This is a genomic window from Pseudoblastomonas aquimaris, assembly GCF_035481675.1.
Lineage (GTDB): Bacteria > Pseudomonadota > Alphaproteobacteria > Sphingomonadales > Sphingomonadaceae > Alteriqipengyuania_B.
In genome coordinates this window covers 402,501-512,832 of record NZ_JAYJJW010000002.1, presented here as the reverse complement: position 1 = coordinate 512,832, position 110,332 = coordinate 402,501, and the positions used below count along the sequence as shown (strand labels likewise).

Annotated in this window: 117 protein-coding genes, 1 tRNA gene and 1 pseudogene (1 of these 119 running past the window's edge); 56 read left to right on the top strand and 63 right to left on the bottom strand. The window is 64.4% G+C overall.

All coding sequences use genetic code 11. The features are described 5' to 3' along the window. Positions 1–11 precede the first annotated feature (11 nt). Complete coding sequence (hemF, locus tag VCJ71_RS12645) at positions 12–869, bottom strand: oxygen-dependent coproporphyrinogen oxidase (protein WP_324641487.1); 858 nt, start codon at positions 867–869, stop codon at positions 12–14. Between the two features lie 45 nt (positions 870–914). Between hemF and pdeM the strand changes: the two genes are divergently transcribed. The 8 genes from pdeM to VCJ71_RS12605 all read left to right on the top strand — a co-directional run bounded on the left by pdeM (position 915) and on the right by VCJ71_RS12605 (position 9,126). Then, entirely contained in the window at positions 915–1,619 is a 705-nt protein-coding gene (pdeM, locus tag VCJ71_RS12640; protein ID WP_324641486.1) for a ligase-associated DNA damage response endonuclease PdeM, read from the top strand. A gap of 97 nt (positions 1,620–1,716) precedes the next feature. Next, entirely contained in the window at positions 1,717–2,238 is a 522-nt protein-coding gene (gene infC, locus VCJ71_RS12635) for a translation initiation factor IF-3 (protein WP_324641485.1), read from the top strand. 107 nt (positions 2,239–2,345) lie between these two features. Continuing rightward, entirely contained in the window at positions 2,346–3,830 is a 1,485-nt protein-coding gene (locus tag VCJ71_RS12630; protein ID WP_324641484.1) for an SLC13 family permease, read from the top strand. 114 nt (positions 3,831–3,944) lie between these two features. Continuing rightward, the gene (locus tag VCJ71_RS12625) at positions 3,945–4,598 is read left to right on the top strand and encodes a DUF4331 family protein (RefSeq protein WP_324641483.1); all 654 of its coding nucleotides are present in this window, start codon (positions 3,945–3,947) and stop codon (positions 4,596–4,598) included. Beyond that, positions 4,598–5,320, top strand: a complete 723-nt coding sequence (locus VCJ71_RS12620; protein WP_324641482.1) for a hypothetical protein — start codon at positions 4,598–4,600, stop codon at positions 5,318–5,320. Before VCJ71_RS12625 ends, VCJ71_RS12620 begins: the two co-directional genes overlap by 1 nt. Before the next feature lie 82 nt (positions 5,321–5,402). Then, on the top strand, positions 5,403–6,743 hold the full coding sequence (locus VCJ71_RS12615) for a tetratricopeptide repeat protein (RefSeq protein WP_324641481.1): 1,341 nt from the start codon (positions 5,403–5,405) through the stop codon (positions 6,741–6,743). A 178-nt stretch (positions 6,744–6,921) separates the two neighbouring features. Next, entirely contained in the window at positions 6,922–8,235 is a 1,314-nt protein-coding gene (locus tag VCJ71_RS12610) for a cystathionine gamma-synthase family protein (protein ID WP_324641480.1), read from the top strand. A gap of 3 nt (positions 8,236–8,238) precedes the next feature. Further along, complete coding sequence (locus VCJ71_RS12605; protein ID WP_324641479.1) at positions 8,239–9,126, top strand: ATP-grasp domain-containing protein; 888 nt, start codon at positions 8,239–8,241, stop codon at positions 9,124–9,126. 1 nt (position 9,127) lies between these two features. Here VCJ71_RS12605 and VCJ71_RS12600 read toward each other — a convergent pair whose 3' ends face one another. Continuing rightward, entirely contained in the window at positions 9,128–9,661 is a 534-nt protein-coding gene (locus VCJ71_RS12600; RefSeq protein ID WP_324641478.1) for a J domain-containing protein, read from the bottom strand. A gap of 145 nt (positions 9,662–9,806) precedes the next feature. On the opposite strand from VCJ71_RS12600, the gene VCJ71_RS12595 reads away from it, so the two are divergent. Next, on the top strand, positions 9,807–9,983 hold the full coding sequence (locus tag VCJ71_RS12595; RefSeq protein WP_324641477.1) for a hypothetical protein: 177 nt from the start codon (positions 9,807–9,809) through the stop codon (positions 9,981–9,983). Here VCJ71_RS12595 and pal read toward each other — a convergent pair whose 3' ends face one another. The 3 genes from pal to VCJ71_RS12580 all read right to left on the bottom strand — a co-directional run bounded on the left by pal (position 9,984) and on the right by VCJ71_RS12580 (position 12,272). Next, positions 9,984–10,508 carry a peptidoglycan-associated lipoprotein Pal gene (gene pal / locus VCJ71_RS12590; RefSeq protein WP_324641476.1) on the bottom strand — a complete coding sequence of 175 codons (525 nt, stop codon included), beginning with the start codon at positions 10,506–10,508 and terminating at the stop codon, positions 9,984–9,986. It lies immediately after the preceding gene. A gap of 61 nt (positions 10,509–10,569) precedes the next feature. Next, on the bottom strand, positions 10,570–11,970 hold the full coding sequence (gene tolB, locus VCJ71_RS12585; RefSeq protein WP_324641475.1) for a Tol-Pal system beta propeller repeat protein TolB: 1,401 nt from the start codon (positions 11,968–11,970) through the stop codon (positions 10,570–10,572). Continuing rightward, positions 11,970–12,272 carry a hypothetical protein gene (locus VCJ71_RS12580; RefSeq protein WP_324641474.1) on the bottom strand — a complete coding sequence of 101 codons (303 nt, stop codon included), beginning with the start codon at positions 12,270–12,272 and terminating at the stop codon, positions 11,970–11,972. Before VCJ71_RS12580 ends, tolB begins: the two co-directional genes overlap by 1 nt. On the opposite strand from VCJ71_RS12580, the gene VCJ71_RS12575 reads away from it, so the two are divergent. Beyond that, a complete protein-coding gene (locus VCJ71_RS12575) occupies positions 12,244–12,855 on the top strand; it encodes a hypothetical protein (protein ID WP_324641473.1) in 612 nt (203 codons plus the stop codon). The two genes, VCJ71_RS12580 and VCJ71_RS12575, sit on opposite strands and share 29 nt — an antisense overlap. On the opposite strand, the gene VCJ71_RS12570 is transcribed toward VCJ71_RS12575, so the two are convergent. The 10 genes from VCJ71_RS12570 to hisB form a co-directional block, all read right to left on the bottom strand. Then, entirely contained in the window at positions 12,838–13,281 is a 444-nt protein-coding gene (locus VCJ71_RS12570) for an ExbD/TolR family protein (protein WP_416379175.1), read from the bottom strand. The genes VCJ71_RS12575 and VCJ71_RS12570 overlap by 18 nt on opposite strands. Positions 13,282–13,286: 5 nt before the next feature. Further along, positions 13,287–13,994, bottom strand: a complete 708-nt coding sequence (gene tolQ / locus VCJ71_RS12565; protein ID WP_324641471.1) for a protein TolQ — start codon at positions 13,992–13,994, stop codon at positions 13,287–13,289. Then, the gene (locus VCJ71_RS12560) at positions 13,991–14,455 is read right to left on the bottom strand and encodes a YbgC/FadM family acyl-CoA thioesterase (RefSeq protein WP_416379174.1); all 465 of its coding nucleotides are present in this window, start codon (positions 14,453–14,455) and stop codon (positions 13,991–13,993) included. Before VCJ71_RS12560 ends, tolQ begins: the two co-directional genes overlap by 4 nt. A 104-nt stretch (positions 14,456–14,559) precedes the next feature. Next, positions 14,560–14,940 carry a histidine triad nucleotide-binding protein gene (locus VCJ71_RS12555; protein WP_324641469.1) on the bottom strand — a complete coding sequence of 127 codons (381 nt, stop codon included), beginning with the start codon at positions 14,938–14,940 and terminating at the stop codon, positions 14,560–14,562. After that, positions 14,940–15,254: a phosphoribosyl-ATP diphosphatase gene (locus VCJ71_RS12550; protein WP_324641468.1), complete on the bottom strand. Its 315-nt coding sequence runs from the start codon at positions 15,252–15,254 to the stop codon at positions 14,940–14,942. The genes VCJ71_RS12555 and VCJ71_RS12550 overlap by 1 nt, the downstream gene beginning before the upstream one ends. A gap of 36 nt (positions 15,255–15,290) precedes the next feature. Further along, entirely contained in the window at positions 15,291–15,458 is a 168-nt protein-coding gene (locus tag VCJ71_RS12545) for a PEP-CTERM sorting domain-containing protein (protein WP_324641467.1), read from the bottom strand. 98 nt (positions 15,459–15,556) lie between these two features. Then, positions 15,557–16,315 (bottom strand): imidazole glycerol phosphate synthase subunit HisF, encoded by a 759-nt coding sequence (gene hisF, locus VCJ71_RS12540; protein WP_324641465.1) that lies wholly within the window; start codon positions 16,313–16,315, stop codon positions 15,557–15,559. After that, entirely contained in the window at positions 16,312–17,043 is a 732-nt protein-coding gene (hisA, locus tag VCJ71_RS12535) for a 1-(5-phosphoribosyl)-5-[(5-phosphoribosylamino)methylideneamino]imidazole-4-carboxamide isomerase (RefSeq protein WP_324641464.1), read from the bottom strand. Before hisA ends, hisF begins: the two co-directional genes overlap by 4 nt. Continuing rightward, on the bottom strand, positions 17,043–17,669 hold the full coding sequence (gene hisH, locus VCJ71_RS12530; protein WP_324641463.1) for an imidazole glycerol phosphate synthase subunit HisH: 627 nt from the start codon (positions 17,667–17,669) through the stop codon (positions 17,043–17,045). The genes hisA and hisH overlap by 1 nt, the downstream gene beginning before the upstream one ends. Further along, on the bottom strand, positions 17,662–18,255 hold the full coding sequence (hisB, locus tag VCJ71_RS12525; RefSeq protein ID WP_324641462.1) for an imidazoleglycerol-phosphate dehydratase HisB: 594 nt from the start codon (positions 18,253–18,255) through the stop codon (positions 17,662–17,664). The genes hisH and hisB overlap by 8 nt, the downstream gene beginning before the upstream one ends. Positions 18,256–18,372: 117 nt before the next feature. Here hisB and VCJ71_RS12520 point away from each other — a divergent pair, with 117 nt between their 5' ends. The 4 genes from VCJ71_RS12520 (at position 18,373) to VCJ71_RS12505 (ending at position 21,182) form a co-directional block, all read left to right on the top strand. After that, entirely contained in the window at positions 18,373–18,876 is a 504-nt protein-coding gene (locus VCJ71_RS12520) for an SspB family protein (protein ID WP_324641461.1), read from the top strand. A 38-nt stretch (positions 18,877–18,914) separates the two neighbouring features. Next, positions 18,915–19,331, top strand: coding sequence for a hypothetical protein (locus tag VCJ71_RS12515; RefSeq protein WP_324641459.1), 417 nt, complete (start codon positions 18,915–18,917; stop codon positions 19,329–19,331). A 56-nt stretch (positions 19,332–19,387) separates the two neighbouring features. Next, complete coding sequence (gene gmk, locus VCJ71_RS12510; RefSeq protein WP_324641458.1) at positions 19,388–20,038, top strand: guanylate kinase; 651 nt, start codon at positions 19,388–19,390, stop codon at positions 20,036–20,038. A 76-nt stretch (positions 20,039–20,114) separates the two neighbouring features. Then, positions 20,115–21,182 (top strand): hypothetical protein, encoded by a 1,068-nt coding sequence (locus tag VCJ71_RS12505; RefSeq protein ID WP_324641457.1) that lies wholly within the window; start codon positions 20,115–20,117, stop codon positions 21,180–21,182. Between the two features lie 441 nt (positions 21,183–21,623). Here VCJ71_RS12505 and VCJ71_RS12500 read toward each other — a convergent pair whose 3' ends face one another. The 3 genes from VCJ71_RS12500 to VCJ71_RS12490 are packed head-to-tail and all read right to left on the bottom strand — an operon-like array spanning position 21,624 to position 24,771. Next, the gene (locus VCJ71_RS12500; RefSeq protein WP_324641456.1) at positions 21,624–22,421 is read right to left on the bottom strand and encodes an SDR family oxidoreductase; all 798 of its coding nucleotides are present in this window, start codon (positions 22,419–22,421) and stop codon (positions 21,624–21,626) included. A gap of 22 nt (positions 22,422–22,443) precedes the next feature. Then, complete coding sequence (locus tag VCJ71_RS12495; protein ID WP_324641454.1) at positions 22,444–23,583, bottom strand: acyl-CoA dehydrogenase family protein; 1,140 nt, start codon at positions 23,581–23,583, stop codon at positions 22,444–22,446. Positions 23,584–23,586: 3 nt separating this feature from the next. Then, a complete protein-coding gene (locus VCJ71_RS12490; RefSeq protein ID WP_324641452.1) occupies positions 23,587–24,771 on the bottom strand; it encodes an acyl-CoA dehydrogenase family protein in 1,185 nt (394 codons plus the stop codon). 216 nt (positions 24,772–24,987) lie between these two features. Between VCJ71_RS12490 and VCJ71_RS12485 the strand changes: the two genes are divergently transcribed. From VCJ71_RS12485 to VCJ71_RS12465, 5 genes are all read left to right on the top strand, one after another. Continuing rightward, positions 24,988–25,830 (top strand): SDR family NAD(P)-dependent oxidoreductase, encoded by an 843-nt coding sequence (locus VCJ71_RS12485; RefSeq protein ID WP_324641450.1) that lies wholly within the window; start codon positions 24,988–24,990, stop codon positions 25,828–25,830. Then, positions 25,827–27,308 carry an MFS transporter gene (locus VCJ71_RS12480; protein WP_324641448.1) on the top strand — a complete coding sequence of 494 codons (1,482 nt, stop codon included), beginning with the start codon at positions 25,827–25,829 and terminating at the stop codon, positions 27,306–27,308. Before VCJ71_RS12485 ends, VCJ71_RS12480 begins: the two co-directional genes overlap by 4 nt. Before the next feature lie 103 nt (positions 27,309–27,411). Next, complete coding sequence (locus tag VCJ71_RS12475) at positions 27,412–28,761, top strand: acyl-CoA dehydrogenase family protein (protein ID WP_324641447.1); 1,350 nt, start codon at positions 27,412–27,414, stop codon at positions 28,759–28,761. Between the two features lie 2 nt (positions 28,762–28,763). Further along, positions 28,764–29,852, top strand: coding sequence for a Zn-dependent alcohol dehydrogenase (locus tag VCJ71_RS12470; RefSeq protein ID WP_324641446.1), 1,089 nt, complete (start codon positions 28,764–28,766; stop codon positions 29,850–29,852). Between the two features lie 8 nt (positions 29,853–29,860). Continuing rightward, positions 29,861–30,943 carry a phosphotransferase family protein gene (locus tag VCJ71_RS12465; RefSeq protein WP_324641445.1) on the top strand — a complete coding sequence of 361 codons (1,083 nt, stop codon included), beginning with the start codon at positions 29,861–29,863 and terminating at the stop codon, positions 30,941–30,943. Between the two features lie 173 nt (positions 30,944–31,116). Here the strand turns inward: VCJ71_RS12465 and VCJ71_RS12460 are convergent, their stop codons facing one another. Further along, positions 31,117–31,281 (bottom strand): hypothetical protein, encoded by a 165-nt coding sequence (locus tag VCJ71_RS12460; protein WP_324641443.1) that lies wholly within the window; start codon positions 31,279–31,281, stop codon positions 31,117–31,119. 62 nt (positions 31,282–31,343) lie between these two features. Then, complete coding sequence (locus VCJ71_RS12455; RefSeq protein WP_324641543.1) at positions 31,344–33,644, bottom strand: S8 family peptidase; 2,301 nt, start codon at positions 33,642–33,644, stop codon at positions 31,344–31,346. On the opposite strand from VCJ71_RS12455, the gene VCJ71_RS12450 reads away from it, so the two are divergent. The 6 genes from VCJ71_RS12450 (at position 33,529) to VCJ71_RS12425 (ending at position 36,012) form a co-directional block, all read left to right on the top strand. Further along, positions 33,529–33,786, top strand: a complete 258-nt coding sequence (locus VCJ71_RS12450) for a hypothetical protein (RefSeq protein WP_324641546.1) — start codon at positions 33,529–33,531, stop codon at positions 33,784–33,786. The two genes, VCJ71_RS12455 and VCJ71_RS12450, sit on opposite strands and share 116 nt — an antisense overlap. Before the next feature lie 125 nt (positions 33,787–33,911). After that, entirely contained in the window at positions 33,912–34,736 is an 825-nt protein-coding gene (gene dapD, locus VCJ71_RS12445; RefSeq protein ID WP_324641442.1) for a 2,3,4,5-tetrahydropyridine-2,6-dicarboxylate N-succinyltransferase, read from the top strand. Positions 34,737–34,826: 90 nt separating this feature from the next. Beyond that, positions 34,827–35,171, top strand: coding sequence for a hypothetical protein (locus VCJ71_RS12440; protein ID WP_324641441.1), 345 nt, complete (start codon positions 34,827–34,829; stop codon positions 35,169–35,171). Positions 35,172–35,246: 75 nt separating this feature from the next. Continuing rightward, on the top strand, positions 35,247–35,483 hold the full coding sequence (locus tag VCJ71_RS12435) for a hypervirulence associated TUDOR domain-containing protein (RefSeq protein ID WP_324641439.1): 237 nt from the start codon (positions 35,247–35,249) through the stop codon (positions 35,481–35,483). Beyond that, positions 35,483–35,674: a DUF3008 family protein gene (locus VCJ71_RS12430; protein WP_324641438.1), complete on the top strand. Its 192-nt coding sequence runs from the start codon at positions 35,483–35,485 to the stop codon at positions 35,672–35,674. Before VCJ71_RS12435 ends, VCJ71_RS12430 begins: the two co-directional genes overlap by 1 nt. 5 nt (positions 35,675–35,679) lie before the next feature. Continuing rightward, complete coding sequence (locus VCJ71_RS12425) at positions 35,680–36,012, top strand: DUF3140 domain-containing protein (protein WP_324641436.1); 333 nt, start codon at positions 35,680–35,682, stop codon at positions 36,010–36,012. Here the strand turns inward: VCJ71_RS12425 and VCJ71_RS12420 are convergent. After that, a complete protein-coding gene (locus VCJ71_RS12420; RefSeq protein WP_324641435.1) occupies positions 36,009–37,286 on the bottom strand; it encodes a dipeptidase in 1,278 nt (425 codons plus the stop codon). The genes VCJ71_RS12425 and VCJ71_RS12420 overlap by 4 nt on opposite strands. A gap of 76 nt (positions 37,287–37,362) precedes the next feature. On the opposite strand from VCJ71_RS12420, the gene VCJ71_RS12415 reads away from it, so the two are divergent. Further along, complete coding sequence (locus VCJ71_RS12415) at positions 37,363–37,812, top strand: DoxX family protein (protein ID WP_324641434.1); 450 nt, start codon at positions 37,363–37,365, stop codon at positions 37,810–37,812. 5 nt (positions 37,813–37,817) lie between these two features. Here VCJ71_RS12415 and VCJ71_RS12410 read toward each other — a convergent pair whose 3' ends face one another. Together VCJ71_RS12410 and VCJ71_RS12405 are read right to left on the bottom strand one after the other, a co-directional pair. Next, a complete protein-coding gene (locus VCJ71_RS12410; protein ID WP_324641433.1) occupies positions 37,818–38,069 on the bottom strand; it encodes an SWIB/MDM2 domain-containing protein in 252 nt (83 codons plus the stop codon). An 85-nt stretch (positions 38,070–38,154) separates the two neighbouring features. Further along, positions 38,155–38,745 carry a YbhB/YbcL family Raf kinase inhibitor-like protein gene (locus tag VCJ71_RS12405; protein WP_324641432.1) on the bottom strand — a complete coding sequence of 197 codons (591 nt, stop codon included), beginning with the start codon at positions 38,743–38,745 and terminating at the stop codon, positions 38,155–38,157. Between the two features lie 206 nt (positions 38,746–38,951). Between VCJ71_RS12405 and VCJ71_RS12400 the strand changes: the two genes are divergently transcribed. Then, positions 38,952–40,370: a S41 family peptidase gene (locus tag VCJ71_RS12400; protein ID WP_324641431.1), complete on the top strand. Its 1,419-nt coding sequence runs from the start codon at positions 38,952–38,954 to the stop codon at positions 40,368–40,370. 78 nt (positions 40,371–40,448) lie between these two features. On the opposite strand, the gene VCJ71_RS12395 is transcribed toward VCJ71_RS12400, so the two are convergent. The 6 genes from VCJ71_RS12395 to VCJ71_RS12370 all read right to left on the bottom strand — a co-directional run bounded on the left by VCJ71_RS12395 (position 40,449) and on the right by VCJ71_RS12370 (position 43,137). Beyond that, positions 40,449–40,817 (bottom strand): response regulator, encoded by a 369-nt coding sequence (locus tag VCJ71_RS12395; RefSeq protein ID WP_324641430.1) that lies wholly within the window; start codon positions 40,815–40,817, stop codon positions 40,449–40,451. An 88-nt stretch (positions 40,818–40,905) separates the two neighbouring features. After that, positions 40,906–41,340 (bottom strand): COG3650 family protein, encoded by a 435-nt coding sequence (locus VCJ71_RS12390; protein ID WP_324641429.1) that lies wholly within the window; start codon positions 41,338–41,340, stop codon positions 40,906–40,908. Positions 41,341–41,443: 103 nt separating this feature from the next. Beyond that, positions 41,444–42,025, bottom strand: a complete 582-nt coding sequence (locus VCJ71_RS12385; protein WP_324641428.1) for a fasciclin domain-containing protein — start codon at positions 42,023–42,025, stop codon at positions 41,444–41,446. A gap of 128 nt (positions 42,026–42,153) precedes the next feature. Continuing rightward, the gene (locus tag VCJ71_RS12380; RefSeq protein WP_324641427.1) at positions 42,154–42,366 is read right to left on the bottom strand and encodes a hypothetical protein; all 213 of its coding nucleotides are present in this window, start codon (positions 42,364–42,366) and stop codon (positions 42,154–42,156) included. 230 nt (positions 42,367–42,596) lie between these two features. Continuing rightward, on the bottom strand, positions 42,597–42,833 hold the full coding sequence (locus VCJ71_RS12375) for a hypothetical protein (protein WP_324641426.1): 237 nt from the start codon (positions 42,831–42,833) through the stop codon (positions 42,597–42,599). A 91-nt stretch (positions 42,834–42,924) separates the two neighbouring features. Next, positions 42,925–43,137: a cold-shock protein gene (locus tag VCJ71_RS12370; RefSeq protein WP_324641425.1), complete on the bottom strand. Its 213-nt coding sequence runs from the start codon at positions 43,135–43,137 to the stop codon at positions 42,925–42,927. 307 nt (positions 43,138–43,444) lie between these two features. Between VCJ71_RS12370 and VCJ71_RS12365 the strand changes: the two genes are divergently transcribed. After that, positions 43,445–43,894 carry a pyridoxamine 5'-phosphate oxidase family protein gene (locus tag VCJ71_RS12365; protein ID WP_324641424.1) on the top strand — a complete coding sequence of 150 codons (450 nt, stop codon included), beginning with the start codon at positions 43,445–43,447 and terminating at the stop codon, positions 43,892–43,894. Here VCJ71_RS12365 and VCJ71_RS12360 read toward each other — a convergent pair. The 3 genes from VCJ71_RS12360 to VCJ71_RS12350 form a co-directional block, all read right to left on the bottom strand. Continuing rightward, the gene (locus VCJ71_RS12360) at positions 43,891–44,274 is read right to left on the bottom strand and encodes a hypothetical protein (RefSeq protein WP_324641423.1); all 384 of its coding nucleotides are present in this window, start codon (positions 44,272–44,274) and stop codon (positions 43,891–43,893) included. The genes VCJ71_RS12365 and VCJ71_RS12360 overlap by 4 nt on opposite strands. Then, on the bottom strand, positions 44,271–44,504 hold the full coding sequence (locus VCJ71_RS12355) for a hypothetical protein (RefSeq protein ID WP_324641422.1): 234 nt from the start codon (positions 44,502–44,504) through the stop codon (positions 44,271–44,273). The genes VCJ71_RS12360 and VCJ71_RS12355 overlap by 4 nt, the downstream gene beginning before the upstream one ends. A gap of 203 nt (positions 44,505–44,707) precedes the next feature. Then, positions 44,708–45,193, bottom strand: coding sequence for a hypothetical protein (locus VCJ71_RS12350; protein ID WP_324641421.1), 486 nt, complete (start codon positions 45,191–45,193; stop codon positions 44,708–44,710). A gap of 58 nt (positions 45,194–45,251) precedes the next feature. On the opposite strand from VCJ71_RS12350, the gene VCJ71_RS12345 reads away from it, so the two are divergent. Both VCJ71_RS12345 and VCJ71_RS12340 read left to right on the top strand, forming a co-directional pair. After that, the gene (locus tag VCJ71_RS12345; RefSeq protein ID WP_324641420.1) at positions 45,252–45,761 is read left to right on the top strand and encodes a YaiI/YqxD family protein; all 510 of its coding nucleotides are present in this window, start codon (positions 45,252–45,254) and stop codon (positions 45,759–45,761) included. A 96-nt stretch (positions 45,762–45,857) separates the two neighbouring features. Next, complete coding sequence (locus VCJ71_RS12340) at positions 45,858–45,989, top strand: hypothetical protein (RefSeq protein WP_324641419.1); 132 nt, start codon at positions 45,858–45,860, stop codon at positions 45,987–45,989. Between the two features lie 4 nt (positions 45,990–45,993). On the opposite strand, the gene VCJ71_RS12335 is transcribed toward VCJ71_RS12340, so the two are convergent. Continuing rightward, positions 45,994–46,173 carry a hypothetical protein gene (locus VCJ71_RS12335; RefSeq protein WP_324641418.1) on the bottom strand — a complete coding sequence of 60 codons (180 nt, stop codon included), beginning with the start codon at positions 46,171–46,173 and terminating at the stop codon, positions 45,994–45,996. A 106-nt stretch (positions 46,174–46,279) separates the two neighbouring features. Here VCJ71_RS12335 and VCJ71_RS12330 point away from each other — a divergent pair. From VCJ71_RS12330 to VCJ71_RS12315, 4 genes and pseudogenes are all read left to right on the top strand, one after another. After that, positions 46,280–46,441 (top strand): annotated as a pseudogene (locus VCJ71_RS12330) (DUF188 domain-containing protein); the annotation flags it as partial. A 194-nt stretch (positions 46,442–46,635) separates the two neighbouring features. Then, positions 46,636–47,106, top strand: coding sequence for a hypothetical protein (locus tag VCJ71_RS12325; protein ID WP_324641417.1), 471 nt, complete (start codon positions 46,636–46,638; stop codon positions 47,104–47,106). Further along, a complete protein-coding gene (locus VCJ71_RS12320) occupies positions 47,103–47,636 on the top strand; it encodes an ImmA/IrrE family metallo-endopeptidase (RefSeq protein ID WP_324641416.1) in 534 nt (177 codons plus the stop codon). Before VCJ71_RS12325 ends, VCJ71_RS12320 begins: the two co-directional genes overlap by 4 nt. Next, positions 47,636–48,706 (top strand): beta family protein, encoded by a 1,071-nt coding sequence (locus VCJ71_RS12315; RefSeq protein ID WP_324641415.1) that lies wholly within the window; start codon positions 47,636–47,638, stop codon positions 48,704–48,706. The genes VCJ71_RS12320 and VCJ71_RS12315 overlap by 1 nt, the downstream gene beginning before the upstream one ends. 12 nt (positions 48,707–48,718) lie before the next feature. Here the strand turns inward: VCJ71_RS12315 and thiC are convergent, their stop codons facing one another. Continuing rightward, positions 48,719–50,599 (bottom strand): phosphomethylpyrimidine synthase ThiC, encoded by a 1,881-nt coding sequence (gene thiC / locus VCJ71_RS12310; RefSeq protein ID WP_324641414.1) that lies wholly within the window; start codon positions 50,597–50,599, stop codon positions 48,719–48,721. A 503-nt stretch (positions 50,600–51,102) separates the two neighbouring features. Between thiC and VCJ71_RS12305 the strand changes: the two genes are divergently transcribed. After that, positions 51,103–51,462, top strand: a complete 360-nt coding sequence (locus tag VCJ71_RS12305) for a hypothetical protein (RefSeq protein ID WP_324641413.1) — start codon at positions 51,103–51,105, stop codon at positions 51,460–51,462. A gap of 218 nt (positions 51,463–51,680) precedes the next feature. Here the strand turns inward: VCJ71_RS12305 and VCJ71_RS12300 are convergent, their stop codons facing one another. After that, positions 51,681–52,277 (bottom strand): DUF2585 family protein, encoded by a 597-nt coding sequence (locus VCJ71_RS12300; protein WP_324641412.1) that lies wholly within the window; start codon positions 52,275–52,277, stop codon positions 51,681–51,683. Between the two features lie 371 nt (positions 52,278–52,648). On the opposite strand from VCJ71_RS12300, the gene VCJ71_RS12295 reads away from it, so the two are divergent. Continuing rightward, complete coding sequence (locus VCJ71_RS12295) at positions 52,649–53,281, top strand: SOS response-associated peptidase family protein (RefSeq protein ID WP_324641411.1); 633 nt, start codon at positions 52,649–52,651, stop codon at positions 53,279–53,281. Here the strand turns inward: VCJ71_RS12295 and VCJ71_RS12290 are convergent. Then, positions 53,278–53,685 (bottom strand): hypothetical protein, encoded by a 408-nt coding sequence (locus VCJ71_RS12290; protein ID WP_324641410.1) that lies wholly within the window; start codon positions 53,683–53,685, stop codon positions 53,278–53,280. The genes VCJ71_RS12295 and VCJ71_RS12290 overlap by 4 nt on opposite strands. A gap of 36 nt (positions 53,686–53,721) precedes the next feature. Beyond that, positions 53,722–55,008, bottom strand: a complete 1,287-nt coding sequence (locus VCJ71_RS12285) for a metal-dependent hydrolase family protein (protein WP_324641409.1) — start codon at positions 55,006–55,008, stop codon at positions 53,722–53,724. 124 nt (positions 55,009–55,132) lie between these two features. Between VCJ71_RS12285 and VCJ71_RS12280 the strand changes: the two genes are divergently transcribed. The 11 genes from VCJ71_RS12280 to VCJ71_RS12230 all read left to right on the top strand — a co-directional run bounded on the left by VCJ71_RS12280 (position 55,133) and on the right by VCJ71_RS12230 (position 66,276). Beyond that, complete coding sequence (locus VCJ71_RS12280; RefSeq protein ID WP_324641408.1) at positions 55,133–57,202, top strand: S9 family peptidase; 2,070 nt, start codon at positions 55,133–55,135, stop codon at positions 57,200–57,202. 107 nt (positions 57,203–57,309) lie between these two features. After that, a complete protein-coding gene (locus VCJ71_RS12275) occupies positions 57,310–57,783 on the top strand; it encodes a hypothetical protein (RefSeq protein ID WP_324641407.1) in 474 nt (157 codons plus the stop codon). An 87-nt stretch (positions 57,784–57,870) separates the two neighbouring features. Continuing rightward, positions 57,871–58,323 (top strand): hypothetical protein, encoded by a 453-nt coding sequence (locus tag VCJ71_RS12270; protein ID WP_324641406.1) that lies wholly within the window; start codon positions 57,871–57,873, stop codon positions 58,321–58,323. Continuing rightward, the gene (locus VCJ71_RS12265; protein WP_324641405.1) at positions 58,320–58,658 is read left to right on the top strand and encodes a transcriptional regulator; all 339 of its coding nucleotides are present in this window, start codon (positions 58,320–58,322) and stop codon (positions 58,656–58,658) included. Before VCJ71_RS12270 ends, VCJ71_RS12265 begins: the two co-directional genes overlap by 4 nt. Positions 58,659–58,681: 23 nt before the next feature. Then, a complete protein-coding gene (locus tag VCJ71_RS12260) occupies positions 58,682–59,419 on the top strand; it encodes a DUF2059 domain-containing protein (RefSeq protein WP_324641404.1) in 738 nt (245 codons plus the stop codon). 39 nt (positions 59,420–59,458) lie between these two features. Next, positions 59,459–60,673 (top strand): lycopene beta-cyclase CrtY, encoded by a 1,215-nt coding sequence (crtY, locus tag VCJ71_RS12255; protein WP_324641403.1) that lies wholly within the window; start codon positions 59,459–59,461, stop codon positions 60,671–60,673. Next, positions 60,670–62,178 (top strand): phytoene desaturase, encoded by a 1,509-nt coding sequence (locus VCJ71_RS12250; RefSeq protein WP_324641402.1) that lies wholly within the window; start codon positions 60,670–60,672, stop codon positions 62,176–62,178. The genes crtY and VCJ71_RS12250 overlap by 4 nt, the downstream gene beginning before the upstream one ends. Before the next feature lie 59 nt (positions 62,179–62,237). Beyond that, on the top strand, positions 62,238–62,681 hold the full coding sequence (locus VCJ71_RS12245; RefSeq protein WP_324641401.1) for a hypothetical protein: 444 nt from the start codon (positions 62,238–62,240) through the stop codon (positions 62,679–62,681). Then, positions 62,678–63,271 (top strand): LOG family protein, encoded by a 594-nt coding sequence (locus tag VCJ71_RS12240; RefSeq protein ID WP_324641400.1) that lies wholly within the window; start codon positions 62,678–62,680, stop codon positions 63,269–63,271. Before VCJ71_RS12245 ends, VCJ71_RS12240 begins: the two co-directional genes overlap by 4 nt. 55 nt (positions 63,272–63,326) lie before the next feature. Next, complete coding sequence (locus VCJ71_RS12235; RefSeq protein ID WP_324641542.1) at positions 63,327–64,328, top strand: phytoene/squalene synthase family protein; 1,002 nt, start codon at positions 63,327–63,329, stop codon at positions 64,326–64,328. A gap of 10 nt (positions 64,329–64,338) precedes the next feature. Continuing rightward, entirely contained in the window at positions 64,339–66,276 is a 1,938-nt protein-coding gene (locus tag VCJ71_RS12230) for an acetyl/propionyl/methylcrotonyl-CoA carboxylase subunit alpha (RefSeq protein ID WP_324641399.1), read from the top strand. 33 nt (positions 66,277–66,309) lie between these two features. Here VCJ71_RS12230 and VCJ71_RS12225 read toward each other — a convergent pair whose 3' ends face one another. Further along, positions 66,310–67,596 (bottom strand): multidrug effflux MFS transporter, encoded by a 1,287-nt coding sequence (locus tag VCJ71_RS12225; RefSeq protein WP_324641541.1) that lies wholly within the window; start codon positions 67,594–67,596, stop codon positions 66,310–66,312. Positions 67,597–67,661: 65 nt separating this feature from the next. Here VCJ71_RS12225 and dinB point away from each other — a divergent pair, with 65 nt between their 5' ends. Continuing rightward, positions 67,662–68,795 (top strand): DNA polymerase IV, encoded by a 1,134-nt coding sequence (gene dinB / locus VCJ71_RS12220; protein WP_324641398.1) that lies wholly within the window; start codon positions 67,662–67,664, stop codon positions 68,793–68,795. Here dinB and VCJ71_RS12215 read toward each other — a convergent pair. The 11 genes from VCJ71_RS12215 to VCJ71_RS12165 form a co-directional block, all read right to left on the bottom strand. Then, entirely contained in the window at positions 68,781–69,260 is a 480-nt protein-coding gene (locus tag VCJ71_RS12215) for an NUDIX domain-containing protein (RefSeq protein WP_324641397.1), read from the bottom strand. The genes dinB and VCJ71_RS12215 overlap by 15 nt on opposite strands. Beyond that, positions 69,248–69,871 (bottom strand): 6-phosphogluconolactonase, encoded by a 624-nt coding sequence (locus VCJ71_RS12210; protein WP_324641396.1) that lies wholly within the window; start codon positions 69,869–69,871, stop codon positions 69,248–69,250. The genes VCJ71_RS12215 and VCJ71_RS12210 overlap by 13 nt, the downstream gene beginning before the upstream one ends. Before the next feature lie 73 nt (positions 69,872–69,944). Beyond that, the gene (locus tag VCJ71_RS12205) at positions 69,945–70,406 is read right to left on the bottom strand and encodes a Dps family protein (RefSeq protein ID WP_324641395.1); all 462 of its coding nucleotides are present in this window, start codon (positions 70,404–70,406) and stop codon (positions 69,945–69,947) included. A gap of 97 nt (positions 70,407–70,503) precedes the next feature. Next, positions 70,504–71,064 carry a hypothetical protein gene (locus VCJ71_RS12200; RefSeq protein WP_324641394.1) on the bottom strand — a complete coding sequence of 187 codons (561 nt, stop codon included), beginning with the start codon at positions 71,062–71,064 and terminating at the stop codon, positions 70,504–70,506. Positions 71,065–71,105: 41 nt separating this feature from the next. Next, a tRNA-Gly gene (locus VCJ71_RS12195) sits at positions 71,106–71,179 on the bottom strand. 49 nt (positions 71,180–71,228) lie between these two features. Continuing rightward, a complete protein-coding gene (locus VCJ71_RS12190) occupies positions 71,229–71,687 on the bottom strand; it encodes a MaoC family dehydratase (RefSeq protein ID WP_324641393.1) in 459 nt (152 codons plus the stop codon). Positions 71,688–71,755: 68 nt separating this feature from the next. Next, entirely contained in the window at positions 71,756–75,601 is a 3,846-nt protein-coding gene (locus VCJ71_RS12185) for a GMC family oxidoreductase N-terminal domain-containing protein (RefSeq protein ID WP_324641392.1), read from the bottom strand. Further along, positions 75,598–77,118 (bottom strand): metallophosphoesterase, encoded by a 1,521-nt coding sequence (locus VCJ71_RS12180; RefSeq protein ID WP_324641391.1) that lies wholly within the window; start codon positions 77,116–77,118, stop codon positions 75,598–75,600. The genes VCJ71_RS12185 and VCJ71_RS12180 overlap by 4 nt, the downstream gene beginning before the upstream one ends. Next, complete coding sequence (locus tag VCJ71_RS12175; protein WP_324641390.1) at positions 77,109–78,290, bottom strand: serine hydrolase domain-containing protein; 1,182 nt, start codon at positions 78,288–78,290, stop codon at positions 77,109–77,111. Before VCJ71_RS12175 ends, VCJ71_RS12180 begins: the two co-directional genes overlap by 10 nt. Before the next feature lie 38 nt (positions 78,291–78,328). Then, a complete protein-coding gene (locus VCJ71_RS12170; RefSeq protein ID WP_324641389.1) occupies positions 78,329–81,877 on the bottom strand; it encodes an AAA family ATPase in 3,549 nt (1,182 codons plus the stop codon). 109 nt (positions 81,878–81,986) lie between these two features. Then, the gene (locus tag VCJ71_RS12165; RefSeq protein ID WP_324641388.1) at positions 81,987–83,735 is read right to left on the bottom strand and encodes a hypothetical protein; all 1,749 of its coding nucleotides are present in this window, start codon (positions 83,733–83,735) and stop codon (positions 81,987–81,989) included. A 162-nt stretch (positions 83,736–83,897) separates the two neighbouring features. Between VCJ71_RS12165 and acs the strand changes: the two genes are divergently transcribed. Together acs and VCJ71_RS12155 are read left to right on the top strand one after the other, a co-directional pair. After that, the gene (gene acs / locus VCJ71_RS12160; RefSeq protein WP_324641387.1) at positions 83,898–85,850 is read left to right on the top strand and encodes an acetate--CoA ligase; all 1,953 of its coding nucleotides are present in this window, start codon (positions 83,898–83,900) and stop codon (positions 85,848–85,850) included. Positions 85,851–86,016: 166 nt separating this feature from the next. Further along, on the top strand, positions 86,017–87,819 hold the full coding sequence (locus VCJ71_RS12155) for a DEAD/DEAH box helicase (RefSeq protein WP_324641386.1): 1,803 nt from the start codon (positions 86,017–86,019) through the stop codon (positions 87,817–87,819). 189 nt (positions 87,820–88,008) lie between these two features. Here VCJ71_RS12155 and VCJ71_RS12150 read toward each other — a convergent pair whose 3' ends face one another. The 7 genes from VCJ71_RS12150 to VCJ71_RS12120 form a co-directional block, all read right to left on the bottom strand. Further along, a complete protein-coding gene (locus VCJ71_RS12150) occupies positions 88,009–88,800 on the bottom strand; it encodes an alpha/beta fold hydrolase (protein ID WP_324641385.1) in 792 nt (263 codons plus the stop codon). A 160-nt stretch (positions 88,801–88,960) separates the two neighbouring features. Further along, positions 88,961–89,938: a fatty acid desaturase gene (locus VCJ71_RS12145; RefSeq protein ID WP_324641384.1), complete on the bottom strand. Its 978-nt coding sequence runs from the start codon at positions 89,936–89,938 to the stop codon at positions 88,961–88,963. 383 nt (positions 89,939–90,321) lie between these two features. Continuing rightward, complete coding sequence (locus VCJ71_RS12140; RefSeq protein ID WP_324641383.1) at positions 90,322–91,623, bottom strand: APC family permease; 1,302 nt, start codon at positions 91,621–91,623, stop codon at positions 90,322–90,324. Beyond that, positions 91,620–92,924, bottom strand: coding sequence for an MFS transporter (locus VCJ71_RS12135; RefSeq protein WP_324641382.1), 1,305 nt, complete (start codon positions 92,922–92,924; stop codon positions 91,620–91,622). The genes VCJ71_RS12140 and VCJ71_RS12135 overlap by 4 nt, the downstream gene beginning before the upstream one ends. 68 nt (positions 92,925–92,992) lie before the next feature. After that, positions 92,993–94,354 carry an MFS transporter gene (locus VCJ71_RS12130; protein WP_324641381.1) on the bottom strand — a complete coding sequence of 454 codons (1,362 nt, stop codon included), beginning with the start codon at positions 94,352–94,354 and terminating at the stop codon, positions 92,993–92,995. Positions 94,355–94,533: 179 nt separating this feature from the next. Continuing rightward, positions 94,534–96,018 carry a winged helix-turn-helix domain-containing protein gene (locus VCJ71_RS12125; RefSeq protein ID WP_324641380.1) on the bottom strand — a complete coding sequence of 495 codons (1,485 nt, stop codon included), beginning with the start codon at positions 96,016–96,018 and terminating at the stop codon, positions 94,534–94,536. A gap of 438 nt (positions 96,019–96,456) precedes the next feature. Then, on the bottom strand, positions 96,457–96,717 hold the full coding sequence (locus VCJ71_RS12120; protein WP_324641379.1) for a hypothetical protein: 261 nt from the start codon (positions 96,715–96,717) through the stop codon (positions 96,457–96,459). Between the two features lie 321 nt (positions 96,718–97,038). Between VCJ71_RS12120 and VCJ71_RS12115 the strand changes: the two genes are divergently transcribed. Then, a complete protein-coding gene (locus tag VCJ71_RS12115) occupies positions 97,039–98,124 on the top strand; it encodes a sensor histidine kinase (protein ID WP_324641378.1) in 1,086 nt (361 codons plus the stop codon). Positions 98,125–98,516: 392 nt separating this feature from the next. Beyond that, complete coding sequence (locus VCJ71_RS12110) at positions 98,517–98,930, top strand: hypothetical protein (RefSeq protein ID WP_324641377.1); 414 nt, start codon at positions 98,517–98,519, stop codon at positions 98,928–98,930. A gap of 35 nt (positions 98,931–98,965) precedes the next feature. On the opposite strand, the gene VCJ71_RS12105 is transcribed toward VCJ71_RS12110, so the two are convergent. Together VCJ71_RS12105 and VCJ71_RS12100 are read right to left on the bottom strand one after the other, a co-directional pair. Then, a complete protein-coding gene (locus VCJ71_RS12105; protein WP_324641376.1) occupies positions 98,966–99,778 on the bottom strand; it encodes a hypothetical protein in 813 nt (270 codons plus the stop codon). Positions 99,779–100,056: 278 nt separating this feature from the next. Beyond that, positions 100,057–100,476: a hypothetical protein gene (locus VCJ71_RS12100; protein WP_324641375.1), complete on the bottom strand. Its 420-nt coding sequence runs from the start codon at positions 100,474–100,476 to the stop codon at positions 100,057–100,059. 414 nt (positions 100,477–100,890) lie between these two features. Between VCJ71_RS12100 and VCJ71_RS12095 the strand changes: the two genes are divergently transcribed. Next, entirely contained in the window at positions 100,891–101,709 is an 819-nt protein-coding gene (locus VCJ71_RS12095) for a hypothetical protein (protein ID WP_324641374.1), read from the top strand. A gap of 1 nt (position 101,710) precedes the next feature. Here the strand turns inward: VCJ71_RS12095 and VCJ71_RS12090 are convergent, their stop codons facing one another. Next, complete coding sequence (locus tag VCJ71_RS12090; protein ID WP_324641373.1) at positions 101,711–102,184, bottom strand: hypothetical protein; 474 nt, start codon at positions 102,182–102,184, stop codon at positions 101,711–101,713. Positions 102,185–103,558: 1,374 nt separating this feature from the next. Continuing rightward, on the bottom strand, positions 103,559–104,176 hold the full coding sequence (locus VCJ71_RS12085; protein WP_324641372.1) for a hypothetical protein: 618 nt from the start codon (positions 104,174–104,176) through the stop codon (positions 103,559–103,561). 532 nt (positions 104,177–104,708) lie between these two features. On the opposite strand from VCJ71_RS12085, the gene VCJ71_RS12080 reads away from it, so the two are divergent. From VCJ71_RS12080 to VCJ71_RS12070, 3 genes are read left to right on the top strand one after another with little or no spacing between them, the layout of a single operon-like run. Next, a complete protein-coding gene (locus tag VCJ71_RS12080; protein WP_324641371.1) occupies positions 104,709–106,760 on the top strand; it encodes an ATP-binding protein in 2,052 nt (683 codons plus the stop codon). Then, positions 106,760–107,122 carry a response regulator gene (locus VCJ71_RS12075; RefSeq protein WP_324641370.1) on the top strand — a complete coding sequence of 121 codons (363 nt, stop codon included), beginning with the start codon at positions 106,760–106,762 and terminating at the stop codon, positions 107,120–107,122. The genes VCJ71_RS12080 and VCJ71_RS12075 overlap by 1 nt, the downstream gene beginning before the upstream one ends. After that, complete coding sequence (locus VCJ71_RS12070; protein ID WP_324641369.1) at positions 107,119–107,394, top strand: Hpt domain-containing protein; 276 nt, start codon at positions 107,119–107,121, stop codon at positions 107,392–107,394. The genes VCJ71_RS12075 and VCJ71_RS12070 overlap by 4 nt, the downstream gene beginning before the upstream one ends. Here the strand turns inward: VCJ71_RS12070 and VCJ71_RS12065 are convergent. The 3 genes in view from VCJ71_RS12065 to VCJ71_RS12055 are tightly spaced (each overlapping or abutting the next) and all read right to left on the bottom strand, a layout consistent with a single transcriptional unit that may run on beyond the window. Beyond that, on the bottom strand, positions 107,391–108,827 hold the full coding sequence (locus VCJ71_RS12065; RefSeq protein WP_324641368.1) for a glycosyltransferase family 2 protein: 1,437 nt from the start codon (positions 108,825–108,827) through the stop codon (positions 107,391–107,393). The genes VCJ71_RS12070 and VCJ71_RS12065 overlap by 4 nt on opposite strands. After that, entirely contained in the window at positions 108,824–109,849 is a 1,026-nt protein-coding gene (locus VCJ71_RS12060; RefSeq protein WP_324641367.1) for a HEAT repeat domain-containing protein, read from the bottom strand. The genes VCJ71_RS12065 and VCJ71_RS12060 overlap by 4 nt, the downstream gene beginning before the upstream one ends. Next, positions 109,846–110,332: the 3' end of a YaiO family outer membrane beta-barrel protein gene (locus VCJ71_RS12055; protein ID WP_324641366.1), read on the bottom strand. 533 nt of this gene lie beyond the right edge of the window; the window shows 487 of its 1,020 coding nt (coding positions 534–1,020); its start codon lies beyond the right edge, outside the window; it ends in the stop codon at positions 109,846–109,848. Before VCJ71_RS12055 ends, VCJ71_RS12060 begins: the two co-directional genes overlap by 4 nt.

Genomic DNA, 110,332 nt, shown 5'->3' with positions numbered 1-110,332 from the left:
ACCCTTGCCGCCTAGCTCCAGCTGGCCTCCGGCGGTAGGCTCATCAAGATGGCGTCGATATTGCCGCCGGTCTTGAGGCCGAACAGGGTTCCCCGGTCGTAGACCAGGTTGAATTCGGCATAACGCCCGCGCCATTCGAGCTGCCGGCGCTTGTCCGCCTCGTCGAAGTTGCTGGCCATGCGCCCGCGCACGATCTGCGGATAGATGTCGAGGAACGCCTCGCCCACATCTTTCGTGAAAGCCAGATTGCGCTCGAACGCGGCCGCGTCGTCGCATTCCAGGTGGTCGTAGAAAATCCCGCCCACCCCGCGATGCACGCCGCGGTGGGGGATGTAGAAATAATCGTCCGCCCATTTCCTGAACCGCTCGTAATAGGTCGGGTTGTGGGCCGCGCAGGCCGCGCGCAGCCGGGCATGGAAGGCCTCCGTATCCTCGGCATAGGGGATCGGCGGATTGAGGTCCGCCCCGCCGCCGAACCACGACTTGCCGGTGGTCAGGAAGCGCGTATTCATGTGCACGGCGGGCACGTGCGGGTTGGCCATGTGGGCAACCAGGCTTATGCCGGTGGCGGTAAACCCCGGTTTTTCGGCGCTGGCTCCGTTGACCTGCCCGGCGAACTCGGGCGAGAAATTTCCGTGCACCGTCGAGACGTTGACGCCGACCTTTTCGAACACCTTGCCTTTCATCACCCCGCGCACGCCGCCGCCGGGATTGTCGTTGCCGTCTTCCTCCCGCGCCCATTCGGCATAGTCGAATGCGGCATCGGAGCCGGCTTCACGCTCGATGGCCTCGAATTCCCCGCAGATGCGGTCGCGCAGGGTTTCGAACCACGTTCGCGCGGTTTGCGTCCAGTCGTCGGTATCGGTCATGGCATGCCACTTGCCATCGCCGAAACCTTGCGGCAATAGCCGGTCATGGTTCCCGTTTCGTTCGCCCCTTTCGAATTTGCCGGTGAAGAGCTCGTCCTGACCGAGGGGCGCACGCTCTACTGGCCGCGCGAACGCGCGCTGTTGGTGGCGGACCTGCATCTCGAAAAGGCGAGTTTCTACGCCACCACCGGGCAGTTCCTGCCGCCATACGACAGCCGCGAGACGCTGGAGCGCCTGTCGGAGGAAATCCGCCTGACCGACGCGCGGCGGGTGATCACGCTGGGCGACAATTTCCATGACAGCGCGGGCGTCGACCGGCTGGAGCCACATGCCGCGGGCATGCTCGCGGCGCTGACGCGGGCGACCGACTGGGTGTGGATCACCGGCAACCACGATCCGCAGCTGAAGAAGAAACTGGGTGGGACGCTGGCGAAGGAAGTGGAGCTCGGCGGCTTCATCCTGCGGCATATCGCGCGCAAGGGGGAAACCCGGCCCGAGATTTCCGGCCATTTCCACCCGCGCCTGCAGCTGAAAATCCGCCGCCGGGCGATCCGGCGGCCCTGCGCGGTGGTGGCGCGCGGAGCGGAAGGCGCGCGGATCGTCATGCCGGCCTTCGGCGCGCTTACCGGCGGAATGGATGCGGGCGATCCGGCGATCCTGAAGGCGCTGCAGCCTGCCAATACCATCGACGCGGTGGTGCCCACCCGTGGCAAGCTCGCCACATTTCCGCTGTGGCGTGCGGCTGCCTGACCTGCGCCTACTAGCGCGGCGGGGGTTTAGCCCCTACATGGAAGCCTGATTTCAACGAGTCACAGGAGAAAGACTTATACCTCGTCCCCCCCGGCGTATGAACACGCCCCCCGTTAAGAGCGGGCCCCGCTTCGACAATTTCATCCAGTCAGACAAGGTTCGCGTGATCGACGATCAGGGCGAGAACCTGGGCGTGATGTTCACGCGCGAAGCGATCGAACAGGCCGCCGAAGTCGGCCTCAACCTCGTCGAAGTTTCACCCAATGCGGACCCGCCGGTCTGCAAGTTCCTCGATGTCGGCAAGCACCGCTATGAGGCTCAGAAAAAGGCCAACCTGGCGCGCAAGACGCAAAAGACCCAGGACATCAAGGAAGTGAAGATGCGCCCGAACATCGACACGCACGATTACGACGTGAAGATGCGCAACGTGGTGAAATTCATCGAGAACGGGGACAAGGTCAAGGTCACGCTGCGCTTCCGCGGCCGCGAGATGGCGCACCAGAACCTCGGCATGGACCTGCTCAAGCGGGTGCAGGACGACACGACCGAAATCGCCAAGGTCGAAGCATTCCCCCGCCTTGAAGGGCGGCAGATGCTGATGGTGATCTCGCCGAAATAGCCATGCAGAAATCGTGGAGAGGGCACCCGCTGCGGTGCCCTTTTTCATTTGTAGCCCTATCCCGGAAAGAATGAATCCGCGATGCGGTCGCAAGGGAGGGGCAAGTGATGACAGCAGGCAGGATCGGTCTTGTGGCGGGCGCGCTGGCGCTCGCAATCACTACGATCGTGCCCGCGCCCGCGGGCCTGTCGCAGCAGGCCTTCATCGTCGCCGGCCTGGTCGTGCTGATGGCGGCGTGGTGGATGACCGAGGCGATTCCGCTGACCGCCACCGCGCTGATGCCCTTCGTCGTCCTTCCGCTGGCGGGCGTCATGGGCGCGGACGAGACGGCTAGCGCCTATTACGCGCCGATCCTGTTCTTGCTCCTGGGCGGCGCATTCATCGCCCTCGCCATCGAGCGAACGGGGCTGCACCGCAGGCTCTCGCTGGCGATCCTGAAGGCCATCGGCACGGGCGGCGGACAGGCGCGGTTGCTGCTCGCCTTCATGATCAGCGCGGCGGTGCTGTCCATGCTCATTTCCAACACCTCCACCGCGCTCATCATGATGCCGATGGCCCTCGCCGTGCTGGCGGGCGGGGGCGTAGCCATAAATAGCGAACAAGGCACGCCCTCAAGTAGCGAAGCGGTGGGGCCACAACGCCCGCCCTCAAGTAGCGAAGCGGTAGGGCAGCAAGAAGGCCTCGCCGGCGCCCTTCCCATGGGCATCGCCTTTGCCGCGAGCATCGGCGGCCTCGGCACCATCGTCGGCTCGCCCACCAACGGGATTGCGGTGGCGCTGATCGACGACATCATCGGGGTGGAGATCAGCTTCGCGCGCTGGATGGCATTCGGCCTGCCGGTCGTGCTGCTGGGCGTGCCGCTCGCCGCGGCGATCATCTCGCGCGTGCAAAAGGTTGCGGAGCATCCCTTCGACGTGGCGCAGGCGCGCGCCGCGATCGACGACCGCCGCCCGTGGTCGCCGGCGGAAAAGCGGCTGGTCCCGCTGATCGCGCTGACTTTCCTGGCGTGGATGACGCAGCGTTGGGTGGCGCCTTTCCTGCCGGAAGACAGCTGGAAGGACGGCACCATCGCCATCATCGCCAGTCTCGCGCTGTTCCTGCTGCCCGACGGGACGGGCCGCCCGCTGCTGCGGTGGAAGGAAGCCGACCGCGCGCCATGGGGCGTGATCATGATGTTCGGCGGCGGGCTGGCGCTGGCGGCCGGGATGCAGGCGTCCGGCCTCGCCGCGTGGCTCGGGGAGGCGCTGCTGTTCCTCGAAGCCGTGCCCGTCCTCGTCGTCGCCCTCGCCATCGTCGCGATGGTGGTGCTGATCACCGAATTCGCCAGCAACGTCGCCACGGCAAGCGCCATCATCCCCATTGTCGCCAGCCTGGTCGTCGCGCTCGGCGCCGATCCGATGCTGCTGGCGATGCCCGCCGCTCTCGCCGCCAGCTGGGGCTTCATGCTGCCCGCCGGGACCGGTCCCAACGCCATCGCGTGGTCGACCGGCAACATCCGCATCGGCCGGATGGTGCGCGCCGGCTTCGTCCTCGACCTGTGCGGCATAGGGGTGATCGTCGCGGTCTGTTTCGCCGTCGCCGGATTGGCCTGACACCGGACTTTTCGCGCGTCGGACCCGCCCGAAAAAAGATTCCATTCATCGTGCATCCACTTTCCCGAACGCGGCGTAGCTGTTCTCCGAGCGCACTATTCGGGGAGAAAGCTCATGAAAAACAAGCACTATCTATTGGCCGGAGGGATTGCCGCCTGCGCCATGGGCGCGGCCGCCCTGCTGCCGGGCGAGTCCATTCGCTCGGCCGACCACAGCGATCCGCCCAGCCGTACCAGCCCCATGGCGGACGAAACGCCGGACCGGGCCGCTGACATCGCCGACATCTATTCGTGGGCGGACGATACCAATCTCAACATGGTCGTGACCTTCGCAGGCCCGGCCGACACCGCCAGCCCGGCAACCTACGATCCCGACGTCCTTTATCGCGTGTTCCTTTCCACCGATGGCGACGCGCTCAACACCGAGAACGTGATCAACGTGCGCTTTGGCAAGGATGGTGCCGGCAACAACGGCATCCAGATCCAGGGCGTGCCCGGCGCCGGGACGATCACCGGACCGGTGAACCAGGACCTGACCTCGGGCGGCGCACGTGCGCGTGCGGGCCTGTTCGACGATCCGTTCTTCTTCGACCTGCAAGGCTTTATGGAGACGGTGGATACCGGCAACCTCAGCATTTCGAACGAGCGCGATTTCTTCGCCAACGCCAACGTCACGGCCTTCGTGATCCAGGTGCCGCTCGCCAATATCAACCCGACGGGAGCCCTGACCGTATGGGCCGAAACCCGTCGCTTCGGAGGGCAGCTCTGATGAAAAAGACATTCGAAAAAGCTCGCTATGCCAAACTGGGCGGTGTTGCCGCAGCGGCAATCCTGAGCCTGGCCGTGACCGCGTGTTTCGATGGCGACGACGATAACGGCATCACACCGATGCCGACGCCGACTGCCACGATGGACCCTCAACCGCCTGCGCAAAGCAATCTGGATGTGGGGCAATGCCTTACCCAGGAGGTCGCGCCCGGCGTGACGGTTGCCGATCTGGTCATCCCGGACGTCTTGCGAATCGATCCGTCGGCCCCGGCCGGTTTCCCCAACGGCCGCCTGCCTGCGGACCCGGTGGTAGACGTGACGCTGGCCGTGCTCCTGCTCGATCTCAGCGATCCGAACCAGAACGCGCTGACTTTCGCCAACCTGCCGCTCAACCCGGACCAGAATGACATCGGCCCGCCGCCGATGACCTTCCCGTTCCTGTTGCCGCCGCAAGGCAGCCCGCCGATCGCCAGCAGCGGCGGATCGGGCTTCACCTTCCGCAGCGATCCGGCAAGCGCATATGTGCGCGTGGACCGCATGGGCATGCCGGCGGTGTCGACGGCACTGATCCCGTCGGACCTGAAGATCGCCTATAACGATGCGAGCCCGGCGGACGATGCCGCAGGCACCTTCGTCGATCCCATCGTGATGCAGCTGACAGCGATCACCGACGGTATCGACGACGATCTGACCGGCCTCGGCTTCAACATCTGCGCCGACTGATCCGGCCCGCAGACACCGATAATCCGGGGCGCGGGCCTGACCTGCGCCCCGGATACGATTTACCTCGCTGGGGAGAGCGACCGTGAAGAAGCCCGTTCGACTGTCTTTGATGTTGTGCGCCGCCGCTATTGGCGTGGCAGGCATCGGCTATGCCATCGAAGGCGGACCTGCCGCTCCCGCCCATGCGGAAGTCATGCCCGGCGACGTTGCCGTCGGATACGGCGGTGCCGGCATGGCGGAGGCAGCCAGCCTCGCCGACCGTTCGGTCGGCTCGATGCGCAACCGGCTCGCAGCAGGCGACGCGGGCTGGCTGCACAAGGAAGCTCTGGCTCTTGCCCTGATGGACCGCTTCGGCCTTTCCGGTGATATTTCGGATGCGAACGAAGCGGCGGAATTGCTCGATTCAGGTCTCGCCGATGCGCCCGACGGGTCCGGCCCCACCCTCACCCGAGCCGCCCTCGCGATGAGTTTCCACGATCTGGACACCGCAGAGCGCATGCTCGACCGGTTCGCCATCGCCGCACCGCGCCGGACGCAGCACGATCGCGCCGTGGCCCTCGCCTTGCGCGGCGACATTGCCATGCAGCGCGGCGAACTGGGCCGGGCGCAGCAGCTCTACGACCAGGCGGCCAAGATGAACACGGCCCTCGGCTCCGGAATGCGGGTTGCCGACCGCGCGTTGTGGGCGGGAGAGCCCGCAGAAGCAGCGCGCCTTTCGGGCAAGACGCTTGCTGCACAGCGGCCGGAACCGTGGCATTTCGCGAAGGCCGCCCTCCACCGGGCCAACATCGCTTACGCCAGCGGCGAGCTCGAGACGGCGGGCCGATGGATTGCAGCTGCGGACGATGCTTTCCCGGGCTATTGGGTGGCGCAGACCTATGCCGCGCAACAACGCGCCGCGACCGGCGCATGGGACGAAGGCATTGCCGATCTTGAACGCATCGCGCGCGACAGCGGCGAGCCTGAAGTGATGGACGTCCTCGGCGGCTTTCTCGCCCATCGTGGCCGTACACCGGAAGCTGCGCGCTGGAGCGAGCAGGCACGGGTGGCATGGCTCGGCAAGCTTGGCGAAGCGCGCGATGCCTACCGCCTCCATGCGGCGGAACACTTCCTCGACTTCGGCGACGCCTCTAAGGCACTAGAGCTGGCGCGCGAGGAATATGGCATGCGCCGATCGGGCGAAGTCGCCGAAGTCTACGCCTCCGCACTCACCGAAAACGGACGGCCGCAGGATGCCCTCAAAGTGCTCGCCGCCGCCAGCAAGGCAGGCTGGCGTTCCGTCTCCCTGGATCTTGCCTACGCCGACGCCCACCGCGCTTTGGGCGATGACGATGCGGCGGCACGGTGGGAAGACCGTGCCCTCGAACTGAGCCCGCTCGCTCTCGACCCGCGGCGAAAGCTGCTTCGCTTCGGCCATTATTGACGGCGTGCGAACCCGGCCCGGCGTGCTTGAAATAGCCGGTCGGGCGCAGTAATCGGCAGCGCATCCCGCACAGCCCGGCGGAGATGCGTTCCTGCGGAGGTTAGGATCGCCAGCGCCCCGGGCCGCGCCCGATCCGGCTCCTGCCTTCCTGGGAGCGACCGTTACAGGAAGCACCGTCATGACCGACGCCATCGACGCCACCGACAAGCCCACCCCGCGCCGCAATCCGAAGCCCGAAGTCGGCAAGCTGAACGGCCGCCAGATGAAGCCCGCCACGCTGATGATGGGCCACGGCTACGACCCCGCCCTGTCCGAAGGCAGCCTGAAGGCGCCGATCTTCCTCACCAGCACCTTCGCTTTCGAGAATGCGGCAGCAGGCAAGCGGCATTTCGAAGGCATCACCGGCCAGCGCCCGGGCGGCGCGGAAGGCCTGGTTTATTCCCGCTTTAACGGCCCGAACCAGGAAATCCTGGAAGACCGGCTGGCGATCTGGGACGGCGCAGAGGATGCGCTGTGCTTTTCCAGCGGCATGACCGCGGTGACCGTGCTGATGCTGGCCTATTGCAGCGTGGGCGACGTCATCGTCCATTCCGGCCCGCTCTACGCCGCGTCCGAAGGGTTCGTGTCGAAAGTCCTGTCGAAATTCGGCGTGACCTATCTCGATTTTCCCGCCGGCGCTACGCGCGAGGAGCTGGACGATGTCCTCGCCAAGGCGAAGGCGCAGGCCGACGAGCAGGGCGGCAAGGTCGCCATGGTCTATCTCGAAAGCCCGGCCAACCCGACCAACGCTCTGGTGGACGTGCAGGCGGTGCGCGATGCGCGCGATGCGGCGTCACTCGAGTCTCCCATCGCTATCGACAACACCTTCCTCGGCCCGCTGTGGTCGCGCCCGCTCGATCACGGGGCGGACATCGTGGTCTACTCGCTGACCAAGTATGTCGGCGGCCATTCGGACCTTGTCGCAGGCTCCATCGCCGGCGCGAAGAAATGGATGGACCCGGTCCGCGCGCTGCGCAACACGATGGGCGGTATCGCCGATCCCAACACCGCATGGATGCTGCTGCGCAGCCTCGAAACGGTCGAACTGCGCATGCAGCGCGCGGGCGAGAATGCCGCGATGGTCTGCGAATTCCTGCGCGGGCACGACAAGGTGGAAGGCCTCGGCTACCTCGGCTTCATTTCCGACGCGCGGCAAAAGGACATCTACGACCGGCACGACCTTGGGGCCGGCAGCACCTTCAGCCTGTTCATCAAGGGCGGGGAGGAGGAATGCTTCCGCTTCCTAGACGCGCTGAAGATCGCCAAGCTGGCCGTCAGCCTCGGCGGCACCGAAACGCTCGCCAGTCACCCGGCCAGCATGACGCACCTGTCCGTGCCGCATGCTCGCAAGCAGTCGCTCGGCATTTCCGACAATCTCGTGCGCATTTCCATCGGGATCGAGGACGCGGACGACCTGATTGCCGACTTCGACCAGGCGCTGGGCGAAGTCTGACACATGGCGGCCCGGATCGGCTTCCTTGCCTGTCCGGGCACGCTTCCCGCCTCGCCCGAACGGCGCAGCGACGCCTACGAACACGACCGGCAGGTCGACGCGCTGCGCCCCGCATTGGCGGACCGCGGGTTCGAGCTGATTGAGATCGACTGGGCTGCGCCGCTAGCTGATTTCGAGGGGCTCGCGCTCGTGATGCTGGGCACGGCGTGGGATTACCAGGACCGGCTGGACGAATTCCTGACGCGGCTAGAGGCGCTGGAAGCGCGCGGCATCGCGGTCTGCAATCCGCCGCATGTGGTGCGCTGGAACGCCCGCAAGACCTACCTGCAGGACCTGGCGGAGCGCGGCGCGGCGACCGTGCCGACGCTGTGGCTGGACGAAGCCTCGCGCGGCGATGTCCTCTCCGCCTTCGATCGTTTCGGAACGGACCGCGTCGTGGTGAAGCGGCAGGTGGGTGCCGGCGCGCTCGGCCAGCACAGCTTTACGCGCGACGATACGCCTGCTGCCGGCTGGACGCTCGGCCATCCGGCGATGATTCAGCCTTTCCTTCCCGCCATCGCGGAAGAGGGCGAATACAGCTTCGTCTTCATCGGCGGCGCTTTCAGCCACGCGATCCTGAAGCGGCCGGCGGCGGGCGATTACCGCATCCAGTCCATGTTCGGCGGCATCGACACGGCGATAAAGCCTGCCCCGGCCGACCTTGCCGCGGCCGAGGCCGTTCTCGCCAGCCTTCCCTTCCACGACCTGCTTTATGCCCGCATCGACATGATCCGCGCGGGCGGCACGCTGGCGGTGATGGAAGCGGAACTGATAGAACCGTTCCTCTATCCGTTAGAAGGGCCGGGCCTTGGGACCCGCATCGCGGACGCCGTCGCCCGCTTGCTCGCCTAGTTCAGCCGCGCCACTCGCGGCGTTCTTCGGCGGCTTTCAAGACCTCGTAAGCCACGCTCACGGCTTGGAATTGCTTCGCCGCTTCCGCGTCGCCGGGCTTCACGTCCGGGTGGACCTCCTTGGCCTTGGCGCGGAAAGCCTTCTTGATGTCGGCGAATTCGACATGCGGTTCCAGTTCCAGCACTTCCAGCGCGCGCATCTCATCGGCGCTGCGGGTGCCGTCGCCGCTGCCGCCCCAGCCGTAATGCGCCGCTTCGGCATAGCCCGCATTCTCCGCCTGTTCGGCGCTGGCGCGCTTGGCGGCCTCTTCCTTGTCGAGGCCTTCGAAATAGTCCCAGCCCTTGTTGTATTCCGCCGCGTGGCGCTGGCAGAAATACCATCGGTCGGGGCTGTTCGGGCTCTTGGGAGCGGGGCAATCGCCTTTCTCCTCGCACCCGTGGCGATCGCACAGGCGCACGGTTTCCGCCTCGCGGCTGGCTTCGTAGCCGCGCCAGCGGGGAAAACCCCAGTCGTTGCTGCGGCCCTTAGCAGCCATGGTCGTGCGTGCGCCTCATTTCACGGGCCGAGATAGGGGACGGGGAGCGAAAGTGCCACCCGGAGGGGGAACTTAACCCGCAATCAAGGTTTCAAAGCGCAATGTTGCAGTTGCACAATCCAGCTGCGATCCCGAACTGCAAGAGATGATGAGCAAGCAACTCGCCCTGTCCGCCGCCGCGTCGGTCTTCGCCATGTCGGCCTTTGCGCTGTTCGCACCGCATGTCGCGGGCGACGGCGAACGCGGGGCCGCGCCCTCTTTCATGCAGATCGAAGCGCAGGCGCCGGACATCCCGGCGCCCACAGACTTCTTCAGCCGCTGATCAGTTGACCACCACGGTAACGGCGCGGCGGTTCTGCGCCCAGGCCGCTTCATTCGAACCGAGCGCCACCGGGCGTTCCTTGCCGTAACTGACGGTGCGGATGCGCGCGGCGCTGATGCCGAGGCCGACGAGGTAATTCTTCGCCGCATTCGCGCGCCGTTCCCCCAGCGCAAGGTTGTAATCGCGCGTGCCGCGTTCGTCGGCATGGCCTTCCACGGTCACCGTGATGCTTGGGTACATCCCCAGGTAGCGCGCCTGCGTCTGCAGGGCGGCGGCATCGGCGCTGTCGATGTTGTAGCGGTCGGTGTCGAAATAAATCACGTTCTGCCCGCTCACGCCGGCCACGAAATGCTCCTGCGTGCCGAGCTGCGCGACGCCTGCGGTGTCGTCGCCGTAATCCGGCATGCCTGTGTCGGTCACGGGGGGCAGCGGTTCGGGCGGCAGTTCCTTCGGTTCCTTGGAAGCGCAGGCGGAGAGCGCCAGCGCGCCGGCGGAGGCTATCAGGATGGTATGGAAACGTGTCATCGGCATAACTCCCAAGGGCCGTTGAGTTGGTTTGCGACCCAAGCTCGAAAACAAAAATCGATCATGGCAGGACCGGTCCCCAGGCGGGGTCGGACGCGCCCACGGGCGTCGGCAGGCGGCGTTCGTTGCGGCCCGTCAGGTCGACCTGCCACAAGGCCGCCTCGCCCGAACCGCGTGCGGTGCGGAAATACTGGATGATGCGGCCGTTGGGCGCCCAGGTCGGCGCCTCGTCCTGCCAGCTGTCGGTCAGGTAGCGCAGGCCGCGGCCCTGCGGGCTCATCACCGCGATACGGAAATTGCCGACGATGTGGGTGAAGGCGATCTGGTCGCCGCGCGGGGACCATTCGGGCGTTGCCGCACGGCCGCCGAAGAAGGTGATCCGGCGCTGGTCGCTGCCGTCGGCGTCCATGACATAGACCTGCTGGCTGCCGGACCGGTCGCTTTCGAACACGATCTGGCGACCGTCGGGGCTGTAGGAGCCGCCGACATCGATCCCCGGCGCATCGGTCAGCCGGGTCCAGCTGCCGCCGCTCGCGGGCACCGAATAGATATCGGTATTCCCGTTCACCGCCATCGAGAACAGGATCGTCCGCCCGTCCGGCGACCAGCGGGGGGCGAAGGTCGGGTTGCCCGTTTCCGCGACCAGCGTCTGCTTGCCCGAGCCGATGTCGTAGATGTAGATGCGCGGATTGCCGTCCTTGTACGACAGGTAGACGATCTGCCGGTAATCGGGCGAATAGCGCGGGGTCAGCGCAGTGGTGCTGCCGCTGGTGATGAAGCGGTGGTTGGCCCCGTCGCTGTCCATGATGGCGAGCCGCTTCACGCGGTTATCCTTCGGCCCCGTCTCGGCGATATAGGCGATCTTGGAATCGAAGAACGGGCTTTCGCCGGACAGGCGCGAATAGACGAGGTCGGCGCATTTATGCGCCGCGCGCCGCCAGTCGCCGGGCTCCACCACCCAGCCTTCGCGCACGAGTTCGTTCTGCAGCGCGACATCGTAGAGATAGCAGCCAACCGTCAGCCGCCCGTCCCCGCCGGCGCGGACATAGCCCTGCACCAGCATTTCCGCATCGCGGCCCTGCCACGTGGGCCAGCTCGGCGCAGTGATCTGCGGGTATGTCGGACGCGGCAGCCCTGCAGGGCCGGTGGGTTCGAACAGGCCGTTGAAGCGCAGGTCGTTGTAGATGACATCCGCGATCGCATTGCCGAGCGCGGTCGTGTTCCCCGGTCCTGCAGCGGTCGAAACTTCCTGGTTGGTCGCAAAGGCCGGGATGGCGATGCCGAGGTTCTGCCACTCACTGGTATCGGTCACGGTCCCAGTCAGGCCGTCACCATCCTGCCCTGTCTCCGACGCTTCGATGGGGGTTGGCGTAGCCGGGCCATCTTGCCCCATCGCCATCGAAGGGAAAGCGACCAAAAGGGCAGCAAAGAGCGAGACGGATGCAAGTTTCGTTTTAATCATCAGAGATTCCTGTCGAAGCTCCATGTGTTGGTTTTCCAAGCCTCATGATACTGGGCAGGAAGATTGAAGGGCGATGCGGCGCGAACGGCTCTTATGGCACGCTCGCAATGGACGTCCTTCTGCGCGCTGTTCGAGGCATTCACCCCTGTCGTGCTGATACAGCGTGGCGAGCCCGACAGACTGCCGTCGCGATTGAGGCTGAAGCGCACGCGCGTGACCAGCAGTTCTACGTCGACACCTTGCGGCGCGCTCCAGTGGGGGCGCAGCTGCCGCGTGATTTCCGCCGCCAGCGAATTGCGCACCGCCGGCCCTATCTCCGCCGCTTGCGTGCCGGAATTGCTGCTGCTCTGGCTCGTCCCGGAACCGTTGCCGAAGGCGCCGTCGAAGCCGGTTTCGCGGCGGGAGGACGGCGTGGGCGTCGGCGCGCTGCGGCTGGCTCGCGACGAGGGAGTCGGCGTGGAGCGAGGCGTCGGTGTGCGGGACGACGCGCGCGATGTGGGGGTCGGCGTCGGTGGGCGCCGCCGCGTGGCGCGGCTGGTCGGTGCCGGGGATGGGCGTGCTGCGGGCGTAGGGGTCGGCAACGGCGCGGGCGTGAAGCTGTCGGGCACGCTGGCCGGCGGCGTATCCGGCAGGTTCGAGCTGGAAGGCGGCGCCATCGCGGCTTCGGGCACCGGATCGGGCGCGGTAGAAGTGAGGCCGACATCGGTCGACAGGGTCACCACCACCGGCTTCGGCTTGATCTCCGGCACCGGCACCGGCTCCTCGCGGGTCATCAGGACCCACGCCAGTGCGACATGGGCGACCGCCGCGACGCCGAGGCCGATCCGTTCTTCGCGCGTGATGCGGGCGAATGCCATGGACAATCGGCTATGGCTCGACCGATGAACCGGCACTGACCATCTCAATGCGGTTGAAACCGGCGCGGTTGAGTTCGCCCATCACCGCCATCACCCGGCCATAGTCGAGCTGCTTGTCCGCCCGCAGAGTGACCTGCGGCGGGCCGCCCCCGCCTTCGCGCGGGATGCCGGCCAGCGCCACCGGGAAACCGCCCACCGGCACCTGCTCGTCGGCGATGAAGATGTAGCCTTCGCTGTCGAGCGAGATTTCGATCTGGTTCGCCTCCTGCTGCCCCAGCGCGTTGGCGCGGCTGTCGGGCAGGTCGATGGGCACGCCGGTGGTCAGGAGCGGCGCGGTGACCATGAAGATGATCAGCAGCACCAGCATAACGTCGACCAGCGGGGTCACGTTGATCTCCGCCATCGGCGCGCGGCGGCGCCCCCTGCCCGGGCGCGAATGGGCGTGCATCCCCATCGCCATCAGCGGGTCTCGATCTCGCGGCTCAGCGTCGCGTGGAAGCGGTCGGCGAAGCGTTGCAGGCGGGCCTCGAAGGAATTCACCCGGCCGGAAAAGCGGTTGTAGGCGATGACCGCCGGGATTGCGGCAAACAGGCCGATGGCGGTGGCGAACAGCGCCTCCGCGATGCCAGGCGCAACCACGGCGAGCGAGGAGTTCTGCTGCGCGCCGATCTGGAAGAAACTGTTCATAATGCCCCAGACGGTGCCGAACAGGCCCACGAAAGGCGCGACCGAACCGAGCGTGGCGAGGAATCCCAGCCGGTCGGCCAGCGTATCCGCCTCTACCGCTACCTGCGCGCCCATCGCGGTCGCCATGCGTTCGCGCGCGCCGTCACGGTCGACCGCGCCCTTCCCGGTGGAGCGCTTAAATTCGCTCATGCCGCTGCGGGCCACGCGGGCGCTGGCGATATCGCTCTTGCCGCGCAAATCGGGGATCTGCCCCTCGGCCTCGCTTTCCCAGAAGTCCCGCTCGAACCGGGTGTTGGCGCGGCCCATCCTGCCGATGCGCAGCGAAAAGCCGATGATGATCGCCCAGCTGACGACGCTGGCAATCAGCAGCAGCGCCATCACCACCTGCACCACGATATCGGCCTGCAGGAACAGTTCGACCGGATCGAGCCGGGTCGGGGCCGCCGGGACGGCTGCGGCGAGGAAATTCATCACGTTCATTGCTGGCTTTCTTCGTCGAGGATCCGGGTAAAGGCTTCGCGCCATTCGGCAGGCTGGCGGCGCGGGCGGCCATTGGGCGCGACGAAGCCGATGCGCAAGCTCGCCTCCGCCAGCACTTCGCCCGCGCGGGTCGCGACCTGCGCCATCGTGACGCTGGCCGCGCCCATCGCGGTGCAGCGCGTTTCGATCAGCACGTCGTCGTCCAGCTTGGCGGGCCGCTTGTAGGCAAGCTGCAGGTCGGCGACGGCATAGGCCCCCTCGCCCGCCTCGATCGCGGCGCGCTGGTCGATGCCGAGCATGCGCAGCACGTCCGACCGGGCGCGTTCGAACCAGCGCAGGTAATTGGCGTGATAGACGATGCCCGAAAGATCGGTGTCCTCGTAATAGACCCGCACCGCATAAAGGTGGCGCGCGCCGTCGAAGACGCCGGAAGGGGGGTTGGGCAACACGCCCTGTCCCATAGCGGAGCGCCGAGTCGCTCGGCAAGCAGGGTTAACGTAGGGGCAGCGCTTTTGATCGAACGGCAGCGTCGGTTCGTCGCCCTCGCCGCCTCGCGACAGCGCGCTCAGCGGCGGGCGATCATCGGGCCCAGTGGCTCGCCGGCAAAGACGTGGACGTGCAGGTGCGGCACCTCCTGTCCGCCGTGCCCGCCGACATTGGCGAGCAGGCGATAGCCGGGCTCCACGAAGCCGGCCTTGCGGGCAACCTCGCCCACGGCGCGTACGAAACCTGCGATCTCCTCGGCGCTCGCCGTGGCGGAAAAATCGTCCCAGCTGACATAGCGCCCCTTGGGGATCACCAGCCAGTGCGTGGCCGCCTGCGGATTGATATCCTCGAAGGCATAGGCCCATTCGTCGTCGTACACCTTGGTGGACGGGATCTCGCCGCGCAGGATTTTCGCGAAGAGATTGTCGTCGTCGTAGGCTTGCGTGGCGTCGATCGGCATCAGTCGCTCCTGCTCGCTTTTTCCTCGATCCCCGAAGTCCCCTCGCGCCGCTCCAGTTCCGCCATGACGTCGGCAAGCGCGATGCCTTTCGCATCCAGCAGCACGAGGAGGTGGAAGATCACATCCGCCGCCTCCCCCGTCAGTTCCTCATCGCTGCCGGTGAGCGCTGCGACGACCGCTTCGGTCGCTTCTTCGCCCAGCTTGCGGGCGATGACGGGCAAGCCGCGCGCGTTGAGCTGGGCGACGTAGGAGCTTTCCGCAGGCGCGCTGCGGCGCTGCGCGATGGTGGTCTCGAGACGGTGGAGGATGTCCATGGCCCCCGCATGGCGCGCGGGGCACGGGGAATCAAGCTAGGCGTCGTCGTCCGCGCGGCGCTTGGCCGCCTGGCGACCGACGATCACGCCCAGCACGCCGAGGCCGAAGATGGCGAGGCTGGAAGGCTCGGGCACCTCGGTACCCCCGCTCGCAGCGGCAGGCGCGGCGGACAGCAGCAGGACGATAGGGGCAAGGGTGCGCATGGCGGCACCCCAGCGCCTGATCGCTGCACTGCACAAGCGCGCTCTCGGCGGCGTCCCGATTTGAGACCGCGCCGAGCGAAATCCTTAGTCGGGCCTTGTCAGGAACGGGCAGGCACCCCTGCCGCGCGCAGGGCGGCGTGCGCCTCTGCAATCGTGTGCGTGCCGAAGTGGAAAATGGACGCGGCCAGCACTGCGCTCGCATGGCCTTCGCGCACGCCCTCGACCAGGTGATCGAGCGTACCGACCCCGCCGCTCGCCACCACCGGCACGGAAACCGCGTCGGCGATCGTGCGGGTGAGTTCGAGGTCGTAGCCGGCCTTCGTCCCGTCGCCGTCCATCGAAGTCACCAGCAACTCGCCCGCGCCAAGGCCGGCCAGCTTTACCGCATGCTCGACCGCATCGATCCCGGTGGCCTTGCGCCCGCCGTGGGTAAAGATTTCCCAGCCATCGCCGCTCCGCCGCGCGTCCACGCTGGCGACGATGCACTGGCTGCCGAATCTTTCCGCGATCTCGCTGACGAGCTCGGGCCGGGTGACGGCCGCGGAATTGACCGCGACCTTGTCCGCCCCCGCCAGCAGCAGCGCCCGCGCGTCCTCCACGCTGCGCACGCCGCCACCCACGGTCAGCGGCATGAAACACACCTCCGCCGTGCGCCGGACGATGTCGAGCAAGGTGCCGCGCCCTTCGTGCGTCGCGGAAATGTCGAGGAAGCACAGCTCGTCCGCCCCCGCCGCGTCGTAGGCCTGCGCCTGCTCGACGGGATCGCCCGCATCCTGCAAGTCGACGAAATTGACCCCCTTCACCACGCGCCCGTCGGCCACGTCGAGGCAGGGGATGACACGGACCCGGACGGTCATGCAGCCCGCGCCGCCATCGCCAGCGCCGCGCCGAGGTCCAGCCGGCCTTCATAAAGCGCGCGGCCGGTGATGACGCCCTCGATCCCCTCGGTCGCGTGGAGGGAGAGGACATGGATGTCGTCCAGCCCCTTCACCCCGCCGCTGGCGATCACCGGCAGGTCGGTGCGCCGCGCCAGGTCCAGCGTCGCGTCGATGTTGCAGCCCTTCAGCAGCCCATCGCGGCCGATGTCGGTGAACAGCAGGCTGGCGACGCCCGCGTCCTCGAACCGGCGGGCCATGTCGTGCACGGGCACGTCGGAGACTTCGGCCCAGCCCTCGGTCGCGACCATGCCGTCCTTGGCATCAACCGCCACCACGATGCCGCCTTCCCATGCGGCCGCCATGTCCTTCACGAACTGCGGGTCCTTCAGCGCGGCGGAGCCGATGACCACGCGCGCCACGCCGAGGTTGAACCAGCCCTCCACCGCTTCGGGCGTGCGGATTCCGCCGCCAAGCTGGACGTGGCCGGGAAAGGCAGAGACGATGGCTTCCACCGCCTCGCGATTGCGGCTTTCACCGGCAAACGCGCCGTCGAGGTCGACGACATGCAGGTGCCCTGCCCCGGCGTCGGCGAACAGCATCGCCTGCGCCGCCGGGTCGTCGCCATAGACGGTGGCGCGGCCCATGTCCCCTTCGGCCAGACGCACGACTTCGCCGTTCTTGAGGTCGATGGCGGGGAAAACGATCATCAGGGGTTCCAGTCGAGGAAGCGGGAAAGGAGGTCGAGCCCGTAGCGCTGGCTCTTTTCGGGATGGAACTGCACGCCGAGGATATTCTCGTGCGCCACGGCGGCCACGATCCCGCCGCCGTGGTCGGTCATCGCAGCGACATCGTGCCCGCGTTCGGCGTGGAAGGCATAGGAATGCAGGAAATAGGCCTCGCCCGCTTCGACCAGCTCGGCGGCCCCCGGATGGCCCATCGGTGCGACATCGTTCCAGCCCATGTGCGGCACCTTGATCGTGTTGTCGGCCGGCTCGATCAACCGCACCTCGCCCGCGATCCAGCCGAGGCCGGGAACTTCCTCGAACTCCAGCCCGCGCGTGGCGAGCAATTGCATGCCGACGCAGATGCCGAGGAAAGGCACGCCATCGCGCCGTACCCTGTTGTCGAGCGCTTCCACCATGCCATCGACACCGCGAAGCCCGCGCGCGCAGGCGCCGAACGCGCCGACCCCGGGCAGGACGATCCGGTCCGCTTCTGCCACGACGGCGGGATCGGCGGTCACCGCAACGTCGGCCCCCACGGCCTTCAGCGCGTTGTGCACCGAGTGGAGGTTGCCCGCGCCGTAATCGATCAGCGCGACGGATTCAGTCACTCAGCGTGCCCTTGGTGCTGGGTATCGCCCCGCCCTTGCGCGGGTCGATCTCCACCGCCTGCCGCATCGCGCGAGCAAAGCCCTTGTACAGCGCTTCGCAGATGTGGTGGTTGTTGGTGCCGTACAATAGCTCGCAGTGCAGCGTGATGCCCGCCGTCTGCGCGACCGAATGGAACCAGTGCTCGATCAGCTCGGTGTCCCATTCGCCCAGCTTTTCCTGCGTGAATTTGGCTTTCCACACCATGTAGGGCCGGCCCGAAATGTCGAGCGACACGCGCGCCAGCGTTTCGTCCATCGGCGAATAGGCGCTGCCGTAGCGGCCGATGCCGCCCTTGTCGCCCAGCGCCTTCGCCAGCACCTGGCCCAGCGCCAGCGCGCTGTCCTCGGTCGTGTGGTGCTGGTCCACGTGCAGGTCGCCGTCCACTTTCATCGTGACGTCGATCAGCGAATGGCGGCTGAACTGTTCGACCATGTGGTCGAGGAAGCCGATGCCGGTCGAGACCTCGTAGCTGCCGGTCCCGTCGAGATTGACCTCGACGGCGATTTTCGTCTCCGCAGTGTCGCGGCTGAGGGAGGCGGTGCGCATGGGGCAAGCCTATAGAAGCTGCTGCCATGCGCGCAATGGGGGAAACGGGCTTCGATTGCCTGCAAAACCGCACAATTGCGCTTGACCGGGCAGGATGCGCGCTACATCACTCGGCGCATGAGCGAAGAGACGCCCGACAGCCTGATCCCCTATGACGAAATCGTGCAGGAGGCCCTGCGCGCCGTGGTCGGCCGGGTGCTGGGCGAAATCCAGGCCAACGGCGCCACCCTGCCGGGCGAGCACCACTTCTACATCACGTTCAAGACCGGCGCGCCCGGCGTTTCCATCCCCAAGCACCTGACGGAACGTTTCCCCGACGAAATGACCATCGTGCTGCAGAACAAGTTCTGGGACCTGGAGGTGGACGAGGAAGGCTTCCAGGTCGGCCTGTCCTTCAACCAAATCCCGGCCAAGCTGCAGATCCCCTATTCCGCGATCACCGCTTTCGTCGATCCGGCGGTCGATTTCGGGCTACAGTTCCAGGCCAACATGCCGGACATTTCGCCCGAACCGCACGACGATGCGGAAAACGACGCGCCGGAACAGGGCGCAGGCCCGCTCGTTACCGAAAGCGAAGACGGCTCCAATGTCGTCACGGTCGATTTCGGCCGCAAGAAATAACGCGGGCGTCCCGAGGCCCGCCGCAACCGGGGGCCGAAATGGCAAGACGATCGAAGCACATCACGGACCGCGGCGCACGCAAGCTGCGCGACATCGGCGACGATATCGGCAGCGATGGCCCCGAAGTCGCGGGCCCCAGCCCGAATGCCGCCACCAACCTGCTGATCCATGACCTGGTCCTGCGCAGCGTGGGCCGCATCGCGCGCCAGACGGTGGAGAAGGGGCTGCTTCAGCGCCGTTACGGCCGCAATTTCGCGAAAGACGCGGTGGAAAACCGCTCGATGCTCCATGCGCTGGCGGCGTACGGCGCCACCAAGGTCGCGACGCGTTCGCTGCCCGGTGCGGCGCTGGTGGGCGGCGGATTGCTGGCAAAAACGCTATGGGATCGCAGTCGCGGTCGCCGCAGTGCCCGCCGCGCGGGCGACAAGCTGCTCAACAAGCAGGCCGAGGAATAAGGCCGCCATCGCTGCGCAGGGTTGATTTAACCCTGCCCCATGCGGCAAGCGCGGGCATGGCCGAACACAAAGCGCTCTCGCACACCGACCTTGCCCGCCGCGGGCTGATGTTCATCCTCTCCTCGCCCTCCGGCGCGGGTAAGACCACGATCTCGCGCAAGTTGCTGGAGACCGACGAGGCGATCAAGCTGTCGGTGTCTGTCACAACCCGCCCGATGCGGCCCGGCGAGAAGGACGGGGTGCATTATTTTTTCGTCGATGACGCCGAGTTCGACCGGATGGTCGAGGAGGACGATTTCTACGAATGGGCGCACGTCTTCGGCCACCGCTATGGCACCCCCAAAGGGCGCATCCGCGACGCGCTGAAGCACGGGCAGGACTTCCTGTTCGACATCGACTGGCAGGGTACGCAGCAGCTGTACCAGAAGGACCAGCAGGACACGGTCAGCGTGTTCATCCTGCCCCCCAGCATCGCCGAACTGCGCCGCCGGCTGGAAGGCCGCGCACAGGACAGCGCCGAAGTGATCGACGCCCGCATGGAACGCGCCCGCGCGGAAATCAGCCACTGGGCGGAATACGATTACGTCGTGATCAACGACGACCTGGACGAATGCTACGCCAAGGTCCGCGAGATCTTGCACGCGGAGCGCATGAAGCGCACGCGCCAGACCGGGCTGATCCCCTTCGTGCGCGAATTGATGGGGTGATGTCGGGTTCGCCCCCTGAAAATAGACTTTGAATGTCGATCATCATGACTTGGTCGGGTCATTATCGGAGAGACAAATGATGGCGCGCCTTCTGATAGCTGTAGCGGTCTTGCTGCTGTTCCCTTTCAAGGCACACGCCAACTTGACGCTGACAGTTTCCTACCGCGAGACAGCAGACCTGTTTTCCACGATGGACAACATGAGTGACTGGCTCCCGGGCAACACTATTCCGGCCTATCGAGAGGAATGGGAGGCACGGTTTGGATGGACCGAGGCGGATCAGCAATGGGTTGACAGTTACAAGGAATACCGGCGCCGGACGATCCTGAAGGGGCAAGGGTCTCCCGATCCAAGATCATCCCCGGACGGTATCTTCGCGTCGCGCGATCAATTGACTGCAGCTTCCGACCCCCTCGCCGCGCACTTTCTTCAACACACGACAATCGAGGCAGCACTGGCCAGCTTAGAAAAGGCTGCAAGTGTCAGTGACGCCGAGATGCTAAGGGGCTTCTACCGGCACTTCCAACCAGAGTGGCGTTTGCTGCTCGCGGACAGTTCGGCGCTTCAGCAACGTGCTTCGGAACTTCAAGCTAGGCTCAAGTCGTTAGCGGCGGCAGATTTCATCGCGTCCATAGCGAAATTCTATCGAAGCGATCTGGATGGCGAATTCACTGTCCTCTTCACACGCCGACCGCCCGGCAATGTGGCATCGGCCGAACCTATCGCTGGCTCATTCATTCTCCTTCAAAGTCCGCCGACCGAGATTGCCCCCTCCTATTGGGACACCATCGTCTTCCACGAGCTGGTTCATTTTATCTCGTCCAAGCAGCCAAGAGCCCAAAAGCAAGCACTTACCGCCCGATTCCTTGCTCGGTGCCCGGCACCGTCGAGCATAAATTGGGGCTGGTTGGCAGAAGAACCTCTGGCAGTCGCGTGGGGACAGGCCACCTATTCGTCCAAGGTTCTTCGATCGCCGCTTGATCCGAAGGAGAACTGGTATGCTGTTCCGTGGGTCAACCTCGTGTCGCGTACATTAGCACCGACCATAATCGATCAGTATGATCGCGGGTCGGATATCGAAGACTTGGTAGATCAAGCGGCCGACCGTTGCATTGACCTGATGTCTGTCATCGGCTCGCAGTGAAAGAGTTGGATACTGCGGGGCGTATTCGGCTAGAACGACCCTCACAAGTGCACCAAGTCGGACACTCGCCAATTCACCCAATTCGTGCCTGATTGGACGGACTAGCAATATGCCAAGAGCAGACGGACAGATGAAGGCGGGATTGCGAAGAATATTTGGCTCGCTACCGCAGATCAAATAGAGAAGAGTGGTCTCTTGTCGAGTGGTTCACGCAATGCCAGCTGACCACCCCCGAAGGAGACAATCCATTTTCCTACACACATCGTGTCGCGATAGACTTGGCAGCTTCTTTGAAATCGTAGCTCGAGCACCATGCAAGAATGCCCCGCCTCGCAGCGGGGCTTTTTCTCTTTGGGCGACCTATGGATTTATTTCCGGTAAGCCGACACCGAATGAGTTTCGTCAACTTGCGCCGGACGCAACCGGCGCAATTTTGGCGCCTCAAACCGGTTCTGCGAAGTGGCTCGGCAGGTGGGCGTTGACGATACCGCCGTCCACGGTGAGCGTTTCACCAACGGTGTAGTCGCCCGCACGGCTGGCGAGGTATACGGCGGTGCCGCCCATATCGAACTTGTCGCCCACGCGCTTGTTCGGGATGCCCTGCGCGCTCGCTTCCGCATGGTCACGGGCGACCTTGTTCATGTTCGACGGGAAAGCGCCCGGCGCCAGGCTGGTCACGTAGATGTGGTCCTTGACCAGCCGCGCCGCCATGCGGCGGGTCAGGTGGATCAGCGCGGCCTTGGATGCCTGGTAGCTGTAGGTTTCCCACGGGTTGACGCGCTGCCCGTCGATGCTGGTGATGTTGATAACCTTGGCTGGGCGGTCCTGGCTCGCCGCCGCAGTCAGCAGGCCGTGCAGCTTCTGGGTCAGGAAGAAGGGCGTCTTGACGTTGAGGTCCATCACCTTGTCCCACCCGGCTTCGGGGAAGTCGAGATAGTCGTTGCCCCAGGCAGCGCCGGCATTGTTGACGAGGATGTCGAGCTTGCTCTCGCGCCCGGAAATGTCGGCCACCAGCGCCTCGATCCCTTCCATGGAAGAGATGTCGCCCTGGATGCCGACGACCTTGTCGCCGAGCTCGTCCGCCGTGGCCTGCAGCTCCTCCGCCTTGCGCGCGGTGATGTAGACGCGGTCTATCCCGGCGGCGAGGAAGCCCTCCACGATCATGCGGCCGATGCCCCGGCTGCCACCGGTGACGAGCGCAGTGCGCCCCTTCAGGCTGAAAAGGTCTTCGAGGTTCATGCGCTTGTCCTTAATCCGGTAATCAATAGCCGCTGAGTTCCGCCACGCGGTTGGCGTGGTAGTAGGCGTCGCCGAGGAACTCCTGCAGCGCGCGATCGCGTTTCATGTAAAGGCCGATGTCGTATTCGTCGGTCATGCCGATGCCGCCGTGCATCTGCACGCCTTCCTTTACCGCGAGGCCCGCAGCCTTGGCGACCTTCGCCTTGGCGACGCTGGCCATCAGGTCCGCAGTCGAACTGCCGCCGTCGAGCATTTGCGCGGCCTTGTAAGCCACCGCGCGGGCGATCTCGACTTCGGAATACAGGTGGGCAGCGCGGTGCTGCAGCGCCTGGAACTCGCCGATCAGCTTGCCGAACTGCTTGCGTTCCTTGAGGTAGTTGACGGTCATGTCCATCGCGCCCGCGGCAACGCCGACGCCTTCCGCCGCCGCGCCGATCCGGCCTGCGGTCAGCATGGCGTTGAGCACTTCGCGCCCGCCGTCGACTTCGCCGATCACCGCATCGCCATCCAGCTCGACGCCGTCAAACTTCGTGTGCGTCGCCATGGAACTGTCGACCAGCCGCACCGCATCGTGGCTCATGCCCGCCGCATCCTTCGGCACGGCGAACATCGTGATGCCGTCCTCGTCATCGTCGCTGCCCGAGGTGCGGGCGGAGACGACGAGCATGTCCGCGCTCGCGCCGTGGACCACGAAATCCTTCTGGCCCGACAGCTTGAAGCCGTTGCCCGACTTTTCGGCCTTCACGGCAATACGCTCCGGCCGGTGCTTGGCGCCTTCGTCAATCGCGACGGCAAACACGCTCTTGCCTTCGACCATCCCCGGCAACCAGCGGCCGCGAACGTCGTCGCTGCCGTGCTTCAGGGCCGTTGCGGCGAGGACCGAGCTGGTGAGAAACGGCGACGGGGTGAGATTGCGGCCGATTTCCTCCAGCACGATGCCGGCTTCGTACTGGCCCATCCCCAGGCCGCCGTCGTCCTCGGACACGAGGATGCCCGTGAAGCCCATCTCGCCAAACTGTTCCCACAGGCCGTGGCCGAAGCCGTCCTTGCAATCGCGGTCGCGCCAGTGGCGCAGCTGTTTTTCGATGCTGCCCTGTTCGGCCATGAACTGGCTGGCAGTGTCGGCGAGCATCGCCTGGTCGTCGTCGTGGTAAAGGGGCATCGATCAGGCTCCGGGAAGTTCGAGAATTCGTTTTGCGACGACGTTGAGCATCACCTCGCTGGTGCCGCCCTCGATCGAGTTGGCCTTGGTCCGCAGCCAGCCTCGCGCACCCTTGCCGCCGTTCGTTTCCTCGCTCTCCCATTCGAGAGCGCGGCTGCCGCCGGCCGACATCATCAGTTCGTGGCGGCGCTTGTTGAGCTCCGTGCCGACATATTTCATCATGTTCGGCTGCGCGGGATGGCCCTTGCCGGCCTTCATCTCGTCGAGGAACTTCTCGCCCATCGCGCCGTAGGCCAGCGCCTCCACATCGAACATGGCGAGTTTGGCGCGCAACACGGGATCAAGCTCGCCCGCATTTCGCTTCATCGCCGCACCAATGGCGCTGGTACGGTCCCCGCCACCCGCGCCCGAAATCATCTCGCGCTCGTGGCCGAGGAGGTATTTCGCCACGTCCCAGCCGCGGTTGATCTCGCCGACATAGGCCGGGCAATCCTCGCCATAGGTTTTCGGCACCTTCACATCGTCCATGAAGGTTTCGCAGAACGGGCTATTGCCGGAAATCAGCTTGATCGGCTTGGTCGAGACGCCTTCGCCCGCCATGTCGAACAGCATGAAGGTGATGCCTTGGTACTTGTTGTCCTTGTCCGTGCGGACGAGGCAGAAGATCCAGTCGGCCTCGTCGGCGTAGGAGGTCCAGATCTTCTGGCCGTTGACCACCCAATGGTCCCCCTTGTCCTCGCCATAGGTCTGCATGGAGACGAGGTCCGATCCGCTGCCCGGCTCGCTATAGCCCTGGCACCAGCGGATTTCGCCGGCCGCGATTTCGTTGAGGAAGCGCTGCTTCTGGCCTTCGGTGCCGAATTTCAGCAGCGCCGGGCCGAGCATCCAGATGCCGAAGGAACTCAAGGGCGGGCGCGCGCCGATGCGGGCCATTTCCTGGCGCAGGATCTTGGCTTCGGCAGGCGAAAGGCCTGCGCCGCCATATTCCTTCGGCCAGTCCGGCACGGTGTAGCCCTTGTCGCGGCAGGCTTCGAACCACTGCTTTTGCGCATCGTTCTTGAAGCTTGCGTTGCGGCCGCCCCAATAGACGTCTTCCTCGTCGCGCACGGGCTTGCGCATTTCCTCCGGGCAGTTTTCCTCCAGCCAGGCGCGCGTCTGAGCGCGGAAATCTTCGAGTTGGTCGGCCATGCGATGCTCTCCAGAAAAAGGGCCGCCGGAGGCTCTCCGGGCAGCGCGAGGGGAATCCGATTGCCATCGGTTTAATCGTCCGGTTAAAGTGCTTTTCACAGAGTCGCAAGACCGCTTGCGACGGCCCGCCGCCCTGTTGCGCCAGCTGAACGGTCGATTGACCCGGCGCAGCGTGTCGCTAGGCTGCATGCCATGACACTGGGTGGGAGAGACCCGATGCGATTTTCCGGCAAGACCGTGGTGATTACCGGCGCAGCGTCGGGTATCGGCAAGGAATCCGTCCGCCTGTTCGCCGGCGAAGGGGCGCAGGTGTACGCTGCCGATATTGACGAGGAAGGCGGCGCGGCGCTCTCCGGCGAGATCGACGGCGATGTCCGCTTCGTGCGCTGCAATGTCAGAGCGACGGGTGAGATCAAGGAACTGATGGACCGCGCCGCTGCCGAGACCGGCGGGATCGACACCGTGTTCAACAACGCCGGCGCGGGCGGCGCGCGGCCCGGCATCCACGAGATCGAGCCGGGCGAGTGGGACCGCACGATGGACCTGCTGCTGCGCTCGGTCGCCTTCGGCATTCGCTACGCGGTTCCCCACATGCGCGGGCGCAGTGGCGCAAGCTTCGTCAACACGTCCAGCGTGGCCGCGGTCGGCCCCGGCTATGCGCCCACCGCCTATTCCGTCGCGAAGGCCGGCGTCCTCCACCTGACGAAGGTCGCAGCCGCCGACCTTGCCCAGTTCGGAATCCGCGTGAATGCTGTGCAGCCGGGCTTCATCAACACCAGCATCTTTACCAGCGCGCTGGAGATCGAAGGGGAGATGGAGCGCGTGGCCAAGGACATGATCGCCCAGATGAGCGCCAATGCCCAGCCCGTGCGCCGCGGCGGGCAGCCGCGCGACATCGCCGAAGCGGTCGCCTATCTCGCCAGCGATGCGGCCAGCTTCGTAACCGGCCAGTCGATCATCGTCGACGGCGGCATCACGCTCGGCCCAAGGCACAGCTGGGACCCTGAAGAGGCGGGCCTGCTTTCCGCCCTCGAAGCCATAAAGGAGCAATCGGCTTGACCGAAGTCGCGACGACGAAGGCAGCCGCCAAGGTTCCCTCCCCCCTGCCCCTTAAGCTCAAGCTGATCCACGGCTTCGGCGCGGTCGCTTTCGGCGTGAAGGACGGGGGCTTTTCGTTCTTCCTGCTGATCTTCTACAACCAGGTACTGGGGATGGACGCCGCGCTGGTCAGCTTGGCGCTGCTGATCGCCCTGCTGGCCGATGCCTTCATCGACCCCATCTTGGGCAACCTGTCAGACCGCACCTACACCCGCTGGGGGCGCCGCCTGCCGTGGCTCTATGCCGCGCCCATACCGCTGGGCATAGTCTGGGTTCTGCTGTGGCACCCGCCGGGAGGCGACACCCCGTCTTTCGGCGAGCTGCTGGCCGTGGCGATCACCGTTCGGATCCTGCTGTCTGCTTGCGAGGTGCCCTCGGTCAGCCTCGTGCCGGAATTGACGCAGGATTACGACGAGCGGACCACGCTGTTCCGCTTCCGCTTCCTGTTCGGCTGGACCGGGGGCCTGCTGATGATGGTCATGGCCTATGCGGTCTTCATGCCGGGCTCCGAAGGCATCCTGCAGGCGGACGGCTACCTGTCCTACGGCATCTTCGGCGCGGCGCTAATGGCGCTGTCGGTGATGGGATCGGCGGCGGGCCAGCATCACCTGATCGCCCATTACCCCGAAGTGAAGCCGCCGCCCTTCTCCATCAAGACGGCCTTTTCCGAAATCCGGGAGGCGTTTTCCGAAAAGGCTTTCCTGTTCTTCGCCGCGGGCGGCCTTGCCGCCTACGTCAGCCAGGGCATGACCTTCTCGATCTCCAACTACCTCAACCTGTTCGTGTGGCGGTTCGAGCAAACCGAGCTGCTGATCTATCCCGCCGTCCTCTTCCTGTCGGTCGTCCTCATGTTCCTTATCGTGGGCCCGATGCACCGCCGCTGGGGCAAGCCGAAAAGCGCGGCGATCTCCTCCATCGGCAGCTTCACCATCGGCCTGACGCCGTATTTCCTGCTGGTCGCGGGTTTCTGGCCCGAACCGGGCAGCACGGCGTCCACGGCCCTGCTGTACCTGTTCCTGACCTTTGCCAACACGCTGGGCGTAGTGCTGATGATTTCCGCCACCAGCATGGTCGCCGAAATCGTCGAGGCGTTCCAGGAGCGGACGGACCGCCGGGCGGAAGGCGCGTTCTATTCCGGCAACTGGCTGGTCCAGAAATGCGCCACGGGCTTCGGCATCTTCATCACCGGACAGATCATCGCCGCGTCCGAATTGCCGACCGATTCGCAACCGGGCAGCGTGGCCTTCCCCATCCTGTCGGAAATGATCCTGTTGTACGCCGGGGCCACCATCCTGATGGGGCTGATCGCGGCATACTGGCTGGGCAATTTCCCGATCAGCCGCGCCGACCACGAATCGCGCATCGCCCGCATGAGCGCTAAGCGTGCGCTCGACACGGCTGCCCGCGGCGATGTGGACGGCGGCACCATCGTGCCCTAGGGCGCGTTTAACCGCACGATTAATTTTCCTTGGCGCAGCGCAGGCCATCTGCCAGTTTTGCGACCACCAGAACCGATAGACACCAGCAAGCAGGACATTCCCCATGGATTTCGAACCCACCGAACGGCAGGCCTACTGGCGCGACCGCGTGCACGACTTCATCGAAGCGAATGTCCGCCCGCACACCGGCACTTTCGCGCAGCAGGATGCGGAAGGCGATCGCTGGAAAGTGATCCAGATCGTCGAGGACATGAAGGCCAAGGCGAAGGATGCCGGCATCTGGAACCTGTTCATGCCGCCGCGCAACGACAGCCACCACCACGTCGACGAGACCTTCGAATTCGAAGGGCCTGGGCTGACCAACCTCGAATACGCGCTGTGTGCCGAGGAAATGGGCCGCATCGGCTGGGCGAGCGAGGTCTTCAACTGCTCCGCGCCCGACACGGGCAACATGGAAGTGCTGCACCGCTACGGCACGCGCGAACAAAAGGACGAATGGCTGAAGCCGCTGATGGAAGGCGAAATCCGCAGCGCCTTCCTGATGACCGAACCGCGCGTCGCCAGTTCCGATGCCACCAACATCGAAACCCGGATCGAGCGCGATGGCGACGAATACGTCATCAACGGCCGCAAGTGGTGGTCGAGCGGCGCCGGCGATCCGCGCTGCAAGGTCGCTATCGTGATGGGCAAGACCGATTTCGAAGCGAAGCGCCACGCGCAGCAATCGATGGTGCTGATGCCGCTCGATGCGCCGGGCGTGAAGGTGCTGCGCCACCTGCCCGTGTTCGGCTATGACGATGCCCCGCATGGCCACATGGAAATCGAGCTGGAGAACGTCCGCATCCCGGCATCGGCCATGCTGCTGGGCGAAGGGCGCGGTTTCGAGATCGCACAGGGCCGCCTCGGTCCGGGCCGCATCCATCACTGCATGCGCACCATCGGCGTAGCCGAGGAAGCGATCGCCAAGATGGGCCGCCGCCTGCAGGCGCGCGAAGCCTTCGGCAAGCCGGTCTACAAGCACTCCGTGTGGGAGCACCGGATCGCCCGTGCGCGCATCGATATCGACATGACGCGCCTGCTCTGCCTCAAGGCGGCCGACATGATGGACAAGGTCGGCAACAAGGCTGCGGCGCAGGAAATCGCGATGATCAAGGTTCAGGCACCCAACATGGCGCTGCGCATCATCGACGATGCGATCCAGGCCCATGGCGGCGGCGGCGTCTCGGACGATTACGGCCTTGCCCGCGCCTATGCCCACCAGCGCACGCTGCGCCTGGCCGACGGGCCGGACGAGGTACACGAACGCGCCATCGCCCGGATGGAATTCGCAAAGCACGTCCCCGAAGACGGCGAAGGCGACAGCTCATTCGAGAAGAAGGGCGGCGGCGGCAGGCAGGTAGCCGGAGGCGGCGCCGCGGCGAGCGCCTCTGCCGGAGCCGGCGGGGCACAGTGACGATGGCAAAGGCAGCAATACTGGAGCAGCCGGGTCAGCCGATGGTGATCGGCGACATCGAGGTGGCAAATCCCGCACCGCACGAGGTGCTGATTGACACCAAGGCGTGCGGCCTGTGCCATTCGGACCTCCACTTCATCGACGGCCACTATCCGCACGCCTTGCCCACCGTGCCCGGGCACGAGGCGGCCGGCGTGGTCCGCGCCGTGGGTTCGGAAGTGAAGACGGTGAAGCCCGGCGATCACGTCGTCTCCTGCCTCTCCGCCTTCTGCGGGCATTGCGAATTCTGCGTCACGGGCCGCATGGCACTGTGCCTCGGCGGGGATACGAGGCGCGGCAAGGACGCACCGCCGCGCCTGACGCGTAACGGCGGCGAGACGGTCAACCAGATGCTCAACCTGTCCGCGTTCAGCGAACAGATGCTGATACACGAACATGCCTGTGTCGCGATCGACAAGGACATGCCGCTCGACCGGGCCGCCCTGCTCGGCTGCGCGGTCACGACCGGTGCCGGGGCGATCTTCAACGCCTGCGCCGTGGTGCCGGGCGAAAGCGTGGTGGTGGTCGGCTGTGGCGGCGTGGGCCTTGCCGCCATCAACGCCTCGCGCATCGCCGGCGCGGGCAAGGTCATCGCCGCCGATCCGCTGCCCGAAAAGCGAGAGCTTGCCATGGGGATGGGCGCGACTCACGCTGTCGACGCGCTGGCCGACGATGCAGCGGCGCAGATCGTCTCGATCAGTGACGGCGGGGTGCATCACGCGATCGAGGCGGTCGGCCGCCAGGGCAGCGCCGACCTTGCGGTGAAGTCGCTGCGCCGCGGCGGCACGGCCACGATCCTCGGCATGATGCCGCTCGACTGCAAGGTCGGGCTCGGCGCGATGGACCTGTTGTCGGGCAAGAAACTGCAGGGCGCGATCATGGGGATGAACCACTTCCCCGTCGATTTGCCGCGCCTCGTCGATTTTTACCTGCGCGGCCTGCTCGACCTCGACACGATCATTGCCGAGCGGATATCGCTGGACCAGGTCAACGAAGGCTTCGACACCATGCGCACCGGGACCAGCGCCCGCAGCGTGATCGTTTTCGACTGAGGTTACCCATGACTGCCATCCAGCCCCCGATGGACGCCCAGAAAGCCTTTAGCGGCACCACCGCCCCCGAAGGCGACGACATCCTCGACACGGGCAAGCTTGCCGCGTGGATGGCGGACAATGTGCCCGGTTTCGAAGGCCCGCTGGAACAGGCGAAGTTCAAGGGCGGGCAGTCCAACCCGACCTACAAGCTGTCCAGCCCCTCTGGTGATTATGTCTTGCGGCGCAAGCCCTTCGGCAAGCTGCTGCCGAGCGCCCATGCGGTCGACCGCGAATTCCGCGTGCAGTCGGGGCTCGAAAAGGTCGGCTTTCCGGTCGCGCCGCAACACGGCCTGTGCACCGACGACGATGTCGTCGGGTCCATGTTCTACGTCATGGGCATGGTCGATGGCCGGTCGATCTGGGACGGGTCGATGCCGGGAAGCACGCCGGAAGAGCGGCGCGCGGTGTATAACGAAATGACCGACGTCCTCGCCCGGCTGCACCAGGTCGATCTCGCCGAGGCTGGGCTGGAAGACTATGGCAAGCCCGGCAATTATTTCGAGCGCCAGATCGGTCGCTGGACCAAGCAGTACAAACTGTCTGAAACCGGTCACATGGAGCCGATGGAGCGATTGATCGAGTACCTGCCCGCCAGCGTGCCGGAGCAGGAGCGGACTAGCATCGTCCACGGCGACTACCGGATCGACAACATGATCTTCGCCAAGGACCGCGCGGAAGTTCTCGCAGTGCTCGACTGGGAATTGTCGACGCTGGGCGATCCGCTCGCCGATTTTACGTATTTCTGCCTCGCTTGGGTGACCGACAACGGCGGTCGCTCCGGCGTCGCCGACATCGACCGCAAGTCCCTCGGCATTCCGGAGCTGGAGGAAGTGGTGGAGCGCTATTGCGAAGCCACCGGGCGCAGCGGCGTGCCGGACATGAACTGGTACTTCGCCTACAACTTCTTCCGCCTCGCGGGGATCATGCAGGGCATCAAGAAACGCGTCATCGACGGCACCGCATCCTCCGCCCACGCTAAGGCGATGAGCGAACGGGTGGAGCCTTTAGCCGAGGTCGCTTGGGAATTTGCGCAGAAATCGCCGAGGTAAAGCAGCTTCTACAGGAATATTTACCTGAAGGCGATCCAAATGACGAAAGAGAATATATTCTTACTATCCTTCAGTGTTTCATTTTTTATACTCTTGTTTATACCTGACGATATGTTCGGTGAAGGCAAAGTTTTGTCATTCATTTTCGGCGCGGTTTATATGGCATGGTGCTTCTATAGCTTCAGATCTGAATCGAAAAATTTTTCTGTTATATCTGTAATTTTTCTGTCCTCAATCACATTTGCCGCACTTGTATACATATCCCTTACATTCGATAACGGCTTATTGCTATTCGCAACCTCTATGCCTTTTTTAGCATTTTTCACATTTTCGCTCATCAGCAAGTTTGCCGATAAAGATGCCGAATGAGAAATAGCACAGGCCGCCAATTGATCCCGAACTAAAAGTCCTTCGACCAGCGGACGGCTACGCCCCTGTCGTCCGCCTGCCCGACGAAATGGCCCGGCTCCCGCCGATAGAACAGCGCCGCGCCGCCATTGCCGCCGAAGATTGCACCATGCCAGCCTAGCTCGGCCATGATCTCGCGCCCCGTCGGGGTCAGCGACAAGGCGCGCTCGCCGTACGTCACGACTTCGCCATCGTAATCGTACCCCACCGGCAATTCGAGCGTCAGTCCGCCCGATCGCACGCGCAGCGGCTGCGCAATGCGGAAGCCCACCCGGTCGCCGCTCGCAAACACGCCTTCGCGCGCAACGTCGAGCGACCAGCCGTCGCTCACGATGTCGGAGCCGAGCACCAGCCCGCCCGCCTCCGCTACGGTCCAGCCGCGCCGATAGGATCCGCCCAGCCGCCAGCCGGGCGCGAAGTCCCAGCCCGCATCGGCATCCATAAAGGTGCTGCGCGCGCCGCCCTGTGACAGAGCGTCATGCAGCCGCGCGCCGAGTACGGTGCGGTCTTCGTCCGTCACGCTGGCACCGATGGAAAGGTCGAACGCGCCGAAATCGCGGTCCGCCGCGATGGCGAAGGACTGGCTGCGTTCGCGCTGGCGGCCGCCGCTGAGGTCGGTGCGCAATTGCTGGATGTCGCCAGCATACATCGCGCCGCTCTCTGCGCTTGCGGTGATGCCCCAGTCGCCCATGCGCTGGCGGAAGGCGACGGCGATGTCGGACTGGCGCAGCGCGCCGGCATCGCCCGCGCCGCCGCTGGCAATCATGAACGCGGGCCGGTCGCGGCCCTGCAAGCCCGCTGCCAGTCCCTCGCCCGTCTGGTTGAAGCCGATGGCGAGCTGTCGTTCGGGATCGAGCCGCATGGCGACACGCCCGGCAAGGACGCGCGCCTTTTCCGCATCCTCCGCATCGAGGCGGAGCGGCTGCGGCACGGCCAGCCCGCCCGCGCGGCCATTGTCGGCGATCGAGAAGGCGAGCGACAGCCGCTCTCCGCCGAGCGAGACGTTGCGATGGGTCGTCCCGACCGCGCCCTGAAGCCGCTGCTGCTGCGCGCCGGAGCGAAGGCCGCTGGCAAGATCGTAACGATAAACGCGGCGGTACCCGTCGAGCACCACGGCATCCAGCGTCCCCTGCCCGGCCGACAGCGCATCGCCCATTGCCGGCGAACCGACCGCGATCACGTCGCTAAGCGGCAGGGCGCTGGTGCTCCCGGCAAGGCTCGTGCGGCCCTGCGGCGCGAAGGCCCGGGCCACGTCGAGGATGCCGCGTCCATAGACCGGGTCGGTCCCCGCCGCACCGGCGTCGCGCGCGCTGTCGAGAAGGATGTTGACGATGTCCTGCCCGGTCAGGTTCGGAAAGGCCTGCTTCAGCAGAGCCGCGGCCCCTGCCACTTGCGGCGCGGCAAAGCTGGTGCCGGAAAACAGGTAGAGAAAGCCCTCATCGTCGATGTAGATCTGGCTGCCCAGATAGACGCAGCAAATAACCTCTCCCCGCGCGGCGATGAAGCCGTCCTCGTAATCGAGCGCACGGTTGGAAAAGGTCGACAAGGTGCCGTTCTCGTCCACAGAACCCACGATGATCACGGCATCGCCGCCTGCATCGCGCAGCGATTGGGCGAACGGGTCGGGCCGGTCGGGGTCGATCCCGCGCCCGGTGGAATCGCCGTCGTTCCCCGCGGCTACCACCACGACGACACCGGCTGCGGCAGCTCGGGCCACGGCGTCGAGCACGTCCTGGCTTCCCCTGCTGCCGCCGAGCGACAGGTTGATGACCTGCGCGCCATTGTCGACGGCATAATTGATTGCGGCGGCGATGTCCGGGTCGGCAAAGGCGCAGCCGAGCGAGGGGTCTTCCGGCGTGTCCGTGCCGCAGGTCCCGGGGCTGTCGATGCGCAGCCCCATGACCGTCGCCTCGTATGCCATGCCGAGGATGCCGCTGCCGTCGCGCGCGGCGGCTGCGACCAGCGCGACATTGGTGCCGTGATCGTCCTCCGGGATAACCGAGCGGTTGCCGGCGATGTCGGTCGAGGCCGGATGGACCCGGCCGGCGAATTCCGCATTGGCCGTATCGAGCCCGGAATCGGCCACGGCGATGACGACATTCCGCCCGGTAGCTCCCTGCTGCCAGGCGGTGACGGCGGAGTGGAACCCCGGGCCGTCGGACGTGCGGAATTCGGTCGTGTTGAAGTTCGTCGGGACAGGCGTCGGGCTGGGTGACGGCGAGGGACTGGGGCTCGGCGACGGGCTGGGGCTTGGCGAGGGACTGGGGCTCGGCTGCGGGCGCGGTGTGGAGATCGTGTCGCTCCGCCCGCCGCACGCGCTCAGGCTCATCATCGCCATGCAGGCCACGCTGCAGGCAAGCAAGCGCATCGTGCGGCGCGTTTCGACCATCGACATTCTCCCAGGCGTGGACGACTTCAGTAGCGCCGAAGCCTAAAGCCTTGCTGAACCACACGCCTCAACGCGCAACCTTCCCGCCAGCTCCCCGCCGAGCCTTGCGGTCGAGCCGCGTACAAGCTAGCCGCCAAGCGCAAACCAGACACAAGCACGGATCATCCCACTATGCACGACCAACTGGCCCAGGCGATTGACGCGGCATGGGAGAAGCGGAGCGAGGTTTCGCCCGGTGACAGCGAAACCGCGCGCATCGTCGAAGAAGCGATCGAACTGATCGACAGCGGCCAACGCCGCGTCGCCGAGCCTGACGGAAACGGTGGGTGGACCGTCAACCAGTGGCTCAAGAAAGCCGTCCTCCTCAGCTTCCGGCTGCGCGACAACGGCGTGATGGAAGGCGGCAGCGCCGGCCACCCGGCCTACGACAAGGTTCCCTCCAAGTTCGCCGGCTGGGACGAGGGCCGTTTTGCCAAAGCAGGTTTCCGCGTCGTGCCCGGTGCCATCGCCCGCCGGGGCAGCTATATCGCACCCGGGGTGGTCTTGATGCCCAGCTTCGTGAACATCGGCGCCTATGTGGGCGCGGGGACGATGATCGACACCTGGGCCAGCGTCGGATCGTGCGCGCAGGTGGGCGAGAATTGCCACATCTCTGCCGGCACCGGCATCGGCGGCGTGCTGGAACCGATGCAGGCGAACCCGACGATTATCGGCGACAATTGCTTCATCGGCGCCCGCAGCGAGATCGTGGAAGGCGTGATCGTGGGTGAAGGGACGGTCGTGGCGATGGGCGTCTTCATTACCCAGTCCACCAAGATCGTGAACCGCGCCACGGGCGAGATCACGCGCGGGAAAATCCCGCCATATTCGGTGGTTGTGCCGGGCACCCTGCCCGATCCCGACGGCGGGCCGTCGCTCGCCTGCGCGGTAATCGTCAAGACGGTGGACGCACAGACGCGCGAAAAGACCGGGATCAACGAACTTCTGCGGGCCTGAATGGCGGAATTGCGGGGAACGCGCCGCGCACACGGCGGTTGAGTGACAAACAGCAAATGCGCCGGACAACGGCGAAGCGAGGGCAAGACCATGCATACCGAAGGTGAAGAAATCCACGTCGAGGCCGATGACGTACGGGGCGGCGAAAGCCGCGGCGTCATGCGCTGGGTGCTCGGCATCGGCACACTGATCGCGGCCGCCGCCATGACGATCGCATGGGTAAGCGGCGCATTCAGCCAAGGCCCTGAAGAGAGCGAGATAACCGCTACCGGAAATGCCGACGTGATGGACGAAGGCGACGGGACCGACGGCGTCGTCGGCGTTCCCGACGATTTCTCGGAAGCCGAGACGCTCGACCCGGCGGACACGCCGCGCATGGGCGAAGGCGCGCCCGATCCCGAAAGCGTGCCCGAGGTCATGACCGACGACAACTGATCCGGCGGCGCCGGAACCGCAAACGGTCCGGCGCCGTTATTCTCCCGAGCGAATTTCGCAAAGGAGAACAGTGAAATGGCCAACCAATCCAAGAGCTTCCAGAGCGGGCAATACGTCAAGTGGAACTGGGGTGACGGCGAAGGCCACGGCCAGGTGAAGGAGCGTTTCGAGCGCGAGGTCACCCGCACGCTCCAAGGCTCCGAAATTACGAAGGAAGGCGACGAGGACAACCCCGCCTACCTGATCAAGCAGGAAGACGGCGACGAGGTCCTGAAGCGCGGCAGCGAACTGTCAGCTTGGGACAAGGACTGATGGCCAAGGCGAAGTCAAAGGCGCAGCAGCAGGCCGCCGGCGCAGCGCTCGCCGCAAAGCGCGGCGAACAGGACAAGTCCGACCTGCAAGGCGCGTCGAAGCAGATGTACGACAGCATGTCCGAAAGCGAGCTGGAGGACATGGCCTCCACCGATCGCGAGGACTTGCCCGACACCGTCGACGGGGATTGAGCGCGATGGACGACGACAAGAAGGACGAGACCTACGACGAGTTTTACGACTGCGTGAACATGCAGCCGAAAGAGCTGGAAGATTGGCTCGATACCGAAGAGTCGAAGTCGGTCGGCGATAGCGACGGCGGCGAGAGCACCGGCCACAAATCAGGCCGGCGGATCGTCGAGATCAAGCACACGAAGAAGGCCGACCTGACGGACAGCCAGTACGACCACATGAACAAGGTGGTCGGCTACATCCATCGCCATCTGGCCCAGCGGCCCGATGGCGATGTCGAGGAAACCGACTGGCGCTACAGCCTCATGAACTGGGGCCACGACCCGCTGAAGGACTAGTCCTCGCGGGCGGCGGGATATTCGTAGGGCGGAACGTCGGACTGGCTCGCCGCATAAGCTTCCGCCTGCCGCATCGCCCGCATGATATTGCCGCTGGAGATCTTCTCCAGGTCGGCTTGCGAATAGCCGCGCCGGGCAAGCTCGGTGAACAGCGCCGGGTAGCCCGTGACATCTTCCATGCCGACAGGGCCGGTGGTCATGCCGTCATAGTCGCCGCCGATCCCGATCGCATCGATCCCGGCAACCATGCGGATGTGGTCGATATGATCCGCCATGTCGGATATGGTCGCTTCGGGCATCGGATTGGCTTCGTCCCAAGCGGCGAGCAGCGCCCGTGGCTCCTCGGACTGGCCCTGCCATAGCGCCTCCAGCCGGGCGATCTCGGCCTGGCGGTTCGCGTACCACTGACGCTGTGCCTCGCTCAGGAAGCCCGGCAGCGCCACGACCATGACGACGCCGCCATTTTCCGCCAGCCGCGCCAGCACGCTGTCGGGCACGTTGCGCGCATGGCCGTTGATGGCCCGCGCGCCCGAATGGCTGAAGATGACCGGCGCACCGGCGATATCCAGCGTGTCGAGCATGACCTTTTCGCTGACATGGCTAAGATCGACGAGCATGCCGATGCGCTGCATTTCGCGCACCAGGTCCTTGCCAAAATCGGTGAGCCCGTCATGCGCGGGGGTATCGGTGGCGCTGTCCGCCCACGGCGTGTTCTTCGAATGGGTCAGCGTCATGTAGCGCGCGCCGAGATCGTAGGTCTGGCGAAGCACGGCGAGGCTCGAACCGATCGAGTGCCCGCCCTCCATGCCAAGCAGCGAGGCGATCTTTCCCGCAGCCATCGCGGCCGCGACATCGTCTGCCGTCAACGCCAGCGCGAGCTCGTCAGGATAGCGCGCGATCAGGCGCTTGGTCACGTCGATCTGCTCGATGGTGGCCTGTACTGCCTCCGGTTCGTCGAGCGAGGCGGGGACATAGACCGACCAGAACTGCGCCCCCACGCCGCCTTCGCGCAGCCGGCCCAGATCGGTGTGCATCACCCGCCCGGCCGGATGGGTCTCTCCCGTATCCGACGTGTTGGCGAAATCGAATTCGTTGATCACGTTGCCGAAGCGGCCGCGCAGCTGGATCGGGACATCGTTGTGCCCGTCGAACACGGGCGCGGCTTCCAGCGCCGCGGCCGCGATCTCTTCCGGCGTGCGATTCTCCTGCGCCGCTGCGGGAGCGGCCAGCAGGGCGAGCGAAGCGCTGGTAGCGAGCGCGAAGGTGCGGATCATGCGAAGGTCTCCATGGGCAATCGACAGCAAGTTCCCTATCGCAAGAAACACAATTGGCAAAAATCTAGGGACAGGAATGGCGGACCGCGTGGAAAACACTGACCCGAAGCGCCGCGCGAAAATGGTCACGAGAATCATCATCGCCCTGCTCTATGCAGCGGCGGGCGTGCTGCATCTGGTCAGCCCGCAGCCCTTCCTGTCGATCACGCCTGGCTGGGTGCCGTACCCCGACGCGGTCGTCGCGCTGACGGGCATTGCCGAATTGCTGGGCGCCGTCGCGCTTGCGCAACCCTTTTCGCCCAGACTGGTGCACTGGGGCGCGTGGGGCCTTGCAGCCTATGCGGTGTGTGTATTTCCCGCCAATATCAATCATTTCGCAATGGATATGGCGCGGGAGGACGGGGGAGCTGGCCTTGCCTATCACCTCCCCCGGATGGTGGCGCAACCGCTGCTGGTCGCGCTGACCCTGTGGGCCGGGAACGTTCGGGTAGGGCGGGGCCGGCGAGAGGACCCGCCGACCCCGTAAAAATGTCAGCTGAGGTGCTTGGAAACCGCAGCGGTCATCTTGAACATCGAGATCTGTTCCTTGCCGATGACGGCGCCCAGCTTGTCGTCCGGGTTGATCATTCGCTTGTCCTGGCTGTCCTGCAGGTTGTTGGCCTTGATGTGGTCCCACACCTTCGAGGTAACCTGTGCGCGGGTCATCGGACCCTTGCCGACCACGTTCTCGAGTTCCGGCGACAGGGTCACCGGCTTCTGAAGTGCGTTGTTCTTGCCTGCCATTGTAGAAAATCCCTTCCTCAAAATCAGAGGACTCGGACGCTTTACGAAAGCCGCCGCGCCGTCAATCCATCCGTAAAACCTTTCCTCAGTCCAATTCTTCGTCGTCCCACCCCTCGTCCTCGCCGTCGTGGGCGAAGGTTGCGGTCAGCGCGGTGGCCGCCGTCACGTGACCGCGGCAGGAACCTAACAGCTCTTCCAGCGTCGCGCCGGGCATCAGCGTGATCGGCAGATCGAGCGCGAAAAGTTGGAAAACATAGCGGCGCGGCGCGGCTCCGGCGGGCGGGTTTGGAAGCATCCATTCGGAATTGCCGGCGGAATTCTTGCCGACGCGGGGCGGTGCCTCGCCCTCCAGCAGCTGGCCCTTCTGACCCGGAAGGCCCCAGACGATCCAGTGGGTGACCGGGGCGCCCTCACCGTCGGGCGACTGGACGATCAGGACCAGTTCCTGCGTCCCCGGCGGCGGACCTGCCCATTCCAGCGGCGGCGCGACCGCATCCTCTTCCGTGGCGGTAAAACTCGGGTCCAGTTCCTCGCCGTTCGCAAATGCGGCGGATTTGAGAGCTAGGCCGCGGCCCATCGCCCGCTCGTCGGCCAAGTCAGCCAGGGCAAGCCCGCCAAGGCCGTCGGCAGGTCCGGGAATGGCGGTGTTGAGCCACGCGGGGGCGGGGTTCGGCATGGGTTAATCCTCGATTGCGATAGATGTTTCGCGCCTCACCTATCGGGCTGCCCGCGCCGCGTCGAGAGGCGGGCCGCGGGTTCGGCAGAGATTTGCAAATCGGGGTAGTGCAAGGCATAACCCCAAGTGGAGAGCCGCCCCGGCGGTTTGGGTCATTCTTGGAGTATCGGCTTATGCGTCCCGGACGTTTCGTTAGCGCCATCACCATGGCGGCATTCCTCGCATCGTGCGGCGGCGGGGGCAGCTCCGGCGGCCTGACCGGTGGCGGCAGCACGGGCGGTGGCGGAGGCGGCGCAACGCCCACGCCGACGGCGGATTGCAGCCTGGCCGCGCGGCAGGATTGGACGAAGCAGCAACTCGACACCTACTACCTGTTCCCGAACCTGCTGGCTTCCGGCGTTAGCCCCGGATCCTTCAGCACGGTACAGGGCTATATCGACGCGTTGGTAGAACCGGCCCGCAACGCCGGTTACGACCGCGGCTTTACTTACATCACTTCGATCGAGGCTGAAGAACAGGCCGCCACTGGCTCGACCGCGGGTTATGGTGTCCGGCTCTCGCTGGACGCAAGCGGGCGGCTCTCGATTCTCGAGGCTTTCGAAGCCGGTCCGGCGTTCGGAGCCGGGATCGACCGGGGCACCGAAATCGTGGCCATCGGCACAACCAGCAGCAATTTGCGCTCGGTATCGAATATCCTCGCGACGGAAGGCTCGGCAGGGCTCAATTCCGCGCTGGGGCCGAGCGAAGCGGGCGTCACCCGCTTTCTCCAGATCAGCGACGCTGCGGGGACCCGTACAGTCGAGGTGACCAAGGCTGAGTACACTCTCGATCCGATCAGCGACCGCTACGGCGCGAAGATCCTGGACGACGGCGGCAAGAAGGTCGGCTACATCAACCTGCGTACCTTCTTCAACCAGACCACGCTTGAAGACCAGCTGCGCACGGCCTTCGGGCAATTCCAGGCTGCAGGCGTCAGCGAGATCATCGTCGATGTGCGCTATAACGGCGGCGGCTACCTGTTCACGGCGCAGACGATGATGGACCTGATGGGCACCGACCTTGTCGGACAGCCGCAGTTCTACCTCAACCAGAGCCCGAACCGCGCCAATTCGACCCAGCGCGCCGATTTCGGCAACGAGGCGAATGGCATCGCGACCACCAAGATCGCCTATATCGGTTTCGGAGGCACTGCCTCTGCCAGCGAGCTGATCATGTCGGCCTTCATTCCCTATCGCGGCGATAATCTCGCGCTGATCGGCGAAAACACGCTCGGCAAACCGGCCGGCCAGGAAGCTTACGACCGCGAGGCTTGCGACGACCGGCTGCGGGTCCTCGCCTTCGAACTCACGAACGCCGACAATAACGGCAGTTACTACGACGGCATTGCGCCGCTGATGCCCAACACGTGCCGGGCGACCGACGATATCTCTGCCCAGATGGGCGACCCGAACGAGGCATCGACCCGTGCGGCACTCGACTGGCTGGCCGGTCGTGGAACCTGCACCCCGGTTGCCGGTGCGCCGGGCGTTCAGGGCGGACTTGCCCGGGCAAACCGGCAGGAGCTGCTGCGTCCCGCGATCGAGGAGCGCAGTGCCATCCAGCACCGTATCCCGGGCATTTACTGAGTCTCGACTAACCGAAAAGGAGCGGGCCGTTTCGCGACGGCCCGCCCCTTTTTCTTGCGCTTCGGATTGTCGCTGCGTTCAGCCGGCATCGCCGGCAAGGCCGGCCAGCGCTTTCGCCACAACCGAGGCCGCGCTGGCCGGCTTGGCCACGCGTTCGCCGGTCAGGTCATCCATGTCCGCGCTGTAGTGTTCGAGCTCTCCCGAATGCAGCACGTAGGGGATCCGCCGCCGCTCCAGCTCGCGCGCGATGGGCAGGCAATTCTCCCCGTTCTTGAGCGTTATATCGAGCACGGCAGCGGCAATCGCCGCGTCCTTTTCAAGAAATTCCATGGCCTTGCGGACGCCGCTAGCCGTACGCGGCTGCCAGCCGCGATCCGTCACCGCGAACTCCAGGTCCATCAGTATCAGAGGCTCGTCCTCGACGAGCAGGACAGAACGGTCCGCCATCACTCATCTCCCATCAGGGAGATTTTACTCAAACCGGCGCGATTGCCTAGGGGGACTTGCGCAGTATATCATTTATCAAGGCGCTTGATCAGGGAATTTCGGGGCCGGAGAAAGGCGATGCATCCGTATAGGCGCAGCCGGTAAGCGACATGTCGCCCAATCGCACGGCAGCGTTGAAAGGATATTCGCGGTCGCTCATGCCGTCGCTGCACGGGCCGGGGCCGACAGCGATATCGATCCGCTCGCCGCCAAGCTCGCCCGACCAGCCAATCCCGCCATTACCGGCAAAGCGGCTTAGCTCGGCCCTGGTGCCATCGAGGTCCTCGGGAGTGGTCCACGTCAGGACCCCGCCTTCGATGACCCCGCTCCAGAATGGCTCTGTGCCCGAAAGAGTGACGGTTTCCTGCGGCGCGATGGCATCGAACACCGGCTCGATCCGGCGCTCCGTCGCTCCCCCGCAGCCGGATGCAATCACAACGATGAGAGGCGCAAAAAAGCGGAGGAAAGGCTTGGTCAGGCTCATTCCCTACACCAGCTTGTGGCAATAGCGGAAGGGCGGACCTCCCGGTTGGGAAGCCCGCCCTTGCATTGCGCGCCATGGTAGTGCGCGTGTCGCGTTCAAGCGATTACTGCGGCATCAGCACGGTGTCGATGACATGGACGACGCCGTTCGATGCTTCCACGTCGGTTGCGGTCACGGTGGCGGTCCCACCGGTCGCGTCGGTCAGTACGACATTGCTACCGTCCATCGTCGCAGTCAGTGTGCCGCCGCCAACGGTGTTGATCGTATAACCGTCTTCACCGGCATCCTGAATCGCCTTGGTCAGCGTGGCTGCGTCGACGTTACCTTCGACGACATGGTACTGAAGGATCGTGCCCAGCGTGTCCGTATCGTTGGTCGTCAGTTCTGTCAGCGTCGCTTCCGGGATCTTGGCGAAAGCATCGTTGGTCGGCGCAAACACGGTGAACGGGCCTTCACCCGACAGCGTCTCGCCGAGGCCGGCTGCGGTCACAGCGCTCACGAGGGTGGAAAACGTCTCATCGCCCTGCGCGACTTCGACGATCGTGCCCGGACCTTCGGCATTGTCGTTCACAGCTTGGTCGGCAGCGACATTATCGCCTTCGACAGTGCTTTCCTCGACGGGATCGCCACAGGCGGCAAGCGCGAGAGTGGCAGCGGAGGCGAGGGCTAGAGTAAGCTTTTTCATGGAGTCAGGCCTTTCGGTCTTTGTGTGGATCGTATGAGATTGGGCGCTTGTTCCGCGCCTTCAGCCTAACAACGGACCCACTGCGCGATCGTTCCGAATGCGGCGAAATTGTGGCTTCTCGCGCAAATTCAGGCTTTTGCGGCCTCGGCGTCGCGCTCCGCAGCCTTCTCGCGCAGCACCTTGGTGCGCATTTCCGCGACCGCCTTCGCCCGCGCGGCGAGCCCGCGCCACGTCCGTTCGGCGCGCAGCAGGCGGCGGCGCACATTGGCGAGCTTCGCCTTCTTCGCATCGGCAGCGGCTTCGTTGGCGCGTTCGTTGTAGAATTCGAAAGTCTGGCTCATCGGCGCTCTCCTTGTCGGCGTTCTGCCGGTTCTCGTTATCGGCGCCCGGATCTGCATGGCGGCGGGGCGTGGGGAACGCACGATGGCGCAGGCCGCGATGGAGCAGATGGAACACCCTCCGGCTAGAACAATGCACGAAGCGTCGATTTGTGCCGGAATTGCGCGCTTTTTGCAGGGAGAGCGCTTGGACGGGGCGATCCACGCAGAAGCGAGGGCGCCACGCTTTCGGCCTATTCGGCGGAAGGAATGCCTGCCGCGGTCACCTGCACTTCGGCAGTGCGCGCAGCGGCCTTTTCGCTTTCGAGCCGCTCGCGGCGGCGTTTCACGGCATGTGCCTGGTCGGCCAGCATCTGCCAAGTGGCCTGGGCCCGCAGCGCCCGGTCGCGCACATTGTCCAGCGTGGCCTTGCCCGCCTCGACCTTAGCTTCTGCCGCACGTTCGGCGTAGAATTCGTGGCTCTGGTTCATGGCTGGGAGGCTCCGGCTGGTTTGCGGAAAAACGGTGCCCCTCCCGCGCACGGGGTCGCTTTCGCGCGCGGGAGGAACCTGTTGGTGTGGCTTAGTCGGCGTTTGACAGGTTCACGGCGCTTTCCTTGCCGTTGTTGCCCTGTTCCACGTCGTAGTTCAGCCGCTGCTCCTTATCGAGCGTGTTCATGCCGGCTGCCTGGACGGCAGTGATGTGCACGAAGCTGTCGGCCGAGCCATCGTCGGGCTGGATGAAACCATAGCCCTTGTCGGCATTGAAGAATTTTACGGTGCCGGTTTTCGACATAATCTGTTCCTTTCAAGAACAACTGTTGCCGGCAGGCAGAATGCCTGTCGGTCGCGCTTAAAATCGTCCTGGGAAAGGAAGTCGTCGTCCAATTTACACTGCTGCCGATTACGGCGTGCAGCGGTCGTCAAATCTCGAAGTCCGTCGCAAATTCCGACGTCAGCGGCTGCGCAATAGCATGCGAATGCCGGATCACCTAATTGTTTAGCAAAAGAGGATTTTTTCCGGCCCTTCCCTTTCCGCCTCGCGGAACCCGAACCGCCCCCGCGCGCTGATGGCGGGGATGGAGCATGAAGGAGAATACGTGATGGCCGACAAGACCGCGAAAGAGCACCTTGCCCATATTGCCGAGGCGATGAAGGACATCGACTTCGTGATGCTCAACACCCACACCAAGGACGGCCAGATCGGCGCGCGCCCGATGAGCAACAATCGCCAGGTCGATTATGACGGCGACAGCTACTACTTCACCTGGGCCGACAGCCTCATGGCGAAGGACATCGAGAAGAACCCCAAGGTCGGCCTGTCCGTGCAGGGCGCCCCGAAGGAGAGCGGCGCGCCGGGCATCTTCATCGCGCTGGAAGGCGATGCCGAAATCGTGCGCGACAAGGCCGAATTCGAGAAGCACTGGGTGAAGGACCTCGAACGCTGGTTCGAGGACGGCACCGACACCGAAGGCCTGGTGATGCTGCACGTCCATGCCACCCGCTGCGCATACTGGGACGGCGAGGACGAGGGCGACTTCGACATCGACTAGGCCGCATCCCCCGCATCGGCCCCTGTATCGGGCGGCACCGCGGCCAGCACGCGGCGCTGCTCGTCCATTTCCGCCCGCATCTCGCGCGCCTGCAGGTGCAGCGCCTTGGAGGAGATGCCGATCTCCCGGCTCGACTGGAAGAAGCCCAGCACCAGCCACAGGAAGGCGAGCGGGCTGGAGACGCCGCCCAGGAAGTCGCCCAGCTCGTTGAGGTCGAGCGTCGCCGGGTTCTGCCCCTGCACCCACAGGTACACGACCAGTCCGCCCAGGTAGAGCCCCGTCAGCACGAAGCCGATGCGCGGCAAGTGGCGGCGGCGCTTCTCCTCGTCCTCCAGCAATCGCGTGACGAGACCGCGTTCGCTATCCGCCCCGTCCGTCATGCGTCGGAGGAGGCTCCGTCCTCGCCCTCGTCCGGGCGGCGGCGGCCGTCGGGTTCCTTTGCCACGCCCTTGAACGGCTCGCCGTCCGACTTCACGTTCATGAACCGCCCGGCCTTGCCCGAGCCTTCGTCGCGATTGCGCTTGGTCCAGTTGCCGGTGACCGGATTGTGGACCTGCGTGCGATCGTCGACCGATCCGATGCGGTGATCGTCACCCGTATTGCGTGCCATTGTGCGCCTCCTTCCCCAAGGCAACGGGCGGCGATTCCGCGGGGTTCCCGATTGCCGCAGCGGCCCACCCGCCCGCCGCGGGCGGTGGAGCAGGTGGAACACCCTCCAGGCGCAAAAGCGTGCGAAGCGTAACCCTGCGCCGCGAATGCGTGACCTTTCGCGTTAATGCGTCACCCCGCGGCGCACATCCGACACCGTGCCCATCAAAACCGTGACCTTGCGCGCGGGGCGGCGTCACCTTGCGCGAGGCCCGGCGTAACCCCCACCTGCCCCGATCCGTCACCGGCGGAGGGCCCCGTTTCCGGCAGCGGCCCCGTGCCCGGCAGCGGGCGCGTGTCGAGCAGCGGGTGGACGCGCTTGCGCCGCCGCGCCGCCCTCGCCCGCAGCCGCGCCGCTTGGCCCAGCCGCATCGCCTCGTCCCACAGCCTTGCGAATTGCGGCGCCCGGGCGCGTAGGCGATAGGCCGCCTGCCGGCTCATCCCGACAGAGCGCGCCGCCGCGGCGACCTTGCCGTGCTGCGCCAGCGCGCGCAGGAACGCCCCCGCCTTCTCCCCCGTCCAGCGGCTGTTGTCGGGCGCAGCGCGAGCGCGAGCGCGAGCTTGGTCTGCGGAGCGGATTTCGGGGTGCGTGCGCGGCGTATCCAACCGGCGGATAGGGCAGATTTCGCGCGTGTAGGAAAATGCATTCACGCGTGGGAAGTTCGCGCGGCCGATTGGCGCAGCGCGCGCCGGGCGCTATCCCGCGCGGATGCCACCCGCCACCACTCCCGCGTCCAATCCCGCCACCAATCCCAGGGCCATCCCGCCGGTCACAATCCTCGTCGATGCCGATGCCTGCCCGGTGAAGGAGGAAATCTACCGCGTGGCAGAGCGCCACGGCGCGCACGTCCGCGTGGTCAGCAACAGCCCCTTCCGCGTGCCGGTAAGCGAGCGGGTGAAGCGCGTGGTGGTGAGCGACGGCTTCGACGCGGCGGACGACTGGATCGCGGACAACGCCGGGCCGCGCAGCGTGGTGGTGACCGCCGACATCCTGCTGGCCGAACGCTGCCTGAAAGCAGGCGCGAAAGTGCTGCGCCACGACGGGCGCGAATTCGACGCCGCCAGCATCGGCAGCGCGATTGCCACCCGCGCGATCATGGAAGACCTGCGCGCCGGGATGGACGGGGTGGGCGGCGGCCCGCCGCCGTTCGGCAAGGCGGACCGGTCGAACTTCCTGCAGGCGCTGGACCGGGTGCTGGTGAAGCTGGCACGCGGCTGAATTCCCCCGGGCGGCGGGGCAGAGCGGTTTCGCTATCTATTCCCTGCAATCGGCCCATAGTGGCGCCGGGGCATCCCGCCCCGATTGGAAGAGACCATGGCCAAGGGCCAGCAGAAGAAGAGCCGAGAGAACCGCAAACCCAAACAGGAAAAACCCAAGACCAACGCCTCCAACCCCAGCACCAAGCCCGGCAGCATCAAGGGGCTGGAGAACATGAAAAACAGTTGAGGGCCTAGCCCTCCTCGCGCTCGACCGGCGGCTGCGGCCTTTTCCCCTTGTGCTCTGCCAGCAGCCGGTCGATCTCGGCAATCCGCAACCGCTGCGGCGTATCGCGCTTCAACCCCTTCAGACGGCATTCGCCCCACAGCTTGCGGCGTTCGGATTCGAGGTTCTTCAGATAGAGATCGGCCATGCGCCGCTATGCGCGGGTTCGGGCGCGGTGGCCAGCGGGGATCGTGGGGGCGGTGCGGATGGGTGGGTCAGGCGAATAGCTTGAGGAGACGGTCCAGTAGCCCGAAGCCGCCAGCATCGGCAGCGCGATCGCCACGCGCGCGATCATGGAAGACCTGCGCGCCGGGATGGACGGATTGGGAGGCGGCCCGCGGCCGTTCGGCAAGGCGGACCGGTCGAACTTCCTTCAGGCGCTGGACCGGGCGCTGGTGGGGATGCGGCGCGGCTGAGTTATCGCAAAGCGTTGAGGGCCGCTCGTATCGGCAATGGGACCTCAAGAGTTAAGCGTCTACCAACTTCTGGATACCAATTATGTGGTTTCTAAGATTTGGCTTTAACGCCCGAAATCGTTCGCCAAATGCTGGACAGACAACGCCTTCAGATGCAAACAGTCGTTAGGGATTGAAAAGGGCGTTTCGGGGCGATGGAAAAATTCGTAGTCTGGTGTCGCGGAATACTCCTTGGATTGGGTGTGGTTGGTGCTGCCGCTCTTGCCTACGCTTTAGCGCGCAGCGGTCTAAATCATGTTGTCCCGAATGGAAATGTTCTCGTCGACTATGTAAATGTGGTCGTGATCCTCCTGACGACAGTCACGGTGTTTTTCACAGTGGCCGCTATTGCTTTGGCCATCCTAGGAATCTGGGGCTTTAGAAACATAAAATCGGACGCAGCAAAAAGCGCGGAAGATTCTGTAAAGATCACCATGAAGGATGCCTTCGAGCCAAACGGCGTAGCCTACAATGAAATTAGGGAGGAGATTATTGACGAGTCTGGCCCCTTGGGAAAGTGGCTGCGGCAAGAGATACAACGACAGGTCACCGAGCAATTGACAGTCCGCCGCGCACAGCTCGTGGTCGATGAAGACGATGCAACTGACGAAGGAGATCAGGAATGACTGATGCTTTTTCCGTCCCGGCGAATGACCCCGCTTTGCGTCTTTGGAATCAAATCGACGAGGGTTTAAGAATTCAGATATCTCGGCATCTCGCCGGCCCTCCAGTTCAAATCGGGAACCTAGCGCATGGGCTTGGGCTACAGGTTCTTTCAGCGGCAATGCCTTCGGAAATTTCAGGTCAAATACGCCAGAGACCGGAGGATCTGGTGTATGAAATTAAGGTCAATCTAGCCGACGCAGCGGTGCGCCAACGGTTCACGGTGGCGCATGAAATAGGACACTTCCTTTTGCACAAAGCAGACATCGACGGTGACGGCATAACGGACACTATCCTCTACCGCTCAAGTTTGTCTGACAAGAAAGAGGCTGAAGCTAATCGCATCGCCGCTTTCCTCCTGCTTCCGTGGAATGCGACAAACAAATGGGCACAGACGAAGTTTGGCGAGGCGGTGCAACCAAAGCATCTCTCTGAGATCGCACGAGCGTGGCATGTGTCTGAATTGACTGCTGGCTTTCGGTTTGGGTTTTGATGACTGAATTTTACGAACGATATTACCCCACGCTTTGCATAAGGCGTGCAGAGATGAAGGCAGCTGAAAAGCTTCCTCCTGCTGAGAAGGCTAAATTTCTGCCAATTGTACTTTTGGCACCTTGGCTAAACTCGATTAAGTTCGAAAATACATTTGAGCGGATCAAAATCTCTCTCGGCGACATTCCGATGATCGTCGATCTAGATCGCTTTTACCAAAGCTCATCCGACCTAGAGTCAAGAAGGTACTTCCGCTCGCTCCTCTTGGGCGACGATTCGATCAATCGTTGGATTGAACTCATAGCGGCGCATCAAAACTACATTCCAACGGTCCAAATGGAGGGCCGCACGCAAGACCAAATACAGCAGCAAATTGCAGCATTCAGCGAAATGGCCCGCGGTATTGTTTTCCGTTTTGAATTAGGGAGGGGCGTAAACCCAGCGCAGATTGATAGTCTCTTGCCAGGTCTTGATCTCAACAATTCGTTGTTCGTGCTGGACGGCGGGTGGACCGATTACACCCTTGAGATGCAATCAACACTGATGAGCCATGTCGAGCATCTGACGAGCCTATCAGACGAAGTTCGGATCGTTGTAAGCACGTCAAATTTTCCAAATAATTTCGGTGATTTGGACAACATGGCGGCAGTCAACATCTCGTCAAGAAAGTTCTACTCTGAAATTCGCCAAACCTACGGAAATTACCAAGTGTATTATGGCGACTGGGCTAGCACCAAACCACGCCGCTACGATGGTGGTGGCAGCAAACCTCTTGCTCGAATTGATTACCCACTGAAGGATCGCTGGGTGATCTCAAGGTCGAAAGAAGAAGAATGGGATTTTATCGAAGCGGCGAAAAGGGTGACTAGGCTGCCTGAATGGGTTGATCACCCCAATGTTTGGGGAGCTAGTATGATTGAAAAAACGGCGAAAAATTTGCCCGGAGCAATTTCAACCGGCCCTCAGGCCATTGCTTCGCGCATCAATATTCACCTCTTTATGCAGAACAATTACCAAGTGCCAGACGTGCAAAACATTCCTACCGAGACGCCTTGGAACGACCCTATCTAATCGAGGCCCGTCTCACCCCTCCGGCAAATACAACTTCTCCCCCTTCTCCCGATAAACCTCGCTCATCTCCTCCATGCCCTTCTCCGCTTCCGCGGCCTCTTCGGGGCTCGTCTCGGCGCGAAGGTTTTCGCTCGCGAGATAGCTGTCGGAATTCTGCTTCGCGGCAAATTCGCGGACTTCCTGGCTGATCTTCATCGAGCAGAACTTGGGCCCGCACATGCTGCAGAAATGCGCGGTCTTGGCGCCTTCTGCGGGGAGGGTCTGGTCGTGGTACTGCTCGGCCGTGTCGGGATCCAGGCTGAGGTTGAACTGGTCGCGCCAGCGGAATTCGAAGCGGGCCTTGCTTAGTGCGTCGTCGCGCACCTGCGCGGCCGGGTGGCCTTTCGCAAGGTCCGCCGCGTGGGCGGCCAGCTTGTAGGTGACCACGCCCACCTTCACATCGTCGCGGTCGGGCAGGCCGAGGTGTTCCTTCGGCGTCACGTAGCAGAGCATCGCCGTGCCGTACCAGCCGATCTGCGCCGCGCCGATGCCGCTGGTGATGTGGTCGTAACCGGGCGCGATATCGGTGACGAGCGGGCCGAGCGTGTAGAAGGGCGCTTCGCCGCAGGCTTCCAGCTGCTTGTCCATGTTCTCCTTGATCTTGTGCATCGGCACGTGGCCGGGGCCTTCGATCATCACCTGCACGTCCTGCTCCCACGCGCGCTTCGTTAGTTCGCCCAGCGTGTAGAGCTCGGCGAACTGCGCCTCGTCATTCGCGTCCGCGATGCTGCCGGGGCGCAGACCGTCGCCCAGCGAATAGGCGATGTCGTAGGTTTTGCAGATCTCGGTGATCTCGTCGAAATGGTCGTAGAGGAAGCTCTCCTTGTGATGCGCCAAGCACCATTTCGCCATGATCGAGCCGCCGCGCGACACGATGCCGGTAACGCGCTTGGCGGCCATGGGGACATAGGGCAGGCGCACGCCGGCGTGGATGGTGAAATAGTCCACCCCCTGCTCCGCCTGTTCGATCAGCGTGTCGCGGAACACCTCCCACGTCAGCTCCTCGGCGATGCCGCCGACCTTTTCCAGCGCCTGGTAGATCGGCACGGTGCCGATGGGCACGGGGCTGTTGCGGATGATCCATTCGCGCGTGTCGTGGATGTTGCGGCCCGTGGAGAGGTCCATGACCGTGTCCGCGCCCCAGCGGATCGACCAGACCATCTTGTCGACTTCGCTCGCGACGTCGGAAGCCACGGCAGAATTGCCGATATTGGCGTTGATCTTGACGAGGAAATTGCGCCCGATCGCCATCGGTTCGCTTTCCGGGTGGTTGATGTTGCTGGGGATGATCGCACGGCCGCGAGCGACCTCGTCGCGGACGAATTCGGGGGTGACGTATTCGGGGATCGCCGCGCCCCAGCTCTGCCCCTCGACCTCGCGGCGCACCTGCTCGCGGCCGAGGTTCTCGCGCTCGGCGACGTATTCCATCTCGGGCGTGATGATGCCGCGGCGGGCGTAGTGCATCTGGGAGACGTTGGCGCCCGCCTTCGCGCGCAGCACGGTCTTGGCGACGTTGGGGAAGCCGGGGACGCCGCCGCTGCGGTCGGGGCCGAGCTGCCCGTTGTCCTCGGGCTTCACCTCGCGCGCGGCATACTCCTCCACGTCGCCGCGGCCGGTGATCCATTCGCGGCGCAGCGCGGGGAGGCCGGCGTTGATGTCGATCCGCGCGTCGGGGTCGGTATAGGGGCCGGAGGTGTCGTAGACGCGCACGCTCGGCTCCCCGCCCGCAAGGTCGATCTCGCGCATGGCGACGCGGATGCCGCTGCCGGACTTGGCCGCGACGTGGACCTTGCGGCTGCCGCGGATGGGCCCGGTGGTGACGCCTATTTCGACGTGGCTGTTGATGTCGGCCATGCTGCTCTCTCCGTGTGGCGGAGAACGAGCGGACCCATGGCGTTGGCCGGCCCGCTCCCTCCGCCGATGCTAATCGGTTCAGGTTCGACGGGTCGCAGGGCGTTACACCTGCCTCTCAGCCAAACGGCTCCCCGGGGATGGAAGGGGTGTAGGCGTCGGACATTGCGAAGTCCAGAAAGAGAGGGAGCCGGGACGATCGCGCGCCCTATCCACGAGCTCGGCGCGAGCGATGGTCCGAAGGTCGCTTGCGATAAGACCTCTACCGCGATGGCTGCGGCTGCGCGACGGTCGCCCGCTAGCAAGCGACGAAAGGATCGCCGAATAGAGTAACCCAAAAGGCCGCGCACGGTCGAAACGCAAGTTGGGCCTTAGGACGAAGGAGGCCGGTTAGGCATTTTTGCTTTTTGAGATTAGGATGCCGACAAGTTGGAAGATAGGAGCCGGGTGCGAATGGAGTCATCATCGCCGCAAAGCCAGCGGTCGGCTCTTACAGGTGCCTCAGAATGAGCAAGTTTGGCGGGTTTGAGGGAGTGACGCCGACCGGGCTCGCCATCGCTATCCTGTCTGGATTTTTATCCGGCTTCTGGGCGATTTACTTAGATTTCGGTTTTATCGTGGCCGCTGCTGTATTCCTCATTTCCTGGGTCGAAGTTGTCTTCTTGGAAAAGGAATTTCGATCGATCCCGGAAAAGTCACTTTTTTATTACATAAATCTATTAGTAGCCGGTGTTACATTTTCTTTGATTTTCATCGCACTTCGGCCTTTGGAAATTAGAGGCCCTCTAATCGCGGGCATCGCGCCGTTGCACTTTCTTATTTTTGTTCAGATAATATCTTATTTTCATGAACCAAAAAATCATTGATAAATCAATATTGAAATTATTTTAGATTCACGGCGGCAATGGTTAATCGAATTAATTAAATAACGAAGTGCCGACATGACAAATTCCCGCCCCTGTGCTTCGCCAGTGGGTGTTCATCATCGATGAGGCTCGGGGGCTAAACTTTCAACATTCGGCAAAATCGCACGTTACGCACTGTCTGGACTGCAGCCTGAAAGACAATTCCCGGAAGCGGCTTTCTACCCGTGCGTACTCGCCGCCTGCCAGTCCGCGATCCCCTCGATCGGGAACAGCAGCATGATGACGTTGAGCGTCAGGTTGTCACGCACCACGTAGCCAGCCACCAGTTCGCCAATAATCGCCAGCGCCACAGTCACCTTCACCGGCAGGCGCAAGGCGAGCCAGAAGCCGAGCGCCATCCAGCCGATATCGGCGGCGGAATTGAGCACGCTGTCACCGGAATAGCCGAAGTTGGCGGTCACCGCGCGGAAGCGGTTGATGACCATCGGCGTGTTTTCCAGCACTTCCCACGCCGCCTCCAGCAAGACGGCCAGCGCCAATCCCCAGCGTGCGGCACCCTGCCCGCCCAGCCCGCGCTTCACGAACAGCCACCAGCCCAGCGCGTAGAAGATCATGCCGTGGATGATGTGGCTGGGCGTGTACCAGTCCGCAATGTGCTGGCTGTTTCCGGCATCGTTGATCTGTCCGTGCCACAGCTTCACATAACCGCATTCGCAGATCGGCGTGCGGCCCATCGCGAGCAAGACGCCCAGCGCCAGCAGCGCGATACCAATCGAGACAATGATGACGCGGCGATCCGGTACGAGCTTGCCCATGGCGCCAGTCTGCGCGCACGAAGCGCGGCTTGGCAAGCGAGGCAGGCATTATTGCCGGAGCTTTCCCCCGCAAGCGCCGCTGCAGGGTCAGGACCCGTTACTGGCGCGGAGCGTGGTTGGGAGCAATTGGCCCCAGCAAGGCGGTGTGCAAGGAACGGGAGCGCGGGAAATGCCGTGGCATTTTCAAGCTTCCGTGACGCTGCACAGGGGCCAATTGACCCAATCCGAAGGACGGCAAGATGACTTCGATCTCGAACAAAACCGCGTTTGCTAAGGCATCCAGCCTTCGCTGCACGCAGTTTCGTCCGATATCTTCGTCATCTTGCCGCCACGCCCGTGCCAGTAATGGGTCCTGACCCTAGTCACGCGCCATGACCGTGCTCTTCCGCCTCGATGCGACGGCCGCCGATGTCGCAGCGCGCTTTGCCGCGCGGGCGGGGGACGATCCGTGGGCCGGCGGCCATGTGGCGCCGGGCAGCTTCGCCCCGGTCGTGACGTCGGGGCGCGAGTTCGTGGCCGGCCCGCGCCCGGCAAGCGAGCCGCCGCGCCGCGTCGTCCCGCGCCTGTGGGGCGTGCCTCCGCCGCCCGGGGTGCCGCATGACGGGCGCGGCGGCGTGCTGACCGTACGCAACCCGGACAGCCCGTTCTGGATCGGGAACTTGCGCAACAGCGAGTTCCGCTGCCTCGTTCCTGCAACGTCGATCATGGCATGGGGCCGCGCCGATCCCGCCGGCGGCAGCCGGCGCCAGCACTGGCTGGACTGCGGCGACCAGGCCATCTTTGCGCTGGCCGGGGTATGGGTGGACAGCGAGGTGCCGGCCTTCGCCCTCCTCACCTGCGCCGCCAACGCCGCATGGAAAGCGATCGGGCAGGAACGGATGCCGGTCATCCTGCCGCCGAGCGAAGGCGCCGCGCATATCTGGCTGCGCGCGGAGTGGCGGCGGGCGGAGGCGTTGATTGCGCCCTCCCCCTCCTCGATGATCCAGGAGACGGGCGGGCGCTAGAGCGTTTGCAGGCGCGACAGGGCGGTAAACAGCGCCGCCGCCCCGAACAGCGCGGCAAACCCCGCCCATGCGGTCGATCCTCGCCCCATCAGGCGGCGGGCGAAGTCCATGAACCGGTCGCCGGCGGCCAGGAGCAGCAGCCCCTCCACCACGCAGGCGCCGCCGACGACGCTGACGGCGACCGCCAGCCAGTCCCCCGGCCGCCACGGCGTGACGAGATAGATCGCCGCGCCGAGGCTGAGCACGAACACGCCGGTGAGGAAGCTCAGCCCAGGCCTTTGCGCGAGGTCCTCCACCATCGCCGCCCAAGTGCCGGGCACGCGAAACTCGCCCACCGCGGCGGCGAGCGAGTAGAGCCCGATGAACAGGGCGATCCAGGCGGGGATGTCTGTCGCGTCAGCCACAGTCTGCTCCGTGTGCAAGTGAGCCCGCGAAATAGCTCATTCCACGATGCGCCCCCGCACCATGACCCAGTCGATATTTTCCAGCACGGTCGCATCGACCAGCGGGTTGCCCTTTACCGCCACGATATCCGCCGAATAACCGGGAGCGAGGCGGCCGATCTCGTTCTCCATGCCCAGCACCCCGGCGGCGACCGTGGTGGCGCTGGCGAAGGCTTCGCGGCTGGTCATGCCCTGGCCGATCAGCAGCGCGAATTCCTCTGCATTGCGGCCGTGCGGGAACACGCCTGCGTCGGTGCCGAAAGCGACCGTGACGCCTTCCGCCCGGGCGCGGGTGACAAGCGATCCGGCAACGTCCGCCACGGCGCGGATCTTTTCTTCCACTACCGGTGTGTAGATGCCCCGGTCCAGCCGCTCGCTCACCCCCTGGAACGCCATCAGCGTGGGGACGAGGATGGTGCCTTCCTCGCGCATGGCGATGGCGGCCTGCCGGTCCACGTAGGTCCCGTGCTCGATCGTCTGCACCCCGGCGCGCGCCGCCGCCTCGATCCCGCGCGCGCCGTGGGCGTGGGCGGCAACCTTGAGGCCGAGCGAAGCGGCGGTATCGACGATGGCGCGCATCTCCTCGTCGGTGAAATGCGCTTCCAGCCCGCGGCCCTGCTGGCTGAGCACGCCGCCGGTGGCGGTGATTTTGATGACGTCCGACCCGTTGCGCGCGGCGACACGCACCTTGGCGGCGCATTCGACCGGCCCGGTGCAGGTGAAGCCGCTGGAAAGGAGGTCGTTCACTTCCGGCAGGAAGCCGCTGACATCGCCGTGGCCGCCGATGATCGACAGCGCGGGCCCGGCGGCGACGATGCGCGGGCCGACGACCAGCCCTTCGTCCGTCGCGCGGCGCAGGACGAAAGCGGTCTGCCCCGCGCTGCCCGGATCGCGCACGGTGGTGAAGCCCGCGCGCACCGTCAGCCCGGCGTTCTTGACGCCCAGGATCACATCCCATTCGGCAGGCTCGGTCGCGCCCTTCCAGAAGTCCCCACCGGGATCGCCGGTCAGGTGAACGTGCAGGTCGATAAGGCCGGGTACCAGCGTGTGATCCGGCAGGTGCACCATCTCAGCCCCCTCGGGCACGGGCAGGAACCCGTCCTCGATCGCGACGATGCGCCCGTCGGCAACGGTGATCGTCGCCGGTCCGCTCGGTTCCCCGCCCGCATCGGCGATGACGCTGCCGGCATGGATGACATAGTCCTGTGCCAGCGCCGGCGTGGCGATGGCCGCGCCGGCGACTGCGGCAATGGCGACAAGACAGGCTGGCAGGAAACGGCGCATGGTGGATTCTCCCCCTCGAAGACGGCCGGACCATGCGGCCACGGCGCCGTTACGGCAAGCCGCCATTGAACGCAGCGCCTCAATCGGTATGTAGGCGCCACGTTCAAACAGGAGAGAGACCCCCATGAAATTCACCGCCCGCGCCGCCCTGATGGCCACCGGTGCCGCCCTGGTCCTGCCCGCCGCCGCCCAGGCGCGCCCGCTGACCGCCGAAGATGTCGCCAAGCTGGAATATGTCGGCGATGTTGAAATCTCGCCCGACGGCAGCCGCGTCGCCTACACCACCGTCAGCCGCCCCGATGTGACCGAGGGCGAGAAAGACGGCGGCGCCCGCACCCAGCTCAACCTCGCCTGGGCGCCCGAAAGCGCCCGCCCCTTCCTGCCCGCCGACCAGAGCGTGCGCGGCCTGCGGTTCAGCCCCGACGGGCGGATGATCAGCTACCTGTGGCGCGAGGATGGCGGGGAAACCGCCGTGTGGGCCATTCCGGTGGACGGCGGCGCGCCGATGAAGGTGGCCGAAGTCGCCAAGTCCGGCGTGCGCAGCTATGCCTGGTCGCCCGACGGCGGCACGGTCTACATGCTGGCGGGCGCCGAAGCCGACAAGCAGCGCGATGCGGAGCGCAAGGCCGGCTTCGATGCGATCGTCTATGAAGAGGAAGACCGCCTCAACCGCATGTTCCGCGCCTCTGCCGCCACCGGATATGACGCGGAAGTGGATGCAGAGCCCGTCGCCATCGAGGTCCCCGGCTACGTCAGCGCCTTCCAGGTGTCGAATGACGGCCGCACCGCGGTGATCGAAAGCGCGCCGACGCCGAACGTGGATGACAGCTATATCTCCAAGCGGGTTCACATCCTCGACCTCGCCAGCGGGCGGGTGACGCGCGAAGTCGAAACGCCGGGCAAGATCGGCGATGTCGAGATGTCGCCGGACGGCCGCCGCCTGTCGATGATCGCTGGCGTCGACATGAACGATCCCGCCGCGACGACGCTCTATTTCGTCGATGCCGCCAGCGGCGCGATGACCGCGCTCAACGAAGGCGCGCCGGAAGCGGCCGTGGATGCGGAATTCCTGCCTGACGGGCGGCTTGTCGCGGTGATCCACAAGGGTGTGCAGAGCGCGCTGCGCACTTACAACGCCGATGGCAGCATCGCGGGCGAGATCGACGGCGGTTCGCTGATCCTCGCCAGCGTGGAGGAAGCCGGCGGCACCATGGTCGTCACCGCCGACAGCCCGATGCACCCGACCGAGCTGTTCAGCGTGGCGAACGGCCGGTTCACCCGCTGGACCAGCCACAACCCGTGGCTGTCGGACATCACCTTCGGCACGCAGCGCGCCTATACCTATACCGCGCGCGACGGGCAGCAGATCGAAGGCGTGCTGATCGAACCGGTCGGCGGCGCGCCCGCCGGCGGTGCCCCGCTGATCCTCAACGTCCACGGCGGGCCGGAAGCGCACGACAGCAACGGCTGGGTGACCGCCTATTCGGGCCCCGGACAGGTCGCCGCAGGACAGGGCTATGCCGTGTTCCTGCCCAATTACCGCGGCTCCACCGGCTACGGCACGGCGTTCTCCAAGCAGCACCAGGGCAATTACACCGACCCCGAATTCACCGACATCGTCGATGCGAAGCGGGCGCTGGTGGCAGACGGGATCGCCGATCCCGACCGCACCGGCATCACCGGCGGGTCCTATGGCGGTTATGCCAGCGCGTGGGCCGCAACCGCGCAGTCGGAAGAATTCGCCGCCTCCGTCATGTTCGTCGGCATTTCCAACCAGATCAGCAAATTCGGCACCACGGACATCCCGTACGAGATGTACAACGTCCACAGCCGCGCCTGGCCGTGGGATAACTGGGTGAAGATGCTGGAAGTCAGCCCCGTCTACCACGTCGACAAGGCGGAAACGCCGATCCTGATCATGCACGGCGAGGAAGACACCCGCGTCAGCCCGACGCAGAGCTACGAACTGTACCGGTCGATCAAGGTGCGCAAGCCCGAAACGCCGGTGCGGCTGGTGCTCTATCCGGGCGAAGGCCACGGCAACCAGGGCGCCGCGGCACGCTACGACTACAACGTGCGGATGATGGAGTGGTTCGACACCTACCTGAAGACCGGCGACCGCAAGGCCGAAATGCCGGCCCCGCGCCCCAACGTCGGCGTGGGCGACGAGGCGGACGAGGCGGACGAGGATTGATCGCCGCTTAAAAACATCGCCTTTTTGCGCTATGAGGCCGCCTTCCGACACGATCGGGGGGCGGCCTTTTGCTACCGGTAATCCTTTTCGTCATCGGCGCGGCCATCATGGCGCTCGCGCTCGGGTACATCCCGCTGGACGGCGAGCCGATCCCGCTTGCCCTGCGCATCTTCATCGGCGCGATCGGGGCGATCCTGCTGCTGGCCGCATATTCGGTCATGCGGTTCCGGATGAAGCGCCGCGCGGCCTACGCCGGAGGGCGGGAGACGCGCGGCACGGCCCGCCTGCGGCATCTTCCGGGCGAGGACGACAGCGCCGCCCACGTCATGTTCGCCAACAACCACACCGAATGGCTGATGAGCATCGAGCGCGGCAGCCTGAAAGGGCTGGAGGACAAGTTGCAGGATGGGGTCAAGGCGACCGCCTATCTGGGCGAAGACGACCGCATCTACGGCCTCGACATCGAAGGCAGGCGCACGAAGCTGTCCGGCCCCGGCTACGCCTTCGAAGGGAAGCTGAAAGAGCGGATCGAACGCGCCGAACAGCGCTTCCGGGGCGGCGCAGGGAAGCGCGGCGGATAAATACTTTCCAAAGTGGAAAGTTTTCACTTGCCGAATCGGAAAGTGACGCGTATCTCTTTCCATGTTGGAAAGTGAAGGACACCGATCATGGACAGGAATGAAGCAGCCGCCGCACTGGGCAAGGTCTCGGCAACCGACAGCAAGATGGCAGACAGGATGCGTTGGCCGTTCTGGCGCCATGCGATCGTGGGGGCGATGGCCGGGACCCTGCTGTTCGCGCAAACGCTCGACAACTCGCTCAATATCCTCGTCAGCGGTCTTGTCGTCGTCCTTGCGCTCATCGTGCAGCGGGCGGACGGGAAGAAGCACGGGATGACCGTGAACGGCCTGCGCAAGGGGCGCACCGGATGGATCGCGCTCGTGCTCATCGTCATCCTCGTGGCCGCCGTCATGCTGGTGCGCAGCACCATCGCACAGCCGCAATTGCAGCAACCGGAATTCTGGCTCCTGACCGGGGGAACGATGATTGCGACCACTGCGCTCAGCTATGCGTGGCAGGGCGTCTACCGCGCCGAACTGCGCTCCGGAGACGCCCGGTGAGCGGTGCCGCCACAATAGACGCCGTCCTGCACCCGCCGGCCCGGTTGCAGATCGCCGCTGCCCTGTCGCGCGCCGACCAGATCGACTTCGCCACCTTGCGCGAAATCCTGGAGGTTAGCGATTCCGTACTCTCGAAACACCTCTCGGCACTGACGGACGCGGGCTACGTGAAGATCACGAAGGCCAAGATGGACGGGCGCCAGCGGACGTGGGCGTCCTTTACGAGGGCCGGCACGTCAGCCTTCGCCGCGCACATGGCCGCCTTGCGGGAGCTGGTCGCTTCTGCGGAAACGGCGGCTGCGGACACCGCCGCTGCGCCTGCCGAATCCGGCTAGGCGGCCGTCGCGGCGGTGATATAATGCGCGACATGAAGACCATCCTCGCCGGCCTTGCCGCTCTCGCCCTTGCGCCCGTCGCCCTTGCCACCTCCCCCGCCGCGCAGGCGCAGGAGGCACAGGCCGATGTCTATGTCGGCCTCTACGACGCGATGGGCTCCGCCGTCGACATGGAGGTTACGGTGGACACCACCGTCGCCGGCTTCATCGATGCAATGCGCCAGATGCCGTTCGGCGAGCGACCGAGCGAGGCGATGTGGAAGGAACTGGCGGTGGTCATGCGGCCGTTGTTCCTGGAATACGGCGAGCGCGGCCAGGCGGTCATCAAACCCGAGATGATCGCCATGTTGCGCAGCGGCCTGACCGAGGAAGAGGCAACTTACCTGACCGAATTCTACCTTTCGCCGCTGGGCCAGAAGGTGCAGCGCGGCATCGGCGAAAGCTACGATGCGAAGTCGGTAATCGGCGATGCGGTGGACAGCGCACTTACGGGCGAGGATGGACCGGCGATCGGTCGCGCGGCGGTGGAGGCGGACATCACCCGGGCCACGATGCGCTCGCTCGCTACGCTGACAGCGGAGGAACAGGCGGAACTGGCGCGGGTCAGCTCCACCGGCACTGCCTTCCAGTCGCTCGCCGCCCTGCAGCCCAAGATGGTCGAAATCCGCACGCGCGGGGAGAACCTGCCAATGACGCCCGACGAGGAACGCCGGATGGAAGCGGCGATGACGCGCGTGTTCGAGAAATATCTCAAACGCTAGGGCGTTGCACCCGCACGGCGCTGCGCTAAAGCAGCGGCCATGCAGGCAGCGGACAACCAACCGGCACCGGCCGGCGGCGGCAGGTGCGACCTGGCCATCGTCGGCGGCGGGCTGTCGGGCGGGCTGATCGCACTGGCCGCCGCGCGCCGCGACCCGGGGCTCGACATCCGCCTTGTCGAAGCGGGCGAGGTGCTGGGCGGCAACCACCGCTGGAGCTGGTTCGACAGCGACCTCGGCGAAGGCGGTGACGCGCTGCTCGAACCCTTCCGCAAGACCGAGTGGGACGGCGGCTACGACGTCGCCTTCCCGGCCCATCGCCGCCATCTGCAGGCCCGCTACAATTCGCTGGCGAGCGAGGATTTCCACGCCGCGCTGATGCGCGAACTGCCGCAGGGCACCGTGGTGCTGAACCGCGCCGTCGACACGCTCGATGCCGGCGGCGTCACCCTGTCCGATGGCGAGCGGATTGGCGCGCGCTGCGTGATCGATTGCCGCGGGATCGAGGACGCGCCGGCGCTGGAGGGCGGCTGGCAGGTCTTCCTCGGCCGCCACATGCGCACCGCGAAACCGCACGGCGTGGCGCGGCCCGTGATCATGGACGCGACGGTCCGGCAACACGGCGCCTACCGCTTCGTCTATGTCCTGCCGCTCGGCCTCGACGAGCTGTTCATCGAGGACACGTACTACGCCGACAGCCCGGTGCTCGATCGCCGCGCGCTCGGCAGCCGGGTCGAGGCCTATTGCCAGGCCCACGGCTGGGACGGCGAGATCCTGGGGCACGAGACCGGCGTCCTGCCGGTCATCACCGGCGGCGACTTCGCGGCGTTCCAGGATGCCGCACGGACAGAGGGGGTCGCAATGGCGGGCGCCAAGGGCGGCTTCGTCCACCCGCTGACCAGCTACACCCTGCCCTTCGCCGTCCGCATCGCGCAGCTGGTGGCGGACAACGTCACGCTGCCCGGCGAGCAGTTGTCCGCCCTGCTGGAAGCGGAGGCGCGCCGCCACTGGGCCGCCACGAAATTCTACCGCCGGCTGGGCACGATGCTGTTCGGTGCGGCGGAGCCCGACGAACGCTATCGCATCTTCGAGCGGTTCTATCGCCTCGGCCAGCCGCTGATCGAGCGGTTCTATGCCGGCAAGTCCACTTTCGGCGACCGCTTGCGGATACTTTCCGGCCGTCCGCCCGTATCTATCGGCAGAGCCGTTTCCGCGCTCGTTTCAAGCCGGCCATCCCTGAGCAGAAAGTCACCATGAGCGACATCGACACGACATCTTCCGGCAAGACCGCCTGCGTCATCGGCGCAGGCATGGGCGGCCTTGCGCTCGCCATCCGCCTGCAGTCCGCCGGCATCGCCACCACGCTGGTGGAAAAGCGCGACAAACCGGGCGGCCGCGCCTATTTCTGGGAGAAGGACGGCTTCACTTTCGACGCCGGCCCCACCGTCATCACCGATCCCGATTGCCTGCGCGAATTGTGGGCGCTGTCGGGCCACGACATGGCGGAGGACGTGGAGCTGATGAAGGTGATGCCCTTCTACCGGCTTCACTGGCCCGACGGCACGACCTTCGATTACTCGAACGACGAGAAGGAGCTGTTCTCCGAGATCGAGAAGCTGAGCCCGGCCGACGTCGCCGGCTACAAGCAGTTCCTGCAGTATTCCGCGGAAGTCTTCGAGGAAGGCTACGTGAAGCTGGGCCATGTGCCGTTTCTCGACTTCAAGTCGATGCTGAAGGCGGCGCCCGCGCTGGCGAAGAAGCAGGCATGGCGCAGCGTCTATTCGATGGTGTCGAGCTACATCAAGAACGAGAAGCTGCGCGAAGCCTTCAGCTTCCACACGCTGCTGGTCGGCGGCAGCCCGATGAAGACGAGTTCGATCTACGCCCTCATCCACAAGCTGGAAAAGGACGGCGGCGTCTGGTGGGCGCGCGGCGGCACCAACCGGCTGGTCGCGGGGATGGTGCGCCATTTCGAGCGGCTGGGCGGCACGGTTCGCATGGGTGATGCGGTAAAGGCGATCGACGTTTTGGGCGACCACGTGACCGAGGTGGAGACCGAAAGCGGCTGGAAGCAGCGCTTCGACGCGGTCGCCAGCAACGCGGATATCGTCCATTCCTACGGCGACCTGCTGCGCACCAGCCACCGCGGGCCGAGCTATGCCAAGTCGCTGAAGAAGAAGAGCTTCTCGCCCAGCCTGTTCGTCGTCCACTTCGGCGTGGAGGGCAATTGGCCGGGCATCCCGCACCACATGATCCTGTTCGGCCCGCGCTACAAGGGGCTGGTTGACGACATCTACAAGCACGGCGTGCTGCCCGAGGATTTCAGCGTCTACCTCCACCACCCCAGCGTGACCGACCCCTCGATGGCGCCCGAAGGCATGAGCACCTTCTACGCGCTCGTCCCCGTCAGCCACATGGGCAAGATGCCGATCGACTGGGACGTGGAAGGGCCAAAGCTGGCAAGGCGCGTGCTGGACGAGGTCGGCCGCCGCCTGATCCCCGATATCCACGACCGCATCGTGACGCAGTTCCATTACACGCCGAAGGATTTCGCGGGCGACCTCAACGCGCACATGGGCAGCGCCTTCAGCCTGGAACCGGTGCTGACGCAAAGCGCCTGGTTCCGCGGCCACAACCGGGACGACAAGCTGAAGAACATGTACCTCGTCGGCGCCGGCACGCACCCGGGCGCGGGCATTCCCGGCGTGGTCGGCAGCGCGAAAGCGACGGCAGGCTTGATGCTGGAGGATTTGGCGGGGTAACGCCCTTGCAAGGTCGCCGCGTGCAAGGCTGCGGCTGATCCTTCCGTGGAGATTCGCGAATGTTGCTGACCACCCTGATTTCGCTGGCAATGGTCCAAGCCGTGCCCGGCCCCGCCACCTCGCCGCTCGTGGACGAGGGATACCAGCACGCCTGGGTGACCGAAGAGGTCGATCCGGATGTCGGAGTATTTCTCGACGAAGGCTGGTCCGGCACGATCAAGGTCGATGGAAAGACCTACCCGGTCGTGCTCATGCGGATCGTGGTCGGCATGGGAGACGGGAAGCTTGCCGATGACGGCCTGATCATGGATCTGGAAGTCGCGATCGACTGCAAGACCCGGCTGACGGGTTTCTCTCGCGTGTGGGCCAACATGGGCGACGAGTTTTCGATGCCGGTCCAGACGGTCGACGAGGTCGGTATCGTCGAGCCGCTTCCGGCTAACGACCCGATGAGCGACCGCGTGATCGCCTACGCCTGCGGCACGGGCGCGTCCGCCGCATGAGCCGGAGCCTCGACCGTCTGGCCGTATACTGCGGCTCCGCCACGCCGGAGGACACGCGCTACATCGAGCTTGCCCGCGAGGTCGGCGCTACGCTGGCGCAGCGCGGGATCGGCGTCGTCTACGGCGGCGGCCGGCTCGGGCTGATGGGCGCGGTGGCATCGGGCGCGCTCGAAGCGGGCGGCGAGGTGATCGGCATCATCCCCGAAGCCCTCGCCAATTCCGAAGTGGCCAACACCGAGTGCACCGAACTGCACACGGTCAGCGGCATGCACGAACGCAAACAGCGCTTCACCGACCTGTCCGACGGTTTCGTCACCATCCCCGGCGGCGTCGGCACGATGGACGAGTTGTGGGAGGCCGTCAGCTGGGCGCAGCTGGGCTACCACACCAAGCCCGTGGGCCTGCTTAACGCCTTCGGTTTCTACGACCACCTGATCGCCTTCAACGCCCACATGGCCAAGGTCGGCTTCGTCCGGCCCGCGCACCAGGGCATCATCGTGCATGACGAAAGCCTGCCCGGCCTGCTGGACCGCATGGCCGCATACGAGCCGCACCAGCCCATCTTCGCGATGAAGGCGGCGGACCTCTGACATGGCCAACCGGCTCCCCCGTTTTCCCTCGCTCCAGAAGAAGCGGAAAGGGCGGATGCTGGCGCCGAGCTCGATCCTGCGCCGCCCCACCAGCCGCGCGGGCGGCGGGCGCTTTCGCGAACCGCTGGTGGACAAGGCTTACGATGCCATCGCGGAAGGTTCGAAAAGCTTCGCCGCCGCTTCCATGCTGTTCGACCGCACCACCCGCGAACGGGTCTGGCTGCTCTACGCCTGGTGCCGCCGGTGCGACGACATCGCCGACGGGCAGACCGCGGGCGGCGAACTGGGCGACCAGTCGGGGCTGGAAGGCCGTGTGCGCGCCATCCGCGCCCTCACCCGCACCGCGCTGGAAGGCCAGCCGACCGCCGACCCCGGCTTCGACGCCTTCGGCCAGGTTGCCAGCGAAACCGGGCTGACGCTGGAAGATGCCGACGAAGTGATCGCAGGGTTCGAGCTCGACGCCGAAGGCTGGCGCCCGCGCACGGAAGCCGACCTGATGCGCTATTGCTACCACGTCGCGGGCGCGGTCGGCACGATGATGGCACGGGTGATGGGCGTGGACTCTGCGGACGAGGACACGCTGGACCGCGCCTGCGACCTCGGCCTTGCCTTCCAGCTGGCCAATATCGTGCGCGATTTCGACGAGGATGATGCCGCCGGGCGCTGCTACATCCCGGCAGAATGGCTGGTGGAGGAGGACATCCCCCCCGGCCAGCACATGAAGCCGCATCACCGCTTCACCATGGCCAAGTTGTCGGCGCGCATGGTGCGGCTAATGGAACGGCACGAGGCGGCGGCAAAGCTCGGCGCGGCGCGGCTGTCCTTCCGCCAGCGCTGGGCGGTGCTGTCTGCCGCACGCATATACGGCGCCATCGGGCGCAAGGTGCGCGACCGGGGCCAGCTTGCCTGGAACAGCCGGGTGCATACCGGGCGCGCGGCAAAGGCGGGCCATGTCGCCGCCGCCTTCTGGGAAGCGCTGCGCAACGACCCCGCCCGGCCGGACGAAATGCCCCGCTGGACCCGCCGCGAACTTGCGGCGATGGGGAAGCCGTCCTAACCGCTACGGCATGATCCAGAAGCTCCTGATCGCCAATCGCGGCGAAATCGCCTGCCGCATCATTCGCACCGCGCGCGACATGGGGATCGCCACGGTCGCGGTCTATTCCGATGCCGATGCCAAGGCGCTGCACGTGCGTTCAGCCGACGAGGCGGTGCATATCGGCCCCTCGCCCGCTGCCGAAAGCTATCTTGTCGGCGAGAAGATTATCGCTGCGGCCAAGGAGACGGGCGCGGAGGCGATCCATCCGGGCTATGGCTTCCTGTCGGAGAACGCCGGGTTCGCGCAGGCCGTCATCGATGCGGGGCTGATCTGGGTCGGGCCCAAGCCTTCCAGCATCGAAGCGATGGGCCTCAAGGACGCCGCCAAGAAGCTTATGCGCGAGGCGGGCGTGCCGGTGACGCCGGGCTACGAAGGCGAGGACCAGTCGGTCGAGCGGTTGAAGCAGGAAGCCGACGTGATCGGCTACCCGGTGCTGATCAAGGCGGTCGCAGGCGGCGGCGGCAAGGGGATGCGCAAGGTCGATGCGCCGAGAGATTTCGAGGCCGCGCTGGAAAGCTGCCGGCGCGAGGCCAAGGCCAGCTTCTCCAACGACGAGGTCCTGCTGGAAAAGTGGATCACCTCCCCGCGCCATATCGAGGTGCAGGTGTTCGGCGACAGCCACGGCAATGTCGTCCACCTGTTCGAACGCGACTGTTCCTTGCAGCGCCGCCACCAGAAAGTGATCGAAGAAGCCCCCGCCCCCGGCATGGACGAGGCCACGCGCGAGGAAATCTGTGCCGCCGCCGTGCGCGCCGCCAAGGCGGTCGATTACGAAGGCGCGGGCACGATCGAATTCATCGCGGATGCCAGCGAAGGCCTTCGCGCCGACCGCATCTTCTTCATGGAAATGAACACGCGGCTTCAGGTCGAACACCCGGTGACCGAAGAAATCACCGGCGTGGACCTGGTGGAATGGCAGCTGCGCGTCGCGAGCGGCGAGCCGGTCCCGCTGAAGCAGGAGGAACTTTCGATCAGCGGGCATGCCATCGAGGCGCGGCTCTATGCGGAGGATCCGGCGAAGGGGTTTTTGCCGAGCACGGGGCGGTTGAAATACTTCGAGCTACCGAACGAGAAACCCCGCCGGAAGCAGCGCAATGAAACGGGCGTGGAGCGCGGCGGCGAAATTTCGCCCTATTATGATCCGATGATCGCGAAGTTGGTGGCTCACGCCGAAGACAGGGCCGCTGCAATCGAGGCACTCGGATCGATGACAGGCGATGTCGTTTGCTGGCCGGTCAAATGCAATGCCGGTTTTCTCAACCTGCTGCTGCAGGATGAGACGTTTCGGGCTGGCTCGATGGATACGGGCCTTATCGCTTCCAAGCTAGATGATTTCATCCCTGATGAAACCCCGTCCGAACTGGCGATGCAATCCGTTGCGCACATGGTCATCGACCGGACCAGAGGCGGCAACCCGGAAGACATCCGTCAAACGTATCTGGCAAACGATGATGGGCCATGGTCGAACCTGGGATTTCGCCTCAACCGTGAAGCGGAACCGCCCGTCGTCAAACTGGCAACCGCGAGCACTATCTATGAAGTCGCTTTTGAGGAAATCGACATCGGCAACGCCTTGTGGGTCGAGGCGACGCCAGACGGTTATCTCGTCGATGAGGACGGGCAAACGTTCATGTTAACGGAAGCTCGCCATGACGCGGGCGGAGCATCCTCCGCCGCCGACGGGGCTATCCTTGCGCCCATGCCGGGCAAGGTCATCGCGGTCGATGTGGCCGAGGGCGATGCGGTCACTGCAGGCCAGCGTCTGATGGTGCTCGAGGCGATGAAGATGGAGCACGCGCTCACCGCGCCGTTCGACGGGACCGTGACGGAACTTTCCGCCAGCGAAGGCGGGCAGGTGCAGGTCGAAGCGGTGCTCGCGGTGGTGGAGCCTGCGGAAGAGACCTGAGCACCTCCCCAAAGCCCGGGGAGGGACATCCGGTCAGTCGGGGACCTTTTCCCCGAACAGCTCGCCCTTCTCGCTGAACAGCACGAAGGCCAGGCTCAGCACGGCGGTGATCAGCAGCGCGAGGGCCAGCGGCTCCGCCGTGCCGTCGTAGCTATAGCCGATATACGCGCCCAGCGCCGCGCCGCTCGTCATGCGCAGGAACCCTTGCGCGCTCGAAGCCGCGCCTGCGATGCGGTGGAACGGCTGCAGGGCGATGCTGCCGAAATTCGCGCCGATGAAGCCCAGCAGGCTCATATTCGCGGCCATCAGCGGCACGAAGGTCCACAGGCCTTCGTCGGGCCGGCTGGCGAACCAGTATTGCGCGCCCGCCACCGCAATGAAGGCGAACAGCGCCGCGTGGCTGACCCGCCGCGCGCCGAAGCGTTCGACGATACGGCTGTTCGACCAGTTGGCGATCGCCATGCAGCCTGCGCACATGGCGAAGATCAGTGGGAACTTGTCGCCCGCGCCGAAAGCCTCGCCGATCAGCTGCTGGCTGGAATTGATGAAGCCGAACAGCCCGCCGAACACCAGCGCGCTGCCGAGCGTGTAGCCGATCGTTTCGCGCAGGGTGACCGCGTGGGTCATGTTGCGGGCGATGGTGGGAATGTGGATTGCCTGCCGGTTCGCCGGGTCGAGCGTTTCGGGCAGGCGGAACCAAACCCAGCCGGTCATCACGCAGCCTGCCAGTGCCATCGCGCCGAAAATCCAGCGCCAGTCGCCCGTCAGGTGCAACACGCCTTGCCCGATGCTGGGCGCTACCGCGGGGACGAGGAGGAAGATGACGAAGATGAGGCTCATCAGCCGGGCCATCTTGTCGCCGCCCACCCGGTCGCGGATGATGGCGGGCGGAAGGGCGATGATCCCGGCGGCAAAGAAGCCCTGCGCCGCACGCAGCACCACCAGCTGGGTGAAGGTTTCCACCATAGCGCAGGCGATCGACAGGACGATATAGGCGGCCAGAGCAACGAACAGCACCGGCCTTCGCCCGTAGCGGTCGGCGAAGGCGCCGGGCACCAGCGTGCCGATGCCTGCGGCCAGCAGGTATGCGCCGATCACGAACTGGCGGTCGTTGCCGGCCGCGCCCAGCGATCCGGCCAACTCGTCCAGCGCGGGCAGGATGGCATCGATGCCGAAAGCGTTGCAGGCCATCAGCAGCGCCATCATCCAGATCAGCTCGCGCTCGCCCAGCCGCCCGCCGACGGCAGGGCGCGGTGCCGGCTGCGCGGCAGGCTCGTCCGTCAGCGCAGGCTCGCCGGAAGCGGGAAGATCGTTTCGCATCTGCACAAGACGGCAGGTGGCGAACAAGGTTCCGCTTTGCAAGCGCGCGCCCTATCTATTCGCGCATGGGTGATTGCGTTCAGCGCACGGATGACGAGGATGACGCCGACGCCGAGGCGGAAGGCCTGCGCAAGATCATCCACGTGGACATGGACGCCTTCTTCGCCAGCGTCGAACAGCGCGACAACCCCGACCTGCGCGGCAAGCCGGTGGCGGTCGGCGGGTCTAGCGGGCGCGGCGTGGTGGCCGCCGCCAGCTACGAAGCACGCAAGTTCGGCGTGAAAAGCGCGATGCCCAGCGTTACCGCCAAGCGCAAATGCCCCGACCTGATCTTCGTGAAGAGCCGCTTCGACGCCTATCGCGAAGTCAGCCAGCAAATCCGCGCGATCTTCCGCGACTACACCGACCACGTCGAACCGCTCAGCCTGGACGAGGCCTATCTCGACGTGACGGAGGACCGCAAGGGCCTGGGCAGCGCGACGGCGATCGCGCAGGACATCCGCCGCCGCATCCGCGAGGAGACGCGGCTGACAGCCAGCGCCGGGGTCAGCTACAACAAGTTCCTCGCCAAGCTGGCGAGCGACCAGAACAAGCCCGACGGCATTTGCGTCATCCGCCCGGGCCAGGGTGCCGGGTTCGTCCAGTCGCTGCCGATCCGGCGCTTCCACGGCGTGGGCCCGAAGGCGGAAGAAAAGATGAAGCGCCTTGGCATCGAAACGGGCGCGGATCTTGCGGCGAAGGACCTCGCCTGGCTGACGGCGCATTTCAGCAGTTTCGGCGAGTATTTGTTCCGCGCTGCGCGGGCCGTTGACCTGCGCCCGGTGCGCGCCAACCGTATCCGCAAGTCCGTGGGCGGGGAGCGCACTTTCGGGGAAGACCAGTCGGAAGACGGCGAATTGCGCCAAACGCTGGATCGGATCGTCGACATCGTGTGGGAGCGGATCGAGCGTGCCGGCGCCAAGGGCCGTACCGTCACGCTGAAGCTGAAATACAACGATTTCACGCTCCACACCCGGGCAAAATCGGTCGCGCAGCTGGTGGCGGACAAGGCGACCTTCGCCGCCATGGCACGCGAATTGCTGGAAGAGGAATTGCCGCTGCCCCGCCCCATCCGGCTGATGGGCCTGACGCTCAGCAACCTCGAAGGCGTGGTGCCGAAGGACCGGCGCCCGCCCGACGCGCAGCTATCGCTGCTGTAGGAAGGCCTGCATCCGCCGCCGGGTCAGCGGGCTCATGTCGTCCGGCAGGTCGTCGACCCTAAACAGCCGTGCCGCCAGCACCTCGCGCCCATCGGGGTCGAACCTGCCCGCGATCGGGCCGGAATAGAGATACGCCGTATGCGGGGAGCCGGAGATTACTTCCTCGATCCGTTCCACCAGCTGCAGTTCGCCCAGTTCGAACCCCAGTTCTTCGCGCAGTTCGCGCCGTGCCGCTTGCGCCGGGTCCTCGCCGCGCTTGCAGCCGCCGCCGGGGAAGGCCCAGCCGGGCCGGGCGTAGCTGTGGCGGACCATCAGGACGCGCCCCTCCTCATCGTGCGCGATCACAGAGACGCCCTGCAGCGGCACCTTGCGCAGCACGCGCCAGCGATGGCGCAGCTTGTGCGCGGTGCGCAGGGCGGCGCGGTGGACCGGACGCGGGACCAACCCGACGATCAGGCGAAGCATGTCACCTTCTGCCTCGCCGCAGCCAGCAGCCGCGCGATGGGCAGGTCGTTCTCGCCCGCGACGGCCGCGTCGAAAACCGCGCGCTTTTCTGCGCTCCCGCCCAGCGTGAACAGCAGTTCGCCGGCGCTGAGAATGCTCGGCATCGTCAGGCTGATGCGGTCGAACGGGGCTTCGGGCGGCAGCGGATCGGGCGTCAGGCGCACAATGGCGCGCGGATCATCGGCCTGCGGATCGGTGTTCGGGAAAAGCGAGGCGATGTGCCCGTCTGCGCCCATGCCGAGCCAGGCGAGCGCAAACGGCGGGACCTGCTCCATCACCGTAAGCGCAGTCACTTCCGCGCCGACAGGCTCGAAAATCGCGCGGATGCGGCCTTCGTTGCTGGCCTCGTGCGACGGGTCGACCACGCGGTCGTCGCCCGGCCAGATCACGATCCTGCTCCAGTCGAGATCGCGTTTCGCCAGCAATTCCATCACCGGGAACGGAGTCGATCCGCCCGGCACGGTGATGGTAACTGGTCCCTCCCCTTCAGCCAGCGCCGCGGCCAGGCGGTTCTCCAGCCAGTCTGCGATGGCGGAATGGTCGGCGTTTTCGATGATGTCGACGTTGGTCATGGATGCTCCATAGCAAAGGGCCGCGATGCTGTGGAAGCACCGCGGCCCGATGAATTGCGTTGCAGGGGTGGGGTCAGCCGCCCAGTTGCGACTTCAGGAACCAGACCCGTTCTTCGGCCATGTCGGTCCAGTCGTCGATCAGCCCGTCGGTTGCGTTGTCGCCGGCCGCCTCGGCATGGGTCTTCAGCTCCTTCAGGCGCTTCACCATGCCGGCGTTGTCGTCATGCAGTTCCTGCAGCATCGCGTCGGGCGACAGGGTGGTGTCGTCCTGGTCCACGATCTTGGTTTGCTTGGCGACCGAAGCGATGGAGGTCAGCGTCTTAGCATCCTGCTTGCGCACCCGCTCCGCAATCGCGTCGATCTGGTCGCGGATTTCGATGGCCTGCTCGTCGAACAGCAGGTGAAGGTCGCGAAAGCGCGGGCCGACGATGTGCCAGTGGAAATTCTTGGTCTTCCAGTAGAGCGCGAGGTGATCGGCGAGGAGGCCGTTCAGTCCGTCGATCAGCGCGGTCTTGGAATTGTCTGTGTTGCTCATGGGAAGCCCCTTATTTTCTCGTTGTCTGCCTGCCTAACGGCCTTGGCGGCCGGGGGTTTCCGCGATTTCGCGCGAGAGTTTCGATGAGAGTGATCGGTCAGACGATGCCGCGCGCGGCGAGCGCGAGGAACAGCCCCGTGATGCCAAGGAGCACGCCGATGACGAGGCGCATGGCTCTCAGCCAGCGCCATCCGGCAAGCTCGGCCCCCAGCATCCAGCCGAGCGTCAGCGCCGCGCCCGATCCCAGCGCCCCGCCGATGGCGGCAAGCGCGGGCATGGCGGCCCCCACGGCGACCGCGAAGACGAGGAACCGCGCCGCGTCGGTCAGCGCATAGCCGGACAGGACGATGGCGATCGCGCCCAGCGAGCGGGTCGGTTCGGCAGGCGCCGTGTCCTTGCGCGGCCAGCACAGTTCCACTGCGCTGAAGACGAGGGCGATGCCGAGCAGCATCTGCTTGGCCGCCGGAAACAGCGTCTGGCCCATCAGCGCCCCCGCCCATGCGGCCAGCGCAGCGAAGGCGATGGCCACGGCCCAACCGATGACCAGTAATCCGGCATTCGCGCCCAGCGCCTCGCGCAGCCGTGCCACCAGCAACTGGTCGCGCGCGCCCATCGAAGCGAGCGCAGCGGCGAGAAAGGCGAGGAACAGGGTCGGCATCACCGCCCGCGCTCAAGCAGCGAAGCGGTAGCGCACAAAAATGGAGCGGGTGAAGGGAATCGAACCCTCGTCTTAAGCTTGGGAAGCTTCTGCTCTACCATTGAGCTACACCCGCGAAAGGCCGGGCTGCGCTTTGCCGTGAGCGGGGCTGGCGGTCAAGCGGGTCAAGCGTCGGCCGGGCGCTTCATTTGCAGGCCCGCGCGCTTGCAGCTGCCGACCAGTTCATCGCGCTGGTTGTAGGCGCGGTGGGCGAAGGTGACGATCCCTGCGTTCGGGCGGCTCTTGCTTTCGCGCAACTCCACCACCTCGGTTTCGATCCGCAGCGTATCGCCGACGAAGACTGGCGCGGGGAAGCGCACCTCGTCCCAGCCAAGGTTGGCGACCGCGGTGCCGAGCGTGGTGTCGCCCACCGAAACGCCGACCATCAGCGACAGAGTGAAGCACGAATTGACCAGCACCTGGCCGTAATCCGTGCCCTTCATGTATTCCGCATCGAGGTGCAGCTGGGCCGGGTTATGAGTCATGGTGGTGAACAGGACATTGTCCGTTTCCGTCACCGTGCGCCGGATATCGTGACGGAAGACCTGCCCCACCTCCAGCTCGTCGAACCACTTGCCTGCCATCGCTTCCTCCTGTCATCGCTTCCACCTGACTGGGCCCGCCCTGCCGCGTGGCCGGTGCCGGCGCAAGGTCAGTTGTAGCGATCGAGCTCGGCCACGATCTGCGGCGCGACGTCGCGCCCCGCGTTGCGCCCGATGAACAGGTCCATGTGGGCATAGCCCGGAAACAGGATCTGCTTGTACAGCCCGGCGTGGTCGGGATTGTGCCGCTTCAGCCACGACATCGTCCGCTGCCCGGATTCGGGATAGAAGATCTGGTTGGTCGATCCCGCCAGGAAGGTGATCGGCAGGATCATCCGCCGCGCGTTGTCCTGCGTCAGGTAGGTGTCCTCCCCTTCCGCATCGACCACCCGCCCATCCCGCATGATGTCCTGCAACTGGGCAAAGGGGGCGAGCGAGATGCGGCTGAACATGCTCGCCAGCGCGACGTGCGTGTCGTGACCAAGCTGGCCGTGATCGTAACTGGGGCCATAGACCCCGAACACGCGCCGGCAGGTCGGGTTCTTGCAAGCCTGCCCTTCCGGCACGGGCAGCTGGAAGGCGACCGCGTCGATCTCGTTGCTCGTGTCATCCTCCGCATTGGGCGTGAAATCGAACACGCCGTCCAGTTGCGAGATGCGCCCCATCAGCAGCGACATGCCGAGATCGGACTTGAGGTAGTTGAGCCAGTCGGTAACCGGATGGAGGGTGAGCTGGGAGGACAGGACCTGGCGGAAGCCCGGCACCCATCCCTTGGCGAGGCCCATCAGCAGGCTCATCGAACCCACGCAGTGCGCCATCGCCTGCAGGTCCTTCGCGCCGGTATAGCGGCGGATGAAATCGACCGCCGCGGGCCAGTCCTTCGATGCGATATCGTCGATCGTGAAGGCCGGCGGATGGGTCCGCGAATTGCCCGAATCCGCGCTGGCGCGGTAATCTAACAGCCACACGTCGTACCCGGCCGCGCACAATTGCTCGACCAGGTTGTCCGGCACCGTTGCCGCGGCGAAGGACCAAGCCCTTACCGAAAATCCGGGCGCCAGCACCACAGGGCCTTTCGTGCCTCCGTGGTAATTGGTGAGGCCGATGGTCACCCCGTCGGCCGTCGGCACGATATGGCTGCGCGGCTCGTACCGCTTCAGCGACGGCGACGTCTTCGGCTCGTCCAGCCCCTTCGCCTTCGCCTCCGACTGGGGGAAGTCCTTCAGCGTCGCCAGCATCCCGCCATAGGCCTGGAACGTCGTCATGCCGAAGAAGGCGGCAAAGGTCGCGGCGAAATATTCGGCGATGGCCACGCGGGCCTTTGGCACCTTGCCGATCAGCCAGCCCACCAGGCCCTTCTGCAGGTCCAGCCGCATCGTGCTGGCCTGCCACATCAGGTCTTCCGCATTCAGCCGCAGGATACCCTGCGCGCGCAAATCGCCGGAGCCGTCTGCCCCGTCATGGATGGTGACGAACAACTTGGTGAGGTCGGTCCACGGGTCGGAACCCTGCCGCTGTTCCAGCACCTTGAAGCCGTGGAACTTCAACGGACCGTCCGGCCCGGCGAGGACCATGTCGTACGTCATCAGCCAGCCTTCGGACTTGTCCTCATCCACCGTCAGCAGGTGGAACGTCCCGCTTTCGACCTCCATCGGATCGGCGGTGATCGACGGGCAGGTCACGGTCCCGGTCAGCGTTGCTGCGTGGCCGGGGCGGCTGACCATGTCGTTGAGGTCTTCCGTGTGGACGGTCAGTTCGAAACTGCACGGCTGGCCGTCGGCCTTCCCCCATGCCTCGGCATTGGTGAAATTGTCGGAGATTCGCTCGATCGCCGGTGCATCGTTGCCGATCCCCTCGGTGCTGACGAAGCCGTGCATCCGTTCGGTGAACTGGAACTGCGGGCTCAACAGGTCGGGATGGTGCTTGACCAGCGATTTCACCGCATCCTTGGCGGCATCGATCAGCCCTTCCTCAAACAGGTGCGCGATGCGCGCGATATCCCGCGCCACCGGATTGACGAGATGGCTGCCGACCCATTGTTCGATCTTGTCGGCAAAGGTGGGAATATAGTGCTTCTTGCTGTCGGGCAGGTCTTCCGCCTTGCCGGCGCCATGCTGCGGCGCGGGCGGCAGGGTGCCTTCTTCGCGCATCGCTTCGTCGATCGTCCAGCCTTCGCGCGCGGCGACAAGCTCCACGGCCCGCTCGGCCACGGCGGTGATCGTCAGCAGCGGGTTCACCCCGACAGCGCCCGGCATCGCCGCGCCGTCGCAGACGTAGAGGCCCGGATGGACATCCGCGCCCGTCGTGCCGGAAAAGACGCGGCAGCCATCGTCGACCACGCCGTCGGCGGCATCGTCCGCCATTCCGCACCCGCCGACAGGGTGGACGGTGATGAGGTTCTTGCCCAGCGGCTCAGTCCACAAGGGATCGGGAAAATACTGGCCCGAGATCGCATCGGCGGCCAGTTCCATCCAGCGGCTGTCGCGCTCCATCGTTTCCAGAGCGCCGGCCCCCGGCCAGTCGATCGTAAGCCGGTCGCCGACCAGCGTCAGCTTGCCCCCGGCATCGTCCACGCTCATGATGAGATAGGTCTGCATCCGCGACATCGGCCCTTCATAAGCCCAGTTGCCGATGTTGCCGGGGTCCTTCTGGAAGCCCTCCCCCATCGCCTTCGCATCCAGCAGGCGCGGTTCGATCTGGTCGAAGCCGAAGCGCGTGAAGCTGCCGGCATAGGCTTCCGCAAAGAAGAAGGCGGGCGGCAGCAGGGTGGAGACGATGCCCGGCGGCACGCCTTCCTCGATGACCAGCCCCTGCTCCGCATTGTCGACGTCGCGAATGTCGATCACTCCTGCGATACAGGGGCCGGGGTATTTCTCCTTCGGCACGTCGTTCGCGCCGATGCCGATGGAATAGATCGGCTCGCCCACCACCTTGTCGGCCGTCTTGCCGCCGGTCGTGACGTGCTGCTTCGTGGTTTTCCAATAGCTGTCGTAGGAAAATCCCAGCGCGTCGCCATTGCCGGAAAAGCGGCTGCCGAGCCGGTCGGACAGGGGCAGCCCCTTCGCCTTGCTGCGCAGCAGTATTTCGCTCGAACCCAGGCTGCCGGCGCCGAGAAACACGTGATCCGCCGTCACGCTGCCGGGCTCGCCCGGTGCATCGCTGCCGTTGGGCTCGAAATGCACCCGCCACTTGTCCCCGTCGCGTTCAAGGTGGGTGACGCGCGCCTGCGTGAATATCTGCGCGCCGTGGTTGTGCGCATCGGGCAGGTAATTCATCAGCGTAGTGTTCTTCGCGCCGACATTGCAGCCGCTGCAGCAATCGCCGCAATTGGTGCAGGAAGGCTGCGGCACGCCGAACGCGTTGGTCTTGTCCTCGAACGTCACGTTGATCGGCGGACGGTAGTATTTCTGCCCCAGCTTATCGGCCGCCTCTTCCAGCGCCTTCAGCTTGCCGAGTTCGGGATAGTGGTCCGGATAGGGCGTTGCCGACAACATCGTGCGGGCGCGCTTGTAATAGGTGTCCAGCAAGTGCGGATTGCTGCGGAAGGCTTGCGGCCAGTGCTCCAGCTCGAGAAGCCGCCGGTCCATTTCCAGCGCGACGTTGGCGTTGATCAGCGAAGTCCCGCCGAGCCCGCAGCCGACCAGCGCCCACATGTCCTCGTTCACATGCAGGTCGAACATGGCGTCCGGCTCGCCGATGATCCCGCGCGAGGTGTTGGCCTGCATCGCCCCTCGCGCATCGGCCAGCTTGTCGGGGTATTCGCCGGGCAGCATCTCGCGCCCGCGTTCCAGCAAGCACACGTCCTGCCCGGCGCGCGCAATCCGCGATGCCGCTACCCCTGCGCCGTAACCCGATCCAACGACCACCACCGTGTAATGGTCCCCGATCAGGTCGAGGCTGCGCGCGATCCGCGCCTGCGCCGTCGAGGGATGGCCAATATTCGCAGTGCCGCTCATGACAGGGCCTCCAGTGCATCGACGCTGCGCGCGTCTTCCTCGTCCATGAAGTGGCTGACGCGCTCTTCCGCCAGTTTCTCGATCCGGGCGCGGGCGGCGTCGGAAAACTCGGCCCATGCCGGCGCGGTCGCCGCAACGGCCTTGGCCGCGGCCGCCTGCAGGATCGCGCCGCGCGGCCCGCGTCCGCCCGCTTGCGCGGCGTGGATCGGCACCAGCGTATCATTGATCACATCGTTCAGCAGCCTCAGCGACGTGACGTTGAGATCGTCGTCGATCAATATCGCCGCGGTCCCCTGCGCCGGCATCAGCGTGGGCTGGTCCAGAACCCAGCCGCCGGTGTTGAACACGCTGACGGGGTGGGCGTAGCGGTCGATCGCCAGCTGGTCCTGGAACGGCTTGTGCGTGTGGCCGAAGATGAAGCTCAGCCCGTCGGGCACGATGCCGGTGGGAGAGGCTGCGAACTGGTTGGCGAGCGGGGTGCCGATGTACCACCTCAGGTCGTCCACCTCGCTCGGCGTCATGACGCTGCGATATCCGTCGCGCTGCTGTTCCGCGCCTCGCCCCGCGGTAAGGTCCACCGCGGCCTGGACCATCTCTTTCACCGTCACGCCGAACTTGAGCTCGGTCGTCGGCTGGATGCCGGTTTTCGCGCGCAGCGCATCGGTGATCCGCCGCGCCATCGTTTGCGCAAACGCGTGCGACGCGCCTGCATCGAGCAGGGTTTCGTACAGCGTGTCCGCGCCCGCCCCGATCAGCCCAGCGCTGCCGAGGTCCGACCACAGGAAATCGATCCACGGGCCGTTCTGCTGTTCCAGCTCCAGCATCGTGTCGGGCCGCATCTTGTCCCCCGTCAGCCACCCGCGCAGGTTGGACAGGGAACGGTACATGGAATCGATGTAGTGCCCGTGGTGCATCGCCACCGCGCGGTTGCCGTCGTCCGACACGATTGCCCAGTTGGGATAGGCGATGCGCGACCTGCCTTCGCGGAAATAGGCGTGGCGCTGCATCAGCGCACACAGCATCCGGCACGGCAAGTCGGGATAGGCGGTCAGGCGGGTGGTGTGGAGGATGTCGCGGTGGATGCTGTCGTCATCGTCCATCCGCTGCTTGGGATCGCCCGCATTGGCATGGCCGCTGCGCTCCAGCTCCGTAACGAACTGCTGGTCCTGCGTCATGCGCCACATGTGGTGGTCGTGATTGCCGGGGATGTAGACGATGTCCGGGGCGAACACCTTCGCCGCGCCTTCCGGCTGCAGCACGTCCAGGAATTGCAGGAAACTGTGCGACACCTTGCCAAACGGGCTGAGGCCGAGGTCGAGCACATCGCCCAGCAGCACCAGCTGCACCCCGCCCTCGTCGATCTCCATCGCTTCGAAGGTGGCGCGCATCGCCTTGCCGAACGCGGCCAGCGTCGGGCTGGGGTCGGGCAGGATATTGCCCTCCTCGTCCGCGTGGGTCAGCAGGCTTTCCTTCGCGCCCAAGTGGAGGTCGGACATGACCAGGTATTTCACTGACATCGGGCATTCTCCACCAGGCATTGGTAAAAGGCTTCGCGAACGTCTTTCTCACGCGGATCGTCACGCAGCCAGGTGCCGAGCTGGTTTGTGATCCAGGCATAGGCGACCTCGTCGTCCGGATCGGCAAAGGCCATCGACCCGCCGATGGCGAAGGTCCCGAAAGCCGACGGTGTGCGGGCGAATTCCCACCCGCCCGAAGGTTTCTCGAAGCCGTAGGAATAATGCAGGTCGGTGTGCAGCACCGGGTCCCACAAGCCACCCGGCGGCAGGTCCGCCCCGCGCGCCAGCTGGTCCGCGACCTCCTGCGTGATGCCGTAGGTTTCGCCGCCGGTGGCAAAGACATTGTAGATCTTCGCCAGCGCCGGGGCGGAGGCCATGCCCCCTGCCGCGCCCTGCTCGATCCGCCACCACTGTTCCTCGTCCAGCTCCGCCGGGCCTTTCAGGAACAGCGGGTTGTTGAGCGCCCGGAAGCTGAGCGACCATGGCCAGAACATCGAGGTGACCAGCGCCCAGGACATGTTGGTGTGCCGGAAGACGAGGTCGAACATGCCAAACCCGTCAATCCGCGCGATGCGGTCGCGGTCGAAGTCTTTGGGCAGGCCGAGGAAGGCATCGGCCCCGACCGGCGCAGCCACTTCCTCGGCAAAGAAACGCTCCAGATGGCGTTCGCGGGGATCGCGGCGGCTGATCAGCTCGCAGGCGAGCCAGCTCAGCGAATAGGGGTGGTTGCCGCTGTACTGGCCGGGCTTCCAGTTGGGCTTCTGCTGCTCCACCGCCAGCGCGCAGAATTCGGAATCGGCCATTCGCGCGTTGTTCAGCTTCAGGTCGAGCGCGGCGACGCCCGACTGTTCGGACAGGACCTGCCCCACGGTCAGCTTTCCCTTGCCGTAGACATCGAATTCCGGCCACACGTCGCCGACGTTCTCGTCATAGGAGAAAAGGCCCTTCGACGCGGCGACGGCGCAGGCCGCGCCCGAAAGGCCCTTGCTGACCGAATAGACCAACACGATCGTGTCGTGCTCCCACGGCCGGGTCCGCGTCTTGTCCTTCCACCCGCCATAAAGGTCGACCACGCATTCGCCGCGGTGGTAGATCGTGCAGGCGGCACCCAGCGTGTCGGTTTCGATATGGCGGGCGAAGACATCGCGCACCTTTTCGAATCCGGGCGCCACATGCCCCCCGACCGGTCCCCCCTTCAATTTCGATCCCATCAAGCCCCCTGTTTCTCTCCGGCTTCCAGTTGCGCCAGCTGCGCCCTAGCATCGGCGATCAGCGGCCAGCGTTCGCAGGCCGGGTCATCGAACGGTTCGAGCCGCTCGACCAAAACGTCGCGCGCCAGTTGCACCTCCCCCGCGCCCTCAATCAGTTTCGCAGTGCGTGTCGCCAGCCGCAGCGCTCCCAGATGCCCACCCTTCCCGGCAAGCCGCGCGGCCTCGTCGAGCGCGGCGGAGCGGGCGGCAACCGGATCACCCGCCCAGGTCATCATGCAGCGCGCCCAGGCTGTTTCGCTGCGGAGATACTGCATGGAAAGCTTGTCCATCCGCGCTTCGAGCGCATCGAGCAGGGCCAGTGCACCCGCCTTGTCGCCGGAAGCGAAGGTCGACAGCGCCTTGCCCAGCTCTACCGACAGGACGAGACCGACCCCGACGATGGCGGCGTGCTTCTCCCCCAGCGCCAGCGCGGCCAACCCGCCTTCAACATCCCCGTCGTTGAATTTGAGCTGCCCGGCCAGCACGCGGGTGGAAATCTCCCAGTGCAGCAGGTCGTGCCTTCGCGACAGCACCAGCGAACGGTCGTTGGCCTCGCGCACCCGCTCCATGTCCCCGAGCGCGAGCCCGGCGTTCTGGACGTAGATGAGGACGAAGCATTCAAGGTGCGGGTGATCGAGCTCCACGGAGCGGGCGTGCGCCCGGTCGAGCGCTTCCCACCCGCTGGCGATCTGTCCGGTGAGGATGCTGGCCAGGCCGAGGAAGCAGTCGAGCCAGACTTCGGGCCCTATTTCCGCCAGCGGCCCCTCGGCCCTGTGTGCATCCGGCGACATCATGGCTGCGGCGCGTTCCAGTTTCTCGACCGCCTTTGCCGGCTCGCCTTCGAAATGGCTGATGATGCCGTCCGCCGTCAGCGCGGCGACGCGGTGCGCCCCGTCGCCCGACATCTCCGCAACCTGCTGCAACTGCGCCACGAATTCGCGCGCCTTGTCCATCGAATCGCAATTGTAGGCGACGCGCCAGACCCACCACAGCGCGGCGAAGCGCGCGTCCCCCGGCGGCAGGCTCTCGGCCAGTTCCTCCACCCGCGCCAGCATCACCCGCATGCCGGGCGAATGGTAACCCTGCGACAGCACCAGCGCATTGCCTTCCATGACCAGCGCGTTGAGCAGCCGCTCGCTCTGCTGCGGACTGGGATCAAGCGTCTCGATCAGCTGGACGGCGACGGCGAACATTTCCTTCGCCACTTTCATGCTGCCCCAGCCGAACGCCCGTTCGCCCGCCGCGATGTGATAGCCGATCGCCTTTTCGGTGTCCTCCGCCAGCAGGAAGTGGTGGGCCAGTTCCTCGACCTCGGTTTCCAGCCCGTCAGCCCGGTTGCGCTCGATCCATTCCCCGATCCGGCCGTGGAGCTCGCGCCGCTGCTTCGAAAGCAGGCTGTCGTAGGCGACCTCCTGCGTCAGCATCTGGCGGAAACGGTATTCGGCCTGCGGGCCTACCTTCACCTGCTGCAGCAGGCCCAGCGACACCGCCTTGCCCAGCAGCAGGCCCGGCGGGCCGGAAGCGCCGATCAGGTCGCGCAGCATTGCCCACGAAAACTGCCGTCCGATTACCGCCGCTTTGCGCAGCGCATCGCGCAGGCCCGTGTCGAGACTGTCGAGCCTGGTGCGCACGACCGCATCGATGGAGCGCGGCAGGTTCACGCCTTCCAGCGGCCCGTTGGCCTTCAGGCGTCCCTGCTCCAGCGTGAACTGGTCGTTGGCATGGAGGACGCGGGTCAGTTCCTCAACGAACATCGGCACGCCGTCGGTGCGGCGGTGGATCAGCCGGACCAGTTCCGCATCCACCGTTTCCGCTCCCGTCGCGCGGCCGATCAGCTCCTCGACCTCGGACATATCGAGCGTGTCGAGCACCATCTGTTCGCAATGCGGCATCGCTGGCCACAGGGGGGCTGCCAGCGGGCGCGTGCCGCACAGCAACAGGATGCGGAACGAGGCGCAGGCCTCCGCCGTCGCCAGCAGCGTTTCCAGCGTCGCCTCGTCCGCCAGGTGCAGGTCGTCGATCAGCAGTACGACCGGGTGGTGTTCCGCCAGCGCGACCATCGCGGAAAGGATCGCCTCACCCACCAGCGCCCGGCCCGCGCCCGCGCGGTCATCCTCCAGTCCGTGCCCGCGAATGCCGGTCAGCTGCATGATGTAGGGCGTGTAATCGACGAGGTCGGGCAGGCGTTCGGCGATCCGTCCGCGCGCCAGCGCGGCCGCGTCGTCCTGCGCGGAGATATCGCCCAGCCCGAGGAAGCCGGACAATATATCGCCGAACGGCCCGTGCGGGCGCGTCCGGTCATGCGAGCGGCAGGTCGCGTGGCCGACGATGGCCCCGCGCTCCGCGCAATCGGCAAGGAAGCTGTGCACCAGCCGGGTCTTGCCCATGCCGGGTTCACCGATGATGCTGATGGCGCGGCCCTGCCCGGCCTCCGCCAGCGACAGCGCCTGCAGCAGCCGCTCGCGCTCCTGCTGCCGGCCGATCAGCGGCGTGGCATGGTCCGCCGGGGCCGCGGATGCGCCGCGATTGCCGTGCCCGGTCACCGCGTGCAGCCCGTCCTCGAGCTCTTCCATCATCAGCGATCCGCCGATCCGGCGCGCGGTGGGCGCCTCGATCAGGACATGGCCGGGCCGGGCGCAGCGAACCATCTCCCCGGCCCGTGCCAGCAGCCTGCCGGTCACTCTCAGCCCGGGCCGGTGCGTGACCACCGCAAGGCCGGTGACGAGCGCGATGCGCGTTTCTATGCCGGGGTCGGTGCGCAGCGCATCGCCGACAAGCAATGCCAGCCGCGCGGCGGCAAGCTCGTCGTCCTCCTGCGCCCGTTCCGCCCCCACGGCGATGGAGAACCCGTCGGTATCTAGCTGGAGGAGCGAGGCCCGCTCCCCGTCGACCAGCTCTTCGAGCCGTTCCTCCAGCCGCATCATCAGCTCGTCGAAATATTCGGGATCGTCTTCGCCGTCTTCCCCGTGGACGAATTCGGCGCGCAGCAGGGTGACGGTGCGCCGTTCGCTGGAGGCTTCGGCGGCGCGCGAGCGGGGTGCGGCCGGCGTCGGCGTGCCGGGCGACGTGCGGCCGGCAGGGCCGAGCGAAGGCGGTCCGCCGGGCGGCGGTGCATGGGCGACCATGTGGCGGACCGAAGCGAGCAAGCCGAGGAACGCTTCCGCCCGGTGGCTGCCGTCCCAGTCGAGCAGGAAATGGGCCTGGATCTCGGAAAAGCCGAGCGGCAGGGCGACATCTTCCAGCAGGACGGGGCGATAGGCCCCGCGATGCAGCGCGCGCTGCGCCTCCTCCTGCACGAAGCGCCCTTCGCGTCCGACCGAACTGGCGGTCCACAGCACCACCACCGCCTTCGCGCCGTCGAGCTGTTCCGTGATCTCGGACCGCCAGACGTCGCCCGTGCCGATGTGCTGGTCCCACCAGACCGACAGGCCGCTGGCTTCCAGGGCCGCGACCATCCGGGCCGCGGCATCGCGGTCTTCGGACTTGTAGGACACGAATACGTCGGCCAAGGTGGTCCCCCTGTGGCGCCCGATTTCCTGTCGACCCGGAAAGTAGGGAGGCTAGGCGATATACCCTAGGGCAGCAAGCTGCTTAATCCCTTTGCAAATTTGCGACATCCTAGCCCGGCAGCTCCAGCGGCCTTTTCTCCGACAGGCTGCGCCACTGGTCGAGCTCGGAACCGAGAATGGCCGAAAGCTGGCGCAGCCGCGCCGCGACGTGCCGGTCGTCGACGGCATCCGCTGCCATGTCGGACCTGAGGGCGACGAGCACCCGCTCAAGGTCTTGCGAGCGTTCCTGCCCGGCAGCGAATTCGCCCTGCATCCGGATGCCGTAAAGCGCCGCGCCCACAGCCGGGAACAGGGCGGTAAAGAACGTCGTCCACTTCGCCGCATCGGTGCCGAGGATCTTTACATGGCCAAGGCCCAGTCCGGTCAAGGCGAGCCAGGCGACGCCGCACACGATCGTCAGCGCGAACAATACGTCGCCAAGGTGGCGCAGGCGGCGCTCCGCCTTGCCCATGCGCGCGGCATTGCTGCGGTGATAGGCGGCCTGGTCGTCGACCAGCGCGATGGCCCTGTCGCGGATATCGGCAATCCTGCTTTCGGTCAGGTGGCCGCCCGGCATGCCCAGTTCGCGCGCGCTCGCCTGTGCGTACCAGCGCGACCAGCCGAGCGATTCCGGCCCGATGCCGAGGCCAAGGTTACCGAGCGAGGCGGACAGCGGGAGGACCCGCAATTGCTCGGCCAAGTTCCTCAGGTCGATCCAGCGCCGGTGCCAGCCCTGCCGGGTCGCCTGCCGGGTTCGTACGATGATCAGCAGGATGACGAGCAGTTCGGCGAGCACGAGGCCGGGCTTCGCGTCCGGCAGGATCAGCCCGGCCAGCGCCAGCGCCACCGCCAGCGCGCCGAGCACGAAATTGCCCACGAAGGCGCTGCGCAGCTGCTGCCCCAGCGCGGTCGCCAGCCGGTCGGCCACATCGTACCTGCGGACCAGGAAGCTGCTCGCCGCGTCGTTGCCGAAGGCCGACAGGCTGCTGCGGATCGCGGCGTCGCCATAATCCGGCGGCCTGCCCCGCAGCGCCTTGCCCCAGCTATCCGCGCCCAGCACCGCCATCAGCGTGGGCCAGGCCCTGCTGCGGCGCGTCAGGTAGCGATCGAGCGCCTGTTCGTCGGTATCGTCGGGCGGTGTCGCCAGCGTGTCCACGATCCACTCGATCCGATCCGGCGTGGCCTCGCTCCACAAGGCGGGATCGACGATCACCAGCCCGCGGGCGGATCCTTCGCGGTCGGGCCACGCCATGCGCGGCGCCGATGTGCCGGTTGGATCGAACCACAGCACGGGCGTCCCGCTCGCCAGCGATAACTCGACGATATCCGCCGTGCCGCCGCGCCCGCCGGAGTGCTTCCCGTCCCAGATCGCCAGCAGCAGGTCGCATTGTTCGACCACAGTCGCCCCGATGGCGTAATAGCTTTCCTCGTCCGAAAGCCGTTCGCCCGGCAGCGAGAGCACGCGGTCCGCGCGGGCCAGCAGGCGCTCGAACACGGGGCGCTCCTCGGCCGAGAAATCCTTGCGGTATCGTTCGGGCGCAAACGGCATGCAGACGTCGAGACCGTATCCTGCAGCCAGCGCCGCTTCCGCTGCCAGCGTGTCCGCTCCTGCCGCGAGCGGGCTGACGATTGTCAGCGATGCCGCCTCGTTACCGAAGCGGCCGGCATTTTCCCTGCGGATATCTTCCAACCGCACGGCAATCGCCCCAAGCGTCTCGGCCAGCCGGGCGCGCAGGGGCGAGAGATCGGGCGGCAAGCGGTGCGGCCGGTGGCCGGTGATGCCGATGCGCAGGGCCGCGAGCGGGCGCGGCAGGCTCATGCGCGACTGGTCCCGGCGTTTGGCAAGCGTGTCCCCCCTCCCCTGTCGCCGCCTTCATGCCGCCTCCTTCGCGGCTTGGAAAGGGCGGGCCGCAATTGCGCCGACGGGCCGCGGTGTGCTTATGCTGGCGGAACGCCGCACCTACCCGCATCCGGAGGCCCCATGTCCGATCCCGCCGCCCTCGTTCCCGTGCCCGCCGATGCAAGGCAAGACGCGCGATGCTCCGCCGACGAATACACGGCGATGTATCAGCGCAGCCTGGAAGACAGCGACGCGTTCTGGGCAGAACAGGCGGAGCGGCTCGACTGGTTCGAAAAGCCCCCCAAGGTTGCCGATTGGTCGTTCGACCCGGTGGACATCCGCTGGTTTACCGGCGGCAAGATCAACATCTGCCACAATGCGGTGGACCGCCACGTCGAGGCCGGGCGCGGCGAGGTGACCGCGATCATCTTCGAACCCGACGATCCGGCCGGGGAAGTGCGCACGCTCACTTACGCCGAATTGCAGGCCGAAGTGATCCTGATGGCCAATACGCTGAAGAAGATGGGCGTGGCGAAGGGTGACCGGGTCACGCTCTACATGCCGATGGTGCCCGAAGGCGCGGTCGCCATGCTCGCCTGCGCCCGCATCGGCGCGGTGCATTCGGTGATCTTCGGCGGCTTTTCCCCCGATGCCATCGCCGGGCGGATCGAGGATTGCGCCAGCGACTGGGTGATCACCGCGGACGAGGGCTTGCGCGGATCGAAGCCCATCCCGCTGAAAGCCAATGTCGATGCGGCGCTGGAAAAGGTCACGGTGAAAGGCGTGCTGGTGCTCCGCCATACCGGCGGCGATGTCGCCATGAGCGAAGGGCGCGACCACTGGTATCACGAATATTCCGCCGGCCTGTCCGACGAATGCCCGTGCGAGCCGATGGACGCGGAAGATCCACTGTTCATCCTCTACACCAGCGGATCGACCGGCAAGCCCAAGGGCGTGCTTCATACCACCGGCGGCTACGCCGTGTGGACCGAGACCACGTTCCGCTACGTGTTCGATTACCGCCCGGGCGAGGTCTATTGGTGCACCGCCGATATCGGCTGGGTCACGGGGCACAGCTACATCGTCTATGGCCCGCTCCAGAACGGCGCGACCGCGCTGATGTTCGAAGGGGTGCCCAACTATCCCGACCACGACCGCTTCTGGCAGGTGTGCGCCAAACACAAGGTCAACATCTTCTACACCGCGCCCACCGCCATCCGCGCGCTGATGCGCGAAGGCGATGCCCATGTGGCGAAGCACGACCTGTCCGCCCTGCGGCTGCTCGGATCGGTGGGCGAACCGATCAATCCGGAGGCGTGGCGCTGGTATCACGAGACCGTGGGCGGCGGGCGCATCCCGATCGTCGACACCTGGTGGCAGACCGAAACAGGCGGCGTGATGATCACCACCCTGCCCGGCGCGCACGCCATGAAACCGGGCAGCGCGGGCCTGCCGTTCTTCGGCGTCGCGCCGCAACTGGTCGACAACGACGGTGCCGCGCTGGAAGGCGCTGCATCGGGCAACCTCACCATCACCCGTAGCTGGCCGGGTCAGGCGCGCACGGTCTATGGCGACCACGACCGCTTCATCCAGACCTATTTCAGCACCTATCCCGGCAAGTATTTCACCGGCGACGGCTGCCGCCGCGACGATGACGGGTATTACTGGATCACCGGCCGGGTGGACGACGTGCTCAACGTGTCCGGCCACCGCATGGGCACGGCCGAGGTCGAAAGCGCGCTGGTGCTCCACCCCAAGGTCGCCGAAGCGGCGGTCGTCGGCTATCCGCACGACATCAAGGGGCAGGGCATCTACTGCTACGTCACGCTCAATGCTGGCGAGGAGCCTTCGGACGGCATGGCGGCAGAGCTGCGCCAGTGGGTACGCAAGGAGATCGGACCGATCGCCACGCCCGACCACATCCATTTCACCCCCGCCCTGCCCAAGACGCGCAGCGGCAAGATCATGCGCCGCATCCTGCGCAAGATCGCCGAAAACGACTACGGATCGCTGGGCGATACGTCCACGCTAGCCGACCCTTCGCTGGTCGAAGGGCTGATCGAAGGACGGCAGAACCGTCCCGCCGGCGAGTAATTTCGCACATGCAGCATTTTTGGCGAGCCAGAACCGCCCCAATGGTGTAGGGGCGGCGCAACACGATCCGGCCGCGCGCTGACCGCCGCCGGACAACACCCATCCCCTGCACCGGATCACCGCGCTCGTGCTGCGCCCCCGTGCCCGTTCGACTGCGAGTTTTGCGATGCCCTTTACCGACCTTCCCCCCCTTCTGGCCGATGCGCTGCAAGAGCGCGGCTATGCCGAACCCACCGCCGTGCAGGCGGCGGTGCTGGAAAAGGAGGCGGCGGGCCGCGACCTCGTCGTGTCGGCGCAGACCGGTTCGGGCAAGACCGTCGCGTTCGGGCTCGCCATGGCGGAAGAGCTTTTGACCGACGGTCCGCCCGCCGGCAACCGCGGTGCGCAACGCGCCTTGGTGATCGCGCCGACGCGCGAACTCGCCCTGCAGGTCAGCAAGGAACTCGCGTGGCTCTACGCCCGCGCCGGCGCGCGTATCGCGACCTGCGTCGGCGGCATGAACCCGCAGGCAGAGCGCCGCGCGCTCGCCGCCGGCGCCACCATCGTGGTCGGCACGCCGGGTCGCTTGCGCGACCACCTCGAACGCGGTGCGCTCGACCTTTCGGCGCTGGCTGCAGTGGTGCTCGACGAGGCGGACGAGATGCTCGACATGGGCTTCCGCGACGACCTGGAGGAAATTCTCGATGCGACGCCCGACGGGCGTCGCACCCTCCTGTTCTCCGCCACCATGCCGCGCGCGATCGAGCGGCTTGCGGCGCGCTACCAGCGCGATGCCTTGCGCATCGACACGATGGGCAGCGAACGCGGCCACGGCGACATCGCCTACCAGGCAATGGCGACGCCGCCGCACGAGGTCGAGAACGCGGTCGTCAACCTGTTGCGCTTCCACGATGCCGACACGGCCATGCTGTTCTGCGCCACGCGCGACAACGTGCGCCGGCTGCACGCGACTTTGCAGGAACGCGGTTTCGGCGTCGTCGCGCTGTCTGGCGAGCATTCGCAGTCGGAACGAAACCAGGCGCTGCAGGCCCTGCGCGACCGGCGTGCCAGCGTGTGCGTGGCGACCGATGTCGCGGCGCGCGGCATCGACCTGCCCTCGCTCAGCCTCGTCGTCCACGTCGAGATCCCGCGCGATGCGGAAACCTTGCAGCATCGCTCCGGCCGGACCGGCCGTGCAGGCAAGAAAGGGACCGCGGTCCTCGTGGTGCCCTACCCGCGGCGCAAGCGCGTAGAATCCATGCTGCGCCACGCGAAGATCGAGGCCGAGTGGATTGATCCGCCGAGCCGGGAAGCGGTTCTGGCAAAGGATGGCGAGCGCCTGCTCGAAAAACTGCTCGCGCCTGTTGAGCCTGCCGACGAGACCGACGCGGAAAGCCGCGTCGCGCGCGCAGATGCGGCCCTTGCCCGGCGATTGCTGGACGAGCGGACGCCCGAACAGATCGCTGCGATGCTGGTCCAGGCCCACCGCGCAAAGCTGCCGGAGGCCGAGGAGCTGACGCCGAACACCAAGGAAGCGCGGGAGGCTTCGAAGAAGGAGCGTCACCGTCCCGGTTTCGAGGATACCTTGTGGTTCCGCATGGACGTGGGCAGGCGACAGAATGCCGATCCCCGCTGGATCCTGCCGCTGCTCTGCCGCCGCGGCCACATCACCCGCAACGAAGTCGGTGCGATCCGGATCGGACCGTCCGAAACGCATTTCCAGATCCCGCGCACGATCGCCGACAAATTCGCGGACGCTCTGGTGCGGACCGCCGGGGGCGAGGACCCGCAGGACTCGATCCGCATCGAGCCCTCACCCGAAGCGCCGCGAGAGCAGGCCCGCGGCAACCGCAAGCAAGGCCAGCGGGGCGGAAGCAAGCCCTTCGTCAAGCCACGCGGCGCGCACGGCGGCGGCGGAAAGCCGCGCTTCCCGAAAAAGGGCGGCGCCCCGCACAGTGGCCGCAAGGACAAGGGCCCGCGCAAGGGCTAACGGGCATTTGCCCCTCGCCCTGCGCGTTGCCGCCAACGCTTTTCGCGCTAAATCCTGCAAGGATATCCGTCGGCTATCCCTGTGCAGCCGCCGTGCGAGCGACAATCGGATAGCGGCCCAACAATGGAGCCCACTTGGGGGATTATCTCCTGCGCAGGCTCTGGAATTGGCCGCCGCCGAGTCGCAGCATCACCTCGATTCCGGCGTGCTGGTCGCATCCAGAATCACGCGTACGGTCTCTTCCGGGCGATCCCACATCGGGAAATGTCCGCTATGCTTGAACCAGTGCAGCGTCGCTCCAGGGAAAGCCTTCATCGCACGATCCGCCTGCTGCGGTAGGCACAGCCGATCCTTGCGCCCCCAGCCGATGACGACGGGCGCAGATGTGTTTGCAGGCCCCTCCTGCATCGCACCGTTGGCGAGGTCTTTCACAAGCGAGTTGACGGTGCGCGTATCGGCCAACGCCTTCAATTCGCGCGCGACGAATTCCGGGTCGAGCGCCCACGGCCGTGCAGATAGCTGGGCCATTAGTGCGGTCCGGCCCGCGACACTTCCGGTAATGGCTGAAAGTACCGGCCGCAACGCGCGAACCAGCGCTACCGATGGCGTGATCGTGGCCTTGAAGAAAGTGCGCTCCCACCCTTGCCAGAAGCCGCCCGGATCCAGTGCGACCACCGCGCCCGACAGGCCGCGCCGCGCCATCTCGAGCACGAGGCGAGCGCCCAGCGAACTGCCCACCATATCGATACCTGTCAGATTCTCGGAGCGGAGCCAGCTGTCCAGACTGCGCGCCAGCCCGTCGAATGTGCCGCTGTCGGCCTCCTCGGGTGTCTGCCCGTGGCCGGGCAGGTCCACGGCGATCACCTCTCTGACTTGGGAAAGCGCGGGCGCAATCGTATCCCACGAGTGGCAGGTCGCCCCTAGTCCATGGACGAGGAGGAGTGGTTTTCCGCGCCCGGTGCGCGTGTGGTGCATGGTCATGTAAAGGTAACGTCTCGCACCGCCTCATGGGGCCACGGATGTCTATCTTGCCGACAAAACGTCCGAAAGCTGACGGTCCGTTAGCGGTCCGCTAACGGTCGAAAGCGAAAGCCACTACCGCAGGCGGATAGTCCTCCTTCGCCTCCGAGAAAGCGCAGGTCTAGATTGTCATAGCCCTCGCCTCAGCAAACGTCACCATCCGCTGCTGCCTCTCATCCCAAAGCGCCAGCCGAAAGGCGCTGAGCGAGTTCCATGCCGTGCACCGGTTGAGATCGCGCAGCGCCGGATGCGCCTTCAGGACTTCGGAAAGGCGGTGAAACGGGATCGTGCTCGACAGATGGTGCACGTGATGGATGCCGATATTACCCGTGAACCAGCGCAGGACCGGCGGCAGGTCCAGGTGGGTGCTGCCCATTAAAGCGGCCTCGGCAAACGACCAATCGGGTTTGCTTTGCCAGTATGCCTCGGGAAACTGGTGCTGGATATAGAACAGCCACACGCCCATGCTCGCTGCGAAAAGCAGGGTCGGCAGGAACACCGCAAGCGTAATGCTGAAGCCGACAAGCCATACCGGCACGGCAAGCATTGCTAGGGTGGCAAGGTTGGTGCCCATCGCGCTGGTCCAGAATTTCCAACCTTCCTTCATGAGGCCCACCGGCAGACGATGGCGCAGCAGGAATAGATAGGCGGGGCCTAGCCCAAGCAAGGTCAACGGGTGACGGTACACACGATAGCCGAGCCGCTTTGCCCACGATCCCTCGGAATATTCACGCACGGTCAACGTATCGACATCGCCAAAGCCGCGCTTGTCCAGATTGCCGGTCATGGCATGGTGACGCGCGTGGCTGTGGCTCCAGCAATCATAGGGTGTAAGCGTAAAGACGCCGAGCATCCGGCCGAACCAGTCATTCCCCGCGCGGCTGGGCAGGAAGGATCCATGGCCGCAGTCGTGCTGGATGATGAAGAGCCGTAGCAGAAACAGGCCAGCGAGCGGAGTAAGCGCGAGAGCGAACAGATAACCAGCGTCGACAGCCAAGATCATGGCGGCGAACAGTCCGAGAAAAGGGATCAGTGTAACGCCGAGCTCCCACAGGCTGCGCGCCGGTTTCGGATCGCGAAACACCTGAAGGTCGCGCATCAGCTGACGGGGGTCTGGCATAGAGGGCCGCGCGTTGACCGCGGTCGCTTGGGAACAAGAAACAGTCACTCACAACCTGCTAGGATGGCATGGCCCGATTGTCACGCGGGATTGCCTGTGTTCAGGAAATGGGGTCGCTTCCAAATCGTCAGCTTTTGAACCGATGGACTTGAAGACGGACAGTCCCCTAGCGGCCCCGATCCGGGAGTTGCGCAACGCACTCGAAATTGGGGTATTCGAGGCGGTTTGCTATTTTCCTCAAAGCACGCCGCCTGCTCTTCCTGCCGGGTGTCATCAGCCAACGTCCCAATATGGGTGGAAAGCGGACACCAGGTTTCTAGTGATGGTGCTTGGCAAGTCGCCCAGCAGTCTGACTACGGTCGTTATGCGCGCTCAGCCTCAGGCAATTGGCGCGACACCCTGCTTCTGGCCGGAAAGTAGAGTAGTGTTCCAATCACGATCATCAGTGCCGTCGAGTAACTTGCGCTCGCGGGTATCTGCATTGACATCCAAGCGACCATGGCGACTGCCACAGGGAATACCACAAGCCAACGCGGACCATTGGCGTCCTTCAAACCCCGGAAATTGCTCCTCCAGAACAGAATAAACGAGATCAGCACTAAAGTGAAAATGATCTGCTCCACGGCTACGAGCAAGATCGCCAGTGTCGCGAACGAACCTGATAGTGCAATTGCCATCACAAACAGGCCGAATGATATAATCGCATAATCAGGCGTCAGGAAACGTGACGACACATGGCCAAAGAAGCGCGGTAACAGATTTCTCTTACTCATTCCGAAAAGGATGCGAGGGAAAACGATAAACCCTGTCAGCTGATTGGTGGTAATTGAGAAAACTGCTGCGACACTGATCATCACAGCGCCCCAAGGCCCAAGCAATTTTTCTCCGGCAGCAGCCAGCGGCGTATCCCCGGCACCTACCTCAGGAGCGGTCACGATATAGGCCCATTGAACAAGGGCATAGAAGATCGCGACGACAGCCAGAGCTGAAAAGATCGAATGGAAAATACTGGTGCGCGGGTTCTTGGTTTCGCCGGCAGAATTGGCTGCGGTCGCGAAACCGGAAAAGGCATAGGCGATCAAAAGGGCGACAGATTCCAGCTCGGAAAAGCTCGGCAATTCTGTGTCTTCGGGGATACCGTTCATACCGATACCGAGGGCGCACAGAAGCACCAGCGGCGCGAGTTTCACAAACGTGCCGATCCACACACCGACAACCGACTTTTTTGTCCCGATCGCGCTTAGAACAGTCATTAAAAAAATCAGCGAAGCGATTGTTACCGGACGAGCGATTGGACCTTCAAAGAACGGAAATAATGCGGCCAGATAAGTAACCAGCACATGAAAGTTTGCCGCCCTTCCGGTGCTGCTGCCGCAAATCGCAAACCAGCCAACTTGAAAGCCAGCATATTTCCCTAACGCCGTTTCTACGTAAAGCTGGTCGCCACCTGACCTCTCAAACAGCGTGGATAGCTTTGCGATGATCGCTGCCAAGCAGACCAACGGTATCGCAAAAAGCAAAATCGCAAATGGCGCATAATTGCCGAGGCCTGCATGGAGCAGAGCAGGCAGCGCAAAAATTCCAGCCCCGATCATCCCATTCAGATTGAGTAGGCTTGCGCTGAAAACCCCGACCACCCGAGGTGGCTTCACGTCGGTGCTCATGCGCCAGCCGCCTTCGATGCCGATATCGTCTGGCCCGTTAGGTAACTCGTGGCTTCGTCTACATCGGGCGACATGCCGATTTGCGCGGTGGGAAATTTGACCACCAGCAGGATTAGCCCTGCCAGAACTTGCCCGCCGATCAGCAGCATCAGCATGCCTTCAGGCGTAGAGAAAAGCGCCACGGCAGCAATCGCTATGCCGGCGAGGCTGATCCCCATGTTCGAAAATGCCATGTAGATTGAATATTGCGCCGCCGCGATCCTTGGCGGGCTAAGCCGCATGATGATCACCACCTGCCCGATGCCGCCCAGAACGTAGATCATCGTCCAGCCAAAACCGAAGATGTTTATCACCCCCGAGGCCGCCCAGACGGACTGGCTTGTCAGCATCCACGTCAACAGCCCTATCGAGCAGAGTGTGAAGAGCAGCATGGCACGTTGCGCGCCGATTTTGGCGACGAAGAAGCCGCCTATCGCGATGGCCACAATTCCTGCGGCCAGTTGCGCGGTCCCGTTGACGGATCCGATGTCGGCTTCGCTCCAGCCACCATATTGGGACGCAACAAGTGGGAAAAAAACGAGACAAACGCCGTAAACCAGGCCCTTGACCATGATCACCGGGATCCAGGCGAGGCTGATGGGCGCAAACGTGTTGCGCAGCGTTTCCGTCAGCATCGGCAGCCAGCCTTCCGGCGCATGGTCTAAATTGAATGGATGGGTCGTGCCTCGCGTCCAAGGCAGGCGCCGTTCGCCCTTGCGCTCGGTAAGCCAGATTATATGCAGAGTGACGCCCAGCACTAGTGCGGCGCACATGATGTAGGCGGCACCGGCACCGAAGGAATAAACGATCACGCCGGCAAGAGATGCAGATGCCGCGATGCCGAGCACCTGTCCACCCGAAGCAAGGGCGCCGCCGATGGCCCGCTCCTTTTCGCGCAGGATATCGACTGTCAGCGCGTCGACGGCGACATCTTGAAACACCACCGCCGTATTAACGGCGAGCGCCACCATGCCTAACAGCATGATATCCTGTGGGCCCGGGTTTATGATCGCGAAAATGATCAGAAAAACGACGATCACGGCTTGCGCGCCCATGATCCAGCAGCGTCGCCGACCCATCGAGAGAATGGCGTAACGATCGATCATGAAGCCGGCAAAGAACTTGAGGCTCCAGGGGATACTGCTCATCGCGACCAGGAAACCGATGTCCTCTGCTTTCACCCCATTGACCGCCATCCAGGCCGGAATTGCGAAGTCGAATAGCCCGAGCGGTATCCCTTGCCCGGCATAGAGCAGGAACACTGTAATAAGGCGGAGGTGCCCGCTCGATTCAAGCGAGCGGCCCGGCCGAACCGCCAGCGGCGGGGGTGCTACCGTGTGGGGCATTTGTCGTCTCCCACGGCGGCAACGTTGACGTCAGCGGACTGGCTCCCCCGACGCGCGGCGAAGTAGAACACGGCGAGCGCAACGGTCATCACGACGGCGGTGACCAAATACGTCGCTCCATAGCCGTAGCTTTCGATGAGCTGGCCCGCCGCCCCGGACATCGAAGATCTTCCGAAGTTCGGAATGGCCATCATCACGGCGAATTGACTGGCCGCGACCGCCGGATTGCTCAGCATCATGGCCCAAGCGATCATCAAGATCATAAGCAAGGTGCCTACGACTGCCTGCACCACGTAAATGACCGCAAAAGTCGTGCCGCCTTCCCATCCGTCGAAGGTGGTGCCCCCCGCAATTGTGGCGGCAATAAGGATGAGCGTATAGATGGTTGCCAGGTAAGCGATCCCGAACCGTTTGACGAGGAAGCCTGTCGACACGATGCCCAAGAGACCGGCGCCAAGGGCGGTTGCCGACGCGAAACTGCTGTAGCCTTCGCTCGACCAGTCCAGAACATTGACCGCTAAAATCGGGGCGACCGTATCGAAATGGGCGCTGTTCGCCGAAAACAGGAACGATGCGATCAGGAATGCGACGATGCGCACGCTCCCAAACGAGCGCAACATCGTCTTGAGCATTGGCAGCCACTGGTCCTGTTGCAAAGCGTTGCATTCGGCAGAGGGGTAGCCGTTGGTCCACGGCATCAATCGCTCGCCCGGTCGCTCCCGAAACAGCCCAACGACGAAGGACGGCACCGCGACGATAATGGCGAACACGATCGCTGCAGAAGTCGTACTGCCAGACAGGAGCAGCTGCCCGCCCAAATAGCCGATCGCCGAAACTCCAACGATCTGAGATCCATACATGCACCCGTTAATCGCGGCCCGTTCCTCCATCGGGACGAGATCGATGGTCATCCCATCGACAGCGACGTCGTTGAAAATGGCGCAAGTATTCAGCGCAAAACAGAAACTCCCGATCAAGGCGATATCGTTCGCAGTGGCGCCGGTCTGCGCAAGCGCAAAGAGAACCGCGACCATCGAGGCCTGCGCGATAAGGATCCACGCTCGTCGGCGCCCCATCGGGCGGTAGGCATAGCGGTCCATCAATAGTCCGGCGAGTGGTTTGAGCGACCAGGGAAGCAGGGAGAAACCGACGAATGCGCCGATCTCGACAGGGCTTGCGCCGTTCGCCGCGAACCATGAAGGCAGGACTAGCAACGTCAGCCCCACCGGTACGCCTTGCATGAAATACAGGATCATCGTGGCCGCAAAGCGCAGCGGCTTGCTTTCTACCATCGATGGCCATGCGCGCTGCGTGGCTTTGTCGATGGTCAGCGACGCTTCTGTCATTGGTCAGTCCTCCCCCGGCTTGAGTTGCCACCATCCCATCGCATCCATGCGCAAGGGCCGCTCGGGCAGCGGTATCGGTCAGCGCGCGGGAGAATGTCCTGAAAGAAACCTGATGGAATTATGAGGGCTGGAAATCAGGGATAAGTAGATCCCTCAACAGAGCCCTTTACGGGTTGCGATTAGCCTTCTGGCCCGTCCCATGCGGCCTGAAGCGCCGCAATCATATCGTCGCCCGTGGGGTGGTCCCCGAACCAGTAAATCATTCGATCGACCAGCCGTCGGTAATCCGCCATGGTATAATCGGGTGCGACGCGCCTAATCCGGCCGATGATTTTTCTCGCCTCATCGTCCTCCCCTGCAAAGGCGAGCGCCGCGGCCAGTGTCACTAGGTTCAGGCTGTAATCGGGGTTGCGGATATCGCACGCCCGGTATGCCTCGATGGCAGCACCGATATTGCCCAGCCGCACTTCGCAATGCCCGCGGTAATGCGCCCACACCGCGTAGCGCGGATGGTGCGGGGCGCGAGTCTCGGCAGTTTCGATCATCTCGATCCCCGCGCGATCTCCGTACAGCCAGCAGTGCTGCCATCCGAGTACGGCCAGCGAATGCGGATTGTTGGGGTCGACCTCGATGGCACGAGTCAGATTGCGAACTGCGAGGCGGGAATTGCCCATCATCGTCGCGGTGATCCCCGCGGCAACCAGCACATCGGGATCGTCGGGCGCGCAGGCGATGGCAGTTTCCACGTGGCGCTTGGCCAGTGCGAAGGTCTCTGCCGGAGTGTCGTCGAACTTACTGGTCACGTTCTGGGTCAGCTGGACGGCGAGGGCGGCATGGACCGCTGCGTCATCAGGCTGCATGGCCACGGCGCAGTTCAGCAACTCGATAATTTCCCGTGCCGTGGACCGGTTGTAATTGAGGCGAAGGTTTTCGGCCCTCTGCACCAGTTCGTAGGCGCTGAGCTGGAATCGCCGACGCGCTTGCAGACTCGTCGCGTGCGAGACCACCAGCGCGCTCGCCGCCGATGTCGACACGTCGAGCACGATCTTGTCCTGGGCCTCGAAAAACCGGTCGAGAGTGCTTTCGATCCGCTGCGCCCAGACCTGAGTGTTTTTCTCTCCATCCATCAGCGCCGTGCGTAATTGGAATTCCTCGCCGCGCCGCTGCAGGGACCCGCTGACGACGTAGCGCACACCGAGTTGATTGGCGATGCATGGCAGGGGCGTTGCCCCCTCGTCGATCGCCAGCGCGGAACTGTATGCGGCCACGTGCAGCCTCGGCACGCGCGAAAGCAGCATCGTCAGATCGCGTGTTATACCATCGGCAAGAAAGGCATCTTCCGGAGCCTGCGACATGTTCATGAAGGGCAGCACTGCGACCGAGAAATCGCCTGGAAGTCGATCTTCTATGACCGGCTCCGGCTCCATTCTCATGGCGGCGGGTTTGGATCGCACGGTCTTTGCCGCTAGGACGTAACCGCGCTTCCAGATCGTGGTGATGTAGGGCTGGTGAGACTGGTCCGCCGCGAAGACCTTGCGCAATCTCGAAATGGCGCGCGTCAGGCATTCATCCGCACCGGGATTGAAAAACCATACATGTTCGATGATCTGGTCACGGGTCACGACTTCGCCGGTGTGCTCGATAAGATAAACAAGCACGTCCATTATCAATGGTTCGACAGGGTGCGCCTCACCACCAAGCCAAAGACAGTTGCGATCTGCCTCGACGCCGAACGCTCCGACAGTCCAATCCCAGCGTTCTGGCGAAACGTTGGTGGTGATTATGCCTCCAGACGTCAAAGCGTGCCGATCCCCCCTGCATACCCGGCCTTGCTCGGAATAGCTTGTCAAGGTGCAATGCGTCGGAACGAGCGAGCAGTTTATCGCACAATTATCGGCCATTCACCAACCCAAGTGAAGAGGCCAGCATAATACTTCCGGGCCGGTGGCCGCACAGGCAGTGACCTAGAAGGAGGGTTTATCGACTGTACTGCGAAATCTTTACTGTCCGTTTCTGGCCCAGAAGCAGCCGACAGTATTTCAACCAACGTCGTTGGATTCAATCCATCGAGCGCGAGGCAAATTCTATCGCCGCCCCCCCTCCTACGCCAGCCCCGACCTGCGCCGCTTTTCGCGCTCGGTCTTCGCCTGGCGCTCGCTGAAGGTGAGCCACTGGGTGTTCGCGGGGTCGAGCGGCGCGCCGCCATCCTTGCGCTCCACCACGTGGTCGAGGATCAGCCGCTCGCCTTCCTTCGCCCGCTCCTTTGCGGCGAAATAGTCGGCATCCAGCATCCGCGCCCGCCGCAGCGCCAGCCACCCCTTCGAGCGATAGAACGGCTCGACCCGCTTGGGCGCCGCCGCCACGCGCGAAGGAGCCGGAGCGCACCGCGAAGGGGCCCGCGTCAGCTTGCCCATATCGCGGGCGCTCCGGCAGTTTGGGGGAGGGACGTAACCGCCGGTCGAGAGCAGGAGTGTGACTGCCGCCCGCTACTCTCGCCCAGCCTGACAGGGATTAGCACCCGTGTGCTGCGCGCACGAACATGCAAAATTGCCCCTGCGCGCTGCGCGAAGGGCTTGACACGCCGCGCAACGGATTTGGGCCATCCCCGGCCGCAGATACTGCCGCCTTGTCAGTCGGTTGCCGCGCGCCTACCGCATGATTTCGAAAGAGAGGGTCCAGTCGCAATGCCGTTTTCACACCTCAAGGGCATCGACGCACCCGCGTTCGCCGACAACGACGAACTTCTCATGTTCGTCCTCGACCACGGCCCGAACCTCGTCTTCATCAAGGACGAACAGAGCAGGCTCGTCTACGCCAACGCCGCCTTCCTCGAGGTGTACCCGCCCGACCAGCGCGACGGCGTGCTCGGCACCACCACGGTCGAAAGCTTCGAGCCTGAAGAGGCCGAACTCTTCCTCAGCGAGGATCGCAGGGCGCTGCGCGAGGGGCTTTCCGAAATCGTCGAGGAGATCACCGACTGGAAGGCGAAGCGCCGCACCTTGCTGACCCGCAAGATGGTCTTCCACACGAAGGATGGCGACAAGCGGCTCATCTGCATCGCGACCGACATCACGGACCTTGCCGCCCGCGAAAAGCGCGTGGTGCGCCAGAACGCGCAGCTCAAGGTCTACTCCAGCTCGATCGCCCACGACCTCAGGAATCCCATCTCCAGCATCATCAGCGGTCTCAACATCATGCAGCGGGACAAGACCTCGCAGCTGGGCGAACGCAGCGAGACGATCCTGTCCGCACTGAAGGAATCCGCGACCGGGCTCGCCGGGATGATCACCTCCACTCTCAAGGCCGCGGCGAGCGAGAGCGCGGACCTGAGCTTCCAGAGATACGACCTCAACCTGCTCTTGGAAGAAGTCCGCTTCAACCTGTCGGTCGCCATCGAGGAAGCGGGTCTCGCGCTTCACGTCACGCGCCTTCCCGAAGCGACGGTCGAACCCAACCTGCTGCGGCAGCTGTTCCAGAACCTGATCGAGAACTCGATCCGGCACGCCGGGTCACAGCGCCCGGTCGTGACGATCCACCACCAGGAAGAGGACGGCGAACACCTGTTCTTCGTCGGCGACAACGGACGCGGCATCCCGAAGGAGTTGCGCGACACCATCTTCACCCAGTTCTTCAAGGGGGAGGACGGCGGCAAGCTCGGCCTCGGCCTCACCATCTGCCAGCGCATCGCCAACCTGCACGACGGCTTCATCGAGGTCCACGACAAGGTCGAGGACGGCTGCTGCATGCTGGTGCGGATCCCGGCCCGGTAAGCAGCGGCGTGGGCGGCCTCGGTTGCCCCCTCACCCCCAAACGCCCCGGTCCACCTTCGCCATCGCCACCGCCAGTTTCGCCCGGACATTACCGTCCGCTTCTGCGATGCCACACTTGCGAAGCTGCCATTCGGCTCACGACCCGTGTTCAGCCATAAACGCAAAGCACCTTGTTGCCCAAAAGCGGACGCAGTTTGCGCTTGCCCTCGTGTCGTGAACACGGGGCAGGGGGGCGAGCGCTCACTCCAAACTATCGCAAAAGAGTAGTCATCGTTCCTATCGCCGGGCTGCCAAGGTCATCTTAACGGGCTTAGGTATAGGGACTTACGCTCGTCACTCGGCATGGGGCTGAGGTTTGCGAGGTTAAGATGTTTGAAGCCAGATCGCGCGCATTGATTGATTTCGACCACAAGATCGTAATCTCGGCCGATCACGGACGCCTGGACGATCCGGTTTCGTTCAGCATAGATTTTGAACCGGATATCTCGCGCGAAAATTATCGCGAAGCCTTGCCCGATGACCTCAGAGAAATCTGGGAAGCCCATAACAGCGGACCCGCGCCCGATGCTATCATCTCGTCGGGTGGTAGGAGAACCCTGATCACTATCTTTGCGAATCAAGAAGGGGGCTATTTGATTTCCGTCGATCACAATCGAAGGAAACTCTGGGCTCGCCACACTCAAGATCTCGAGCTGCCGCCAGGATATCTGGACGAGGCCCTATGCGCTATACCTTCGCACCCCTACTGGAAGGAGTACGGCCACGGACTTCCGGTCGAAGTGAGTCTTTCTTCAGGTGATATATAGACCTTGTCATCCTAGCCGACAGCTATGCTAAGTTCTCAGACCAGGTGACCTGGAACGGCAAATATGAGGCGTTCCGGGTCAGGCGCCAATTCACGCCACGTTTCAAGCGCCATCAACAGTGGTAGGGTGTCGGCCAACATGTTGAGGTTGGTATATCTTTGATCTTTCGAGAATCGACCCACTCCATCACGATCCCCCCGAAACATATGAGCCGGGGCTTCCATCGGATGCAGCAAATAGGTGATATTATCCGTGGAGCGGCTGACGGGGCTGAATTTTCCCATGAAGATTTTCACGATGCCAGGGAATTCTGGTGAAGATATTCTTGGGCAACTCGCCATGCCAACCCAGGCGGGATGAAAGCGGCAATCCAGCGAGTAGGCGCCGTCGCTTTCAAGTACCCGCCCACCGAGCGAAAGCACCGCACCCAGCTTACTGGAGAGAAGAGTAGATCGGGCCACTATTTCGAAGCCCAGATCAGTGGGTCCGCTCGGTTCAATCGATCCCCTTTCGATATAGGTTATCCGAGTTGCTCCGCGCTCACCTTTCGCTTCTGGAGTAGACGGGTGCATCGGCATCGCAGCCGCGCTCGATGAACCAGCATTCAGGGGATCATGGTCCGACCTGCGTGCTGTTGCACACCGACTCTTGCCGAAGCTTCGATCTGATCGCTCCGCGCCTTTGAATTGATACCAGGCGGCTAAACCGAAACAGACGAACGCCAACACCGCGAGGACCACGGCGCGATAGGCAGTTCTGTAGTAGAAATCATCTGCATCCGGATAAGAAAGGGTGGCGATGACAATCAGTATCGCGCCGATGCAGAGGAAGATGACCACGTGACGCATCGATCGTCGTCGGCGCGTCCCGCCCGATCTCTCCGATTATCCATGACAATTGATGTAAGGTGATGCCGTTAACATATCGCATTCGTCAGCGAGTTGCTCTCGAAGGGCGGCAGCTTCGAGCACACAGGGACTGTAAGTAACGAGGTAGGGAGCCGCCATCAGCGTTGTGGCAATTCTACGGTTTCGTAGCATGTTTGAAACCGCGATATCGGACGGTCCGCTTTCCACCCAAAAGCGGACCTAGCGGCCAGAGCTGAAGCCTGCCAATACTTGCCCCCTCACTCCCAAACGCCCCGGTCCACCTTCGCCATCGCCGCTGCCAGCATGGCCACCGCGCGGTCGTAGCGCATGCGCAGCGCATCGCCCGCCGGCACGCGCTCGCCTGCATCCACACGCGCCTTTACGCGCTCGCGCACCGCGTCCCAGCGGAAGCCGCCGGCATCGGGCCACAGCTTCATCGCCGCGGCCAGGCCCACCAGCGCGCGGTGCTGCGGCGGGATCGCCAGCGCCAGCGCATCGGGGCCCAGCAGCACCGCCTCCAACCTGTCGACATCGCGTGCGCTCAGCCGCCGCCTGGGATCGGGCCGGTCGGGATAGTCCGACTGCTCGATCCGCAGCACCTGCGGCCACCCGCTGCGCCTGCCGGCAGACAGGTGCGCCCGCTCCCGGTCCGGCATCGCGCCGAGGTCGCCGATCACCTGCAGCAGCAGCGCCTCGGCATCCTAGAAGGTGACTTCCGCGCCCCCTCGCGCGGAACCGTGGATGGAAGGCCCCGTGGAAGCGTTTGCGGGGCCACCCGAAACAGACATATTCCCCATGATATTCATACCTTTAAGATCATCATAACCCTTCATTGGAAGGGATCGGTGGAAGCGATGGAGGTGAATTGCAGGTGGGCCCTGCGGCAGCTGTGCAATCGCAATCCACGTGGGGGTCACCCCCGAAACACTTCCATCGCTTCCAACGCCGCAGGAAACCGCGAGAAATTCGCTTCCATCGGGCCAGTCGGCCAACTTCCATGGAACTTCCGCGCAGGGCTTTCACGGGGGGCCTGTGGGCAACCGCCATGGCCGCATTTGACCGGCTGCGGCGGCGTGACGCAGACAGCGTGGATGGACTGGAAACCGAACTGGGCAGGCAGCATCGCGGCGGGCGTCGCTGGCATCCTGCTGCTGCTCGGCACGATCTATTTTGCGGCGACCTTCATCGCCGCCGACTGGCGCGCGAAGGACGCCGCCGCCACGCAGGCTTTCGATGACCGGCCCGGAATTCCGGACTGGATGGAAGGAGCCATCGCCGCGCCTGCGCCGCGTGACGCGACGGAGCGCGACGATCGCGTTCTCGCGGCGCAAGAGTCGATGGCGAGCTTTGCTGGCTGGATGCTGGTGGTGGCGCTGCTCACGGCGATTGTGACTGCCGCAGGGACGATCGTACTTCTCGCCCAGATCAGGCTGACCCGCAAAGCGCTCGACGAAACGAGGCGTTCGAATGAGCTTACCGACAAGCACGCCATCATGAATTTGAGGCCGTGGCTCGCTTTTTCTCCGACAGATTTCACGATCTTTGGCAACAAGCCGATGACAGTATACTGCCGGGTCGAGAATTCGGGGCGGTCGCCTGCTGTACGAGTTCGCTTGTTGCGTAATCTTTACTTCGGTCCCGGCCCCGGGCCCGCCTTGCCGCTCGACTTTGATGATGTAAGCCAGAGCATCGGCGCAGGCCAAGTTATCGATGAGCCATTCGAATATCGGCGAGTATTCGACGAGATGGACTACATCGCAGTCATGGACGGAAGCGCCATCATCAGGCTGCGCGCGGCCATCTTTTACGAAGATCAGTTCGGCAATGAGTATGAAACTCACTTCAGCGCTCAGTTGGATCCGCACCGCTCCGCGTTTCTCGTCGACGGCGGGCGAAACGATATGACCTGACCTAATCATCCCCCGGCACCCAATCCGCGCCTTCGCCGCTCGCCCACTCGTCGAGCACTCCACCGGCGGAACTCCACCCCGGATCGGCTCCCTGTCCGCCTACCGCTGCGCTGCTTGAGGCCCCGCCCTGTCGGCCTACCGCTGCGCTGCTTGAGGCATCCGGCAAATCCGGCGGCCCGTCCCAGCGGTTCTCGCGGATCGCTGCCGCGTCGACCCCGTCGCGCAGGCGGATGCCGATCCACCACACCCCGTTCGACGTCTTCTGGTCGAAGCCCTTGTCCTGCATCGCCGCCTTGAAGCCCTTGTTGGTCCACGCACTCGCGCCCGCTTCCTCGGCCCAGGCGAGATAGGTTTCGAACAATGGCTTGGCCTTCACCCGGCACGCGCCGGCGGGCTCGTCCGCGCCCACCTCGCAGGTGGCGGACAGGAACCGGCCCAGGTCGTCGGACTGGTCGCGATAGGCGGCCGTCGCCATGCGCACCAACCTTCCAGCAGCACCACCTCAAGCATGTCGCCACCAAGCACGCTTACCTGCCTTCGAGGGTCGGGCTGGAGCATATAGTCCGACTGCTCGACCCGCATTGCCTGCGGTCACTCGCTGCAGCTCCAGATGGCGCGCTCACGCCGATATAAAGTGCGCTTCAAAGCCCGTAATTACGCGGTGTCGGCCGCTATCAGGCGCGTTGGAGCGCGTGGTCACCCCCCCCTGAAGTTTCGACCACGGAAGTTTTTTTGACCCCCGCCGGTCTCTTCTCGAAAGCCTTCAGAGTTCTGTGCCCCCCCCTGTCTGCACCTCCAAGATTCAATCTCCGAACGAATGAGAAAGGTTTCATCTCGCACATCTCCCAGGCACAGCTCGAACCCATTTGACAGACTTACCAGACCGGCTTGCCATTTCCTCGATCAACCGGGAGTGCTTGTTGACGCTATCCAACAATGGACTTGGTACGCAGATCTCGAGCCCAGGATCTGCAAATCGAAATGCGCACAGCGGAAACCAGTAGGTACTCTTAAGTTGAGGCTTGAGAGCCTCCCGAAGCCGTCGAGAATTCTCACACTCCGATTGGCGCTCTATCACTGGATTAAACCGCAGCCTTGGCCGCTGAGCGCTCTGTCCATATTTCGTTGCGCTATCCACGCGCGCACCGGCACGAGGTTTATTTGGTTTAGTTATGGATTCCCCGCATGAGCTTCTGGCCCTAGACGCATCTGCTGCCGCGGTCGCCTTACGAGATGCGGGCCGAATGAGATCCGAGGGCGACGTCTCGGCTGCTACTTGGTCACGGCTAGAATTTCGAGGGTGTACCCAATATTCGCAGCCTTTCCCTGCTGTTTCCTGCCGCGTGATATGCCCTGAAACAATCAGGCCTTTTATGGCCTGTTGAACTGTTCGATCACAATGGGAAGTTTTGGTTATAAGATCTAGCTTCCTCCGGCCATTTGAGCGCTCCGCCACCCGCGACCTGACTGCAATCCAAGTCCTGCCATCAGTATCGTCTGCAGCATCTGCCAAAGCCATGAGCACCGCTTTCTGAGGAGGCGGCAGCTGTAAAGGCCACGCCAGGTTCATGAGGCGATTGCTCATCGGTCGCTCCACATCTCTTTGGACCACTCAGCTTCTGCCCTTTCAATATCACAGAGACGGTATCGGATCCGGTTGCCGATCTTGATGAATGAAAGACCGATTCCTTTGTCGCGCCAGCCCTCTAAGGTTCGCGGACTGACCTGCCAGCGAGAAGCAAGCACTTTGGTGGTTAAAAACTGCGGTGTAATGTTTATACGTTGCACGACTCACTCCTGCGTTTTTCTGCGGAGCAGTCCTGATATGCACTCTCTAGAGTTCTCGTCGCTAGGATTGAGAACGTCTTTTCCGAAATTCGTAGTGATCGCGTCTCACGCTCGAAGGGGAGCAATCGAGGACTTCGGCGGCACGGGCGAAGCTGTCGCGAACGGAGTGGCCTTGCTGCATATACTTCTCTGCTAGCTCATAACGCTCGGATGCAGGACCCTTTCGCCTAGCCGCAGCAGCCGCTTTTTGCCCATCAGATAGAGAGCGCCCCTTTATCGCGTCCGCTTCAAACTCGATCTTGATCCTTAGCTCGCCAAATAGCTTCCCGATATCCAAAGCGAAGCTGACAGCCTCCCAAGTTCTTCCTGCTTTTACAGAACGTTCAACTTGAGCGGCATACTGGCAGATAGTCTTAACATACCAGTCAACGTTTTCCTTGAGCTTGTATGGCCTTCCGGGCTTGCGCTTTGCCGATAGCAGATCGTGCCAAGTTCGCATGGCGCGTATGAATTTGGCATTCGCACCCCATGGGCTGTTTAAAACGCCGTCAGAAGGCAAGAAAGCGCAAACTTTCTCGAGAATTTCTTTCTGCGACATGCTGTCATCAAGTTTCTCGAACTTCACTGTTTCCATAAGAAGGCCGGTTCCGAAAGCTTTGGATTGCACGACACCGCCCATTTAGAGATTCCTTCCGGAAAGAAGCGTCGACGTTTTTGTAGGGATGCCCAGAACGTTTGTTAGGTCCAGCTTAACCGCCGGCAGCGACACTGCCTCGGTATATTGTTTCCATCAAGTCGTGCAAATTGAAGCCAGCTCAGATGATGACAGCGATCATGCAAAATACTCCTTGCAGCCGATCCTCCGCAGAGAATTCTCAAAATACTGCACGTGCCGATCATGTCTTCATTTGGTCCTATTGCGGATCTTCAGGCCATAGGATTGGCTTTCAAGGCAAAGTCACATGAGATCTCTGCCTAGAGAGCCGTATAGGCGAGCATCAAATGTGCGGAAATGGACGTACCTGTTCGGCCTACCCGCCCATCGATCCCGCCATATCGCTTTGCTGAAGATTTCATAGCGAGATGCAATTTTAACCAATCCAATTGTACGTCTCGTTCGAGGCGCAAGGGCGGCAATCATGATACATATTGTAGCGCAAGGTGGTCTGCGTAAACTGTTGACTGCAGCCTCACTCGTCCTAGTCCCGGCGATGCTCATCGGGGTCTACGCCGCGGTCCACGCGGAGTTTCGGCTCGTCCAAGAGTTGCGTGAAACTACGGAGCGCACTGTAGAAGCGCGTGCGACGCTTACCAAGCTTCTGGCCCTCCACACAGACGCTGAGACCGCAGTTCGGGGTTTTGTCATCACGGAAGATGAACGATTTCTCGCACCTTATGAAACAGCCATTGGACGCCGCTCCATTCTGTTCGAAACCCTGCGAACTGACGCGGATCAAATGGTGCTGGCGCGACTGCCCGAACTGCATCGCATGAGCGATGCCAAACTTGCCAACGCAGCAGTGAATATCGCGTCCGTCCGTGCCGGCAATGCAGATGACGCTCGGCGGAGGATCGCCATGGGACAGGGCAAGGCGATCATGGACAATATTAGGCTCGAGATTGCCGCAATGGACAGCGAAGAAGCGTCTCGCCTCAAGACGTTGACAAGTCGCGCCGCCACTTCGCGCGTTGTGCTCGAGCGCACGATCACGGCTATTCTCATTGGCCTTGCTTTGCTGTTGCTCGCAGTCACTCTCATCGTCAGCCACACGATCCGGCAGCGCGGTGAAGCGCTCAACCGGGCGCAGCGATTGGCCGAACGCCAGCGCGCGATGTTCGATGGCGGGGTCGACGGGATGTTGCAGCTCGACGGCGAGGGCAACATTTTGCGCATGAACCCCAGCATCAGCCGGATGTTCGGCTATACCCCGCAAGAGTTAATCGGGCAGCACAACATGTTCCTCATGGCTAACGAGTTTTCTGCCGAAAAGAGCCAGGCATGGCTCGCCAGCGTGGGTGCTGCAGGGCAGGACGGGGCAGGGCGGCGACAGGAATTTACCGGCAAGCGGGCAGATGGAACCACGTTCGAGACCGAGGTCGCAATCAGCCGCGTCGATAGTGCGGAAGAGCGGCGGTATGTGGCTGCCATCCGCGATATTTCCGATCGCAAGCGAGCGGAGAAGATGAAGACGGAATTCGTCTCGACCGTCAGTCACGAATTGCGCACGCCGCTGACGTCGATCGGCGGATCGCTCGGCCTGCTGGGCGCGGGCGCGGTCGGACCGCTCAACGATAAAGCCAAGCGCCTGGTCGACATCGCCCATGCCAATTGCGAGCGATTGGTGCGCCTCATCAATGACATTCTCGACATCGAGAAGATCGAATCCGGCAACATGGATTTCGACCTTAGGAAAATGCATGTCGCGCCGCTGGTCGAACGCACGGTCGAGGCCATGCGCGGTTACGCCGAACAGCACGGCGTGACAATGAAGGCCGTGTTGCCGCCGTGGCCCCAATGTGTCGTGGGCGATCCAGACAGGCTGGAACAATTGCTGACCAACCTGCTCTCCAACGCGATCAAGCACGCTCCCGCGGGCAGCGAGGTGGAAGTATTCTCGAACCACGAAGGCGGCATGGTAAGGCTGGAGGTGCGCGATCGGGGCGCCGGAATTCCGGACGAATTTCGTGGGCGAATTTTCGGGAAATTCGCGATGGCCGATGCATCGGACAGTCGGGCGAAAGGGGGCACCGGCCTTGGTCTGGCTATCGCGCGCGAGATTGCGCGGCGGCACGGCGGCGATGTCGGCTTCGATGACCGCGACGGCGGAGGTACGGTATTTCACTTCGACGTGCCTGCGGTGGGTATCGGCAGCAGTTCGGCCAAGACCGACAAACCGACAGGCTTGCCGAGTATCATTCATCTCGACGACGATCCGGACACGCTCACAGTCGTCGCAAGTGCTTTCGAAGGAACCGCTCAGATAATTCCGGCACATACCGTGGCGGAAGCGCGGCAAAAACTCGCTGACATGCAGATTGACGGGGCGATACTCGACGTGGCGCTGGCCTATGAAAGCGGTCTCGACGTCGTGCCCCAATTGCGCGCCCGCAATGACGAGATGCCGATTGTTGTCTTCACCGCTGTCGACGAGTCCTTGCGCAGCCACGGCGTGGACCGCGTTCTGGTGAAGAGTCGATCGAGTATCGACGATCTCGTAGCGGTGACAATGGGCCTGCTGGGCCAACAGAAAAGGGCTGCGTAATGAAGGTCCTCTACGTCGACGACGAGGCCGATATCCGCGAGATCGCCGACATTGCCCTCGGCCTCGATCCGTCCTTCGACATCGAAACCGCCGCGTCGGGCGCGCAGGCGCTGAAGGCGATGGCAGCCAATCCTCCGGATGTAGCGCTGCTCGACGTGATGATGCCGGGGATGGACGGGCCCAGCCTGCTTCAGGCCATGCGCACGGATCCCGCGCTCGCATCGATCCCTGTTATCTTTGTGACCGCACGAGCCCAGCGCAGCGAATTGCAGAACTTCGCGACGCTCGACGCCGTCGGTGTGATCGCGAAGCCGTTCGATCCGATGACCTTGGCCGCGCAAGTCCGGGCGCTGGTCCCGTGACGGACGTCGCCAACCGAATGGCCCAGCTTGCCGGGCAGTTTGCTGCCCGCGCTGCCGACGAGCGGGCGCGGCTCGCAGTTGCGCTCGCGGCAAGCGATCGCGCTTCCTTGCAGGAGCAGGCGCACAAGCTTGCAGGGATTGCCGGTATGTTTGGCCATCCTCGCATCGGAGAGGCCGCGCTCGAACTCGAAGAAGCGGCGGAGGGGGGCTTTGACGTGTCGGCCCCGGGCGCCGAACTGGACTCGCTGCTAGCGGAACTCCAACGCTGCTAGCTTGCGGAGGCAAACCCCTTGCGGGTCATCGTGCCCCAGCTTTGCTGTTTGCGAATATATTGCCACCAGCCCTGAAGCCGCCAGAAATTCGACAGTTGGCGATAACCGAAATTCTCCAGCACGGCGACGGCCGCAAGGATCAGCAATTCGCGAATACGGGGGAAGCGGCGCAGCTGGATTTCCTCCAGCACCAGCGTTGCGGCGGACAGGAAGATACCCAGCGTGAAAGTGACGGCTAGGAAAGCGAGCAACCATGGCAATGCCAGGAGGCCCAGACCCCAGAGCAGCGGAACGAGGATATAGCCGATTACCTCGATCAGCGGCCCCACTACGTCGACCAGCAGGATCTGCCCGAAGCCTATGAAACCGATCCGGCCGTACTTCGGGTTGAACAGCATGTGGCGGTGCTTGGCGAAACATTCGAGCGAGCCGCGCTGCCAGCGGGCGCGCTGGCGCGACAGGATTTGAAGACTGTCGGGGCACTCCGTCCAGCACACGGGTTCGGCAATGAACTCGATGCGATAGTCGCGCTTTTGCTCCCGCATCAGCCGGTGCAGCTTGATCACGAGTTCCATATCCTCGCCCACGGTGCCGTGGCTGTATCCGCCGACCTCAACCACATGGCGGCGACGGAACAGGCCGAAGGCACCGGAAATGACCGTCAGCGCCTGCATCTTGCCGAGCCCCAGCCGGGCCATCAGGAAGGCGCGCAAGTACTCGACGATCTGCACCAGCGCGAGGAAGTTGCGCGGTAGGTTTATCTCGCTGATCCGCCCCGCATCGACCTTGCAGCCATTTGCAATGCGGATGGTCCCGCCCGCTGCGATGGTCAGCTGCGGTTCGTCGATGAACGGGCGGACGACCCGCAGCAAGGCGTCCGGCTCCAGGATCGAGTCTGCGTCGATCGCGCAGAACAGCGCGGTTCGGCAGCAATTGATGCCGGCGTTGAGCGCGTCGGACTTGCCGCCGTTCTCCTTGTCGAGGACGAGCAGGCGCGGATAGTCGGACGAAGCGTAGAAACCCCGGATCGGGGCATGCGAGACCGCCCGGTCCACGAAGCGGTCCACTCGTTCCAGACCGAAAGCGTCGATCATTTTCTGCAGCGTGCCGTCCTTCGAGCCGTCATTTATGATAACTACTTCGAAATCCGGGTACTGCAGCGCCAGCAGGCTGCGGGTGCTTTCAACGATGCTGAGTTCCTCGTTGAAAGCTGGCGCGAGGACGGAAATGGCAGGCGCCTGCTCGGAATAGCGGCGCCATAGTGTCGCGCTGCGGGGCACTGGCGGGCGCGTGGCCAAGGCAGCGCCGGCATAAACGAGCTGGATGAAGTAGAAGAGCGTTTGCAGCACGCCGGTGAGGATTACCACGAAGGCGATCGCCTCAGCGGCGGATACGGCCCACGCCGCAGGATCGGAGACGGCTAATCCGGTCAAGCCGCGCGCCCTTCTGCCATCATCGCCATTGCGGTCTGGCGGACGGTGTCGTCGGCGTGGACACTGGCTGCTCGCAGCTCGGCAATTCCGCGCGGACCGAAACGCAGCAAGGCCTCTCCCGCGCGGTAGCGAACCCACCAATGTTCGTCGGCCAGTAATGCAGCGATGCGAACGGCCATGTCGGATGCCCCGAGCTTGCCGGCTGCTTCTGACGCAGCAGCGCGAACGGTCCAGTTCTCGCTGTGGAGCCCTTGGCGGATTGCATCCAGGCCGGCTGGATGACCGTTGCGGCCCAGCGCGCGAAAAATGCGCGGCTGCAACTCGGGCTCGCCCACCGATTCCTTGGCCATGTAAGCGAGCAGCGGGGCGTACTCTCCGCCACCGTCCGCCAATGCGTCCGTCGCGGCTACTTTCGCTTCGACCGGTACATCCTTGTCGAACAACAGCGCGGCGACCTCGCCCGGATTGCGCTGCACGAGGTCGCCCATCAGCGAGGCGAGGAGCAGTGAGTTCTCGACTGCTCCCATCTGAAGTTTTTCCACCAGTTGCCGTGCCGAAGGACCTTCTTCGCGGTGTGCAAGGGCCAGCGCCGCGGCGAGGCGGACGTCGGGATTGTCATCATCGAGCGCAGTGACGGTTTCCGCAGTACATTGGTCGAACAACGCCAGCGCCTCTACCGAACTCAGCCTTATCTGCGCGGAACGCGACTGGAGCCGCGCGAGTAGCAAATCCGGAACGCCCATGTCCGAGGCGCGCGCCAGCAGGACATCGCGGTCTTCTCCCCGGGTGAGTTCGGACAGCTCGCTCACCAACGCGGCCGCCATGCGCAGCTTCCTGCCCTTCAAACGGCCAACCTCGCCGTCTCCAGCGAGGAGCTGCGGCAGCAATTTCGAGCGGATGGCCTCCTGCCGGCGCGCAGCACGCAACGACACCATGCGTGCTATCACGAGCACGAGGAGGGCCGCCGCCGCGACCGCGCAAAGGGCGAGCGACAGCTCCCACAGGGCGAGGAGCGATTTCACAACCCGACTTTCAAGCCGAGGCGAAATTCGGTGCGATCAGCAGGACCGTCGCGCCATTCGCGCGCAACGCTACCGATTAAGGTCAGGGTGTCTCCCACGGGAACTTCCCCGCCACTAAAAACCGAATAGGTGTCGGTTACCACACCGACATCGGTATCGGGTCCCGCTGCGATGCCGACGAAGGCCCGATGGCGCTGGCGCGGCAGGTAATCCGCCCGCAGCGATCCGCCGACGCGCAGCGTGACTCCATCCGCCGCGAGCAGATTCGCACGCGTCGTTATCGAGGCATTCCCGCTATTTCCCAGATACCGGGTGATCGCTGGAGAGAGATTGAACACATCCTGCGCAGGGAAAGCGCGCCACGCAGCGTCGATACCCACCACGGTCGCTCCCGGACCACGCGAAAGGCGTCGGTCCATACCCGCAGTAAGACTCGTCCCGGGTCGGAAATCTGCCGAAGGTGTGCCGCTGGCGCCGAAGCGC

Coding starts and splice junctions, on each gene's coding strand:
- VCJ71_RS12200 (WP_324641394.1), bottom strand. CDS start 71,064: ATGCCGACCCTGTTCCTCGCCTTTCTCGCCGCTGCGCTCGCTTCGATG.
- VCJ71_RS12305 (WP_324641413.1), top strand. CDS start 51,103: ATGAGCAAGTTTGGCGGGTTTGAGGGAGTGACGCCGACCGGGCTCGCC.
- VCJ71_RS12130 (WP_324641381.1), bottom strand. CDS start 94,354: ATGACAGAAGCGTCGCTGACCATCGACAAAGCCACGCAGCGCGCATGG.
- VCJ71_RS12425 (WP_324641436.1), top strand. CDS start 35,680: ATGGACGACGACAAGAAGGACGAGACCTACGACGAGTTTTACGACTGC.
- VCJ71_RS12415 (WP_324641434.1), top strand. CDS start 37,363: ATGGCGGACCGCGTGGAAAACACTGACCCGAAGCGCCGCGCGAAAATG.
- VCJ71_RS12405 (WP_324641432.1), bottom strand. CDS start 38,745: ATGCCGAACCCCGCCCCCGCGTGGCTCAACACCGCCATTCCCGGACCT.
- VCJ71_RS12610 (WP_324641480.1), top strand. CDS start 6,922: ATGACCGACGCCATCGACGCCACCGACAAGCCCACCCCGCGCCGCAAT.
- VCJ71_RS12355 (WP_324641422.1), bottom strand. CDS start 44,504: ATGGCACGCAATACGGGTGACGATCACCGCATCGGATCGGTCGACGAT.
- VCJ71_RS12210 (WP_324641396.1), bottom strand. CDS start 69,871: ATGACCAACGTCGACATCATCGAAAACGCCGACCATTCCGCCATCGCA.
- VCJ71_RS12230 (WP_324641399.1), top strand. CDS start 64,339: ATGATCCAGAAGCTCCTGATCGCCAATCGCGGCGAAATCGCCTGCCGC.
- VCJ71_RS12080 (WP_324641371.1), top strand. CDS start 104,709: ATGCTCATCGGGGTCTACGCCGCGGTCCACGCGGAGTTTCGGCTCGTC.
- acs (WP_324641387.1), top strand. CDS start 83,898: ATGTCCGATCCCGCCGCCCTCGTTCCCGTGCCCGCCGATGCAAGGCAA.
- VCJ71_RS12275 (WP_324641407.1), top strand. CDS start 57,310: ATGGCGCTCGCGCTCGGGTACATCCCGCTGGACGGCGAGCCGATCCCG.
- VCJ71_RS12185 (WP_324641392.1), bottom strand. CDS start 75,601: ATGAGCGGCACTGCGAATATTGGCCATCCCTCGACGGCGCAGGCGCGG.
- VCJ71_RS12225 (WP_324641541.1), bottom strand. CDS start 67,596: ATGCGAAACGATCTTCCCGCTTCCGGCGAGCCTGCGCTGACGGACGAG.
- VCJ71_RS12390 (WP_324641429.1), bottom strand. CDS start 41,340: ATGAGCCTGACCAAGCCTTTCCTCCGCTTTTTTGCGCCTCTCATCGTT.
- VCJ71_RS12155 (WP_324641386.1), top strand. CDS start 86,017: ATGCCCTTTACCGACCTTCCCCCCCTTCTGGCCGATGCGCTGCAAGAG.
- VCJ71_RS12460 (WP_324641443.1), bottom strand. CDS start 31,281: ATGAGCGAAAATGTGAAAAATGCTAAAAAAGGCATAGAGGTTGCGAAT.
- VCJ71_RS12440 (WP_324641441.1), top strand. CDS start 34,827: ATGCATACCGAAGGTGAAGAAATCCACGTCGAGGCCGATGACGTACGG.
- VCJ71_RS12190 (WP_324641393.1), bottom strand. CDS start 71,687: ATGGCAGGCAAGTGGTTCGACGAGCTGGAGGTGGGGCAGGTCTTCCGT.
- VCJ71_RS12560 (WP_416379174.1), bottom strand. CDS start 14,455: ATGGGACAGGGCGTGTTGCCCAACCCCCCTTCCGGCGTCTTCGACGGC.
- VCJ71_RS12165 (WP_324641388.1), bottom strand. CDS start 83,735: ATGAGCCTGCCGCGCCCGCTCGCGGCCCTGCGCATCGGCATCACCGGC.
- VCJ71_RS12075 (WP_324641370.1), top strand. CDS start 106,760: ATGAAGGTCCTCTACGTCGACGACGAGGCCGATATCCGCGAGATCGCC.
- thiC (WP_324641414.1), bottom strand. CDS start 50,599: ATGGCCGACATCAACAGCCACGTCGAAATAGGCGTCACCACCGGGCCC.
- hisB (WP_324641462.1), bottom strand. CDS start 18,255: ATGCGCACCGCCTCCCTCAGCCGCGACACTGCGGAGACGAAAATCGCC.
- VCJ71_RS12400 (WP_324641431.1), top strand. CDS start 38,952: ATGGCGGCATTCCTCGCATCGTGCGGCGGCGGGGGCAGCTCCGGCGGC.
- tolB (WP_324641475.1), bottom strand. CDS start 11,970: ATGATTAAAACGAAACTTGCATCCGTCTCGCTCTTTGCTGCCCTTTTG.
- VCJ71_RS12595 (WP_324641477.1), top strand. CDS start 9,807: ATGATGAGCAAGCAACTCGCCCTGTCCGCCGCCGCGTCGGTCTTCGCC.
- gmk (WP_324641458.1), top strand. CDS start 19,388: ATGGCCGAACACAAAGCGCTCTCGCACACCGACCTTGCCCGCCGCGGG.
- VCJ71_RS12485 (WP_324641450.1), top strand. CDS start 24,988: ATGCGATTTTCCGGCAAGACCGTGGTGATTACCGGCGCAGCGTCGGGT.
- VCJ71_RS12345 (WP_324641420.1), top strand. CDS start 45,252: ATGCCACCCGCCACCACTCCCGCGTCCAATCCCGCCACCAATCCCAGG.
- VCJ71_RS12235 (WP_324641542.1), top strand. CDS start 63,327: ATGCTGGCGCCGAGCTCGATCCTGCGCCGCCCCACCAGCCGCGCGGGC.
- dinB (WP_324641398.1), top strand. CDS start 67,662: ATGGGTGATTGCGTTCAGCGCACGGATGACGAGGATGACGCCGACGCC.
- VCJ71_RS12090 (WP_324641373.1), bottom strand. CDS start 102,184: ATGGCGACGGCCGCCTATCGCGACCAGTCCGACGACCTGGGCCGGTTC.
- VCJ71_RS12550 (WP_324641468.1), bottom strand. CDS start 15,254: ATGGACATCCTCCACCGTCTCGAGACCACCATCGCGCAGCGCCGCAGC.
- VCJ71_RS12620 (WP_324641482.1), top strand. CDS start 4,598: ATGAAAAAGACATTCGAAAAAGCTCGCTATGCCAAACTGGGCGGTGTT.
- VCJ71_RS12205 (WP_324641395.1), bottom strand. CDS start 70,406: ATGAGCAACACAGACAATTCCAAGACCGCGCTGATCGACGGACTGAAC.
- VCJ71_RS12555 (WP_324641469.1), bottom strand. CDS start 14,940: ATGCCGATCGACGCCACGCAAGCCTACGACGACGACAATCTCTTCGCG.
- VCJ71_RS12495 (WP_324641454.1), bottom strand. CDS start 23,583: ATGCCCCTTTACCACGACGACGACCAGGCGATGCTCGCCGACACTGCC.
- VCJ71_RS12240 (WP_324641400.1), top strand. CDS start 62,678: ATGAGCCGGAGCCTCGACCGTCTGGCCGTATACTGCGGCTCCGCCACG.
- hisF (WP_324641465.1), bottom strand. CDS start 16,315: ATGACCGTCCGGGTCCGTGTCATCCCCTGCCTCGACGTGGCCGACGGG.
- VCJ71_RS12375 (WP_324641426.1), bottom strand. CDS start 42,833: ATGAACCAGAGCCACGAATTCTACGCCGAACGTGCGGCAGAAGCTAAG.
- VCJ71_RS12145 (WP_324641384.1), bottom strand. CDS start 89,938: ATGCGCGACCTTCAGGTGTTTCGCGATCCGAAACCGGCGCGCAGCCTG.
- VCJ71_RS12115 (WP_324641378.1), top strand. CDS start 97,039: ATGCCGTTTTCACACCTCAAGGGCATCGACGCACCCGCGTTCGCCGAC.
- tolQ (WP_324641471.1), bottom strand. CDS start 13,994: ATGAACGTGATGAATTTCCTCGCCGCAGCCGTCCCGGCGGCCCCGACC.
- pal (WP_324641476.1), bottom strand. CDS start 10,508: ATGACACGTTTCCATACCATCCTGATAGCCTCCGCCGGCGCGCTGGCG.
- VCJ71_RS12435 (WP_324641439.1), top strand. CDS start 35,247: ATGGCCAACCAATCCAAGAGCTTCCAGAGCGGGCAATACGTCAAGTGG.
- VCJ71_RS12105 (WP_324641376.1), bottom strand. CDS start 99,778: ATGCGTCACGTGGTCATCTTCCTCTGCATCGGCGCGATACTGATTGTC.
- VCJ71_RS12600 (WP_324641478.1), bottom strand. CDS start 9,661: ATGGCTGCTAAGGGCCGCAGCAACGACTGGGGTTTTCCCCGCTGGCGC.
- VCJ71_RS12515 (WP_324641459.1), top strand. CDS start 18,915: ATGGCAAGACGATCGAAGCACATCACGGACCGCGGCGCACGCAAGCTG.
- VCJ71_RS12140 (WP_324641383.1), bottom strand. CDS start 91,623: ATGAGCACCGACGTGAAGCCACCTCGGGTGGTCGGGGTTTTCAGCGCA.
- VCJ71_RS12325 (WP_324641417.1), top strand. CDS start 46,636: ATGGAAAAATTCGTAGTCTGGTGTCGCGGAATACTCCTTGGATTGGGT.
- VCJ71_RS12085 (WP_324641372.1), bottom strand. CDS start 104,176: ATGGGCGGTGTCGTGCAATCCAAAGCTTTCGGAACCGGCCTTCTTATG.
- VCJ71_RS12505 (WP_324641457.1), top strand. CDS start 20,115: ATGATGGCGCGCCTTCTGATAGCTGTAGCGGTCTTGCTGCTGTTCCCT.
- VCJ71_RS12125 (WP_324641380.1), bottom strand. CDS start 96,018: ATGGACGTGCTTGTTTATCTTATCGAGCACACCGGCGAAGTCGTGACC.
- VCJ71_RS12095 (WP_324641374.1), top strand. CDS start 100,891: ATGGACTGGAAACCGAACTGGGCAGGCAGCATCGCGGCGGGCGTCGCT.
- VCJ71_RS12150 (WP_324641385.1), bottom strand. CDS start 88,800: ATGACCATGCACCACACGCGCACCGGGCGCGGAAAACCACTCCTCCTC.
- VCJ71_RS12410 (WP_324641433.1), bottom strand. CDS start 38,069: ATGGCAGGCAAGAACAACGCACTTCAGAAGCCGGTGACCCTGTCGCCG.
- VCJ71_RS12180 (WP_324641391.1), bottom strand. CDS start 77,118: ATGTCAGTGAAATACCTGGTCATGTCCGACCTCCACTTGGGCGCGAAG.
- VCJ71_RS12625 (WP_324641483.1), top strand. CDS start 3,945: ATGAAAAACAAGCACTATCTATTGGCCGGAGGGATTGCCGCCTGCGCC.
- VCJ71_RS12605 (WP_324641479.1), top strand. CDS start 8,239: ATGGCGGCCCGGATCGGCTTCCTTGCCTGTCCGGGCACGCTTCCCGCC.
- hisA (WP_324641464.1), bottom strand. CDS start 17,043: ATGATCGTTTTCCCCGCCATCGACCTCAAGAACGGCGAAGTCGTGCGT.
- VCJ71_RS12320 (WP_324641416.1), top strand. CDS start 47,103: ATGACTGATGCTTTTTCCGTCCCGGCGAATGACCCCGCTTTGCGTCTT.
- VCJ71_RS12335 (WP_324641418.1), bottom strand. CDS start 46,173: ATGGCCGATCTCTATCTGAAGAACCTCGAATCCGAACGCCGCAAGCTG.
- VCJ71_RS12420 (WP_324641435.1), bottom strand. CDS start 37,286: ATGATCCGCACCTTCGCGCTCGCTACCAGCGCTTCGCTCGCCCTGCTG.
- hemF (WP_324641487.1), bottom strand. CDS start 869: ATGACCGATACCGACGACTGGACGCAAACCGCGCGAACGTGGTTCGAA.
- VCJ71_RS12315 (WP_324641415.1), top strand. CDS start 47,636: ATGACTGAATTTTACGAACGATATTACCCCACGCTTTGCATAAGGCGT.
- VCJ71_RS12545 (WP_324641467.1), bottom strand. CDS start 15,458: ATGCGCACCCTTGCCCCTATCGTCCTGCTGCTGTCCGCCGCGCCTGCC.
- VCJ71_RS12370 (WP_324641425.1), bottom strand. CDS start 43,137: ATGTCGAAAACCGGCACCGTAAAATTCTTCAATGCCGACAAGGGCTAT.
- VCJ71_RS12570 (WP_416379175.1), bottom strand. CDS start 13,281: ATGGGGATGCACGCCCATTCGCGCCCGGGCAGGGGGCGCCGCCGCGCG.
- VCJ71_RS12215 (WP_324641397.1), bottom strand. CDS start 69,260: ATGCTTCGCCTGATCGTCGGGTTGGTCCCGCGTCCGGTCCACCGCGCC.
- pdeM (WP_324641486.1), top strand. CDS start 915: ATGGTTCCCGTTTCGTTCGCCCCTTTCGAATTTGCCGGTGAAGAGCTC.
- infC (WP_324641485.1), top strand. CDS start 1,717: ATGAACACGCCCCCCGTTAAGAGCGGGCCCCGCTTCGACAATTTCATC.
- VCJ71_RS12500 (WP_324641456.1), bottom strand. CDS start 22,421: ATGAACCTCGAAGACCTTTTCAGCCTGAAGGGGCGCACTGCGCTCGTC.
- VCJ71_RS12295 (WP_324641411.1), top strand. CDS start 52,649: ATGACCGTGCTCTTCCGCCTCGATGCGACGGCCGCCGATGTCGCAGCG.
- VCJ71_RS12300 (WP_324641412.1), bottom strand. CDS start 52,277: ATGGGCAAGCTCGTACCGGATCGCCGCGTCATCATTGTCTCGATTGGT.
- VCJ71_RS12270 (WP_324641406.1), top strand. CDS start 57,871: ATGGACAGGAATGAAGCAGCCGCCGCACTGGGCAAGGTCTCGGCAACC.
- VCJ71_RS12250 (WP_324641402.1), top strand. CDS start 60,670: ATGAGCGACATCGACACGACATCTTCCGGCAAGACCGCCTGCGTCATC.
- VCJ71_RS12520 (WP_324641461.1), top strand. CDS start 18,373: ATGAGCGAAGAGACGCCCGACAGCCTGATCCCCTATGACGAAATCGTG.
- VCJ71_RS12475 (WP_324641447.1), top strand. CDS start 27,412: ATGGATTTCGAACCCACCGAACGGCAGGCCTACTGGCGCGACCGCGTG.
- VCJ71_RS12340 (WP_324641419.1), top strand. CDS start 45,858: ATGGCCAAGGGCCAGCAGAAGAAGAGCCGAGAGAACCGCAAACCCAAA.
- VCJ71_RS12360 (WP_324641423.1), bottom strand. CDS start 44,274: ATGACGGACGGGGCGGATAGCGAACGCGGTCTCGTCACGCGATTGCTG.
- VCJ71_RS12490 (WP_324641452.1), bottom strand. CDS start 24,771: ATGGCCGACCAACTCGAAGATTTCCGCGCTCAGACGCGCGCCTGGCTG.
- VCJ71_RS12470 (WP_324641446.1), top strand. CDS start 28,764: ATGGCAAAGGCAGCAATACTGGAGCAGCCGGGTCAGCCGATGGTGATC.
- VCJ71_RS12245 (WP_324641401.1), top strand. CDS start 62,238: ATGTTGCTGACCACCCTGATTTCGCTGGCAATGGTCCAAGCCGTGCCC.
- VCJ71_RS12395 (WP_324641430.1), bottom strand. CDS start 40,817: ATGGCGGACCGTTCTGTCCTGCTCGTCGAGGACGAGCCTCTGATACTG.
- VCJ71_RS12260 (WP_324641404.1), top strand. CDS start 58,682: ATGCGCGACATGAAGACCATCCTCGCCGGCCTTGCCGCTCTCGCCCTT.
- VCJ71_RS12380 (WP_324641427.1), bottom strand. CDS start 42,366: ATGAGCCAGACTTTCGAATTCTACAACGAACGCGCCAACGAAGCCGCT.
- VCJ71_RS12385 (WP_324641428.1), bottom strand. CDS start 42,025: ATGAAAAAGCTTACTCTAGCCCTCGCCTCCGCTGCCACTCTCGCGCTT.
- VCJ71_RS12280 (WP_324641408.1), top strand. CDS start 55,133: ATGAAATTCACCGCCCGCGCCGCCCTGATGGCCACCGGTGCCGCCCTG.
- VCJ71_RS12430 (WP_324641438.1), top strand. CDS start 35,483: ATGGCCAAGGCGAAGTCAAAGGCGCAGCAGCAGGCCGCCGGCGCAGCG.
- VCJ71_RS12465 (WP_324641445.1), top strand. CDS start 29,861: ATGACTGCCATCCAGCCCCCGATGGACGCCCAGAAAGCCTTTAGCGGC.
- crtY (WP_324641403.1), top strand. CDS start 59,459: ATGCAGGCAGCGGACAACCAACCGGCACCGGCCGGCGGCGGCAGGTGC.
- dapD (WP_324641442.1), top strand. CDS start 33,912: ATGCACGACCAACTGGCCCAGGCGATTGACGCGGCATGGGAGAAGCGG.
- VCJ71_RS12365 (WP_324641424.1), top strand. CDS start 43,445: ATGGCCGACAAGACCGCGAAAGAGCACCTTGCCCATATTGCCGAGGCG.
- VCJ71_RS12285 (WP_324641409.1), bottom strand. CDS start 55,008: ATGCGCCGTTTCCTGCCAGCCTGTCTTGTCGCCATTGCCGCAGTCGCC.
- VCJ71_RS12630 (WP_324641484.1), top strand. CDS start 2,346: ATGACAGCAGGCAGGATCGGTCTTGTGGCGGGCGCGCTGGCGCTCGCA.